The organism is Flavobacterium sp. Root901 (assembly GCF_001429765.1).
GTDB lineage: Bacteria > Bacteroidota > Bacteroidia > Flavobacteriales > Flavobacteriaceae > Flavobacterium.
The window spans coordinates 288,358-403,700 of record NZ_LMJB01000006.1 but is presented as its reverse complement, the minus strand read 5'-3'; the positions used below and the strand labels follow the sequence as shown (position 1 = coordinate 403,700).

The 115,343-nt window shown below is 34.0% G+C and carries 101 protein-coding genes and 3 pseudogenes (2 of these 104 only partly in view); 39 read left to right on the top strand and 65 right to left on the bottom strand.

Annotated features, from left to right (window positions below; genetic code table 11):
- Together ASE21_RS11205 and ASE21_RS11200 are read left to right on the top strand one after the other, a co-directional pair.
- Positions 1-394, top strand: partial view of a pentapeptide repeat-containing protein gene (locus tag ASE21_RS11205; protein WP_057122759.1) — the 3' portion only. The gene continues 185 nt to the left of window position 1, outside the view; 394 of the gene's 579 nt are visible here — the last part of the coding sequence; its start codon lies beyond the left edge, outside the window; its stop codon occupies positions 392-394.
- Positions 395-690: 296 nt separating this feature from the next.
- Positions 691-1,413: a DUF6090 family protein gene (locus ASE21_RS11200; RefSeq protein WP_057122758.1), complete on the top strand. Its 723-nt coding sequence runs from the start codon at positions 691-693 to the stop codon at positions 1,411-1,413.
- Positions 1,414-1,617: 204 nt separating this feature from the next.
- On the opposite strand, the gene ASE21_RS11195 is transcribed toward ASE21_RS11200, so the two are convergent.
- The 4 genes from ASE21_RS11195 to glyA form a co-directional block, all read right to left on the bottom strand.
- Positions 1,618-2,121, bottom strand: coding sequence for a GNAT family N-acetyltransferase (locus tag ASE21_RS11195; RefSeq protein WP_057122757.1), 504 nt, complete (start codon positions 2,119-2,121; stop codon positions 1,618-1,620).
- A 21-nt stretch (positions 2,122-2,142) separates the two neighbouring features.
- Positions 2,143-3,183, bottom strand: a complete 1,041-nt coding sequence (locus tag ASE21_RS11190) for a GMP reductase (RefSeq protein ID WP_057122756.1) — start codon at positions 3,181-3,183, stop codon at positions 2,143-2,145.
- Between the two features lie 217 nt (positions 3,184-3,400).
- A complete protein-coding gene (locus ASE21_RS11185) occupies positions 3,401-3,994 on the bottom strand; it encodes a tRNA-(ms[2]io[6]A)-hydroxylase (RefSeq protein ID WP_057122755.1) in 594 nt (197 codons plus the stop codon).
- A gap of 149 nt (positions 3,995-4,143) precedes the next feature.
- Complete coding sequence (gene glyA / locus ASE21_RS11180; RefSeq protein ID WP_057122754.1) at positions 4,144-5,418, bottom strand: serine hydroxymethyltransferase; 1,275 nt, start codon at positions 5,416-5,418, stop codon at positions 4,144-4,146.
- Positions 5,419-5,527: 109 nt separating this feature from the next.
- On the opposite strand from glyA, the gene fahA reads away from it, so the two are divergent.
- Positions 5,528-6,811, top strand: coding sequence for a fumarylacetoacetase (fahA, locus tag ASE21_RS11175; protein ID WP_057122753.1), 1,284 nt, complete (start codon positions 5,528-5,530; stop codon positions 6,809-6,811).
- Positions 6,812-7,002: 191 nt separating this feature from the next.
- Here fahA and ASE21_RS11170 read toward each other — a convergent pair whose 3' ends face one another.
- Positions 7,003-8,043 (bottom strand): agmatine/peptidylarginine deiminase, encoded by a 1,041-nt coding sequence (locus tag ASE21_RS11170; protein WP_057122752.1) that lies wholly within the window; start codon positions 8,041-8,043, stop codon positions 7,003-7,005.
- 185 nt (positions 8,044-8,228) lie between these two features.
- On the opposite strand from ASE21_RS11170, the gene ASE21_RS11165 reads away from it, so the two are divergent.
- Both ASE21_RS11165 and ASE21_RS11160 read left to right on the top strand, forming a co-directional pair.
- A complete protein-coding gene (locus ASE21_RS11165; protein ID WP_057122751.1) occupies positions 8,229-9,749 on the top strand; it encodes a choice-of-anchor I family protein in 1,521 nt (506 codons plus the stop codon).
- Between the two features lie 201 nt (positions 9,750-9,950).
- A complete protein-coding gene (locus ASE21_RS11160) occupies positions 9,951-11,210 on the top strand; it encodes an OmpA family protein (protein ID WP_057122750.1) in 1,260 nt (419 codons plus the stop codon).
- A 74-nt stretch (positions 11,211-11,284) separates the two neighbouring features.
- On the opposite strand, the gene ASE21_RS11155 is transcribed toward ASE21_RS11160, so the two are convergent.
- The 4 genes from ASE21_RS11155 to clpB all read right to left on the bottom strand — a co-directional run bounded on the left by ASE21_RS11155 (position 11,285) and on the right by clpB (position 16,765).
- Positions 11,285-12,175, bottom strand: a complete 891-nt coding sequence (locus tag ASE21_RS11155) for a carbon-nitrogen hydrolase (protein WP_057122749.1) — start codon at positions 12,173-12,175, stop codon at positions 11,285-11,287.
- Between the two features lie 198 nt (positions 12,176-12,373).
- Positions 12,374-12,784 (bottom strand): hypothetical protein, encoded by a 411-nt coding sequence (locus ASE21_RS11150; protein WP_057122748.1) that lies wholly within the window; start codon positions 12,782-12,784, stop codon positions 12,374-12,376.
- A gap of 149 nt (positions 12,785-12,933) precedes the next feature.
- A complete protein-coding gene (locus ASE21_RS11145; protein ID WP_057122747.1) occupies positions 12,934-13,812 on the bottom strand; it encodes a DUF808 domain-containing protein in 879 nt (292 codons plus the stop codon).
- Between the two features lie 352 nt (positions 13,813-14,164).
- Entirely contained in the window at positions 14,165-16,765 is a 2,601-nt protein-coding gene (clpB, locus tag ASE21_RS11140) for an ATP-dependent chaperone ClpB (protein ID WP_057122746.1), read from the bottom strand.
- A 206-nt stretch (positions 16,766-16,971) separates the two neighbouring features.
- Here clpB and ytxJ point away from each other — a divergent pair, with 206 nt between their 5' ends.
- Entirely contained in the window at positions 16,972-17,361 is a 390-nt protein-coding gene (gene ytxJ, locus ASE21_RS11135; protein ID WP_057122745.1) for a bacillithiol system redox-active protein YtxJ, read from the top strand.
- Positions 17,362-17,413: 52 nt separating this feature from the next.
- Here ytxJ and ASE21_RS11130 read toward each other — a convergent pair whose 3' ends face one another.
- The 13 genes from ASE21_RS11130 to ASE21_RS11070 form a co-directional block, all read right to left on the bottom strand.
- Complete coding sequence (locus ASE21_RS11130) at positions 17,414-18,583, bottom strand: hypothetical protein (protein ID WP_057122744.1); 1,170 nt, start codon at positions 18,581-18,583, stop codon at positions 17,414-17,416.
- Positions 18,580-19,578: a DUF2157 domain-containing protein gene (locus ASE21_RS11125; RefSeq protein ID WP_057122743.1), complete on the bottom strand. Its 999-nt coding sequence runs from the start codon at positions 19,576-19,578 to the stop codon at positions 18,580-18,582. Before ASE21_RS11125 ends, ASE21_RS11130 begins: the two co-directional genes overlap by 4 nt.
- Positions 19,579-19,733: 155 nt before the next feature.
- Positions 19,734-21,014: an argininosuccinate lyase gene (gene argH, locus ASE21_RS11120; protein ID WP_057122742.1), complete on the bottom strand. Its 1,281-nt coding sequence runs from the start codon at positions 21,012-21,014 to the stop codon at positions 19,734-19,736.
- A 240-nt stretch (positions 21,015-21,254) separates the two neighbouring features.
- Positions 21,255-22,325: a M20 family metallo-hydrolase gene (locus ASE21_RS11115; RefSeq protein WP_057122741.1), complete on the bottom strand. Its 1,071-nt coding sequence runs from the start codon at positions 22,323-22,325 to the stop codon at positions 21,255-21,257.
- A gap of 206 nt (positions 22,326-22,531) precedes the next feature.
- Positions 22,532-23,305 carry an acetylglutamate kinase gene (argB, locus tag ASE21_RS11110; RefSeq protein ID WP_057122740.1) on the bottom strand — a complete coding sequence of 258 codons (774 nt, stop codon included), beginning with the start codon at positions 23,303-23,305 and terminating at the stop codon, positions 22,532-22,534.
- A gap of 89 nt (positions 23,306-23,394) precedes the next feature.
- On the bottom strand, positions 23,395-24,342 hold the full coding sequence (locus ASE21_RS11105; RefSeq protein WP_057122739.1) for an N-acetylornithine carbamoyltransferase: 948 nt from the start codon (positions 24,340-24,342) through the stop codon (positions 23,395-23,397).
- Between the two features lie 33 nt (positions 24,343-24,375).
- The gene (locus ASE21_RS11100; protein ID WP_128414690.1) at positions 24,376-25,068 is read right to left on the bottom strand and encodes a hypothetical protein; all 693 of its coding nucleotides are present in this window, start codon (positions 25,066-25,068) and stop codon (positions 24,376-24,378) included.
- Position 25,069: 1 nt separating this feature from the next.
- Complete coding sequence (proB, locus tag ASE21_RS11095) at positions 25,070-25,831, bottom strand: glutamate 5-kinase (protein WP_057122737.1); 762 nt, start codon at positions 25,829-25,831, stop codon at positions 25,070-25,072.
- A gap of 88 nt (positions 25,832-25,919) precedes the next feature.
- Positions 25,920-27,113 (bottom strand): glutamate-5-semialdehyde dehydrogenase, encoded by a 1,194-nt coding sequence (locus ASE21_RS11090; RefSeq protein WP_057122736.1) that lies wholly within the window; start codon positions 27,111-27,113, stop codon positions 25,920-25,922.
- A gap of 85 nt (positions 27,114-27,198) precedes the next feature.
- On the bottom strand, positions 27,199-28,338 hold the full coding sequence (locus ASE21_RS11085; RefSeq protein WP_057123176.1) for an aspartate aminotransferase family protein: 1,140 nt from the start codon (positions 28,336-28,338) through the stop codon (positions 27,199-27,201).
- Positions 28,339-28,494: 156 nt separating this feature from the next.
- Positions 28,495-29,472: an N-acetyl-gamma-glutamyl-phosphate reductase gene (gene argC, locus ASE21_RS11080; RefSeq protein ID WP_057122735.1), complete on the bottom strand. Its 978-nt coding sequence runs from the start codon at positions 29,470-29,472 to the stop codon at positions 28,495-28,497.
- Positions 29,465-30,658, bottom strand: a complete 1,194-nt coding sequence (locus ASE21_RS11075) for an argininosuccinate synthase (RefSeq protein WP_057122734.1) — start codon at positions 30,656-30,658, stop codon at positions 29,465-29,467. The genes argC and ASE21_RS11075 overlap by 8 nt, the downstream gene beginning before the upstream one ends.
- Positions 30,659-30,710: 52 nt before the next feature.
- Positions 30,711-31,358, bottom strand: coding sequence for a GNAT family N-acetyltransferase (locus ASE21_RS11070; RefSeq protein ID WP_057122733.1), 648 nt, complete (start codon positions 31,356-31,358; stop codon positions 30,711-30,713).
- A gap of 195 nt (positions 31,359-31,553) precedes the next feature.
- On the opposite strand from ASE21_RS11070, the gene ASE21_RS22115 reads away from it, so the two are divergent.
- Complete coding sequence (locus tag ASE21_RS22115; RefSeq protein ID WP_057122732.1) at positions 31,554-31,751, top strand: hypothetical protein; 198 nt, start codon at positions 31,554-31,556, stop codon at positions 31,749-31,751.
- A 171-nt stretch (positions 31,752-31,922) separates the two neighbouring features.
- Here the strand turns inward: ASE21_RS22115 and ASE21_RS11060 are convergent, their stop codons facing one another.
- Complete coding sequence (locus ASE21_RS11060) at positions 31,923-34,193, bottom strand: M1 family metallopeptidase (RefSeq protein ID WP_057122731.1); 2,271 nt, start codon at positions 34,191-34,193, stop codon at positions 31,923-31,925.
- A gap of 187 nt (positions 34,194-34,380) precedes the next feature.
- On the opposite strand from ASE21_RS11060, the gene ASE21_RS11055 reads away from it, so the two are divergent.
- The 3 genes from ASE21_RS11055 (at position 34,381) to ASE21_RS11045 (ending at position 36,448) form a co-directional block, all read left to right on the top strand.
- Positions 34,381-35,232, top strand: a complete 852-nt coding sequence (locus ASE21_RS11055) for an aldose 1-epimerase family protein (protein WP_057122730.1) — start codon at positions 34,381-34,383, stop codon at positions 35,230-35,232.
- 7 nt (positions 35,233-35,239) lie between these two features.
- Positions 35,240-35,788, top strand: coding sequence for a GNAT family N-acetyltransferase (locus ASE21_RS11050; protein ID WP_057122729.1), 549 nt, complete (start codon positions 35,240-35,242; stop codon positions 35,786-35,788).
- A 102-nt stretch (positions 35,789-35,890) separates the two neighbouring features.
- Positions 35,891-36,448, top strand: coding sequence for a DUF3575 domain-containing protein (locus ASE21_RS11045; RefSeq protein ID WP_057123175.1), 558 nt, complete (start codon positions 35,891-35,893; stop codon positions 36,446-36,448).
- Positions 36,449-36,450: 2 nt separating this feature from the next.
- Here the strand turns inward: ASE21_RS11045 and ASE21_RS11040 are convergent, their stop codons facing one another.
- Positions 36,451-36,675, bottom strand: coding sequence for a VF530 family DNA-binding protein (locus ASE21_RS11040; RefSeq protein WP_057122728.1), 225 nt, complete (start codon positions 36,673-36,675; stop codon positions 36,451-36,453).
- 92 nt (positions 36,676-36,767) lie between these two features.
- Positions 36,768-37,403: an outer membrane beta-barrel protein gene (locus ASE21_RS11035; RefSeq protein WP_057122727.1), complete on the bottom strand. Its 636-nt coding sequence runs from the start codon at positions 37,401-37,403 to the stop codon at positions 36,768-36,770.
- Between the two features lie 139 nt (positions 37,404-37,542).
- Between ASE21_RS11035 and smpB the strand changes: the two genes are divergently transcribed.
- The 3 genes from smpB (at position 37,543) to ASE21_RS11020 (ending at position 39,800) form a co-directional block, all read left to right on the top strand.
- Positions 37,543-37,998, top strand: a complete 456-nt coding sequence (gene smpB, locus ASE21_RS11030; RefSeq protein WP_057122726.1) for an SsrA-binding protein SmpB — start codon at positions 37,543-37,545, stop codon at positions 37,996-37,998.
- Positions 37,999-38,073: 75 nt separating this feature from the next.
- A complete protein-coding gene (locus ASE21_RS11025; protein ID WP_057122724.1) occupies positions 38,074-38,715 on the top strand; it encodes a hypothetical protein in 642 nt (213 codons plus the stop codon).
- A gap of 86 nt (positions 38,716-38,801) precedes the next feature.
- The gene (locus ASE21_RS11020) at positions 38,802-39,800 is read left to right on the top strand and encodes a helix-turn-helix domain-containing protein (RefSeq protein ID WP_057122722.1); all 999 of its coding nucleotides are present in this window, start codon (positions 38,802-38,804) and stop codon (positions 39,798-39,800) included.
- Between the two features lie 30 nt (positions 39,801-39,830).
- On the opposite strand, the gene ASE21_RS11015 is transcribed toward ASE21_RS11020, so the two are convergent.
- Complete coding sequence (locus ASE21_RS11015; protein ID WP_057122720.1) at positions 39,831-40,472, bottom strand: protein-L-isoaspartate(D-aspartate) O-methyltransferase; 642 nt, start codon at positions 40,470-40,472, stop codon at positions 39,831-39,833.
- 143 nt (positions 40,473-40,615) lie between these two features.
- On the opposite strand from ASE21_RS11015, the gene ASE21_RS11010 reads away from it, so the two are divergent.
- The 8 genes from ASE21_RS11010 (at position 40,616) to ASE21_RS10975 (ending at position 47,948) form a co-directional block, all read left to right on the top strand.
- Positions 40,616-41,581 (top strand): Gfo/Idh/MocA family protein, encoded by a 966-nt coding sequence (locus ASE21_RS11010; RefSeq protein WP_057122717.1) that lies wholly within the window; start codon positions 40,616-40,618, stop codon positions 41,579-41,581.
- Positions 41,582-41,670: 89 nt separating this feature from the next.
- Positions 41,671-42,558: a 3-hydroxyacyl-CoA dehydrogenase family protein gene (locus ASE21_RS11005; protein WP_057122715.1), complete on the top strand. Its 888-nt coding sequence runs from the start codon at positions 41,671-41,673 to the stop codon at positions 42,556-42,558.
- A 16-nt stretch (positions 42,559-42,574) separates the two neighbouring features.
- On the top strand, positions 42,575-43,096 hold the full coding sequence (locus tag ASE21_RS11000) for a hypothetical protein (RefSeq protein WP_057122713.1): 522 nt from the start codon (positions 42,575-42,577) through the stop codon (positions 43,094-43,096).
- The gene (locus tag ASE21_RS10995) at positions 43,087-43,758 is read left to right on the top strand and encodes a YggS family pyridoxal phosphate-dependent enzyme (protein ID WP_057122712.1); all 672 of its coding nucleotides are present in this window, start codon (positions 43,087-43,089) and stop codon (positions 43,756-43,758) included. The genes ASE21_RS11000 and ASE21_RS10995 overlap by 10 nt, the downstream gene beginning before the upstream one ends.
- 62 nt (positions 43,759-43,820) lie before the next feature.
- Positions 43,821-45,182, top strand: coding sequence for an exonuclease domain-containing protein (locus ASE21_RS10990; protein ID WP_057122710.1), 1,362 nt, complete (start codon positions 43,821-43,823; stop codon positions 45,180-45,182).
- 28 nt (positions 45,183-45,210) lie between these two features.
- The gene (locus ASE21_RS10985; protein WP_057122708.1) at positions 45,211-46,050 is read left to right on the top strand and encodes an ion transporter; all 840 of its coding nucleotides are present in this window, start codon (positions 45,211-45,213) and stop codon (positions 46,048-46,050) included.
- A gap of 154 nt (positions 46,051-46,204) precedes the next feature.
- Complete coding sequence (miaA, locus tag ASE21_RS10980) at positions 46,205-47,125, top strand: tRNA (adenosine(37)-N6)-dimethylallyltransferase MiaA (RefSeq protein WP_057122706.1); 921 nt, start codon at positions 46,205-46,207, stop codon at positions 47,123-47,125.
- Between the two features lie 76 nt (positions 47,126-47,201).
- On the top strand, positions 47,202-47,948 hold the full coding sequence (locus tag ASE21_RS10975; protein ID WP_057122705.1) for an acyl-[acyl-carrier-protein] thioesterase: 747 nt from the start codon (positions 47,202-47,204) through the stop codon (positions 47,946-47,948).
- An 86-nt stretch (positions 47,949-48,034) separates the two neighbouring features.
- Here the strand turns inward: ASE21_RS10975 and ASE21_RS10970 are convergent, their stop codons facing one another.
- The 17 genes from ASE21_RS10970 to ASE21_RS10890 form a co-directional block, all read right to left on the bottom strand.
- Positions 48,035-48,565: a hypothetical protein gene (locus ASE21_RS10970; RefSeq protein WP_057122702.1), complete on the bottom strand. Its 531-nt coding sequence runs from the start codon at positions 48,563-48,565 to the stop codon at positions 48,035-48,037.
- Positions 48,552-49,241 carry a peptide chain release factor H gene (prfH, locus tag ASE21_RS10965; protein WP_057122701.1) on the bottom strand — a complete coding sequence of 230 codons (690 nt, stop codon included), beginning with the start codon at positions 49,239-49,241 and terminating at the stop codon, positions 48,552-48,554. Before prfH ends, ASE21_RS10970 begins: the two co-directional genes overlap by 14 nt.
- A complete protein-coding gene (locus tag ASE21_RS10960) occupies positions 49,229-49,831 on the bottom strand; it encodes a hypothetical protein (RefSeq protein WP_057122700.1) in 603 nt (200 codons plus the stop codon). The genes prfH and ASE21_RS10960 overlap by 13 nt, the downstream gene beginning before the upstream one ends.
- Positions 49,832-49,849: 18 nt before the next feature.
- Positions 49,850-51,241 (bottom strand): RtcB family protein, encoded by a 1,392-nt coding sequence (locus ASE21_RS10955; protein WP_057122699.1) that lies wholly within the window; start codon positions 51,239-51,241, stop codon positions 49,850-49,852.
- A 3-nt stretch (positions 51,242-51,244) separates the two neighbouring features.
- Positions 51,245-51,991, bottom strand: coding sequence for a hypothetical protein (locus ASE21_RS10950; protein WP_057122698.1), 747 nt, complete (start codon positions 51,989-51,991; stop codon positions 51,245-51,247).
- Between the two features lie 581 nt (positions 51,992-52,572).
- Entirely contained in the window at positions 52,573-53,289 is a 717-nt protein-coding gene (locus ASE21_RS10945; protein WP_057122697.1) for a response regulator transcription factor, read from the bottom strand.
- 3 nt (positions 53,290-53,292) lie between these two features.
- A complete protein-coding gene (locus ASE21_RS10940) occupies positions 53,293-54,879 on the bottom strand; it encodes a sensor histidine kinase (RefSeq protein ID WP_057122696.1) in 1,587 nt (528 codons plus the stop codon).
- A 59-nt stretch (positions 54,880-54,938) separates the two neighbouring features.
- The gene (gene coaE / locus ASE21_RS10935; protein ID WP_057122695.1) at positions 54,939-55,535 is read right to left on the bottom strand and encodes a dephospho-CoA kinase; all 597 of its coding nucleotides are present in this window, start codon (positions 55,533-55,535) and stop codon (positions 54,939-54,941) included.
- 1 nt (position 55,536) lies between these two features.
- On the bottom strand, positions 55,537-56,535 hold the full coding sequence (locus tag ASE21_RS10930) for a glycosyltransferase (protein ID WP_057122694.1): 999 nt from the start codon (positions 56,533-56,535) through the stop codon (positions 55,537-55,539).
- Between the two features lie 119 nt (positions 56,536-56,654).
- The gene (gene fabV, locus ASE21_RS10925; RefSeq protein WP_057122693.1) at positions 56,655-57,845 is read right to left on the bottom strand and encodes an enoyl-ACP reductase FabV; all 1,191 of its coding nucleotides are present in this window, start codon (positions 57,843-57,845) and stop codon (positions 56,655-56,657) included.
- 107 nt (positions 57,846-57,952) lie between these two features.
- A complete protein-coding gene (recN, locus tag ASE21_RS10920) occupies positions 57,953-59,605 on the bottom strand; it encodes a DNA repair protein RecN (RefSeq protein WP_057122692.1) in 1,653 nt (550 codons plus the stop codon).
- Positions 59,606-59,660: 55 nt separating this feature from the next.
- Positions 59,661-60,545 carry a DUF4835 family protein gene (locus ASE21_RS10915; RefSeq protein ID WP_057122691.1) on the bottom strand — a complete coding sequence of 295 codons (885 nt, stop codon included), beginning with the start codon at positions 60,543-60,545 and terminating at the stop codon, positions 59,661-59,663.
- 67 nt (positions 60,546-60,612) lie between these two features.
- Positions 60,613-61,827, bottom strand: coding sequence for a bifunctional phosphopantothenoylcysteine decarboxylase/phosphopantothenate--cysteine ligase CoaBC (gene coaBC / locus ASE21_RS10910; RefSeq protein WP_057122690.1), 1,215 nt, complete (start codon positions 61,825-61,827; stop codon positions 60,613-60,615).
- Between the two features lie 9 nt (positions 61,828-61,836).
- Complete coding sequence (locus ASE21_RS10905) at positions 61,837-62,154, bottom strand: DNA-directed RNA polymerase subunit omega (protein WP_007807938.1); 318 nt, start codon at positions 62,152-62,154, stop codon at positions 61,837-61,839.
- A 9-nt stretch (positions 62,155-62,163) separates the two neighbouring features.
- On the bottom strand, positions 62,164-62,958 hold the full coding sequence (locus ASE21_RS10900; protein WP_057122689.1) for an outer membrane protein assembly factor BamD: 795 nt from the start codon (positions 62,956-62,958) through the stop codon (positions 62,164-62,166).
- A 138-nt stretch (positions 62,959-63,096) separates the two neighbouring features.
- The gene (gene dapA, locus ASE21_RS10895; protein WP_057122688.1) at positions 63,097-63,978 is read right to left on the bottom strand and encodes a 4-hydroxy-tetrahydrodipicolinate synthase; all 882 of its coding nucleotides are present in this window, start codon (positions 63,976-63,978) and stop codon (positions 63,097-63,099) included.
- Positions 63,979-63,994: 16 nt separating this feature from the next.
- Positions 63,995-64,507, bottom strand: a complete 513-nt coding sequence (locus ASE21_RS10890; protein WP_057122687.1) for a DUF6913 domain-containing protein — start codon at positions 64,505-64,507, stop codon at positions 63,995-63,997.
- A 46-nt stretch (positions 64,508-64,553) separates the two neighbouring features.
- Here ASE21_RS10890 and ASE21_RS10885 point away from each other — a divergent pair, with 46 nt between their 5' ends.
- Positions 64,554-65,333 carry a 5'-nucleotidase C-terminal domain-containing protein gene (locus ASE21_RS10885; RefSeq protein WP_057122686.1) on the top strand — a complete coding sequence of 260 codons (780 nt, stop codon included), beginning with the start codon at positions 64,554-64,556 and terminating at the stop codon, positions 65,331-65,333.
- Positions 65,334-65,442: 109 nt separating this feature from the next.
- On the top strand, positions 65,443-66,354 hold the full coding sequence (locus tag ASE21_RS10880) for a bifunctional metallophosphatase/5'-nucleotidase (protein ID WP_057122685.1): 912 nt from the start codon (positions 65,443-65,445) through the stop codon (positions 66,352-66,354).
- Here ASE21_RS10880 and ASE21_RS22315 read toward each other — a convergent pair.
- The 13 genes and pseudogenes from ASE21_RS22315 to rpsF form a co-directional block, all read right to left on the bottom strand.
- Entirely contained in the window at positions 66,344-66,649 is a 306-nt protein-coding gene (locus ASE21_RS22315; RefSeq protein WP_242410253.1) for a hypothetical protein, read from the bottom strand. The genes ASE21_RS10880 and ASE21_RS22315 overlap by 11 nt on opposite strands.
- Positions 66,650-67,028: 379 nt before the next feature.
- Positions 67,029-69,032, bottom strand: a complete 2,004-nt coding sequence (ligA, locus tag ASE21_RS10870) for an NAD-dependent DNA ligase LigA (protein WP_057122683.1) — start codon at positions 69,030-69,032, stop codon at positions 67,029-67,031.
- 246 nt (positions 69,033-69,278) lie between these two features.
- Positions 69,279-71,216: an OmpA family protein gene (locus tag ASE21_RS10865; protein WP_057122682.1), complete on the bottom strand. Its 1,938-nt coding sequence runs from the start codon at positions 71,214-71,216 to the stop codon at positions 69,279-69,281.
- An 11-nt stretch (positions 71,217-71,227) separates the two neighbouring features.
- The gene (locus tag ASE21_RS10860) at positions 71,228-72,160 is read right to left on the bottom strand and encodes a type IX secretion system membrane protein PorP/SprF (RefSeq protein ID WP_057122681.1); all 933 of its coding nucleotides are present in this window, start codon (positions 72,158-72,160) and stop codon (positions 71,228-71,230) included.
- 44 nt (positions 72,161-72,204) lie between these two features.
- The gene (locus tag ASE21_RS10855) at positions 72,205-75,219 is read right to left on the bottom strand and encodes a gliding motility-associated C-terminal domain-containing protein (protein WP_057122680.1); all 3,015 of its coding nucleotides are present in this window, start codon (positions 75,217-75,219) and stop codon (positions 72,205-72,207) included.
- A 145-nt stretch (positions 75,220-75,364) separates the two neighbouring features.
- A pseudogene (locus ASE21_RS22310) lies at positions 75,365-76,985 on the bottom strand (hypothetical protein); the annotation flags it as partial.
- A 274-nt stretch (positions 76,986-77,259) separates the two neighbouring features.
- Positions 77,260-78,137 (bottom strand): annotated as a pseudogene (locus ASE21_RS22305) (hypothetical protein); the annotation flags it as partial.
- Positions 78,138-78,157: 20 nt separating this feature from the next.
- A pseudogene (locus ASE21_RS22300) lies at positions 78,158-85,008 on the bottom strand (hypothetical protein); the annotation flags it as partial.
- A gap of 1,217 nt (positions 85,009-86,225) precedes the next feature.
- Entirely contained in the window at positions 86,226-86,699 is a 474-nt protein-coding gene (locus tag ASE21_RS10840; RefSeq protein WP_057122677.1) for a DUF6495 family protein, read from the bottom strand.
- Positions 86,700-86,807: 108 nt separating this feature from the next.
- A complete protein-coding gene (locus ASE21_RS10835; RefSeq protein ID WP_057122676.1) occupies positions 86,808-90,002 on the bottom strand; it encodes a TonB-dependent receptor in 3,195 nt (1,064 codons plus the stop codon).
- A 99-nt stretch (positions 90,003-90,101) separates the two neighbouring features.
- A complete protein-coding gene (rplI, locus tag ASE21_RS10830; protein ID WP_057122675.1) occupies positions 90,102-90,542 on the bottom strand; it encodes a 50S ribosomal protein L9 in 441 nt (146 codons plus the stop codon).
- A gap of 67 nt (positions 90,543-90,609) precedes the next feature.
- Positions 90,610-90,906: a 30S ribosomal protein S18 gene (gene rpsR / locus ASE21_RS10825; RefSeq protein ID WP_002987043.1), complete on the bottom strand. Its 297-nt coding sequence runs from the start codon at positions 90,904-90,906 to the stop codon at positions 90,610-90,612.
- Positions 90,907-90,911: 5 nt separating this feature from the next.
- Complete coding sequence (rpsF, locus tag ASE21_RS10820) at positions 90,912-91,253, bottom strand: 30S ribosomal protein S6 (protein ID WP_007810575.1); 342 nt, start codon at positions 91,251-91,253, stop codon at positions 90,912-90,914.
- Positions 91,254-91,430: 177 nt separating this feature from the next.
- Here rpsF and ASE21_RS10815 point away from each other — a divergent pair, with 177 nt between their 5' ends.
- On the top strand, positions 91,431-92,129 hold the full coding sequence (locus ASE21_RS10815; protein ID WP_053473460.1) for a LytR/AlgR family response regulator transcription factor: 699 nt from the start codon (positions 91,431-91,433) through the stop codon (positions 92,127-92,129).
- Here the strand turns inward: ASE21_RS10815 and priA are convergent.
- The 5 genes from priA to nadC form a co-directional block, all read right to left on the bottom strand.
- Complete coding sequence (gene priA, locus ASE21_RS10810; protein WP_057122674.1) at positions 92,126-94,573, bottom strand: primosomal protein N'; 2,448 nt, start codon at positions 94,571-94,573, stop codon at positions 92,126-92,128. The genes ASE21_RS10815 and priA overlap by 4 nt on opposite strands.
- Before the next feature lie 23 nt (positions 94,574-94,596).
- Positions 94,597-95,343, bottom strand: coding sequence for a subclass B1 metallo-beta-lactamase (bla-B1-FLAV, locus tag ASE21_RS10805; protein WP_057122673.1), 747 nt, complete (start codon positions 95,341-95,343; stop codon positions 94,597-94,599).
- Positions 95,344-95,355: 12 nt separating this feature from the next.
- Complete coding sequence (locus tag ASE21_RS10800; protein ID WP_057122672.1) at positions 95,356-95,784, bottom strand: DUF2147 domain-containing protein; 429 nt, start codon at positions 95,782-95,784, stop codon at positions 95,356-95,358.
- Position 95,785: 1 nt separating this feature from the next.
- Positions 95,786-96,709 carry a YihY/virulence factor BrkB family protein gene (locus ASE21_RS10795; RefSeq protein ID WP_057122671.1) on the bottom strand — a complete coding sequence of 308 codons (924 nt, stop codon included), beginning with the start codon at positions 96,707-96,709 and terminating at the stop codon, positions 95,786-95,788.
- Between the two features lie 78 nt (positions 96,710-96,787).
- Positions 96,788-97,645, bottom strand: a complete 858-nt coding sequence (nadC, locus tag ASE21_RS10790) for a carboxylating nicotinate-nucleotide diphosphorylase (protein WP_057122670.1) — start codon at positions 97,643-97,645, stop codon at positions 96,788-96,790.
- A 394-nt stretch (positions 97,646-98,039) separates the two neighbouring features.
- Between nadC and ASE21_RS10785 the strand changes: the two genes are divergently transcribed.
- The 7 genes from ASE21_RS10785 (at position 98,040) to rlmH (ending at position 103,573) form a co-directional block, all read left to right on the top strand.
- Positions 98,040-99,140, top strand: coding sequence for a DNA alkylation repair protein (locus ASE21_RS10785; protein WP_057122669.1), 1,101 nt, complete (start codon positions 98,040-98,042; stop codon positions 99,138-99,140).
- A gap of 237 nt (positions 99,141-99,377) precedes the next feature.
- Positions 99,378-100,259: a pirin family protein gene (locus tag ASE21_RS10780; RefSeq protein WP_057122668.1), complete on the top strand. Its 882-nt coding sequence runs from the start codon at positions 99,378-99,380 to the stop codon at positions 100,257-100,259.
- Positions 100,260-100,261: 2 nt separating this feature from the next.
- Positions 100,262-100,657 carry an OsmC family protein gene (locus tag ASE21_RS10775; protein ID WP_057122667.1) on the top strand — a complete coding sequence of 132 codons (396 nt, stop codon included), beginning with the start codon at positions 100,262-100,264 and terminating at the stop codon, positions 100,655-100,657.
- 6 nt (positions 100,658-100,663) lie between these two features.
- A complete protein-coding gene (locus ASE21_RS10770) occupies positions 100,664-100,945 on the top strand; it encodes a GNAT family N-acetyltransferase (protein WP_057122666.1) in 282 nt (93 codons plus the stop codon).
- 218 nt (positions 100,946-101,163) lie between these two features.
- Positions 101,164-102,582 (top strand): adenosine deaminase, encoded by a 1,419-nt coding sequence (locus tag ASE21_RS10765; RefSeq protein ID WP_057122665.1) that lies wholly within the window; start codon positions 101,164-101,166, stop codon positions 102,580-102,582.
- A 95-nt stretch (positions 102,583-102,677) separates the two neighbouring features.
- Positions 102,678-102,980 carry an antibiotic biosynthesis monooxygenase family protein gene (locus ASE21_RS10760; protein ID WP_057122664.1) on the top strand — a complete coding sequence of 101 codons (303 nt, stop codon included), beginning with the start codon at positions 102,678-102,680 and terminating at the stop codon, positions 102,978-102,980.
- A gap of 119 nt (positions 102,981-103,099) precedes the next feature.
- Positions 103,100-103,573, top strand: coding sequence for a 23S rRNA (pseudouridine(1915)-N(3))-methyltransferase RlmH (gene rlmH, locus ASE21_RS10755; protein ID WP_057122663.1), 474 nt, complete (start codon positions 103,100-103,102; stop codon positions 103,571-103,573).
- Positions 103,574-103,612: 39 nt separating this feature from the next.
- On the opposite strand, the gene ASE21_RS10750 is transcribed toward rlmH, so the two are convergent.
- Both ASE21_RS10750 and folP read right to left on the bottom strand, forming a co-directional pair.
- On the bottom strand, positions 103,613-104,245 hold the full coding sequence (locus tag ASE21_RS10750; RefSeq protein ID WP_057122662.1) for a hypothetical protein: 633 nt from the start codon (positions 104,243-104,245) through the stop codon (positions 103,613-103,615).
- Positions 104,246-104,299: 54 nt separating this feature from the next.
- On the bottom strand, positions 104,300-105,124 hold the full coding sequence (gene folP, locus ASE21_RS10745; protein WP_057122661.1) for a dihydropteroate synthase: 825 nt from the start codon (positions 105,122-105,124) through the stop codon (positions 104,300-104,302).
- A 221-nt stretch (positions 105,125-105,345) separates the two neighbouring features.
- On the opposite strand from folP, the gene ASE21_RS10740 reads away from it, so the two are divergent.
- From ASE21_RS10740 to tpiA, 5 genes are all read left to right on the top strand, one after another.
- Positions 105,346-105,888, top strand: coding sequence for a DUF1599 domain-containing protein (locus ASE21_RS10740; protein ID WP_057122660.1), 543 nt, complete (start codon positions 105,346-105,348; stop codon positions 105,886-105,888).
- An 83-nt stretch (positions 105,889-105,971) separates the two neighbouring features.
- Positions 105,972-107,093, top strand: a complete 1,122-nt coding sequence (locus tag ASE21_RS10735) for a BT_3928 family protein (protein WP_057122659.1) — start codon at positions 105,972-105,974, stop codon at positions 107,091-107,093.
- Between the two features lie 111 nt (positions 107,094-107,204).
- Entirely contained in the window at positions 107,205-108,236 is a 1,032-nt protein-coding gene (locus tag ASE21_RS10730) for a hypothetical protein (protein WP_128414688.1), read from the top strand.
- A 364-nt stretch (positions 108,237-108,600) separates the two neighbouring features.
- Complete coding sequence (locus ASE21_RS10725) at positions 108,601-109,095, top strand: TlpA family protein disulfide reductase (protein ID WP_057122657.1); 495 nt, start codon at positions 108,601-108,603, stop codon at positions 109,093-109,095.
- 86 nt (positions 109,096-109,181) lie between these two features.
- On the top strand, positions 109,182-109,934 hold the full coding sequence (gene tpiA, locus ASE21_RS10720; protein WP_057122656.1) for a triose-phosphate isomerase: 753 nt from the start codon (positions 109,182-109,184) through the stop codon (positions 109,932-109,934).
- A 71-nt stretch (positions 109,935-110,005) separates the two neighbouring features.
- On the opposite strand, the gene ASE21_RS10715 is transcribed toward tpiA, so the two are convergent.
- Both ASE21_RS10715 and ASE21_RS10710 read right to left on the bottom strand, forming a co-directional pair.
- Complete coding sequence (locus ASE21_RS10715) at positions 110,006-112,336, bottom strand: hypothetical protein (protein ID WP_057122655.1); 2,331 nt, start codon at positions 112,334-112,336, stop codon at positions 110,006-110,008.
- Positions 112,296-113,432, bottom strand: coding sequence for a hypothetical protein (locus tag ASE21_RS10710; RefSeq protein ID WP_057122654.1), 1,137 nt, complete (start codon positions 113,430-113,432; stop codon positions 112,296-112,298). Before ASE21_RS10710 ends, ASE21_RS10715 begins: the two co-directional genes overlap by 41 nt.
- Positions 113,433-113,545: 113 nt before the next feature.
- Here ASE21_RS10710 and prmA point away from each other — a divergent pair, with 113 nt between their 5' ends.
- From prmA to ASE21_RS10695, 3 genes are all read left to right on the top strand, one after another.
- Positions 113,546-114,379, top strand: a complete 834-nt coding sequence (gene prmA, locus ASE21_RS10705; protein ID WP_057122653.1) for a 50S ribosomal protein L11 methyltransferase — start codon at positions 113,546-113,548, stop codon at positions 114,377-114,379.
- Between the two features lie 38 nt (positions 114,380-114,417).
- The gene (locus ASE21_RS10700; protein WP_057122652.1) at positions 114,418-114,693 is read left to right on the top strand and encodes an ATP-dependent Clp protease adaptor ClpS; all 276 of its coding nucleotides are present in this window, start codon (positions 114,418-114,420) and stop codon (positions 114,691-114,693) included.
- 82 nt (positions 114,694-114,775) lie between these two features.
- A protein-coding gene (locus tag ASE21_RS10695) for a WG repeat-containing protein (RefSeq protein ID WP_057122651.1) crosses the window boundary here: on the top strand, positions 114,776-115,343 show its 5' end (the start). Its footprint extends 944 nt past the window's final position; the window shows 568 of its 1,512 coding nt (coding positions 1-568); the start codon lies at positions 114,776-114,778; its stop codon lies beyond the right edge, outside the window.

The window sequence follows — 115,343 nt, the reverse complement described above, 5'->3', positions numbered from 1 at the left end:
AATTAATTATGTTGCTTTTAGAACTGTTACTTTTAATGGATGTGAAATAAAAGAAGTAAATTTTGCCATGTGCGATAAATTGATTTTTGAAGTGCGCTTTAATGACTGTATTCTTGATTTTTCAAAGTTTTATACTTTAAAATTGAAGGGAACTCCGTTTACCAATTGCAGCTTAATTGCGGTTGATTTTATGGCCGCCGATCTAACAGGCGTTTTATTTGACAACTGTGATTTATACCGCTCCGAATTTGACAAAGCCATCGCTAACAAAGCCGATTTTAAAACGAGTTATAATTATTCGATCGATCCGTCCAAAACTAAACTTAAAAAGGCTGTTTTTGCTTTGAAAGAATTGAAAGGGTTATTGTTTAAGCATGATGTGATTGTAACGTAGTTTCTAATAAATAGAACGTGGATTACACCGATTTGCTTTGCAAAAGCGCAGATGAAACTGATTTTTATCTAATTTGAAAAAATTAAATCCGTTTAAATCAGTGTCTTTGCAAAGCAAATCGGTGTCATCCGCGTTCTGTTCTGTATAGCTTTTTCCCAAAAGTGGTTTTGAATTATTTTTAAAGCCATTTTTTATAAGTTTATTAAAAGATATTAAGAAATAATTTAAATATATTTCACGGTTTTAAGTTCATTTAATATATTTTTGCCACGACTAAATCACATTTAACAATAAAAATGGCAGAACTAGAAGTAATTAAACATACCAAAAAAATGCACGAAATAGCAACAGACAAAAAACATACTCTTGTAGAAAAAATCAAAGAGATTGGTTTAGAAATTTTCATTATTGTTTTTGCTGTTTCTTTATCGATATGGCTTCACGGATGGAGCGAACACAGACACGAACAAGAACAGGTTAAAAAGTTTTTGCTTGGATTAAAATCTGATATTCAAAGTGATGTTGATGACAGTAAAACGATCATTAAACAATATCAAGACTTTGGAAAAGTATACACTTCTCTTAGTAATTTAGATAAAAACAAACCTTACGATCAGGAAGTTTTAAAAAAGCAACTGGCATACATTAATACGAATGTTTATTTAAGACCTAAAATTTACAGATTTAATGGTTTTGTTTCTTCAGGCCGAATTGGAAATATAGAGAATGATTCTCTTTCTTTAAATATCCTGAAATTTTATCAGGAAACACTTTCTGAAGTTAATTCATCTGAATCTGGATGGCTTTCAAATCAAAAAAAATTGCAAACTTATTTAGATGAAAATCTAACTGATCCTGAAAGTACCACAGATAATTTCAGGGTTTTAACAACGCCAAAAGGTAAAAAACTTTCAAAAAATCTTATTCCGTGGAATCAGATTTACGAGCGATATAATAATTTGATTAAATCTGGAGAAGTTATTATTAAACAGATTGATGAAGAATATGATTTGAAATAATATTGTTTAATTGAATAAAAAAATGCCAGTTTTTAACTGGCATTTTTTTATTTTAATCACCTATAAAATGGTTCAACACACAGTTTGTCATTTCGACGAAGGAGAAATCTCAACAAGTAACTCCGCATAAAAAAGCTGTCCAATCTTTGTAGAGTTTCTTACGAAGATTTCTCCTTCGTCGAAATGACAAGACTACTTATAAATTTAATCTTGTATTTTCTTCCCCATCACATAATCCTCCATTAAATACCCATTTCCAATTTCTATATCAACTGTTTCCTTAATTTCGAAACCAAGCTTTTTATAGAAATTTAATGCCGGATTAAAGCGGTTTACATTCAGTAAAAGTTCTTTCGAATTATTATCTAAAGCTAACTTTTCAATAAAACCGAAAACCGTTTTGCCGTAACCTTTTCCTTGTGTTTCCGGCAGAAGATAAATTTTATGGATTTTGGTTACAGCTCCATTTTTATAATTATGTTCAATTCCGATAAAGCCAATTGTAGATTCTGAATCTGAAATTAGATAAAATAATTGTTCTTTATTCTCAATCTGATTCGATAAAGCTTCATCAGAATAAAATAAACCTAACATGTAATCTAATTGTGTTTGAGATAAAATTTCGCCATAAGTAATTGGCCAGGTAATATTTGTGATTTTTTGAATTGTTTTAATATCACTTAAACCTGCTTCTGAAATTGTAATCATATTCTATTTAAAAAGTATTTTTTATTTTGTAAAAACCTGATTTTCCTGTTCGCTTACGCGGATGAAAGTCGTTCGTTTAGTTAATTCTTTTAATCTTGAAGCTCCTACATAAGTGCAAGTGCTTCGAATTCCGCCTAAAATATCTAAAACAGTTTCAATTACATTTCCTTTAAAAGGAACCTGAACCGTTTTTCCTTCGCTTGCTCTGTATTCTGCAACACCACCGGAATGTTTATCCATGGCTGTTTTCGAACTCATTCCGTAAAATTGCTTGAATTTTTGGCCATTAATTTCGATAAGTTCACCTCCGCTTTCTGTATGTCCGGCAAGCATCCCGCCTAACATTACAAAATCGGCTCCGGCTCCAAAAGCTTTGGCTACGTCACCTGGTGTGCTGCAGCCGCCATCGCTTATAATATGCCCGCCTAATCCGTGAGCTGCGTCGGCACATTCGATAATGGCTGATAACTGCGGGTATCCAACACCCGTTTTTACACGAGTTGTGCAAACCGAACCTGGACCAATCCCAACTTTTACAATATCTGCTCCGGCCAAAAGAAGTTCTTCGGTCATTTCGCCTGTCACCACGTTTCCGGCAATTATTATTTTGTCGGGATATTGTTGTCTTGTTTGTTTTAGAAACTGAACAAAATGTTCTGAATATCCGTTTGCCACATCAATGCAAATGAATTTTAATAATGGATTTGCAGTTATTATTTTTCCGATTTTCTCAAAATCTTCTTTGCCGGTTCCGGTACTCACCGCAATATGATCGTAGAAATCCGGCGTGATTTTTTTTAGAAAATTATTCCATTCTTCTAAAGTATAATGTTTGTGAATAGCGGTAAAAAGCTTTTCTTTTGCCAAAACCTCAGCCATTTCAAACGTTCCAACCGTATCCATATTTGCTGCCATGATCGGAATTCCAGACCAATTTGCCGTACTGTGCAAAAATTTAAAATTTTGTTCCAGATTAACTTCAGATCTGCTTTTAAGCGTTGATCTTTTGGGTCTGAACATTACATCTTTAAACCCTAATTTCAGGTCCATTTCTATTCTCATAATTCGAGATTTTGGTTACTCTCAAATATAGGAATTTTAGATTTTAGATTAATATACTGAACGTTTATTTTGCACGCTGATTTTATTGTTTTTTTTGATTTGCCAATAGCGGCGGGGCTTCGACTTCGCTCAGCCTGACAGGCGTGAAAACTGTGACTGCATCTATGGCTATAGCAAAAAAAACTGAAAACTGAAAACCGCGACTGAAAACTAAACTTTACCCGTGAATCGTCTCTCCTTTTCCGTAATTGGTAATGATTGATTCTTCAAAAGCAAGCCATTCTCTCCAGCGTTTTTCAACGTCAATTCCTGTTCCGTATTTGCGTGCGTAAGTGATGAATGTGGTGTAATGTCCGGCTTCGCTTTCCATTAATTCTCTGTAGAAAAGAGCCAATTCTTCGTCTTTAATATTTTCAGAAAGTACTTTAAAACGTTCACAGCTTCTGGCTTCGATCATAGCAGAAAATAAAAGTCTTTCTACTAAACCAGAAACGCGGCTTCCGTCGCCGCTTCTTTTCATATATTGATATAGTTCGTTTACATAGTCATCTTTACGCTCGCGTCCTAGTTTCAATCCTCTTTTGATAATGATATTATGAACCTGCTCAAAATGATCAATTTCTTCTTTGGCTAAAGCCAATAAATCCTTAACTAAATCCTGATGCTCAGAATTGTTGGTAATAATTGTAATCGCGTTTGTTGCTGCTTTTTGCTCGCACCAGGCGTGATCTGTAAGGATTTCTTCTATGTTTTTCTCAACAATATTTACCCATCTTGGGTCGGTTGGTAATTGTAATCTTAATACGCCCATGTTTTTTTGTTTGAGGTTTATTTTGTTTCAGGTTTCAAGTTTTTCTGCTTCATATTATTTAAAAACGAAAAAAGTTTAAAGTTTTGTTTTACGTTATATTTCCGCATTACAAAACTTTAAACTTGAAACTTTAAACTTGAAACTAAATATTAGTATTTGAAAATTGGTCTTTCGCTCATTAATTCGTTTACTTCTTCAGCAACTTCTTCGATAAGATCTTCATTTGTGTGATCAGTAAGAACTTTATCGATAAGTGCTACGATAGTTTCCATATCTTTTTCAACTAAACCACGAGTTGTGATTGCAGCTGTTCCAACACGAATTCCAGACGTGATAAATGGTGATTTATCGTCAAAAGGAACCATGTTTTTATTTACTGTAATTTCTGCTTTTACCAATGCATTTTCAGCTTCCTTTCCAGAAATATTTTTATTTCTTAAGTCAATAAGCATCATGTGGTTATCAGTTCCGCCAGAGATAATGTTGTAACCTCTTTTTACAAAAGCATCTGCCATTGCATTTGCATTTTTCTGCAATTGCATTGCATAAGTAAAGAACTCATCTTTAAGCGCTTCACCAAAAGCAACTGCTTTAGCAGCAATAATATGCATTAAAGGTCCGCCTTGGTTTCCCGGGAAAACAGCTAAATCTAATAATGAAGACATCATTCTGATTTCTCCTTTTGGAGTTGTTAATCCTTGTGGATTTGGGAAATCTTTCCCCATTAAAATAAGACCTCCGCGCGGTCCTCTTAATGTTTTATGAGTTGTTGTAGAAACAATGTGGCAGTGAGGAATTGGATCGTTTAACAATCCTTTTGCAATAAGACCTGCAGGATGAGAAATATCAGCAAATAAAATTGCTCCTACGCTGTCTGCAATTTGTCTGAAACGTGCAAAATCCATGTCACGTGAATAAGCAGAAGCTCCTGCGATGATTAATTTTGGCTGTTCTTTAGTTGCAATTTCCTGAATTTTATCATAATCTAAACGACCAGTTTCAGCATCTACGCCATAAAAAACAGGACGGTATAAACGACCTGAGAAATTTACCGGCGAACCGTGCGTTAAGTGACCTCCATGAGATAAATCGAAACCAAGAATAGTATCTCCTGGATTTAAACATGCATGGTAAACTGCCGTATTTGCCTGAGATCCTGAGTGAGGCTGTACGTTTGCATATTCTGCACCAAATAATTCTTTGGCTCTGTCTATAGCAATCTGCTCAATAACGTCAACTACTTCGCAGCCTCCGTAATATCTTTTGCCAGGATATCCTTCAGCATATTTATTTGTTAAAACAGAACCAGCTGCCTGCATTACCTCATCACTTACAAAGTTTTCTGAAGCAATAAGCTCTAATCCGTGAATTTGTCTTTCTTTTTCTTCTTGTATAAGATCAAAAATTTGTTCGTCGCGTTGCATTTTTTCGTTTTTCGTTAATTTCCTGCAAAAATACAAAAAAACGTTTGTGATACTGTTAGATTATGATATATTTGACATGTAATTTTTCAACAAATAATTAACATCTCACATGCCAATAACCGCCAACGATACTAAAAGAAAATCATGGTTAGAAGTACCTGAAAACAGTGACTTCCCCATTCAAAATATTCCTTTCGGTGTATTTCTTACTAAAGAAAATGTCGTTACAGTAGGAACCAGAATTGGCGATTACGCTATAGATTTAGGGGCTTTACAACAATTAAACTATTTTGAAGGAATAGATTTAACCGATGATATGTTTATGCAGGACACGCTTAATGATTTTATTTCTGACGGAAAAAAAACATGGCGTTTGGTTCGAAATCGTATCGCTGATATTTTCGACGAAAACAATCCTCAGCTTCGGGATTCAACAAAAGACCGTGATATTGTTATTTTTAATATCGATGATATAGAAATGCAGCTGCCGGTTTTAATTGGCGATTATACCGACTTTTATTCCAGTAAAGAACATGCCACAAACGTTGGTAAAATGTTTCGTGATCCAGAAAATGCACTGCTTCCAAACTGGTTACACATTCCGGTTGGCTACCACGGAAGAAGTTCTACAATAGTTCCATCTGGAATTCCGGTTCACAGACCAATGGGCCAGACCCTGCCTCCAGGTGGAGATTACCCTGTTTTTGGTCCGTCTCGTTTAGTTGATTTTGAATTGGAAACGGCTTTTATTACTACTGATGTAAATGTAATGGGCGAAAACATTTCGACTTATGAAGCAGAAGATTATATTTTCGGAATGGTTTTACTGAATGACTGGAGTGCGCGTGATATCCAAAAGTGGGAATATGTGCCGCTGGGGCCTTTCTTAGCTAAAAACTTTGCCTCTTCAATTTCTCCATGGATTGTCACTATGGATGCTTTAGAGCCTTTTAGAACTAAAGGGCCAAAACAAGATCCATCTCCTCTTCCTTATTTACAAACAAAAGGGAAAAAGGCTTTTGACATTCATTTGGAAGTTTCATTGAAACCTGAAGATGGTGAAGAAACCGTAATTTCAAGATCTAATTTTAAATATTTATACTGGTCAATGACCCAGCAGTTAACGCACCATACCTCAAACGGATGCCGCGTAAATTCTGGTGATATGATGGGTTCAGGAACCATTTCAGGCCCAACTCCTGACAGTTTTGGTTCTATGCTGGAATTGACTTGGGGAGGAAAAAATCCGGTAAAATTAAAAGACGGAAGCGAACGTAAGTTTATTGAAGATAACGACACTGTAATTATTAGAGGTTTCTGTGAAAACGCAGAAGTCAGAATTGGTTTTGGTGAAGTCTGCAGCCAGTTATTACCGCCTTTTATCAGACAATAAAAAAAAGATAAATTATCTGAAGAGATATAGAAGAAAAAAACCTTGGTTATAGCCAAGGTTTTTTTATTGTTAATATTTTTGAATCTCGCAAAGTCGCAGATTAATTTATCTTAAAAAATCTTTGTGAGGGCTTCGACTTCGGTCAGCCTCACAAAAAACTTATAGTCTTTGTATTATTAGCTATAACTATTTTAAGCAGGAATCTGCTGGCTTAAGCAGTGCAGTGTTCCAAATCCCCAGATGAAATCAATACAGCTTATTCCGATTACTTCTCTGTCCGGAAAACATTCTGACAAAATATTTAATGCTACACGATCATTACTGTCGTTAAATGTTGGCACCAAAACGCAATTGTTTAGAATTAAAAAATTAGCATAACTTGCCGGAAGTCTTAAATCCTCGAAATCAACTCTTTTTGGCATTGGCAATGCTACAACTACCGGAGATTTTCCGTCTTCTAATTTTGCGTTTTGAAGACGTTTTAAATTATCCTGAAGCGGTTTGTAGTTTGAATCGTTTTTATCTGTCTCAACAATAGTTACAATAGTATCTTCATTTACAAATCGGCATAAATCGTCTATATGTCCGTGTGTATCATCACCTTCAATTCCGTCTCCAAGCCAGATTACATTGGTAACTCCGAGATATTCTTTAAAAACAGCTTCGTAATCTTCTTTTGTAAAACCTTGATTTCTAACCTGAATAGTTGGATGCATTAAGCATTCTTCAGAAGTTAATAAAGTACCTTTTCCGTTTACATCAATAGCACCGCCTTCTACAATTACCGGTTTTCCTTTATACATAACCTGCGTTAAAGGCACATCAATAAAATCAGCGACTTTACCCGGAACAAATTTATCTAATTGATAATTTTTATATTTTGCCCAGCCGTTGAAATTGAAGTTCAATGCTTCTCTTTTTGAACCATTTTTTACAATAATTGGTCCGGAGTCACGCATCCAGCTTCTGTTGGTTTTATGGGTTATATAAGATACATTTTTAGTATTTACATGCGCTCTTTCAAGCATTTCGGCTACTTTTTCCTTCAGTTTTTCATCGGCAACCACCAAAAAAACAGTTTCAAAAGCGGCTGCTTTTTTTATAAATTCTACAAAAGCCCATTGAACTGCTTCGTATTTTCCTGGCCAGTCGTTGCCATTATGCGGAAAACATAACACAATTCCTTGCTGTTTTTCCCATTCTGCCGGAAATCTTCTATTATTTACTGCCATAAAAAAATCTAATTTTAAAAGTGCACAAAGATAAACATTCGGCAGGATTATAAAGCATCTGAATAAAAATCATATTTCTTTTCACAAATATTATCTTCCAAAATTAAGTTAAAGATTAAATAATGAAGACTTAATGTTCGACCAAAATAGGGTAATTACATTTGGCGAAACTAAAAAACTAACAAATGAAAAAAGTAACACTTTCATTATTAGCAGCTTTATTTTTAATGGCAAGCTGTAACAACGATGAAAACTCAAACAACGAAGAACCAGAAGTTGTTGTAAATGAAAATCCGGCCGCTTTTAAAGAAATTGGCTCCATTACAATTGGCGGAGAAGCGGCAGCAGAAATCTCTGCCTACTGTGAAAAAACAAAAAGACTTTTTACTGTAAACAACAGTGGAACCAATCAAATCGATATAATTGACATAGCCGATCCTTCAAAACCTGTAAAAATTGGTAAAATTGATTTAACTGCTTACGAAGGTGCTTCAAATAGTGTAGCCGTTTTTGACGGAAAACTGGCTGTTGCTTTAGAATCTACTTTAAATAAACAAGGGAACGGAAAAGTTGTTGTTTTTAATACTTCTGATTACAGCTTAATAAAACAAGTAACAGTTGGTGCTTTACCAGACATGATTACATTTTCTCCTGACGGAAAATACATTATGACAGCTAATGAAGGCGAACCAAACACAGATTACTCTCAAGATCCAAACGGAACTATTTCTATAATTGATACTAATACTTATACCGTTACAACAATTGATTTTAGCTCCTTCAGCAATCAGGCTGCAACACTGGCAAAAGATGGTTTCCGAATTTCAAAATTTGCTAAAAGCTTTGCTCAGGATATTGAACCGGAATACATAACAATTTCAGATGATTCTAAAACCGCATGGGTGACTCTGCAGGAAAATAATGGCGTTGCAAAAGTTGATTTAACCTCAAAAACTATTACATCAATTTATCCTTTAGGTTTAAAAGATTACAATACCGCTGAAAATGCCATAGACGTAAGTGATAAAGATGATAAAGTGGCTTTTAGTCCATGGAAAGTAAAAGGATTATATATGCCGGATGGGATCAGTCATTTTTCTGCCAATAATATTCCGTATTTTGTTACTGCAAATGAAGGTGATGCCAGAGAATATGCTGCTTATTCAGATATTAAACGCATGAAAGACATGACTCTTGACGCTGCTGTATTTCCTGATGCTGCAACTCTGAAACTGGAAACAAATCTTGGAAGATTAAATCTTATAGCTGATATGGGTGACATAAATGGAGATGGCAAACTTGATGAATTAGTAAGCTTTGGAGCAAGATCTTTTTCTATCTGGAACGGAAACACAGGAAAAATTGTTTATGACAGTAAAAATGATGCAGATAAAAAAACATATGAACTGGGAACTTATGACGACAAACGAAGCGATGACAAAGGTTCTGAACCAGAAGCAGTAGTTGCTGCTAAAATGGGTTCTCAGAATATTTTATTTGTGGGTCTTGAAAGGTCAGACGCTTTTATGACTTATGATGTTACGAACCCTAATGCTCCTCAATATCTGCAAACTGTAAAAACCGGAGACGCACCAGAAGGAATTCTTTTTATTCCAGCTTCAAAAAGTCCAACGAAAAGAAGCCTTTTAGTAGTAAGCAGCGAAGGAGACGGAAGCATTAAAATATATCAGCCAGACTTAAAATAACCAGTATTTTAAATTTCTGAAAAGGGTAAAATTTAAATTTTACCCTTTTTTTTTGTTAAAAATGGAAATTTAATTAACGCATTTTCAGATTCATAGCATAAACAATGGAAATTATGTAAGACGAGATACAACACATTCCCAAAATTCACATCCTACTTTTGCTAAGAGTTTAAATAAAAGCCGAATTAAATATTTGATATTATGAAAAAGAAATTAGCATCTGTATCCCTATTACTATTAGCCTTAACAGCAAATGCACAAATGACTACGACATCTTCAAAACAAATTATCGATCAGCCGGAATATAATAAATGGTCAATCGAATTAAATGGAGGTGTTAATAAACCAACAAGAGCAATGACTCCAGGATATGCTACCGAAAGTCTGAATTTATTTCATGGTGATTTAGGTGTACGATATATGTTTAACCCAAAGTTTGGTGTGAAGTTAGATGTTGGATACGATCAGTTTACTGAAAAAGATAACACTCCTGATTTTGAAAGCCGTTATGTCAGAGCCAGCTTACAAGGAGTTATTAATGTTGGACGAGCTCTAAATTTTGAAAGCTGGACCAATACAATTGGTATTTTGGCACATGGAGGTTTTGGTGTGTCACAAATTAGTACTGAAACTGGTTTTGGCGGTCAGGATTATATGGCTCACGGAATTGCCGGTCTTACAGGACAAATTAAATTAAGTAACCGAGTTGCTTTGACTGGTGATCTTACCGGAATTATTAACGGAAGACAAAACTGGAACTTCGACGGAATGGGAAATACTACAACAGGATCTTTTGATGGTATTTTATTAAATGCATCTGTAGGTTTAACTTTCTATTTAGGTAAAAATGAGAAACATGCAGATTGGTATTCTGAAGAAAATGAAAGATTAAATAAATTGGAGGACAGAGTTACCACTATTGAAACCGGTCTTATTGATACTGATAAAGATGGTGTTGCTGATTTATATGATTTAGAACCAAATACAATTGCCGGAGTTGCTGTAAATACAAAAGGACAATCTATTGACAACAATCAAAACGGTGTGCCGGATGAATTAGAAAGTTATTTAGAGAAAACGTACGGACAAAATGGTAAAGACGCTACAAACAATACTGTTGAGGAGTTAATTAATGGAGGATATGTAAATGTTTATTTTGATTTTAATTCATCTAAACCAACAAACGCTTCGTTATCGGGTGTTGATTTCTTAGTGAAATACCTAAAAAATAATCCTGGAAAATCTGCAGATATTATTGGATATGCTGATGAAATTGGAAAAACAAATTACAATACGGAGTTATCGAGAAAAAGAGCTGAAGCTGTGAAGAAAGTTGCTGTAAATGCCGGAATCGATGCTTCAAGACTAAATGTTATTGCTAACGGAGAAGATACATCTGTTAACAAAAATTCAAAGGAGGCACGTCAAATCGTGAGAAGAGTTACTTTTCAGGTAAAGTAAATTATATATACATTAAAAAAGGCGGTTTCAAAAATATTGAAACCGCCTTTTTTTTTATAATCCGAGATAAAAAATTATTTATCAATTGCTCTTTTTGTAATATCTCCAAAAGCATCAATTCTTCTGTCCCTGAAAAAAGGCCAGTTCTGACGAACATTTTCCTGTAAATCCAGGTCGACTTCAGCAATTAAAATTTCTTCTTTATCGTGAGAAGCCTGAGCTAAAATTTCTCCTTGAGGTCCCGCAATAAATGAGGCTCCCCAAAATTGAATTCCCTCTGTTCCTTCAATGTATTTTTCAAGACCAATTCGGTTTGCTGCTGCAACAAAAACACCATTTGCTACTGCGTGTCCTTTCATTACGTTCATCCATGCGCCGTATTGATTTTCTCCGTATTGTTCTTTTTCTTTTGGATGCCAGCCAATTGCAGTTGGATAAAATAAAACCTCTGCTCCTTTTAAAGCGGTAATACGAGCTGCTTCCGGATACCATTGATCCCAGCAGATAAGTGTTCCAACTGTTCCTTTTTTAGTTTCAATTGCTTTAAATCCTAAATCTCCAGGAGTAAAATAGAATTTTTCATAGAAATGAGGATCGTCCGGAATATGCATTTTGCGGTATAACCCAGCTTCTGTACCATCAGCATCAATAATATAAGCACTGTTATGATAGATTCCAGCCATTCTCTTTTCGAAGAAAGGCACAATTATTACAACACCTAACTCTTTTGCTAATTCGCTGAAAGCTATAAATGACGTGCTGTATAGTGGTTCTGCTAATGCAAAATTTTCTACATCTTCACTTTGGCAGAAATAATGACTGCTATATAATTCCGGAAGTAAGATCACTTCTGCGCCCTGACTAGCCGCATCTCTTACCCAGCTGATACATTTTTTAAGATTGTTTTCGGCTACATCATTCAGGTTTAACTGAATTACCGATATTTTATATTTTCTTTTCGACATGACATAAAATTTAGAGTACAAAAATAGTGTTTTTTATAGGAATGACAAAAGAATGAGTTTGATAGAGTTCTAAGAAAAAATTAATTTCAGCAACATTTCCTTGAATGATTAATTTGTCCTAAAAAGCTTTCAGATAACTGAAACAAAAAAACCGCTTTACGATGGTAAAACGGTTTTTAAATACTTAAATAAACAAAATTAGTCAGTAATAACTACTTTGGTTACTATATATTCTGTTTCAGATTTAGCAATTCTTAAATAATAAGTTCCTGCTTTAGATGTAGTAATTTTATATATAGTTACTCTGTTTTCAGGATCAGGTCTGTCGCAAGAAGCTTTTGGATATTTCGCTTCAACCTGATATCCAGGCTCTTTATTAAATTCAACATCTGTTAATTGATTAAATTCACCACAGCCATTTTCTACTCTGAAAGTGATTGCATAACTAAGTTCCTGACCTACTTTTCCAGTTAATGGTCCCGATACTTCAGTTGCAAAAGCACTTTTGTAAACAACATCTTCATTTGGAGAATCATCGCTGCTGCAAGAAGTTAATGCTACAAAGAATAATAACATTAATGCAATTGATTGTAATTTAAAATTTTTCATAGAATAATAATTTGTTCTTATTTGTACATAGATACTAATAAATGATAATAGTTGCTTTAAAAATTGTTATTTTTTTTCAACTAAATCACTAATTAGTTATAAATAAATATATTAACAAAAAAAATGCCAAAAAATAAATTTAATTGTGATTATTTTTTACCCAGCACTTTTTTAAATAGGTTTATAATTCCTAAAACAATAAAACCTAAAACAAGTCCAACTACAAATTCCTTAATTATTGATGGAATTTTAATTTCTTCTGATAAATGGTGAAAATAGGGAATGTAATGTACGAAGATACCTCCGGCAACTAATATTAAAGCAACAGTACCAATAACGGTCAAACTTTTAATTACTAAAGGAAGCGCTTTTACTAAAATATTCCCGATGAATTTAGAGATGCTTTTTTCTCCTTTGCCAAATTTAATTAGCTTATAACCTGCTTCGTCCATTCTTACAATCAGGGCCACGATACCATATACACCAATTGTTGCTATTACTGCGATTATTGATGTCACAATAATTTGCTGCATAAGCGGCTCTTCAATAACAGTTCCTAAAGCAATGATTACGATTTCTACAGATAAAATAAAATCGGTTACAATTGCCGATTTTATTTTACCTTTTTCTGCTTCCAAAATTTGTTCTTCTGTCAGAACTTCTTCTGTAATTCCTTCTGCCTCTTCATGTGAATGAGGAAAAATAAATTCGTAAATTTTTTCGGCTCCTTCATAGGCCAGAAAAAGTCCTCCAAGAACTAAAATTACAATAATTGCAACAGGTAAAAATGCACTTAATAAAAAGGCGATTGGAAGAATTATAATTTTGTTAAGTAATGAACCTTTACTAATCGCCCATAAAACAGGAAGTTCTCTTGAAGAAGCAAAACCAGAGGCTTTTTCTGCATTTACTGCTAAGTCATCTCCTAAAATCCCTGCTGTTTTTTTTGCTGCGATTTTACTCATTACTGCAACATCGTCCATAATTGCTGCTATATCGTCTAATAGTACGAAAAAACCTGATGCCATTATATTTTGTCTTTTTTAATTTAGTTGCGCGAATCTACTACTTTTTATGCGAATCCTTTTAACTAAAATTGGATTTAATTTTAACTGCACTGACCTAATAAAACCCATAGAATTATAAAAACGATTATAGTTCCAAAACAGCCTCCGCCTAATTTTTTTGCTCCGTAACCGGCCAGCAATCCTCTAAAAATATTATTCATAATGATTTGTTTTATATGTTAATGTAAATTTGAGAATTAAAGCGAAAATTTACTTATATGAATTTTGAAAAAAGTTTCAATATTCACGGATAAAAAAAACACCAGCCTTTCGACTGGTGTTCTTCGAATTTAACAATTAACTAAACAAATTATTAAACTTCTTGTGACTGGTTTCTAAAAACCAATTTTCCATCAAAAGCATCTAATAAAATGATGCTGTCTGTTGTTATATTTCCTGCCAGAATTTCTTTTGACAATTGATTTAAAACTTCTCTCTGCACTACACGTTTTACTGGTCTGGCGCCAAAATGCGGATCATATCCTTTGTCTGACAAATAAGCAATTGCCTCAGGAGTTGCATCCATAGTAATGCCTTGCAAAGCCAGCATTTTTGTAACGCTCTTTAATTGCAGACTTACAATTTTAGAAATATTGTCAACTGTAAGCGGTGTAAACATTACAATTTCGTCGATACGGTTAATAAACTCAGGACGAACCGTTTGTTTTAGCAATCCAAGCACTTCATTTTTAGCGGCTTCTGTAGCTGCTTCAACACTTCCTTTTAAGTTTTCAAATTTCTCTTGTATAATATGACTTCCCATATTTGAGGTCATAATAATAATTGTGTTTTTGAAATCAGCAAGACGGCCTTTGTTATCTGTTAATCGGCCTTCGTCAAGAACCTGCAGTAAAATATTGAAAGTATCCGGATGTGCTTTTTCGATCTCATCCAGCAAAATAACAGAATATGGTTTTCTACGAACAGCTTCAGTCAACTGACCTCCTTCATCATATCCAACATATCCCGGAGGCGCACCAACCAAACGGCTCACACTATGACGTTCCTGATACTCACTCATATCAATACGCGTCATCGCATTTTCATCATCAAAAAGATATTCAGCCAAAGCTTTTGCCAGCTCTGTTTTACCAACTCCGGTTGTTCCTAAAAATAAGAATGTTCCAACTGGTTTTTTCATATCCTGCAAACCTGCACGACTTCTTCGAACTGCATCACTCACGGCTTCAATTGCCTCTTCCTGTCCTACTACACGTTTATGCAATTCGTCTTCAAGATGCAATAGTTTTTCACGCTCTGTCTGAAGCATTTTCATAACCGGAATACCCGTCCATTTTGCCACAACTTCGGCAATATCTTCTCTGGTAACTTCTTCTTTAATTAAAGAATTACCAGATTGAAATTCCAACAATTGCTTTTGCAATGCATCCTGACGTTCTTGCGCTTCTTTTATTTTTCCGTAACGAATTTCAGCTACTTTTCCGTAATCACCTTCACGTTCTGCGCGTTCAGCTTCATATTTAAAATCTTCGATTTCAAGTTTTACAGCCTGAATTCCGTCAACAATATCTTTTTCAGATTTCCATCTGGCGTAGATTTCGTTGCGTTCTTCTTTTAAGTTTGCCAAATCCATATGCAGGATTTTCAGTTTACTTTCTTCTTTCTCACGTTTAATGGCTTCAATTTCAATTTCGAGCTGCATAATTTTACGATCCAGAACATCTAATTCCTCAGGTTTTGAATTGATTTCCATACGCAGTTTAGAAGCTGCCTCATCCATTAAGTCAATTGCTTTATCCGGTAAGAAACGATTTGTGATATAACGCTGCGAAAGTTCGACTGCGGCAATTATAGCTTCATCTTTAATCTGTACTTTATGATGCGTCTCGTATTTTTCTTTAATTCCACGTAAAATTGAAATTGCACTTTCTGTATCCGGTTCGTCGATTAAAACTTTTTGGAAACGTCTTTCAAGCGCTTTATCTTTTTCAAAATATTTTTGATATTCATCTAAAGTTGTAGCCCCAATTGCTCTAAGTTCACCACGCGCCAAAGCCGGTTTTAGAATATTGGCCGCATCCATCGCACCTTCTCCTCCACCCGCTCCCACAAGCGTATGAATCTCGTCGATAAACAAAACGATATCACCTTCTGCTGCTGTAACTTCTTTTACAACCGATTTTAAACGTTCTTCAAATTCTCCCTTAAATTTTGCTCCCGCTATCAACGCTCCCATATCCAGAGAAAAAACAATTTTTTCCTTCAAATTTTCAGGAACGTCCCCGTCAACAATTCTGTGCGCCAATCCTTCGGCAATTGCAGTTTTACCAACTCCGGGTTCACCAATCAGCATTGGATTATTTTTTGTTCTACGGGTCAGAATCTGTAATACACGACGAATTTCTTCGTCACGGCCAATAACAGGATCCAGTTTTCCGGTACGTGCTAATTCATTTAAATTTTTAGCGTATTTATTTAAGGAATTATATGTTTCTTCAGCAGAAGCAGATGTTACTCTTTCGCCTTTACGAAGTTCTTCAATCGCTGCTTTTAAACCTTTTCCAGTAACTCCCTGATCCTTTAAAATCTGAGAAACTTTACTTTTTGAATCAAAAATTGCCAGAATTAAATGTTCGATTGAAACATATTCATCATTCATTTTTTGTGCGATGATTTCTGCTTCATTCAAAGCTTTGTTTGCGTCTCTGGACAGCAGGATATCGCCGCCGGAAACTTTTGGAAAACTCTGAATTGTACTGTCCAGGATTTGTAAAAACAATGGTACATTTACATTAAGTTTTTTCAATATAAAAGGGGCCACGTTTTCATCAACTTCAAAAATTGCTTTGAAAATATGTTCATTTTCAATTTGCTGCTGACCATTTCGCTGTGCTAATTGCTGCGACAACTGTATGGCTTCCTGCGATTTGATTGTAAATTTATTTATATTCATATTTTTAAGATTTGATTGATTTTTTTGTTTTTAATATTTGATTACATTAAAGTTACTACTTATTGAGTTAGATATTTAATTCAAAAGATTTAACTTTGCTATGTAATATTCAAATTACATTCCACAGTTAAAATAAAGACAAAATGGCTCATAAAAGCTGATTTTAATCAGTTTTAGATGTCAAAAAGTCATAAAATAAGCCAAATATGAGTTTTTTAAATTCGATCTTCGGAAGTTCTGAGAACCCTGATTCTCCAAAAAGTAAAGTCAATTGGACAGAATTGACCGATATTCATCAATTAATGGAAATTGAAGCAATATCTAATGAAAAACCAGTTGTAATCTTTAAACACAGCACAAGATGCAGTATCAGCCGTATGGCTTTAAAACAATTTGAAAGAGAATTTGATCTTGAAGAAGTTGTTGATGCTTATTTTTTAGATTTGATTGCACATCGTGATATTTCAAATGAAATCGCAAGCCGGTTTGGTGTTTATCATGAATCACCACAATTAATTTTAATTAAAAACGGAAAAGCAGTTTACAATGTTTCGCACAGCGATATTGACGCAGAAGCACTAAAAACCAAAATTTAAATAAAGTATAAATTTAGAGTTATGAAACTATTTAAACTCATAACTCTAAATTCTAAAAACTTCCTCCAGATCCGCCGCCGCTAAAATCTCCTCCTTCAAATTCAATTGGCGAGCCCGTTTTAACTTCTGGTTTTACTCCTAACGCGGAAGCTACAATTAATGTTTCAGCATTTAAAATAGCATTTGAATGATTAATTCTATCTGGTTTAAAAGTCATTCCGGATTCTTTATTTTTCAGATTTTGGATAGAGAAATAAGCAATTCCGAACATTATTAAACCTCCAATCGTTAATCCTGCTTCAATGGGCAACACAGAATAATAAAATCTGATTGTAAAAATTGTAAAAGCAATTGCTGCAAAGCTAATCCACAGCATTATTCTGTCTTTTGTTTTTAAAGCCTGCACCAAATACACAATTGGAACAATAAATGTAAAAGCATAAAAGAAATAGGAAAACGGAATATCCTTTCCCGGAAGAACATCTACACCTAAAAGTTCTGAAGAAAGTTCTCTTACAACCAGATAATTACACGAAACATAAAACAGAATCAGACAAAAGCTGTTCGCTAATAACAATCCATTGTAATAATATGATTCTTTTAAATTCTTAATTCTTTGCTTTGTAAAAAAATAAAATCCCCCCGAAGCCAGCATTGCTGCAAATGGTAAAATGCTCTTTCCAATATCTCCAATCTCAAACATTCCGAAGAACAAAACAGCCGAAACTGCAAAACAAAACACCAGCATTGATAATAAATGCAAATATCTTTTGTAAGTTAAAAAAGAAGTAAGTGCTACAAAAATTGCAGGAGTTATAATTGTTTCAAAATCTTCTGTGAATACAAATACACCCACTCCCACATTTAAAAGTATTCCTAAAATAAAGGCGTCGTCTAAACCGTGTCTGTAAATTTTTTGTTTTGCTAAAAATTCTGCACCAGCAACTCCAATTCCTGCAAAAATAAAGCAGCAAATTTTTAAAAAGTAGTCATGAACAGATAATGCAATTAAAGAGATAAGACTACAAATAGATGAGTACAGAAACGATCCAAGCAAAAAGAACCCTATGCGAACTAAAATATTACTTTGACTGGTAAAAGCCGGAAGTGTTTTTTTTATGATCTTTTTTTGTTCTTTGCTTATAAAACCTCCATTTTCAAGATTTTCTGCTTCGGTTATTAAAGCCGAATTATGTAATAAATTTTTATCGTGTACTATCATTTTGCAATTTCTCTATTGAAGTTTTTAATCAGTTTTATGAACATAACAATTGAAATGATAAAATAAGGTGGAAGCAGAAGAAAAAACAATTCCCAAAGATCATTAAAATCAACATGTTTAAAGATTTGGAACAGAAAAATATTTATTCCTATAAAAGCGTAAATAATCATGAAAACATAAAGTGAAATTGATTTTTGCTGATAACTGACTTTATAAAAATAAACCGATGAACCTGCTAAAATTAAAGTAAAAAGAAGCCAGGTTATTTCCTCATTTAACATATTTGTTATGGAAGCAACACTAATAATATGAAGCGCAAAAGTGAGATAGACCAGGGCAAAATGTGTTTTTAGATTAATTTTGAAGCTGTAAATCGTCCATAGAATTAATACCATTCCAAGAAAAACAGCTGAATAGCTTAAACTCTGATTTTCATAAAAATCATTATTACCATTAAAAATATCCTGAGGCGTAACAGAAAGACCAACATATGCCGCCAAACCAGTAACTGCAATTGTCAGGACACTTTTATTATCAAAATAATAAGCACAGCCAAAACTAACAATTGTGGGAATTAATGTTGCCAGACCGTAATGTGTGCCAAAAGCTTTATACTGAAATTGAAGATATCCGATAAAAATGCAGGTAAGAACATTGGCTGTTAGAACAATATATTCTAAAAAAGGACTTTCAGATGTAGTTTCTGTCTTTTGAAAACCTTTGGAATTTTTAAAACAGTAATAAAAACAGCCGCAGGTTACCATAAACAAAATAGTCAAAAGAGCGATATGACCTATACTGTTGATATTGTCGTAAATGAGAATTCCAATTCCGGAAGTAAACATTAAAACAGAAATTGAAAGAAATAGTTTTAATTCTACATTTAAAGAGAAAATATTGAGATTTCGATACTCCTTAACTTCCTGAAACTGATTTTCAGTAATTAAATTTTTCTCAAAAAGTTCCTGAGTTAACTGTTCGTTAAATTGCGTCATATTCTTTTACTTAAAAATAAATATTTCTCAAATTTATAGAATTAGGTCGACTTTTCTTATAATTTTGATAGTTATTTTAAGTAAACAAAAAGCTTCTAAGTTTTAATAGAAAAACTTAGAAGCTTTGCGGCTTAGGATCGATCTTAATATAAACTTTAAAAAGCTGCTTTCATTTTATTTTTTATAGCATCGAGACATAAATTATTAATACTGCCTTCGTGTGTATGTTTTGTTTCTTTTGGAGACTTATATGTTCCGGCTTCTAATTGCTCTGCAACAGCTTTATAAGCATCTCTAAAAGGCATTCCTTCTACTACCATTTCGTTTAAGGTGTCTACAGTAAACAAATAATCGTATTTTTTATCTTCTAAAATATGATCTTTTACCGTGATATCTTTTATAGAAAATATTGCAATGTCCAGACAAGCTTTCAGGTTTTGAATGGCCGGAAATAAACCTTCTTTTAACAATTGCAAATCTCTGTGATATCCGCTTGGAAGATTATTGGTAATTAAAGTGATTTCGTAAGGAAGCGCCTGAATCTTATTGCATTTTCCTCTGATTAATTCAAAAACATCCGGATTTTTCTTGTGAGGCATAATGCTCGAACCTGTTGTAAGATGTGCCGGAAGACCGATAAAGTCAAAATTCTGGCTCATATACAAACAAACATCCATCGCAAATTTTGATAATGTTCCCGCCACACTTGTCATGGCAAAAGCAACTGTTTTTTCTGCTTTTCCGCGGCTCATTTGTGCGGCAACGGCATTATATTTTAAGGTTTCAAAACCTAATTCCTGTGTTGTAAATGTTCTGTTAATTGGGAATGAACTTCCGTAACCCGCAGCAGAGCCTAACGGATTCTGATCTACAATTTTTGAAGCTGCATTTAGCATTGTAATATCATCTATCAGACTTTCAGCGTAAGCAGAAAACCACATTCCGAATGAAGATGGCATCGCAATTTGCAAATGTGTATAACCCGGCAGCAAGACATTTTGATGTTTCTCTGCCGATTCCATCAACAAATCAAAAAGTGTTTTTACCTGTTCTTTAATTGCTTTTAATTCGTCTTTAAGGTATAAATGAACATCTACTAAAACCTGATCGTTACGGGAACGTGCCGTGTGGATTTTTTTTCCTGCATCGCCCAATTTTGCTGTTAGAAGATATTCGATTTTAGAATGTACATCTTCAAAACTGTCTTCAATTTCGAAATTTCCAACTACAATATCCGCAATAATTTCGTTTAACGCATCAACCAAAGATGTAGTTTCTTCTGCAGTTAATAATCCAATTTGTCCCAGCATTTTGGCGTGGGCAATTGAACCTAAAGCATCGTATTTTGCTAAAACTAAATCCAGTTCACGATCATTTCCAACAGTGAATTGTTCGATTTGTTTATCTGTTGGTATTCCTTTTTCCCAAAGTTTCATAACTTAGATTTTTAGACTTCTTAGATTTTAGACTTATTAGATTTTTAGACTTATTAGATTTTTGGACTGCTTAGATTATTTTCTTAAGTCCTATTCTTTGAAGTCATTTTCTAATTTACATCTAATGTCGTTGTTTATACTAGTGGTGTTTCTAGCCCCGATAGTAGTGGAAATCCTTTTTCTGGCTTCTTTAGCCAGGAAAAGATTGAAACGGATAGCGGGATTAGCTCCTAAAAAATATTATAATTTAAAGAAATCGGTTAGTATTTTGATATACAGGTCGATTCCTTCCTCAATTTCATTTACAAAAATAAATTCGTCTGCTGAATGTGAACGCAGCGTTTCTCCTGGTCCTAATTTTAAAGACTGACAGCTCAAAACCGATTGATCTGAAAGGGTTGGTGAACCGTAAGTTATTCTTCCTAAAGCAATTCCAGCTTGTACCAAACCATGTTCAACCGGAATTGATGACGAATTTAAATGCATTGATCTTGGTGTTACTTCTGCATTTATATTTGCTTTTACGACTTCAAGAATTTCGGTATTGGTATAACAATCTGTTACCCGAATATCAACTACCAAATCACATTCTGACGGCACAACATTGTGCTGTTTTCCTGCGTTGATCTGCGTCACGGTCATTTTTACAGGACCTAAAACGTCTGAGATTTTATCGAATTTATAGTTTTTAAACCATTCCATTACCGGAATTGATTTGTATAAAGCATTATCATCATTTTGGTGTGCGGCGTGGCTTGCAGTTCCTTTTACTTTTACATCCAAAACTAAAAGACCTTTTTCTGCAACTGCTAATTGCATTAATGTCGGCTCGCCAACTATTGCACAATCTAATTCCGGTAAATGCTGTAAAACGCTGTTTAAACCATTTTTTCCGCTGCTTTCTTCTTCGGCAGAAGCCACAATTACAATATTATGAGAAAGGTTTTGATTTTCGTAAAAATGTACAAATGCCGCTAGAAGTGATACCAGACATCCGCCGGCATCATTACTTCCTAAACCAAATAATTTGCCGTCTTTTTCGATTGCCTTAAATGGATCGTTGGTATAAGCTTGATTGGGGCGTACTGTATCGTGATGGGAATTTAATAAAAGTGTCGGTTTTTTTTCGTCGAAATATTTATTGAAAGCCCACACATTATTATTTTCTCTTTTAAAAGGAATCTCATTCTGTCTGAACCAATTTTCTATTAAAAGAGCCGTTTGATCTTCTTCACTTGAAAATGAAGGGGTTTCAATAAGATTTTTCAATAAATTAATTGCTTCCTGAGTAAGCGTTGCAATATTTTTCATAGTTATGTTTTCTTTGCCGCGAGGGCACGAAGTCACAAAGCTTTAATTAAATCTGTGACATTTTTAATTTGCGCAAATTTCTAAAATTTAATCTTAAAAGCACTGCGCGGTTGTATTTTTTTGCCACGAATTACACAAATTTTTCACAAATTAAAATCCATTAAATAAAAAACTAATGGGAATTCGTGTAATTCTTGGCACCACTTTTATAACATAATGGTTGTATGCGGAACATCTGAATTTTGAAGCATTTTGTGATGCCCAATTTTAATTTTCTGCACACCGCGTGACAAACTATTAAAGCAATTATCCAGTTTCGGAATCATTCCGGAATGGATAACTTTTTCTTCTTTTAGCTTTGTGTATAAAACCTCATTTATTTCAGTTATTACAGATGAATCGTCTTCTGAATCCTGTAAAACTCCTTGTTTTTCAAAACAATATGTCAGCGTTACATCAAAAAATTCTGATAAAGCAATTGCTAATTCACTTGCAATAGTATCAGCATTTGTATTTAATAATTGGCCGTTTTTGTCGTGTGTAATTGCACAAAAAACAGGAACAATTCCTGTTTCTAGCAATGCAGCTAATAATTTGGTATTAACTTGTTTTACATCGCCTACAAACCCATAATCAATTGTTGGGTGGTTTCTTTTTGTGGACTGAATTAAATTTCCGTCTGCACCAGAAAAACCAATAGCATTATTGTCTTTTGCCTGCAATTGCGCCACAATATGTTTGTTAATTTGTCCGGCATAAATCATTACCACCACATCCAGCATTGGAGCATCTGTAATTCGGCGTCCGTCAATCATTTGCGGAACCAGACCAATACTTTGCGCCATTTTTGTAGCCGATTTTCCACCGCCGTGAACTAAAACTTTGTATCCTTCAATTTTAGAAAAATCAGTTAAAAATTGCTCTAATTCTGCGGGATTGTCGATGATGTTTCCACCTATTTTTATTACGGTAACTTTCATAAGTTGCTAAGATACTAAGATTCTAAGCTGCTAAGTTTTTAGATTCAGAGATACTTAGCAGCTTAGTATCTTAGAAACTTAGAAGCTTTTTAAATTTTCTTCAAAATCTTCTGTAAAACTAATTGTGCAGAATAGGTTCTGTTATTGGCCTGCTCAATTACGATTGAATTTTCGCTATCCAGAACTTCGTCACTTACAATTACGTTACGACGAACCGGAAGACAGTGCATGAATTTTCCGTTGTTGGTTAATGCCATTTTTTCTGCTGTAACTGTCCAGTTTGGATCTGAATTGGTTACTTTTCCGTAATCGTTGAAATTACTCCAGTTTTTAACGTATACGAAATCCGCATTTTCAAAAGCTTTGTTTTGATCGTATTCAATTTTACAGTCTTTTGTAATTTCCGGACTTAACTCATAACCTTTAGGATGTGTGATTACAAAGTCCATATCTTTTTGCATATGCATCATTTCTACAAATGAATTCGCCACCGCCTGCGGCAACGCTTTTGGATGTGGTGCCCAGGATAAAACTACTTTTGGTTTGTGTTTTGTTTTGAATTCTTCCATTGTAATGGCATCTGCTAAAGATTGAAGCGGATGACGCACAGCACTTTCCATATTAACAATTGGCACTGTAGCATATTTCAAAAATCCTGAAATAACAGTTTCCTGATAATCTTTTTCTTTGTCTTCTAATCCTGCAAAAGCTCGAATCGCGATGATATCACAATATTGCGAAACCACTTCTGCCGCTTCTTTAATATGTTCTGAAGCGCCAGAATTCATAACTGCTCCGTCTTCAAATTCCAGAGTCCAGCCTTCGTTGGTAAAATTCATTACCATAACGTTCATTCCTAAATTCATTGCCGCTTTTTGTGTGCTCAAACGCGTTCTTAAACTTGGATTGAAGAATAACATTCCCAAAGTTTTATTTTTTCCTAAGCTTTGATTTTTAAGCGGATTTTTTTTAATTTTTATCGCTTGTTTTACCCATTTTGATAATGAGTTGATTTCTTTTATTGAGATGTAGTTCATTTGTTTTTCTTTGCTTTTTATTGATTTTGTTTTTTAATCAATCCTTTTGTAATACGTTTTTTTCTTTCCTAAGTAAGCTTCTTCTGCTTCAAAAGTAATTGGATATAATTTTCTTCCTCTTATTAATAATTTCTTTGTCATCCAACTCGTCATTGGATTCTTATCAACAACATCACTTTCAGAAACAAAAATTTCGATATTATTTTTATCAGTATTTAGAAGAAAACTATCTTGAACAAGTCCACTGTCGTCATTACTTCTAAATAAATCCTTAATTTTTATTTTTTTTATTTCTGTTTTAGGTACAATCAATATTCCTTCTTCATCTGTTTCAGTATATTCACCATCATTTATTGAAACATACCATTTTGTTTTTATGTCTTCTTCAATTTCTCCGATTTTAAAAGTTCGCTGCCAAACAATTGAAATTTTAATTGAGCTAAGATCTTTACCATAAGTTTCTAAAACAGTTGTGGGTTTTGAAAAATAAACTTTATCTGGAATCAACTTAAGAGTATCACTAACTTTTAGGTATTTTCCCTTTATTATCCCTCTTCCTAAAACATCTTGGCTATAATGAAACTCAAAAAAACCATTTTTATAAAATCGATACCCAAAACAGTTTGGCCCAACTTTACATATTTGATGTCGAAATTTCCCTTCTATTTGTGCATTAGATTTGAAAGATAAAATCAATAATATGAATATATAAACTTTAATTTTCACATTAAATAATCTTAGTAAATGCAATTTTATCTTCTAATGCATTTAAAATAAAATTATCATTTAATCCATTGACGATCCAGGTTTCTATATTGGCAGCTTTAGCGATAGCCGCGGCTTCAATTTTTGACTGCATTCCTCCTGTTCCGTGTGAGGATTTTGAATCTCCGATTTCTTTTTCTAATAATTTTAAATCTTCAACTAATTTTATTGTCTCCGGATTTTCATCATGAATTGATTCTTTTGTGTAAATTCCGTTTGTATTGGTTGCAATTATCAGAATATCAACATTTAAAAGAACCGCCGTTAGTGCTGCCAATTTATCATTATCTCCAAACCGAATCTCATCTGTCGCCACGGTATCATTTTCATTAATAATCGGAATGTAATTGTTTTTAACCAATACATTAATCGTATTTACAATGTTCTTTTTGGTCTGCTCTTTTTCAAAATCAGAATAAGAAAGTAAACATTGTGAAGTATTTAAGCCTAAATCTTTAAAATTTTCATTGTAAATCCGCATTAAATGAGGCTGTCCGATAGAAGCTAAAGCCTGCTTTACAAAAACATCTTTATCCTGATTATCCAATTTTACAAATTGCTTTGCCGCCGCAATTGCTCCGGAACTCACTATGATAAACTCATACTCGTCGTTTAAAGCCGCAATCTGTATTCCAAGATCTTCAATCTTTCCCCGCGAAATATGATTGGTTTCTTTGGTTAAAGTATTACTTCCAATTTTTAATAAAATCCTTTTTTTAGTCATTTTTTTTTAGATGCTAAGGTTCTAAGATGCTGAGATTCTAAGTTTTTTTTTTAGAATTATCTGATACCTAATTTTCACATTATCTCAATTACCGAATTTGCCCTTCTCCATAAACGTACCATTTATTGGTTACCAAATGCTGTAATCCGATTGGACCTCTTTGGTGAAGTTTATCAGTGCTTATAGCTAATTCGCCGCCTAAGCCAAATTGTCCGCCGTCTGTGAATCTTGAAGAAGCATTTTGATACACCGCAGCTGCATCAATGGATTCCATAAATTCCTGCGCTGCTTTATTGTCTTTTGTAATAATTACTGCCGAATGTCCGCCGCAGTATTTATTAATTTTATCAATTGCATTTTGCTGAGAATCAATTGTTCCGATTACTATTTTATAATGTAAAAACTCTTCGTACCAAATATCTTCATTTTGAAGCGTTTCTGTATCTTCAAAATTCTCTAAAGATTTATCTACTATTACTTCAACATTATGCTCTTTTAATGCTTCAATTAAAATGGCTGTAAAACCTTCAAAATTGGGAAGTCTGGAATCAATTAAAACTTTATCGACTGCATTACATGCTGAAATTTTTGCTGTTTTGGCATTTAAAATCACCTTTAAAGCCAAATCGGTATCTGCATTTTCGTGAACGTAAACAAAATTATTTCCTCTTCCGCTTACAATTACCGGACAGGTTGCGTGTGCTTTTACAAATTCGATTAATTTTTCTCCTCCTCTTGGAACAATTAAATCGACTTTTTGCGTTGGTTTTTCTAAAAATGCCTGAGTTTCAGTACGGTTATAATTCAGATATTCAACCCAATCTTTCGAAACATTATTTTGTTCTAAAGCCTGATGCCATAAATCAACAATTTTCAGATTTGATTTTAAAGCTTCTTTTCCGCCTTTCAACAAAATCTTATTTCCGGATTTAAAAGCAATTCCGCCAGCCTCAATTGTTACATCCGGACGCGATTCGTAAATAATTAAAATGGTTCCGAAAGCTGCGGTTTTATTGATGACTTTGATTCCATTATCATGTGTAAAATGAAAACGCTCTACTCCAACTGGATCCTCCTGAGATGCTAACTGATTTAATGACAAAATCATTTCGTCAACTTTCTTATCATCTACTTTCAGGCGTTCTTCCATCGCAAGATCTGAGCCGTCATAATCCGTAAGATCTTCCTGATTGGTCAAAATGATCTGATTCCGCTCCTGCTCGACCAGCTTTGCCATAGTCCGCAAAACCGCATTTCGCATTTCAATTGATAATGGTTTCATTTTTTTTGGTTTAATTGGTTAATCGTTAATTCGTTTAATCGATTAACCAGTTAAACGATTAAACGAATGAACAGTTATAAGAAACTTAGTTTTTAAGTTCTTCTAAACTTTCTTTCAACGCTTTTACAAACGTATCAATATCAGCTTTTTTCACAGTTAAAGGCGGTAAAATTCTCAATAGATTTTTATTGTTGGCACTTCCTGTAAAAATGTGTTTTTCGATAATTAATTTCTTTCTTAAAGCAGCAACGTCAAAATCAAACTCCACTCCAAGCATTAATCCTTTTCCTTTTACTTGTTTGATTCCCGAAACCTCTTTGATTTTTTCTAAGAAATATTCGTAAACTTCATTTACATTTTTCTGTAAATCAAGTTTTTCAATTACATCCAAAACCGCGATTGAAGCTGCACAAGATAAATGGCTTCCGCCGAAAGTAGTTCCTAATAATCCGAAACTTGCTTCGAATTTTGGAGAAATCAAAATCGCTCCAACCGGAAATCCATTCCCCATTCCTTTTGCAACTGAGATAATATCAGCATTGATTCCGTGATGTTGGAAGGCGAAGAATTTACCACTTCTTCCGTATCCTGATTGTACTTCATCTAAAATCAGAACCACATCGTGTTTTTTACATGCTTTTTCTAAAGCCTGAAAAAACTCAGTTGTTCCCTGATCTAAACCTCCAACTCCCTGAATTCCTTCGATAATTACAGCAGAAACATCACCTTTTGCCAATTCAGCTTCTACTAACTCAATTTGATTTAGAGGAAGAAAAGTAACTTCCTGTTGAGCGTTTATTGGCGCTACAATTTTTTTGTTATCCGTAACGGCAACTGCTGCAGAAGTTCTTCCGTGGAAAGAATTATGAAAAGCCACAACTCTCGATTTTCCGTTATGGAAAGAAGCTAGTTTTAAAGCATTTTCATTTGCTTCAGCACCAGAACTGCATAAAAATAATTCATAATCTTCTAAACCTGAAAGTTTTCCAAGTTTTTGTGCCAATTCAACCTGCAAAGGATTCTGAATCGCATTCGAGTAAAATCCTAAGTTATCGATTTGGTTTTTCAATTTAGCCACATAATCCGGCTGTGTATGTCCGATGGAAATTACTCCATGTCCGCTGTATAAATCTAAATATTCTACCCCTTTGTCGTCAATGATTGTACAATCTGATGCTTTTACCGGAGTGATGTCGTATAATGGGTAAACGTTGAATAAGTTCATGCTTTTTGTTTGTTTTGTTTCAGGTTTCATGTTTCAAGTTGCTCACTTAACGTGGAAATTAAAACTTTAAACCTTAAAACTCGTTATGTTTCTAACCTCCATTTCAAGTCACGTACAGAACGTGAAACCTGAAACTTTAAACTTGAAAACTAAAAATTAAAATCCGCTTGGTTTCAAATGCAAACCTGTGGTTTCTTCTAACCCGAACATTAAATTCATGTTCTGAATCGCTTGTCCTGAAGCACCTTTGGTTAAGTTATCTATAATTGATGTGATTAAAACCCGGTTTCCTTTTTTCAATAAACTAATAATACATTTGTTGGTTTGTACGACTTGTTTCATGTTGATGTTTGTCGTTGTAACTGTTACAAAAGGCTCATTTTTATAGAAGTCTTCGTATTTTGCCACTAAAGTTTCTAAACTATCGTCTGATTTCGTGTAAAGTGTTGCAAAAATTCCTCTTGGAAAATCTCCTCTGTTCGGAATAAAAAGCAATTCGCTCTCAAAATCGTCCTGAAGCTGCACCAGACTTTCTGTTATTTCTCCTATATGCTGGTGTTCAAAAGCTTTATAATGCGAAAAATTATTGTTTCTCCAGCTGAAATGTGACGTTTCTGAAAGTCCGACTCCAGCGCCTGTGCTTCCAGTTGTCGCATTAATATGAACATCATTATTCAACAATCCGTCTTTTGCTAAAGGCAATAAAGCCAACTGAATAGCCGTTGCGAAACAACCCGGATTTGCGATATAATCTGTTTTTTTAATTTCGGCTTTATTGATCTCAGGCAAGCCGTAAACAAAATCTTTTCCTTCAAAATGCGCATCTTTGTTCAATCTGAAATCATTTCCTAAATCAATGATTTTGGTATGACCTGCGAATTGATTTTCTTTCAAAAATGAAATTGATTTTCCGTGCCCTAAACACAAGAATACCACATTTACGTCAGGATTAATTACATCCGTAAAGTTCATTTCGATATCACCCATCAAATCGTGGTGTGCCACAGAAAGCGGTTTTCCGGCATTTGTTGTACTGTAAACAAAATCGATGTTTACTTTTGGGTGATACATTAAAATTCTGATAAGTTCTCCGGCCGTGTAGCCCGAACCACCAATAATTCCGACATTAATCATGATCTAATTTATTTACAGATGAAAAGATGTTTTGTGCATTGCCTAAAATCTTAATAAATCCTTTTGCATCGTCGGATGTCCAGGCGTTGTTCATTTCTCCGTATTGACCGAAACCTGTGTTCATTAAATCATTATCAGATTCAATTCCGTCAAGTGAGAAATGATATGGCTTTAAAGAAACTGTAACCGTTCCGTTTACTGTTTTTTGTGTGTCTTGCAGGAAAATTTCGATGTTTCTCATAACCGGATCAAGGAATTGACCTTCGTGAAATAACATTCCGTACCAGTTTCCTAGTTGTTCTTTCCAATATTGCTGCCATTTACCAAGCGTATGTTTCTCTAATAAATGGTGCGCTTTGATGATAATTAAAGGCGCAGCGGCTTCAAAACCAACTCTTCCTTTGATTCCAATAATGGTATCACCTACGTGAATATCTCTACCAATTGCGTAAGCGTTTGCTAATTTTTCTAAAGCAACAATATTGTTTGAAGGCTTATCTGTTTTTCCGTTTAAACCAACTAATTCTCCTTTTTCAAAATGAAGCGTTACTTTTTCTTCGCCTTCTTTTTGCAATTGCGAAGGATAAGCTTCACTTGGTAATGGTTTTGAAGAAGTTAGCGTTTCTTTTCCTCCGACACTTGTTCCCCAAAGTCCTTTATTGATAGAATATTGTGCTTTTTCCCACGAATAATGAACTCCGTTTTGGGCCAGATAATCTACCTCTTCCTGTCTGGAAAGTTTCAAATCTCTAATTGGAGTAATGATTTCGATTTCAGGAGCGATGGTTTGGAAAATCAAATCAAAACGAATCTGATCGTTTCCTGCACCAGTACTTCCGTGTGCGATCGCGCTTGCTCCTACTTTTTTAGCATATTTGATAGCTTCAATCGCCTGAAAAACACGTTCTGCACTTACTGATAGCGGATAGGTATTGTTTTTTAATACATTTCCGAAAATCAAATATTTTATGGCTTTATCATAATATTTGTCTACGATTGTCAGGTTGGCATGCTGCGCGCTTCCTAATTCGTAAGCTCTTGTTTCAATAGCTGTTAATTCTTCAGCAGAAAATCCTCCTGTATCTACAAGTACAGTGTGAACTTCGTATCCTTTTTCGTTTTTTAAATATTTCAAACAATACGAGGTATCTAATCCTCCGCTATAAGCTAATACTACTTTTTTCATTTTTTATAATTTTGGCTAATACTTTCGTATTTAGCAGTTTGAGATTTCTTGGTTAAATTTTAAATAAAAAAATAAATGACAATATTTTATTTAGGAATAAAGCTTGTTTAATTTTTTTAAGTCTGCTTAAAACAGCCTCATTAAAAGGGTGTCTCGGCGGATTTTTTTGTTTTTCCTTTGGGTCGTATAACATTCCGGTGCAAAGACACATTTTGTTTTCTTTACTCTGCAAAATTGGAAAGTTAGTACAGGTTTTACAGCCTGCCCAAAAACTCGGATCTGTTGTAAGTTCTGAAAACGGAACCGGTTTATAACCTAACTCTGAGTTAATTTTCATTACAGCCAAACCGGTTGTAATTCCGAATATTTTTGCATCTGGGAATCTTTTTAAGGAATACTCAAAAACTTTTGATTTTATCTTTTTTGCCAAACCTAAACTTCTATAGTCAGGATGTACAATTAATCCCGAATGTGCCACGAATTTTCCGTGCTGCCAGCTTTCGATATAACAAAAACCAGCAAATTTCCCGTCTGCCAGAGCAATCATTGCATCACCATTCGACATTTTTTTCTGAATGTACTCAGGAGTTCTTTTAGCAATCCCCGTACCTCTTAACAAGGCAGATGATTCTATCGTATCGCAGATTTCCTGTGCGAATTTGAAGTGTTCTTCCTGGGTAACAACAATAGAGATCTTCATTTCAATAATTGAAGTTAGAGTTAAAAATTAAAGCTTGTTGTTTAGTTTGAAATCCGGAACCAAATCCAATAAAATGAAGCAAAACAGAAGTAACATCTTCGAAATCAAAACATTGATTAAGAAAATTTACAAAATAATAAATACTTTCAGGATATGTTTGTCCAATGGACAAATGATGTGATTTCAAAATGAAAAATGGATATGAATAAATATACGGCTATAAAACTCAGTGGATACTATAGAGATAGTGTCCGTACTTCGGGAGAAGTAATCGGTGAGTTTGTCCGTGACAAAGAAGTTATATGTAAACTTGTTTTATTCATCGGTGCAAAAGTACACTATTTTTTAATTTACAAAACAAAAAATCAAAATTCTAACATTTTTTTAATGTAATGTTATTTTTTTTAAAAGATGCTGAGACTCTAAGTTACTGAGATTCTGAGTTTTTTTATATCTAAACTTATATGTCAAACCTGAAACCTGAAACTTGAAACTTGAAATAAAAAAACCCGATAACTACTACAGCTATCGGGTTTTTAATATTATTTATAATTCTAAAAATTATTACTTCTTAGTAAATTGTATTACTTGTGCATTTCCAGTTAGAATCATATCAAAACCTGTTTTGGCTTCATTAAATTTAAATTTTAATCCTGCTCTTTTAGATTCAAATGTATCTTTTTCACCTGCAACAGGAGTTAAACTAAATTTTGGATAATTCGGAAGTTCTGCGTTTAAAACACTATTCTTTTCCGTTAATTCAACTGTCAAAGGTGATTTTGCCGTAACATAATTTCCAACATATCCGTCAAGGATAATGTCTTTTTCAACCTTTCCCTTTCCCGCAGTCCATACATTATTACTTTCGTTATAATCAGGAAAAGCATTGTCCGGGTCTAATGTAATGCTTTCTATTTCTTCTGTAGAATTATGTTTAAAAGACCATTCATTATTACGCTGCCAGATTTCAACCGGCAGTTTAACTCTGGTTACCTTTCCGCTTTTTGTTTTTACATCTAAAACAATTGGCATTGGCATTTTATCAAAGTTCTCAACATTTATTATAACCCCTTTTGCCGGATCATTTTTTACATATTTAATCCAGTTTATTCCCTGGTCAAATCTCCAGTTATTTACAAACCAGCTTCTCCAGAACCAGCTTAAATCTTCACCGGCAACATTTTCGATTGTTCTAAAGAAATCATCCGGAGTTGGATGTTTATAAGCCCATCGCTCCACATAAGTACGCAGTGCTTTATCAAAACGCTCTTCTCCTAAAACCTGTTCTCTCAAAATAACCAAACCTGCACTTGGTTTTGCATAACATAAAACACCAATATTAGCTTCCTTCATATTATCAGGAGAACTCATTATTGTTTCTAATTTTGGGCTGGTAAAATATTCTGCGTCTTCATGTAAATTAGAAGCCGGTTGTTTGTACTCTCCATTATTAAAATCATAAGAGCTTACTGAATTAATAAAAGTATTAAAACCTTCATCCATCCAGGCAAAATAACGCTCATTCGAACCAACAATCATTGGGAACCAGATGTGTCCGAATTCATGATCTGTTACTCCCCATAAATCATCTCCTTTAGATTTCCATCCGCAGAAAACAATTCCCGGATATTCCATTCCACCTTCATTTCCGGCTACGTTTGTCGCTGCCGGATAAGGATATTCAAACCATCTTTTAGAATAATTTTCGATAGATGATTTTACATATTCTGTTGAACGTCCGTAAGCATCATTTCCGGCACTTTCTACAGGATAAGCAGACAATGCCAGAGATTTTTTACCGCTTGGTAAATTTATTCTTGCCCCGTCTAAAATAAACGCCGGAGAAGATGCCCATGAAAAATCACGTGCATTTTTTATTTTATAATGCCATGTTTTTTCTGCAGAAGCGTTACTGTTTGCTGTTGCAGCAACTTCTTCGGCAGAACGAATCATAACTGTTTTATCACTTTGAGAAGCTTCTTTGTATCTTTTTTGCTGTTCTGCAGAAAGAACTTCAGCTCCGTTAATTAATTCTCCTGAACCTACAACATAATGATTGCCGGGAACTGTAAGTTTTACATCAAAGTCTCCATATTCTAAATAAAACTCAGATGCTCCCAGATAAGGTGCCGTATTCCAGCCTCTTACGTCATCGTACACACACATACGCGGATACCATTGTGCAATAGTGAAAATCTTTCCGTTTTTAGTTTCTAAAACTCCCATTCTGTCTGAACCTTCAAATGGTGCTATGAATGAAAATTCAATTTTAATTTTTACAGAAGCCCCTTTTGCCGATAATTCTTCGGGAAGGAAAATCTGCATTCTGGTATCTGTTACAATATATTTAGCATCAACTTCTGTTTTCTTTTTTCCAACAGAAATTACTTTTACTGATTTTATTTTATTTCCTCCGTCAAAAACCTGACCCTGAGCTCCGTTACGGCTTCCCGTTAAAGGCACAACAGCATTTCCTCTTGAATCGTCCTTAAATAAGTTCTGATCTAAATTCAGCCAGACAAATGATAATTTATCAGGACTATTATTCGTATAGGTAATTTCATCCGTTCCTACGATTTCATTTGTAGTTCCGTTTAACTTTGCCGTTATCTGATAATCGGCTCTGTTCTGCCAATATTCGACACCCGGCTGACCGCTTGCAGTACGGGTAGAAGTACCGTTTTTTGTGTAAAAATGCGGTGCGAATGCATCATGATAATTATAATTATTTACTGGATTTGCCGCTGTTGCTGAAGGCGTTTGCTGTGCCCAAACAGAAGAAAACCCAACAAACAAAGCCATAGTCAATAAGGCTTTTGAAGATTGTTTTTTCATATTTTTTAGCTGTTTATGTAGCAAATTAATGAAAAAAAAAGCTATTTACAGAGAAAACCAAAAGGATAAATTTAATTTTAGCAAAAATTTATTAAAAAAATAATTCGAAGCATTTTCCTAAAAAAATAAAATTTATAAAATATATTTACATCAAGATTTAAGATTAATTCCTTACAATTACACTATTTTGAACACAACTATATCAAATTCAAGACTTAAAGCTTCGATTAAAAATGCAGGAGCTGAATTATTTTCACTAAAAGACGAACAAAACAAAGAATATATCTGGGAAGGAAATCCTGATTTTTGGGGAAAACACTCCCCTGTTCTTTTTCCGATTGTGGGAACTTTAAAAAACAATACTTATAAAATTGGCAGTACTGAATACCAGCTTTCAAGACATGGTTTTGCAAGAGATATGGAATTTCAGCTGATTGAAAAAACAGGAAACAGCGCTGTTTTCTCTTTAGAATCAAATGAAGAAACGCTAAAAAAATATCCTTTTGAATTTGAATTACAGCTTATTTATACGATTGAAAATACTTCATTAAATATAGAATATGTCGTAATAAATAAAGGAGAAACAAAAATGCCTTTTTCGATTGGTGCGCATCCGGCAATTGCGCTTCCGCAGAATTTTGAAAACTACGCTTTTAAGTTTGAAAAAGAAGAACCTTTACAATATAATCTTCTTGAAAATGATTTAATATCCAATAAAACAGAGACTTTAAAAACAACAGGAAATATTGTTCCGTTACATTATAAACTTTTCGAAAATGATGCATTGGTTTTTAAAACGCTAGAATCAAATTCACTAACGATTCTTGAAAATTCAAAACCGTATGTTCAGGTTGATTTTGAAGATTTTCCAAGTTTAGGAATCTGGACAAAAGATCAGGCGCCTTTTGTTTGTATTGAACCATGGTTTGGTTATTCTGATACGGCAGATAATTCAGGCGATTTATTTAAAAAAGAAGGAATAATTGTTTTGGAAGCAGATCAGACATTTCATTCTCAATTTAGTATTAAAATCTTATAAATAAAAAATGTTAGAATTTAACTTTCACCCATTTCCGGTAATCGAAACTGAGCGTTTACTTTTAAGAAGAATTACAAATGATGATGTAAATGAAATTTTTGAATTGCGTTCAAATCCTGAAACAATGAAATATATTCCAAGGCCATTAGTTAAAAATAATGAAGATGCCCTGGAACATATTGCCATGATTGAGGAAAAAATCGAATCTAATATTGGAATCAACTGGGCAATTACTTTAAAAGAAAACCCAAAATTATTGGGCATAATTGGTTATTACAGAATGCAGCCGGAAAATCATCGTGCTGAGATTGGTTATATGCTGTCTCCTAATTTTCATGGAAAAGGTATTATCCCTGAAGCCGTAAACCGGTTAATACAATATGGTTTTGAAGATTTAAAATTACATTCTATTGAAGCTGTAATTGATCCTGAAAACTATGCATCTGAAAAAGTGCTTCAAAAATGCGGATTTGTAAAAGAAGCTCATTTTAAAGAATCAGAACTTTATGAAGGAAAATTTCTAGATAAAGTAATTTATTCTTTACTAAACAATTAAAAAGAATTCTTGCAAAAAACATCAATTTCTGCAATAGTACGTGCGCTATTGCGTTATATTTGTGGCCGAAAACAAATTACGCCCGCGACACAAAAAAATACCATGAAAAATTTATTCGCCTTTATTGTTCTTTTTTTTTCTATCCAGTTACAAAGTCAGACATTCATTAAATTTAACGGAGCTACGGCTTTAGTTGCAATTCCAAATGTGGGTATAGAAACCAGTATTGGCGAAAAAACTACTTTTAGCTTTGATGTAATGGCTTCTTTTTGGAAATCCTTTAACGGAAATAATCCAATGGAGTTTTACACTTTTACGCCGGAAGTTCGTTATCATTTCAAAGAAAAATACAACGGTTTTTATGTTGGTGCCCATGCAGGTCCTGACTTTTATCAGCTTCAAAAATGGAATTATTGGGACACTAATAAATATGAACATGGTTTTGGTTACCGTTTAGGAGTTACCGTAGGATACAACATTAAATTAAACGATAAATTTTTGCTGGATATTTTTGCAGGAGGCGGATGGCATCAGGGCTTTTATCACGGCTATTATAATGACGGAACACCGGGCAGATACGAAACAGCAGTTCATTGGAATAAAAGCGGTGAATGGCTTCCATATCGCGGTGGTGTAATGATTTCATACAAATTAAACTAAATTCAGCTGAATTTAGGAAGTGATTTTATATATAAATCCTCAACTTTTTTTCGCGCCCAATCGGTTTTTCTTAAAAAAGTAAGACTCGATTTTACACTTGGGTTTGAAGTGAAACATTTTATCGGAATTAATTCTCCTAAAGTGTCAAACCCGTAAAAATCTACCAGAGTTTCAACAATTTTCTGAAGCGTTATTCCGTGAAGCGGGTCTTTAGATTTATTTTCCATTTTATATATTTTAAATACAAAAGACCGTTCTTAAAAAGAGAACGGTCTTTTTTGCAAAATTAATGAATTGACCTAAAACAATGCATTAAAATTTAGAATATGAATTTAAAACCAAAAGAAAGCGGAGAAGTTAAATTTGGGTTACTTCCTGCAAGAGCTGTGTTATAAAAAGGATCTACATTTGCAACATGTGCCAATCCAAAATTTGTTACGGTTGTTTTTTCTCCATTTTTAGGCTCAAGAGTTGTTGAAGTAAAATTCGCCAAATCGTAAGAGAACTCAACTGAGAAGTTTTTTGTTACAAAATAATCGAAACCTCCAGATACTGATAAACCAAACTGATTAACTTTTAACTCGCTTTCTTTTTCTTTTCCTGTAATAACCGGCAGCGCTGCCTGTCCAAAAAAGTACAATGATCCGGCTACATTCCAATATTTTCTGGCTAATGGCTCAATAACAAATAAATTTGTTTTGGCAGCTGTTCCGGCATTTGAATCTGCTTTTATATTAATAAAACCAACTCCTGCCCCAACAGCAACAGATGGCGTTACAAAAGTACCAACGATTGGAAGAACAGATAAACTTGTATTTTTTTGATCTGCATTTTTAGTCTGCTGATAGCCAAATTGAGAAGTCGCGAACCAGGCTCCCTTTAGCCCTGCTGCATCCTGAGCTTTAGCAGTTAAACCAATTAGTACAATACTAACGAATGTTACAATTTTTTTCATGTTAAGTATGTTTTTTAAATTACAGAACAAACTTAAACTGAAGCATTTTTAAAGGAGCTGATTAAAATCATAGATTAAAAAAAATCTTTAATTATATTTAAGCATTTTAATTTCCTGCAATTTTCTTACTTTTGTACACATGTTAAAATCAGTCAATATACTTAATAAAAGAGCCCGGTTTGATTATGAAATAATCGATACCTATACTGCCGGAATTGTTTTGGCAGGAACCGAAATAAAATCCATACGATTAGGAAAAGCAAACATTACAGAAAGCTTTTGCGAATTTAGCGGTTTGGAACTTTTTGCTATTAATACTTATATAGAAGAATATTCGTTTGGAAATCAATTTAATCACAAATCACGAAGTGAGCGAAAATTGCTTTTAAATAAAAAAGAATTAAAAACACTTCATAAAAGTGTTCAGGCCAAAGGTCTTACTATTGTTCCGCTTAAATTGTTTACCAATGAAAAAGGTTTGGCAAAACTGCAGATCGGTCTTTGTAAAGGAAAGAAAAACTACGACAAGCGTGAATCATTAAAAGAACAAGATACAAAACGCGACTTGGACAGAATTAAAAAAGCCTTCAACTAAATTCAATTTAACCAATCTAAACCATTGTTTATCAAAATTTTATATTTATTTTTATAAAACCAATAAGTATAAAACATGAAAAAATATCTGGTTATATTGATTGTAATTCTGGCACTTTCCGGCTGCAGCAGCAACACTACTATTGTAAACAGCTGGAGAGATCCCAAAATAACAGTTGCTCAGGAAAACTTCAAAAAAGTACTAGTAGTGGTTCTTGTTAAAGACGAAGCTTCCCGAAGAATCGCAGAAAACAGGATTGCTGCCAGTAACCCTGTTTTTAAAACTTCCTATCAGTACTTAAACGAAACTACCAAACAGCTTACACAAGAGCAAAAATTAAAAATCCTGCAAGACGAAAATTTTGACGGCGTTGTTACAATGCGTTTAGTAAGTACTGAAAAAGAAACCACATACGTTCCGGGATCGTATACAGGTCTCTATTATGGCGGTTTTGACGGATTATATTCCGGAATGTACGGTTACGGTTTTGGAAACTGGTACGGAATGTATTCGCCTGCGTTTTACGATCCGGGATATTATCAGGAAACGACCTATTACATGGTTGAAACCAACGTTTTTTCATTAAAAGAAAATAAATTAATCTGGACAGGAACTACAAGATCTGATTATGTAACAGATGTAGGACAAACAGTCGACGCGATCATGCAGGCTGTTGTGAAAGAAATGAGAAAAGACGGTTCCCTGCCTCCAAAATAAAATTCCAAAAGCAATATTCCTTAAATATTGCTTTTTCTTTTTTAAATGAATTGACTAATTTTGTCAAGACTTAATTTTTCATCAAAATGAAATCGCTTCTAAAAAATGCCAGAGAACTAAAAGGTTTAAAAACAAGAGAACTGGCACAACTTGCCGGAATTGATCAGGCTTTAATAAGCAAATTTGAATCGGGTACCCGAAAACCAACAAAAGATCAGATTACAAAATTGTCTCAGCTTTTAGAAATTGATTATGAAACTTTAATCGTGGCGTGGCTTAAAGAGAAGATTCTTTATGAAATTGGCGATGATGAATTTGCTTTGAAAGCATTACTTCTAGCGGAACAAGAGATTCAAAACAATAAAAAAGAAATCAATTCTATAATAGCATCATCTATTAAGCCCATTTTGGACGAAATTGAAATATTAAAAAGTAAGATCCAATCTTTTAATCATTTTGAATCACGTCAAATTTCAAAAACATTAGAATTAGAATTCATCTTTAAAAGCATTCGCTTAAATGGAAATCCTTTGACATTAGAAGAAACTAAATCTATTATAAATGATGGTTTAACTATTCAAGGCAAAAGCATTCAAAATCATCTTGAGGCTATTAATTTTCAGGAAGCATTATTATACATTAAAGATTTAAGTCAAAAGAAAACAGCCGTAAATGAAAAAGATTTTCTATTAATTCATAATATAATCTTGAAAGGAATTGAATCTGAAAATTCAGGAAAATATAAAAATGATTCGTTAACTATACGTGAAATGAATTTATTTTTTAATTGGTATGAATCACAGAAAAACAATCTGCATCCCATAATCCTAGCATCTGAAGCACATTTAAAAATACTTGAAATTAATCCTTTTTATAATGGAAATCTTCAAATGGCGAATTTGATATTAAATTGGATTTTAGTTCAATATAATTATACATTCACTTCAATAGAGGAAAATCAAAATGAATATTTTTCTATTTTGAAAGAAAGTCAAATTCTGAATGATAAATCAATTTTTATTAATTACATCGTAAGAATAGAAAAAGAAAATTTAAAACGAGCAATAGCATTAATCGAAAAATAAAAAAGCCAGGCTTAAAACCGGGCTTTATATTTAATTTTTATCTTCTAATAAAGGAACAAATCTAAATTCTCCAAACTCGTGTTTTTCAAATTGAGTTTCATTCTTTCTAATTAATAATGTCATAATCTGAACGTCTTCTCCAAGCGGAATAACAAGTCTTCCTCCTATTTTTAACTGCGCCATTAACGGCTGCGGAATAAATGGCGCGCCGGCTGTTACAATAATGCTGTCAAACGGAGCATAATGCGGCAGACCTTTGTAACCATCGCCAAAAGAAACATGTTTAGGGCGAATGTTTAGTTTTGGAAATAAAATTGAAGTCTGTTTAAACAATTCGTTTTGTCTTTCTATCGTATAAACTTTAGCACCAAGAGCAAACAAAACGGCTGTTTGGTAGCCGGAACCAGTTCCAATTTCCAAAATTTTATGATCTTTCTTAACTTCCAGCAACTGCGATTGAAACGCAACAGTGTAAGGCTGCGAGATAGTCTGCCCTGCTCCAATAGGAAATGCTTTATCCTGATAGGCAAAATCTTCAAAACTTGAATTCAAAAAAAGGTGTCTTGGGATTTTTTTTATAGCCTCCAAAACCGCTCTGTCAGTAATTCCTTTTTGTTCTAAAGTGCTTACTAATTGATTACGAAGTCCTTGATGTTTGGCAGTGTCTTTCAAAATAAGTAGGTTTTATTTTCGCAAAAATAAGAAACTAAATAGGAAATCAAATATTGATTTTTAATTATTAAATCGCTAAATCTTTATTGCATTCATTTTTACATTCAACAAATAAATTCTATTTTTGTTTAAAATACATTCTCATGTTAAAAGTAGGAGTTTTAGGTGCTGGTCATCTTGGTAAAATACATTTACGCTTATTACAACAATCTGACAAATACGAATTAGTTGGATTTTACGACGAAAATCAGGAAAATGCCGAAAGAATCTCAAAAGAATTTGGCTATAAAAACTTCAGCACAATTGCAAAACTTATTCACGCTGTCGACGTGATTGATATTGTCACTCCAACGCTTTCTCACTATAAATGTGCAAAAGTTGCGATCAAATCCGGAAAACACATTTTTATTGAAAAACCAATTGCCAATACGGTTGAAGAAGCGGAAGAAATTATCGCTTTAGCAAAAGAATACAACGTAAAAGGACAAGTTGGTCATGTTGAGCGTTTTAATCCGGCTTTTATTGCAACTAAAAACATGATCGAAAACCCAATGTTTATAGAAACGCATCGTTTGGCCGAATTTAATCCGCGTGGTACAGATGTTCCGGTGGTTTTGGATTTAATGATTCATGATATTGATGCTATTTTAAGTGTTGTAAAATCTAAAGTAAAAAATATCAATGCAAGCGGCGTTTCTGTTATTAGTGAAACTCCTGATATTGCCAATGCCAGAATCGAATTCGAAAACGGCTGTGTGGCCAATTTAACCGCCAGCAGAATTTCGTTAAAGAATATGCGTAAATCACGCTTCTTTCAAAAAGATGCTTATATTTCGGTTGATTTTTTAGAAAAGAAATGCGAAGTAGTACGCATGAAAGACGCACCGGAAGTTCCGGGAGATTTTGATATGATTCTGCAAAATGCCGAAGGAGTAAAAAAACAAATCTATTTTACCAATCCGGATGTCGAACAAAACAATGCAATTCTTGATGAATTAGAATCTTTTGCTCATGCAATTAATACAGACACTACACCAGTTGTAACGCTTGAACAAGCAACTGACGCGCTTCGTGTAGCCTATCAAATCATTGATTGTTTCAATAAATAAGAAAAATATAACTCATTATTTTTAAGGTTTAAAGCTGGCAAAAAAGTCACTTTAAACCTTAACTTTTAAAATTTAAATACCAAAATTAAATGAAAACTATAGCTGTAATTGGTGCTGGAACAATGGGTAACGGAATTGCCCATACCTTTGCACAAAGCGGATTTATTGTAAAACTTATTGACGTTTCAGAAAAATCATTAGATAAAGGAATGGCAACTATTGCTGCAAATCTTGATCGCATGCTTGCAAAAGGTACGATTACTCAGGAAGATGTTGCAAAAACGATCACCAATATTATTACTTATACAGATATAAAAGACGGCGTTGTCGGCGCAGATTTAGTTGTTGAAGCTGCAACGGAAAACGTGGAATTAAAACTGAATATTTTTAAACAATTAAACGAAGCCTGTTCTCACAATACTATTTTAGCAACCAATACTTCATCAATATCTATTACACAAATTGGTTCTGTAGTAACTCATCCGGAGCGCGTTATCGGAATGCACTTTATGAATCCGGTGCCAATTATGAAATTGGTTGAAATCATTCGCGGATACAATACCAGCGATGAAGTAACTAAAATTATCATGGATTTATCTGAAAAATTAGGTAAAGTTCCTGTAGAAGTAAACGATTATCCGGGTTTCGTAGCAAATAGAATTTTAATGCCAATGCTAAACGAAGCAATTGAAACGTTATATAATAAAGTGGCCGGAGTTTACGAAATTGATACGGTAATGAAATTAGGAATGGGACACCCGATGGGACCGCTTCAATTAGCTGATTTTATTGGTCTTGATGTTTGTCTTGCGATTTTGAACGTTATGTATGAAGGTTTTAAAAATCCAAAATACGCTCCTTGTCCACTTTTAGTGAATATGGTTAGAGCCGGAAAACTGGGTGTAAAATCTGGTGAAGGTTTTTATGATTACAGCGAAAGTAAAAAAGCAGAGAAAATTTCGAAGCAGTTTATATAATTATAGTAGATAAGCCATGATAAAATTAGAGGGCACAACTAAAAAATTTCCGCAACGTTTTTTCAGTGTGAAAAATTTAGACCTCTTTGTTAATTATGTTGCTTTTTCATCCTTAATATTTGTTTTAAATTTTTCAAAGATTTACAATGTTATAATTGTACTAGCTCTTTTAATAATTACCATTTATTATATTCTTAAGAGAAATAAAAGCAATATTAATATAATAGCTTTTGAAGAAAACAATATTCTATTATATGGTGAAACTTTTAATACTAAATGGATAAAGAAATTAGATGTACAGAAAACAACTATAAAAATAGAAAGTATTCCATCACGAGCAGGATTAACTCATGTAACTTTTTATTTAATATTAGAACATAAAAACAATCCGTACATTATAAATTTATTCGATACATTTTCAGATGAAGGGATAATACAAATCTTTAATGAGTTCAAAAGAGTTAAAGGAGAAAAAATTATCATCGATGAAAAATTAACTATATCAAGAATTCAAGAGAAAATTGAAAAATGTCAATAGCATCAAATTTAAATACAATTAAATCTACCTTACCTGAACACGTAACTCTTGTTGTTGTTTCAAAAACAAAACCTGTGTCAGATTTGATGCAGGCTTATGAAACCGGACAGCGCATTTTTGGAGAAAACAAAATTCAGGAAATGACGGAGAAATGGGAACAAATGCCAAAAGACATTCAATGGCATATGATTGGTCATGTTCAGTCGAATAAAGTCAAATTTATGGCGCCTTATGTGAATTTGATTCATGGTGTCGACAGTTTGAAATTATTGCAGGAAATCAATAAACAAGCTTTAAAGTACAATAGAACAATAGACTGCCTTCTTCAAATATATATTGCTGAAGAAGAAAGTAAATTTGGTTTAGACGAAAACGAACTAAACGAACTTTTAACGTCTGTTGAGTTCAAAGAGTTGAAAAATATTCGTATCTTAGGTTTAATGGGAATGGCAACGTTTACAGAAGATCAAAATCAAATTAAAAAAGAATTTACCCATTTAAAATCGATTTTTGATTCATTAAAAAACAGGGACGGATATGGTAAAGGTGCACTGCAGCACATCTCTACAATTTCAATGGGAATGTCCGGAGATTATCAACTTGCAATTGAATGCGGAAGCACAATGGTGCGCATTGGAAGCAGTATTTTTGGAGGAAGATAAATTATAATCATCTATAGTAAGACACACTGCAGTACGTCTCTACAAACAAACTGAATACAAATTTGTACGCAATACTTGACATAGAAACCACTGGAGGACAGTTTAATGAAGAAGGAATTACTGAAATCGCCATCTATAAATTTGATGGACACGAAGTAATTGACCAGTTTATAAGCCTTGTCAATCCGGAAATACCGATTCAGCCCTTTGTAGTTAAGCTGACCGGAATAAATAATGCTATGCTGCGTTCTGCTCCAAAGTTTTATGAAGTTGCAAAACGCATTATCGAAATCACCGCAGACTGCGTTATAGTAGCACATAATGCGTCTTTTGACTATAGAATTTTACGAACAGAATTCAGACGTTTAGGTTACGATTTTGAAGCCAGAACACTTTGCACTGTAGAATTGGCCAAAAAACTAATTCCGGAGCAGCCATCTTACAGCTTAGGAAAATTAGTCCGTGCACTCGGAATTCCTATGGCCGACAGACATCGCGCCAGCGGAGATGCAATGGCCACTACAAAGCTGTTCAAAATGCTTTTAGAAAAAGATGTTGAAAAAACAATTGTAAAAGATTTTATAAAACTGGAAGTTGAAAAAGGAATTGCACCAAAATTTCTGGATCTTGTAAGCCAAATGCCTTCTAAAACAGGCGTTTATTACATTTATAACGAAAGCGGTACTTTAATTTATATCGGCAAAAGCCAAAATATCAAAAAAAGAATTAATCAGCATTTTACCGGAATTACAACTAAAAGCAAAAAAATTCAGTCTGAAGTTTTTACCATAACATATGATGAAACCGGAAGCGAATTAATTGCGCTTTTAAAGGAAAGTCAGGAAGTTAAAGTAAATCGCCCACGATATAACCGCTCACAAAAAAAATCTTTTTTCCCTTTTGCATTATATTCCGAAAAAGATGCAAATGGCTATATGAACCTAAAACTGGAAAAAGCTGACGGCCGCAAAAAAGAAATTACCTCTTATGCGTCTTTGCAGGAAGGCAAAAATGCCCTTTTTAAATTTACGGCAAAATATCAATTGTGCCAAAAGCTCACAGGATTATATCAAACCAAAAAAGAGTGTTTTCAATATAAAATAAAAGAATGTGACGGTGCCTGTATCGGCGAAATTACATCTGAAATTTACAACCTTAGAGTTCAGCAGTTTGTCTCAGAAAACAGCTTCGAAAACAAAAGCATGATTTTGATAGACAGAGGACGAAATGTCAATGAAAGAAGTGCCATCTTAATCGAAAACGGAACTTACAAAGGATATGCCTATTACGATTTAAACTATCAAATTACCAATATTGATATTCTTAAAAACATTCTGATCCCAATGCAGCACAACCGTGATGTAAAAAACATCATTCAGAATTATATCCGTAAAAGCAAATCGTTAAAAATCCTGCATTTTTAATACGATAAACTTTCCGTATCTTCATAATATGAAAAAACGCAAATCGAAATACGAGATTTTCAGAGAAAAAATCAAAATTATTTTATACGGAACCAATACTTTGGCAGGCAGGATGTTCGATTTGGTTCTGTTGGGATTAATTTTACTAAGTGTTTTATTAGTAATGCTCGATACAGTTGAAGGAATCAGTCATAAATATCATCAGCAATTACTAATTTGTGAGTGGATCATCACCGTTTTTTTCACATTAGAATATATTTTAAGAATTATTTCTATTCAGAAACCTCAAAAATACGCCATAAGTTTTTACGGAATTATTGATCTTCTGGCAATTTTGCCAATGTATTTATCAATATTTTTTCCAGCAACAAGTGTTTTAACGATTGTAAGAGTTTTGCGATTCTTAAGATTATTTAAAATTCTGCATATTCCGCAAATATCACATCAATCCTATCAGCTAAAAGAAGCATTACAAGCCAGCAAAGAAAAAATTCTGGTTTTTATTTATTTTGTCGTTATCAGTGCTGTCATTATTGGATCATTAATGTATGTTGTCGAAGGAAAAGAAAGTGGTTTTACCAGCATTCCTGTCAGCATTTACTGGTCAATCGTAACTTTAACAACGGTGGGTTACGGAGATATTTCGCCAATTACTCCTCTCGGACAATTTTTGGCTTCGCTGGTTATGATTATGGGTTACGGAATTATTGCCGTTCCAACCGGAATCGTTACAGCCGAATTTGCCAAAGCAAGTCTCAGAAATAGCTCTGTAAGCGGTAAAAAAACATGTACACAATGCAATGCACAATTACATTTTGACAATGCAAAATACTGCTATCAATGCGGAAAAACATTACCTGCTAATTAATTTATGAAGCCATTTCCAGCTATACACTACAACTCCTCCTTATCTTTGTTGTTTTTTTAAGTCATAAAAAGAGCTTCCGCCGGTCGCTTTTTTATTCCAAAAAAAACTAACAAATATAAGTCCGGGGTTTTCGTTTCTATCTGGGCTAAAAAATATGAAATACTTAATTACCATTGTCGGACCAACAGCTATAGGCAAAACTGCCTTAAGTATTGCTTTGGCGCAACATTTTAAATGCGAGATTGTTTCCTGCGACAGTCGTCAGTTTTTTAAAGAAATGACCATTGGAACCGCAGTTCCAAATCAGGAAGAATTAAACGCAGCTAAACATCATTTTATTCAAAACAAATCTATTTTTGAAAATTATAATGTTGGCGATTACGAAAAAGAAGCTCTGAGCAAAATTGAAGAACTCTTTCAAACCCATGATTTTGTAATTCTCATAGGTGGTTCCGGCTTGTATGTCGATGCTGTTTTAAAAGGTTTTGATGAGTTTCCGGAAATTGATCCGCAAGTTCGTTTCGAGGTAAATTCAAATTATGAAAAAATCGGAATTGAATATCTTCAGGAACAATTAAAAAACTTAGATCCGGAATATTATAAAAGAATAACTGCAGAAAATCCGCAGACTCTGCAAAATCCACAACGAATGATGCGTTTTGTAGAAGTGTGCATCGGAACACAAAAACCGTATTCTTCTTTTTTAAACCAAAAGAAAAACAACCGAAACTTCACTCCTGTTTTAATTGGCTTAGATGCCGACAGAGAAATTATTTACAGCCGAATCAACCAGCGCGTCGATATTATGATTAAGGAAGGTTTGTTAGAAGAAGCTGAAGCATTATATCCCAACAAAGAGTTAAATGCGCTTCAAACCGTTGGTTACAGAGAATTATTTAGTTATTTTGATGGAGAATTCACATTACCATTTGCCATAGAAGAAATCAAAAAAAACACCCGAAGATTCTCCAAAAGGCAGTTAACGTGGTTCAAACGAAACGAAAACACAAAATGGTTTGATTACGCCACGGATAGAAAAGAAATTATAACTTATATAGAAAATCTTCTAAAGTGAAGTCTTTTTTTTCCTCTTTACTCTCCTTTTCCGAAGGAAAAATCTAAAATCAACACTCTAAAATCTAAAATTAAAAATGCCAATATCTCCAAATTTCACCTCAGTTTTAAGTAAAGACTGGGAAATCAATTTCACACAATGCACACCAGCAGGTTTTTTAAAATATACCGATTTGTGTAATATTTTACAATTAACCGCCGCTGCACATTCTGAAATTGGAGGAATTAGTTTTTATGACATGCAGGAATTTCATCAGGCCTGGGTTTTAAGCCGAATGCGTGTAGAAGTGCACGCTTTACCAAAATGGCAGGACGTTGTAACCGTAAAAACATGGATTAACAGTTTAGAAAATTCACGTTCTGTTCGTGCGTTAGAAATGTATGCGAACGGAAAAAAAATCGTAGGCTGCGAAACTTATTGGGCAGTTTTTAATACACAGGCACGCCGTCCGGAAGCGCTCGCACTTCCGTATGAACATTTTGAATTATTCCCGGATAACAGAGCTACAAAAGAAGGTTTTTCTAAAATAAACATCAATCACGAAAAAGAAGCCGTTTTTGAAAAAACAGTGTATTTATCTGATTTAGACATTGTAAATCACGTCAATAATGTAAAATATCTCGAATGGTGTTTGGATCACGTCGATCCTGAAAGAATTATGAAACAGGAAGTAGAAAGCTTTGAAATGAACTTTATGAAAGAACTTTCATTAAAAGATAATGTTGTAATTCATGAAAGTGAAGACGACGATCATACAACAGCAACTTTTAGCATTACAAAAGACGAAAAAACATGTTTTGCGCTAGAATTACATTGGAAATAAATTTAAAAAAATCGTAAAGAGTAAGATCTAAAACTATAAATAAAGATGCGGCATCATTTGACCCGCATCTTTTTATTTTAATCAAATCATTTTGATTTCTTTTTTAAATCTTTTTTAGATTTCTTTTTTTTCTTCTTCAGCAAATCTATTTTGTCCTGAATTCTTTTTTCCACATCAGTTATATTGTAATCAAAAGCAAATTGTAAAGAATGTAATTTGGCTTTTTTAATTTCTTTCAGGGCTTTTTTAAATTCCTGCTGAGCTTCTAAAAGAATCGCTCTTTTTGTATAAATATCAGATTTGTTTATTCCTTTAATAGTCAAAGCAAAATCAATTAACTTTTCGGCTTCCTGATAATCTTCATTCAAAATTAAAGTCTGCAGATAATAAGGATATACTTCAAAAGCATAAATATTAATTGCTAAAGCTTCCTGAAAATAAGTCTTTGCGCTTTCATAATTTAATAATTGCTCTGCCTGAATTCTTCCGTACAAACACAAAACCATTGTGTTTTTATCATCATAAGAAAAAGCATATTCTAATGATTCAATCGTTTCTTCAAGCGAATACGGATAATTGTCCAGTGCCTGAAAAAGGTATTTATCAATTGTTTTCATTTCGTAAATCGTTTTTTAATTTTTGACGCGTTCCTTTGTAGCTTTTCTCAACTCTATTCTTTTTAAAATCACTTCCGGTAAAAACCCTGACTGGATTACCACGCTGAATATTCAGCTGATTTTCCCATTGTTTCCCAACATGATTTTTAAGCTGCACTAGTTTTTCGTCCTCTAATTTTTTTAATAATCTTTCTGTTGCCAGTTTTTTGTTTTGGTGCTGCGAACGGCTGTCCATTACCACAACGGCAATTCCTGTTGGAATATGAGTTGCCCGAATAGCCGAACTTACTTTATTAACATGCTGTCCGCCTGCTCCGGAGCTTCGCATTGCCTGATACTGAATGTCATTTTCAGACACTGAAGTATTTTTTTGGGATTCTATCTCAAAAATTCCAATAAACCAGTTCTTGCGTTTGTGCATTCTTCTAAACTGACTTTGCCCAATCCATTGAATCGTCCCGATCCAGGAATTCACAAACTGATCTGCACCTTTTCCTTTTACAGCGATAGAAGCCGTTTCAACTGTTCCATTTTCCTGACCTGCTTCTCTTTGCAGTAAAACAGTTTCTAAGTTTTGATTTTGTGCTTCTTCCAAAACTTTTTTAAGCACCTGGGCAACAACCCAAGTGCACTCTGCAGGTCCGCGGCCCGCTGTTATCTGAATTATTTTTTCCACTTTTCTATTATTTTTAGAAGCTTTTCTCTATTTTTTGCTTCTTTTACAAACATTGGCAAACGTGCTATCATTGTACCGCCGCCATTTACTTTTGAATTACGTTCTCTCAAATCTGCCCTAATATATCTTTGCAGATAATTAATATGATCCAGATTGTAAGCCCAAAATACATTGCCTGAAATTGCTGTTTGATACCATAATTCGGCATTAAACGATCTTTCTTTCCGGCTGTTTCCATCTGAAATAAATTCGAAAACTTCCTCAATTTTAGGTTTAAACCCTTTTCTCTCATTACAAACAGGACATTTTAGTTTAATTGCTTTAGGTTTTTTGTTTAATATTTGAGACTTAAATGTCACTTTATCAACATTATTACAGCAATAAGAATTTACGTAAGCAATATATTTTATGCTGTTTTCCTTTTTAGAATAGTGACAATTTTTACATTCTAAAACCTTCTTATCATTGTAATGATATTGACTTTCGAAAGTTCTTCGAACAACAGCTTTTAAACTGCACTTAGGACATTTTACGTCAATTATATCTCCAAAACTTCCCAGCCATTTATTTTCATCTTGAAACCTTTCCATCTTTTTAAGTTTTAAAAATTAACGATCCATTCTCACAATCCTCGGTGTAAAAGTTCCCAGAACTTCTACCAAATCTGTTTGGTTTGCCATTACTTTTTCAATGTTCTTGTAAGCCATTGGTGCTTCGTCAATATTTCCTCCAATCAAGGTTACATCATTGGCTTTCAAGACCTTTTTAATTTCGCTTTGCGTAAATGTACTTTTACATTTTGCTCTCGAAAATAAACGGCCTGCACCATGCGAAGCTGAATTTAAGCTCTCTGCATTTCCCTTTCCTTTTACAATATAACCCGGCGCAGTCATCGAACCCGGAATAATTCCCAATTGTCCTTCTCCTGCGGGAGTTGCTCCTTTTCTGTGAACAATGCATTCCTGACCATTAACCATTTCTTTCCATGCAAAATTGTGATGATTTTCAATTGTTACCACCACTCTTTTTCCAATCGCTTTGGCAATTCGTCTGTGTATATCATCATGGCAGGCTTTTGCATATTCTCCGGCCAAATTCATTGCCAGCCAATATTCCTGGCCATCGTGTGTATTTAAATCCAGCCATGCCAGATGCTGTACATTTTTTGGCAACGGACATTGTTTAGTCGCCAGATAAGTATAATGCTTCGCAATATTTGCACCTAAACCACGTGAACCGCTGTGTGAAAGAACAGCAAAATATTCGCCTTTTTCCAGTTTCCATTCATTCTCCGGATTATCTATTTTAGCAATTCCAAATTCAACAAAATGATTCCCCCCGCCTGAACTTCCTAATTGCTTATAGGCTTTCGGTAAAAGGTTTTTCAATAATGGAATATCCTGAAATTCACTTTTATGGAAAACCTCATGATCTACTCTCGAAGATTGTACTTCGTTCATTCCAAACTTGGTATTATCTTTTAAAATTGCTTCTAATTGATGCTCTTTTCCTTTGAAATAAGAAGCCGGTAAATCAAAAATCGAAAGACTCATTCGGCATCCAATATCAACTCCAACCCCATATGGAATTACAGCATTATCTGTCGCTAAAACTCCGCCAATAGGCAGTCCATATCCTGAATGTGCATCCGGCATTAAAGCTCCGGCAACTGAAATTGGTAATTTTAACGAATCATACAATTGAAATTTAGCTTGTTGGTCTATTTCATTTTCACCAAAAATGGTAAAAGGCGCTCTTGTTGTTTTAAGCTGATGCATTCTTACCTGAACGGGTTTTATTAAGCCTTCGGCCACTTTACCCCAGGTTCCGTTTCCTTCATATTTTTCAGGATGTAACAAAACATCTTTGGCTTCTGTCAGAATTGATTCTTTTTTTTCTCTTTTTCTATATCTGTTGATCTGCCCTAAGGCTATATTTATTGAATTATTTTTTGGAAAACCTAACTTAATCAGGTCTTTTCCGGATAATTTATTTCCCATGATTTATATCATTTCGTCTATATATTGTTGATACAATATGTTCAGACCTATATTTTTAATTGGGTTTATCTCTCTTGGATTTTCACTTTGATAATATTTCCAGCGATTAGAAAAACCTTTTACTAATTTGTTTATTTTATCTCTTAGATTATGATTCACAATATAATTATCAATGATATCAATTTCACTTTCTAAATCTGAATCGACCATTCTCGTATGCGTTACCATATGAGGACTAACACGAAGCACGTAGCGCCAAGGCTCGTTAAACACATAATGAACTTTATAGCGTTTAAAGTTGCTGCACCAGCGTTCTCTTTTATAAAAATGTACTTTTTCTTTTTCTGTCAATTCATTTTTTGAACTTGTCCATTCTGATGGTGAAAACTCTTTTACATTTTGGATCTTTTCGACATAAACATGTTTTCCTTTTCTTTTTTTCTTTCTCTTAAACGATTTTTCGGGAGAAAACTGCCATGTATTTATTTTTTCCAATAATTCTCTATAAAATGAAGCTTCGCTTGATCTGGCAACATCATCTCTTAATTTAAAATTACGCTGCCAGCCTTTTTGATAGGGAATTTCTAAAGGAACTAACGGCAAGTCTCTGCGCTTGTTCCAAAGTTCAACTTCAAGCTTTCTTAACTGAATTAATTGTTTATCAAGATCTTTTTTTACTAATCTTTTCTTTCTTCTTTTATCTTTAAAACGAGTACATAAAGCATACTCCTCTATTGTATAATTTTCCATAAAAAATTATAACGCATTAAATTAACAGCCTTATAGGCTTAACTCTTTATCCAAATGGATAAATAAATAAAATCGGATTTCGGGAAAATTTGAAGTGTCTAGAATAAAAAAAAGCCCGAAACTAAATGTCTTCGGGCTTTTTTATATATCTAAAAATTTATTTCTAAGATTGAAATAGGCCACGAAGAGTTGCTGCACCAAATCCATTTGGTGTGAAGCTTTGTGATGTCGATGTAAGTACAAACATTTTTCTTCGTTTTAAAGGGTTATTATTTTTTTCGTGTGCAAATATTCAGAATTGTTTTTTGATTTTCCAAATTTATTTTAAAGAAAATACATCTTAAAAATAATCTGTTCCTTTTATTAGATTAAAAAAACCATTTTATCTTTCTGAAAATCAAAAACATAATAACAAATTTTTAATTAAAAATATTGAATAATAAAAAATCAGAATTTCATATTTCTTGCACTACTTGTGATCTCTATTTCGCCTAAAAGACAATATTGAAGAAATAAAAAATCTTGCTATAAAAAAAAGCCCTGATTTCTCAGGGCTTATATTTTTATAGGTGAATTTGTAGTTATTCAGAAACTTTGCTTTTTACAACTAATCTAAAACCTTCTCCATGAATGTTTAAGATTTCAACATCTTCATCTGATTTTAGATATTTTCTAAGTTTAGCGATGTAAACGTCCATACTTCTTGAAGTAAAGTAGTTGTCATCTCTCCAGATTTTAGTTAAGGCTAATTCTCTTGGCATTAAGTCATTTTCATGAAGAATAAGCATTTTAAGCAATTCATTTTCTTTTGGTGATAATTTTATTGGCTCTTCATCCTGGAAGGTCAAAAATCTAAGTTTTGAATTTAAGTGGAATTTACCAATATTAAATTCAAATTGTACTTGTTCTGCTTTTGTATCAGCTGATTTTCTTTGAATAATCGCTTTGATTTTCATTAATAAAACTTCTGAATCAAAAGGTTTATTCAAATAATCGTCAGCACCGGCTTTGTATCCTTTTAACACATCTTCTTTCATAGATTTTGCTGTTAAAAAAATAATCGGCACCTCACTGTTCTTTTCTCTAATTTCTTTTGCTAAAGTATAACCATCTTTATAAGGCATCATTACGTCAAGAATACATAAATCATAAACATCTTTCTTGAATTTTTCGAAACCTTCCATACCGTTTTTAGCTAAAGTAACTTCAAAGTCATTTAACATTAGATAATCTTTAAGAACCGCCCCAAAATTTAGGTCATCTTCTACTAAAAGTATTCTTTTGTTACTATTTTCCATATTTTAATTTATTAATGGTATTTTTATAATAAAGGTGCTACCTTTTCCTTTTTCGCTTTCAACATATACTTGACCATTGTGATCCTCTACAATTCTTTTTACATAAGCAAGGCCTAAACCATGTCCTTTTACATTATGAAGGTCACCTGTATGTTCTCTATAAAACTTTTCAAATACTCGCTTTTGAGCTATCTTACTCATTCCCAATCCATGATCTTTTACTTTTATCAGGATCATGTCTTTTACGTTTTCTGTAAATATTTCAATTTCCGGAGTATCGGGAGAATATTTTATAGCATTTTCTAAAATATTAACCAACACATTGGTAAAATGTACTTCATTAATTAAACTAGTTGTTCTGGCTGCATTATAATGCTTCACTACCGTTCCTTTTCTGTCTTCTAAGATTAAATTTACATGCTCGATTGCATCATCAATAACATCTGTAACGACAGTTGGTTCTTTGGTAATATCTAATTCCCTTTTTTCCAGTTTAGAAATACGCAGTACATTTTCAACCTGCGCATGCATTCTTTTATTCTCATCCCTGATCATTTGAAGATATCGGTAAACCTTTTCTTTATCTTCGATTATTTTAGGATTTCTAATAGCATCAAGTGCTAAATTTATTGTTGCAATCGGAGTCTTAAACTCATGCGTCATGTTATTAATAAAATCTGTTTTGATTTCAGAAATATGCTTCTGACGCAGTAATTGATTTAAAGCACTTGTGTAAGCAACTATAATAATTAATGTAAAAACTATTGACAGTATTGTTATACTTAATAATTCTGACAGTAAAAATTTCTTTTTATGAGGAAATGTAACTGATAATTCATATCTGCTGTTTCCTTCATTATCAGTAAAGATTGGAATATTGTAAGTGGCTTCTTTATCGTAGTGAAATCCTTCCGATTTAATTTTCGTAGGAACGCCGCTGCTATAAATTCCAAATTCAAATTTGGTTTTAACTCCGTACTCTTCTAATTCTTTCTTTAAAAGTTTAAAAAGTTTATCTTTTGTAACCCTGCCTTCAATTGGAGTTAAAGATGCAATATCTTTATATTGAATTTGCTGCTGAACTTTATTTAAAATATCTAAACTTCCTGATTTTTCAATTTTAAGATCTGGTATAATACTTTGACCTAAACTGTTATTATCAATACCGTTATTATTATTGTAAACTTCTGTTACTCTTTTTGAACTAAAATTTTTAAATCGTTCACTGCTGAATTTTTTATTAAAAACAGATCCGTTTATATCGTAATCTTCAGAAGTAAGCGTATTAGAGTAAACAATAGTTTTATTTGTTTTTGTATTTCTCTGCACAAACAGAACTTCAAGTAAGTCTTCTTTTTTAGGAATTTTACCAGTACTATCTTTTATGCGGTTGTATTTATCGTAAAAGCTGTATTCTTCTTGCTGTTCAAGTTTGTCTGCAACATTTCCGATTACTTGTGTAACGTGGTATTTAAATTGTTCTTCATTGTTTTTAAATGAAGAGTTGAACCAAAATACCTGCACCAGAATTATCCCTATTAAGGACAAACTCATCAGTAAAACAAGTATTCTAAAAAATAATTTATTCATCGAAACAAAATTAATATTTTAACAATATACTAAATAATACATTAACCAAATATTAACATTTAAGACTGTTTTTGTTTTATATTTAAAATTTTAAGAATTTTAAGAACTTCTTCTTTAGCAATTTTAAGATTAACGTTATTAATAACAAAATTGCTTAAAGAAATTCGTTTTTCGTCATTCCACTGCATTTTCATTCTGCTTAAAACCTGTTCTTTTGTAACATTATCGCGCTGCATTACTCTTTCAATTCTAACTTCTTCAGGAGCAGCAACAGTAAGTATATAATCAAATTCTTTATACTTGCCGCTTTCAAATAAAATTGCGGCTTCATAAATTACAAGCGGCTGGTCTTTGTTTTGTGAAAGCCAAATTTGAAAATCCTTTTTTACAACGGGATGAACAATCGAATTTAACACTGCCAGTTTATCCGCATCCTTAAATACAATGTCAGCCAATTTTGCCCGATTTAAAACATTATTATCAAAGAGCGATTCTCCAAAAGAAATTTTTATCTGATTAATAATTTCTTCCGACTGCATTAACTTTTTAGCTTCATCATCAGCGATATAAACCGGAATTCCCATTTCTCTGAAAAAGCCGGCAACTGTTGTTTTTCCGCTTCCTATTCCGCCGGTCAAACCGATAATTTTTGTCATACTATATCTTAAAAAACATACGAGGAAAAGCTTCTTGTGGTTTCTTTTTTAATAAAACAACTTTTATAAAAGATTCCAAAAATCCTGTTCCATAACCGTAAAATTGTTTCCATACAGCAATTACTGATAAATATCCAATTTTTATACTTTTATTCTGGATACTTGCTGTAAGAAAAATAATAACGAAATATACAAAATATAATTGTAATAAAATATCAATGTTGAAAATTAATAGTAAAAAAGCTATCAATAATCCCAGGATAAATACCGTTGGAAAAAAGAAAGTTAACTTATTATGTTCTGGATACCAACTGTTTAATATTGGTCTTGCAATGCCGAATTTTTTTACCTGAATTGAGAATTTTTCCCAGTCAATTCTGCGTTTATGATATACAAAAGCCTCAGAAAACAGTCTGGTTTCAAATCCTAAGTTCCATAATCGGATAGACAAGTCCGGATCTTCGCCGGGATGAATGTTCCCAAAACCTTTTGACGCTTCAAATGCCTTTTTTGAAATTCCCATATTAAAACTGCGGGGCTGAAATTTATTTATTTTTTCAGAACCGCCTCGAATTCCTCCCGTTGTCAAGAAAGATGTCATAGCAAAATTGATTGCTTTTTGAACGCTTGAAAAGCTTTTTAAAGCTTTATCCGGACCACCAAAACAGTCTACATATTTTTCATCCAAAGCCTTGCGAACTTCTGTCAAGTAGTTGGAAGGAATTATACAATCTGAATCAAAAATGATAAAATAATCCCCTCTGGCCTTCTGCATTCCAAAGTTTCTTGAATCTCCCGGCCCTGAATTTGGCTTGAAATAATAAGAGATATTCAATTTCCCCTGATAGTTCATTACAACATCTTTGCAAGGGACAGTAGATCCGTCTTCTACAAGAACGATTTCAAAAGCTTCATTGTAGTCAGATTTTGTAAGACTTTCTAAAAGTTCATCAACTTCATCCGGACGATTATACACGGGTATAATTAAAGAAAAAATCATAGCGGGAACGCGGTTTTAAGTGGAATATTGTAAATTTTAAAAATTTCTGCAAAGATAGTTATATTCATAAAAAAACCACCAACTTTTGGTTGATGGTTTTAATTGTAAGATTTATGTTTTTATTTGATGCTGTCGATATTAACTACCTCATTAGCTTCTGCTTTGTAGTCAACTCCGTCAAATTCAAATCCAAATAAATTTAAGAAATCATTTCTGTAACCTGCTAAGTCTCCAATAGCCGGTAATGTTTCTGTTGTTGCTTCTTTCCAAAGTTCAGCAACTTTTGCCTGAACATCTTCACGCATTTCCCAATCATCAATTCTGATTCTTCCTTTTTCATCAACAGGAACCTCAGAACCCGTATATAATCTCTCCTGGAATAAACGCTGAATCTGCTCGATACATCCTTCGTGAATCCCTTCTTCTTTCATGATTTTATATAAAAGAGAAATGTACAGCGGAATAACCGGAATTGCAGAACTTGCCTGTGTAACTAATGCTTTATTTACAGAAACATACGCTTTCCCGCCAATAGATTTTAAATTATCTGTAATGGTAAAAGCTGTAGCTTCTAAATGGTCTTTGGCACGTCCAATAGTTCCTTTACGGTAAACTGCTTCTGTTAATTCTGGCCCTATGTATGAATAAGCAATTGTTGTTGCTCCTTCTGCTAATAAATTTTCATTTTTTAAAGCATCGATCCACATTGCCCAGTCTTCGCCACCCATTACGGCAACTGTATTTTCAATATCTTCTTCGTTTGCAGGAGCTATTGAAACTTCTGTTACGTTTCCAGTATGAAAATCAACTGTTTTATTTGTAAATGTCTGTCCGATTGGTTTTAAAACAGAACGATGTGTAACTCCTGTGTTAGGATTTGTTCTTACCGGAGAAGCTAAGCTATAGATAACTAAATCTACCTGACCTAAATCAGCTTTAATTAAATCTAAAGTTTCTCTTTTTATTTCATTTGAAAAAGCATCTCCATTGATACTTTTTGCATATAGACCTGCTTTATGAGCTTCAGTTTCAAAAGCCGCAGAATTGTACCAGCCTGGTGAAGCCGTTTTTCCTTCAACCGGCGGTTTTTCAAAAAAAACTCCAATTGTAGCAGCATCAGATCCGAAAGCACTTGTAATTCTTGAAGCTAGTCCGAAACCTGTTGAAGCACCAATAACTAATACTTTTTTTGCTCCGGCAATTGCACCTTTTGATTTGATATATTCAATTTGATTTTTGACATTTTGCTCAGCTCCCTTTGGGTGGGCAGTCAAACAAATAAATCCTCTCATTCTAGGTTCTATAATCATACTTTTTCTATTTACTCATAAACCGATCGTTTATCAAATTAGGATAAAAGACAGCTTATGCATGTTTTTGTTTAATTATTTTTCGATGACAAATATAAAGTATTTCTTTAGTTCAACAAGGCTTTAGCGTGATTTAAAGCCGAATCTGAGACCACTGCACCTGATAACATTTGCGCAATTTCTATAACTCTTTCGTCCTGAGACAATAGCTTTAATTCTGACTGTGTGTCATCGCCTACTGTTGCTTTGGAAACTTTGAAATGAGAGTCGCCTTTTGCTGCAATTTGAGGTAAATGCGTAATTGCAAAAATCTGCATTTTGGCACTCATTTCTTTCATAATTTCCCCCATTCTGATAGCAATTTCTCCAGAAACACCTGTATCGATTTCATCAAAAATAAGAGTCGGCAATTTGGAATATTGTGCTAAAATTGCTTTTACAGCCAGCATAATGCGGGACATTTCTCCACCCGATGCTACTTTTTTCAATAAACCAAAATCTGTTCCTTTGTTAGCTGAAAACAGAAATTGTAATTCGTCTTTTCCATTTTGAAAATAAGTTTCAGATGGCAAAAGCTCCATATTAAAACGAACATTTGGCATTCCTAATGTTTCCAAAATCGATATTAATTGGTTTGATAAAACCGGAATGGCGTTTATTCTGTTTTGATGAATTGCTGCTGCCAATGCATCTAATTCATTTGCTTTTTGTTGAATTGATTTTGACAAGGCTTCAATTTCTTCTTCAATATTGTCTAATTCAAGAAGTGTATTTCCTAAATCTGCCTGAATTTGAAGCAGTTCGTCTACAGAATTAACGTGATGTTTTTTCTGCAGATTAAAAATTAATTGCAGTTTTTGACTTACCAATTCTAATTGCTCCGGATCGTTTAAAAGCTTTTCAGAAGCATTTTGAAGTTCTTTTGAAATATCATCAAACTCAATTGATATACTGGTAACCCTGTCAAATAAATTTTGGTATTCTGTTGAGAAAGGGGCAATTTTCTGTAAAGCAGATTTGATTTCATTCAGATTATGAAAAATACCAAATTGCTCTTCGTTTGCAATTACAAGCGATTTATCAATCGATTCTTTGATAATTTCAACATTATTTAGTTTCTCAAAATCAGATTCTAATTCTGCCTGCTCTCCGGATTTTAATTTAGCCGAAACCAATTCATTCAATAAAAATGTATTGTATTCCTGTTCTTTTCCTGAATCACTCTGTTTTTTAAGCAGTGCATTTAATTTTGATTTATCTGATTTATAAACTTTTAATAAATCCTGATAAGACAAAATGATTTCAGTATTTTTTGCAATCGCATCAATTATTTTAAACTGAACATTTTCATCAGACAGTTCCTGAGTTTGCTGCTGCGAATGAATATCAATTAAAAACAAACTTAAATCCTGCAGTTCCTGAAGATTTACGGGACTGTCATTAATAAATGCGCGAGATTTTCCCGAAGGCAGAATTTCACGTCTGATTATTGTTTCATCTTCATAATCAAGATCATTGGCTTCAAAAAACTCTTTTAAATTGTATTTTGAGATTTCAAATTGTGCTTCAATAACACATTTTTCTTCTTTATTTTTTAATGAAGTAAGATCGGCTCTTTTTCCTAACACAAGTCCAATCGCACCTAAAATAATCGATTTACCTGCACCGGTTTCTCCTGTAATTATAGAAAAACCTTTTGAAAAATCTATAGAAAGTTTTTCAATCAGAGCATAATTTTTAATCGACAGTGAAGTTATCATAAAGGAAAATTATAAAAATAAAAGTACTACGAAGAAAGTAAAAAAAATTAAGTTTTTAAAACTTAATTTGCGACCATTTTGTAGTATTTAAAGGAGAAACTCTATTCAGAACATCTGTTAAGTCTGTAATTGGAATACTCGGTCCTCCTGAAAAAATAGACACAATTTCATCTGATTTTGCATCAAAAAATACTCGGGTCAAAAAGGCATTCGGTCTAACTGAATTTACTTTTGCAATAAGTAATAAAGAAGATTTTACTTTCTCTTTTGCTGATTTTAAATCATTACTCATTGTATCTAAGCCCGTATGATATAAAAAAGTAGTCTGACGTAAATCAGTATACATGGGAGAAAGCATATCATTTATTAAATAATAACGGTTTTGAAGTCCGTCTGACTGGCTCCATCCTTTAAAACCGCCTTGCTGCGCAATACTTGCAATGTTTTGGGCAGTTTCAAGATATTGATTTCCGGCACCGCTTTGAAAAGTATCTGCATCCATTCCTAAAATTACATAACTGTAAAAAGAAACTACAGACACTAAATTAGATTCAAAAACAGACGGATTAAATAAAAGTGGTTCGTACTCTGTATATCTAAAATTAAAATCTTTATCGTTAAAGTTCAAAACCGGCGAAGAATACGTCGAATTATAAATTAATCTGGAAGACTGTACCTGAATTGTTCCTGTAAACTGATCTGAACTGTAAGAAGACAAGGTTATGTACATGGAACAGTTAATTCTTTCATTTTGCTTTAAAACCGAACCTGTCCAGTCTGTTTTATTTACAAATTCTGATAAAGCGGTCTGAAGTGTTTTAAAAATCTGCTGGTTTGGCGTAGCAAGCCTTTCTGTATTGATAGTTACAGTACAATTTAACTGCTGGGCCTGAGAAAAGCCAAAAATAAAAAATACGAAAAGAGTAACTATTTTGTTCATACAATACAATTTTTTAATTAGCAAAAATAGAACAACTATTCTTACTTTTTAGAAAATATTTAAAACTTTATGATTTTAAAAAATGTGAAACCACTTTGTTTAAAATATCGACTGCCACAAATTCTTTCGATTTCAATTCCATTGGTTCGATATTAAAATTTTTATCAATAAAAGTTACTTTATTGGTTTCTTTTTTAAAACCGGCACCTGCATCCTGCAAAGAATTTAATACTATCAAATCTAAGTTTTTTTTCTGGATTTTCAACTTAGCATTTTCGATTTCGTTTTCAGTTTCGAGAGCAAATCCAATTAAAAACTGATCTTTTTTGGCTGCTCCTAAAGAAAATAAAATATCTTTTGTTTTTTCTAATTCAATCGAAAACTCTTCTGCATTTTTTTTAATCTTTTGCAAAGCTACTTCTTTTGGCCTGTAATCTGCTACAGCGGCCGCTGCAATTGCCACATCAACATTCTCATAATATTTATGACAAGCCTCATACATCTCTTGCGCAGACATTACACTTATAACTTCAATCGAGGAATTTTTAACCCTGAAATGTGTTGGTCCCGAAACTAAAATAACTTCAGCTCCCAGATTTGCCGCCTGATTTGCAATATCAAACCCCATTTTTCCAGAAGAATGATTTCCTATAAAACGCACAGGATCAATTGCTTCGTATGTTGGGCCTGCAGTAATTAGTATTTTTTTTCCTTTAAGAGGCAGTTTACTTTCTAAATCAGCTTCAAGAAAAGCCACAATATTTTCCGGTTCAGCCATTCGGCCTTCTCCGGACAAACCACTTGCCAGTTCTCCTTTTTCGGCTGGAATTATTATATTTCCAAATTGCTTTAAGGCATTAAAACTCGAAATTGTAGAAGGATGTTTGTACATATCCAGATCCATTGCCGGAGCAAAATAAACAGGACATTTAGCCGATAAATAAGTTGCAATTAAAAGATTATCGCAGTTTCCTGTGGCCATTTTTGACAATGTATTTGCTGTTGCGGGAGCAATTAACATTAAATCTGCCCAAAGACCTAATTCAACGTGATTATTCCATACAGCATCTTCATCATCCTGATTGAAGAAACTGGAATGAACAGGATTTTTTGACAACGTAGATAACGTAAGTGGAGTTACAAAATCCTTAGAAGCAGGTGTCATTATCACTTGGACATGTGCACCTGCTTTTATAAAAAGTCGTACTAATGAGGCTGTTTTATACGCTGCAATTCCACCGGAAACTCCCAGTAAAATCTTTTTTCCGTTTAAAACTGACATTGTACTATATTATTTGTTTGAACCTCTGTGGTAAGTTTTTCCGTCTAACCATTCCTGAACAGCTAAAGCGTGTGGTTTTGGTAATTTTTCGTAAAATTTCGAAACTTCAATTTGTTCTTTATTTTCAAAAACTTCTTCAAGACTGTCATTGTAAGTAGCAAACTCTTCTAATTTCTCCGTTAATTCTTTTTTAATTTCAGAATTAATCTGGTTTGCTCTTTTAGCCATAATGGTAATTGCTTCATACACATTTCCTGTTGGCTCTTCAATAACTGTTTTGTTGTAAGTTATTGTATTAACAGGAGCATTCGTCTTTTTTAAATCCATGACTTATTTTTATTTAGTATATTTTTGTAAATCCGTTTCAACTTTGGCATTCATTTCGTCTGCCTCTTTTTTATATTTTGTATCGCTTTTAAACTTCATTAAGTTTGCGTAAGCTGTTTTGGCAATATTTAAACGCTCTTCCATTTTTGAAGGAACACTGTTTATTGCTAACTTATATGCAGAATCATATTTATAAAATAAAGCATCTTCTTTGAAAGGAGTTCCCGGAAAATCAGCGATAAAATTATCAAAAGCTACGAGAGCCGATTTATAATCTGAAATTTCATTGTATCCTTTAGCATTTTCGTATGCTTTTTTCTCTAATTTTCCATTTAGCACCTGTACCGTCGCATTTGCCTGGGCCACATATTCAGAATTTGGATAATTATCAATAAATGCCTGTAATTTCTCCAGAGCTTTTACCGTATCAGTCTGATCTAAACTATAAACCGGCGCCAGTTTTGAATAACTGTAAGCTCCTAAAAATGCAGCTTCCTGTACTTTTTCGCTTCGCGGATATCCTGAAACAAAACTTTCAAATTGATATCCTGCCAAATAATATTGTTTTGTTTTGTAATAGGACTGAGAAAACATATAAAAAAGTTTTTCAGCCTGAGGTTTACCTCTATAAGTAGGCGCCAGTTGTTCAAAAAGGCGGATCGCCTTATTATATTTACCAGCATCATACATTTTTGTCGCTACTTCGAATTTTGCTGCGACATCTTCATTTTTTAAAGCTTTTTGATACTCACTACAAGAACAAAAAAGGGCAGCAACAATTAATAGAGATACTATTTTTTTCATTTATTTACTTTTATTATGATTTTCTTAGACATTATGCCAAAGTAAAAACCACACCGAAGTTTCGGGTGCAAATTTAGTCATTAATTTAGCGACTGCAAAATAATTTTTTAGTATATTAAAATACTAACACTTTAACAATTATTTAATGCTATGCTTAACAAAATCATTTAATCGGTTTGCTAAAGATTCATCTACAGAAACTAAAGGCAGACGTACAGTGTTTTCTGCAATATTCATGGCCTGAAAAACTTGTTTAATTCCGGCTGGATTTCCCTGTTCGAAAATCATATCAATACAATCTGACAATAAATATTGTGTTTTAAACGCTTCGGCAGCTTTTTTATTGAGTCCCAAACGAATCATTTCTGAAAATTCTTTTGGAAAACCCTGTCCAATTACTGAAATCACACCTGCTCCACCTGCTAAAACAATTGGTAAAGCAATCATATCATCTCCTGAAATTACAAGGAAATCTTTTGGTGCATCTTTTATAAGTCTTAATGCCTGTGCCATATCGCCGGCTGCCTCTTTTATCGCTACAACATTCTGAAAGTCATTTGCTAAACGAATTACCGTTGAAGGCAGCATATTGCTTGAAGTTCTTGACGGAACATTATATAAAATTACCGGCACCGGAGAGGCTTCTGCAATAGCTTTAAAGTGCTGGTAAATTCCTTCCTGTGTTGGTTTATTATAATATGGAGAAACTGAAAGTATAGCCTCAAAAGCAGAGAAATCCCTTGTTTTTAATTCTTCTACAACTTGCATAGTGTTATTTCCTCCAACTCCAAGAATTAAAGGCAGTCTTCCTTTATTAACATCAATTACGGTGTTAATAACCAGCTCTTTTTCTTCTTGTGTTAAAGTTGCATTTTCTGCAGTTGTACCCATAACCACAAGATATTCAACTCCTCCGTCAATCGAAAAGTTAACGATGCGCTGCAAGGCTTCGATATCTACTGAAAAGTCTTTTTTAAATGGAGTTACAAGCGCAACACCAGTTCCTATTAATGATTGCATATTTTGATTTATAATTTTACTTTATACTTTTTAAATACTTAAACAATTCTGTTACAAAAAGTTTATATTCTGAGATATCGGTATTTATCATCCATCTGTTTAATTTTTGATCGACAGAAGAAAATCCAACTTTAAATCTTGCTTTTGATTTACTGGTCAGCATCATTAAAATGGGAGATTCCTCATTATAATAACTAATCAGAAGATCAAATTCCGTATCAATAAATTCGTTTAAAAAATTTTCAATGATCTGACCTTTCCAATTGATGTGTTGTTTACCAAAAGCAGGTCTTGAATATGTCTTTTTTTTATCAAATTTACTTTTATACACAGCAATTTTAATGTTTTCAGCAACAATTCCGTTTGATACCATTTCATTTATTAACTCTTTAGAGTAGTGGAATTTACTTTCATCAACCAACAAACCAATGGTTTGTATATTGCTGGTAAAAACTTCGTTTTTGATAGTATTCAAGTGATTTTTTAATGATTTTTTTACAAAAAATTCCTTTATATAATCTAAAAACATAGTACTTTTACGAATTACAAAATTAATTATTTAAGCCGCATTTAAAATGGTAAAACTAAAAAAGTATAACCGATTTTTAAAACTTTTTGTTATATTCTTAACACTTCTTTCAATAATTTCTTGCAGTCCCAAGAATTATAACTTAACGAAGATAGAAGGAAAACAGCTTCCTGTTGCAGAAAACAGTGCAGAAACTCCTGAAATTGAAAAATTTATTAAACCGTATCGCGATCATATTAATAAGGATTTAGACAGCATTCTTGCTTACTGTCCGGAAACCCTGGATAAAAGTACTGGAAAATGGCAGACTACTATTGGAAATTTATTATCCGATGTTTGTCTCGAAAGAGGTAATAAAGTTTTTAAACCCCGCGAAAATAAAATGATTGATATTTGTTTTTTAAATCATGGCGGTATAAGGGCAATTTTGCCAAAAGGAAATGTTACGACTAGATCTGCTTATGAAATTATGCCTTTTGAAAATAGTATGGTAGTTCTGGCTTTAAAAGGAGATCAGATTTTAGAAATCACTTCTTATATTATCCGAGAGAAAAAACCACATCCTTTGTCGGGAATGACTTTTACCATTGCAAAAGACAATACGGCTAAAAATATCATGATTCAGGGAAAACCTTTTGATATTTCTAAAACCTATTATGTGGCTACAAATGATTATTTAGCCAATGGCGGCGATAATATGAGTTTCTTCTCAAAAAATATTCAGAAATATCATTTGAATTATAAGCTTCGAAATGTATTGATTGACTATTTTAAAGAAGTTGATACCATTCCGGTACCGAGAGATATTCGTATTACAGAAGAATAAAAAGAGTTAGCTGCGAATTATTTTTTCGACAATTAAATTTGTGCAAATCTGTAAAATTCGCGGCAAAGAAAACATCAAAATATAAAGTTCCCCGCAAAAAATATACAAAATGAAAAGAAGAGAATTTATCGAAAAAACCGCTGCAAGCACTGCCTTAATTGGTTTGGGATTATCATTGAGCAGTTTTGAAAATAACGATATTAACCACTTAACGATTCTTCATACAAACGATGTTCACAGCCATATTGATCCGTTTCCGGCTGATGATCCCCGTAATCCAAATAAAGGCGGCGTATCCCGTCGTGCAGCTCTTATCGAAACAATTCGTAAGGAAAATCCAAATGTCCTTTTACTTGATGCGGGTGATATTTTTCAGGGAACTCCGTACTTTAATTATTACGGAGGCGAACTAGAATTTAAGCTGATGAGTATGATGAAATATGATGCATCTACGATTGGTAACCATGATTTTGATAACGGCCTTGATGGTTTGTATGCGCAAATGCCCCATGCCACTTTTGAATTTATAAATTCTAATTACGATTTTAAAAACACTGTAATGAATGGTCTTGTAAAACCTTATAAGATATTCAATAAAAACGGAATTAAAGTTGGTGTTTTTGGTTTAGGAATTGAACTTCAGGGTTTAGTTGATAAACAGCTTTATAAAGAAACAGTCTATAATGATCCTGTAGAAATTGCGCACGATATGACACGTTTATTAAAACAGGAAGAAAAATGTGATTTGGTTGTTTGTCTTTCACATCTTGGCTATAAATACAAAGACGAACCTTCGAAAATTTCTGATTTGAAACTGGCAGAACTTACGCAGGATATTGATTTAATTATTGGCGGACATACACATACTTTTCTGGATAAGCCAACAATTGTAAAAAATAAAGCAGGAGAAAACGTTTTGGTAAATCAGGTTGGCTGTTACGGAATTAATTTAGGCCGTATCGATTTTTATTTTGATAAAGATAAAGCACACAGCAATCAGGCGAGATCAATTATTGTATAAAAGTTCTCTTTTTCTTCATTTTTGCTTTTTGCAGAAAATATTCGACCATAAAATAATAGGCTAAAATTTGTGTAATATCCCGTATTAAAACCATTACAACCGAGTGTGAAAAATATTGGTTGAAGATGTAGAATATATCTGAAAATATATAACTTACTGCCATTAATGACATTAAGAGTGTTATAAATGTTCCTTTTGTAATATAGCTTACAAAAGAGAAATAACTTATATAACTCAGGATTAAGCCATAAATAATATAGATATATTTGAATTCTTTTGTATTGTCAAATTTCATGCTGAGCACTGAAATAAGCAGATAAACAATAAAAATTATCACTATTGAGATGGGGAGAATATCTTTTTTTTTAAGCCTTATTCGTGGATGTTCTAATAAAAAAAGTTTCATGATTAAGGCGTATACTATAAGAAAACTTATGACAGCGCCCATTTCTGAAACCTCAACATCCATAAGATCGAAGACCTGACCTATAAAACAAAAAAGAAAAATAAAACTTTCTGTCTTTTTAATCTTAAACTCACTGCTGATTAAAAAATAAATAAAAATCGCGGGCAGAACAATTGCCTTTGCATAAATTGCAAGAAAATCTTGTTCTGCCCAATCGAATATGATTGTAAACAGTAACGCGAGGAAGAATAAAATTAACGATGGTTTATTAGCCTTCATTCAGTTTAGTTATAAAATCATCTTCAGAGAGTATTGGTATATTTAATTTATTTGCTTTTTCTAATTTAGCCGGTCCCATATTGTCTCCAGCTACGACGAAGTCGGTTTTTGCAGAAATTGAACTTCCTACTTTTCCACCGTTATCTTCAATTGTCTTTTTTAATTCATCTCTCGAAAACTGACTGAAAACTCCTGAAACAACAAAAGTTTTTCCAATAAATTTTTCGGTTGCATTTGGGTTTATTCTTTCTACGGTTTCAAATTGAACACCATAACTTTTTAGTCGTTCAATTATAATTTTATTTTCTTCGTTTTCAAAAAATTCAACAACGCTTCTGGCAATTCTTTCTCCAATTTCATCAACCAAAATTAAATCCATTAGCGAAGCACGGCTCAGCGCATCTATATTTTTATAATGTTTTGCTAATTTTTTGGCTACAGTTTCTCCAACAAAACGAATTCCAAGGGCGAACAAAACACTTTCAAACGGAATTTCTTTTGATTTTTCAACTCCATTTACCAAATTTTCTGCCGATTTTTTTGCCATTCTTTCTAAATGAAGAATATCTTCTACCTTTAATTCATATAAATCTGCATAATTATGAACTAAATTATTCTTGAAAAGCAAAGCAACTGTTTCTCCGCCAAGTCCTTCAATATCCATTGCTTTTCTTGATATAAAATGCTGAATTCTGCCTACAATTTGAGGCGGACATCCATAAAAGTTAGGACAGTAATGATTGGCTTCTCCAGCATTTCTCACTAATTCTGTCTGGCATTCCGGACAATGTGTTATATAATGTGTTACTTGAGAATCTTCCGGACGTTTGTCAAAATCTACCGCAATAATTTTAGGAATGATTTCTCCCCCTTTTTCAACAAAAACGGTATCATTTATTCTAATATCGAGCTTTTCAATTTGATCTGCATTATGAAGTGAAGCTCTTTTTACAATAGTTCCCGCTAATTGAACCGGCTCCAGATTGGCAACCGGAGTAATGGCTCCTGTACGTCCGACCTGATAGGAAATTGATTTTAATTTAGTCGAAACCTGTTCTGATTTGAATTTATAAGCAATTGCCCAGCGTGGTGATTTTGCGGTATATCCTAATTCTTCCTGAGAATGAATACTGTTTACTTTTATGACAACGCCGTCAGTTTCGTAAGGCAATTTATGACGGTGAACATCCCAATAATCAATAAATTCAAAAACTTCCTGCATGTTATTGACAAGCTTGGCTTCGTTTGGTACTTTAAATCCCCATTTTCTGGCAGATTCCAGTCCTTCATATTGTGTTTTAAAAGGAAGATTATTTCCGGCAACAGTATATAAAAGACATTCCAGCGGACGTTTTGCAACCTCAGCACTGTCCTGCAATTTTAAACTTCCTGAAGCTGTATTTCGTGGATTTGAATATGGTGTTTCTCCTATTTCAATTAACTCCTGATTCATTTTTTCAAAACCGGCATACGGAAGAATGATTTCACCGCGAATATCAAATTTTTCAGGATAATCGCCTTTTAATTTTATTGGAATCGATTTGATTGTTTTAATATTATTGGTAACCTCATCTCCCTGAAAACCATCTCCACGCGTTAAAGCCTGAGAAAGTTTTCCGTTTTCATAAGAAATACTGATTGAAGCTCCGTCGTATTTTAACTCACAGGTATATTGCAGATTTACATTTCCTAAAACACGCTGAATTCTGTTTTCCCAATCTATTAAATCTTCTTTTGAGTAAGAATTATCAAGAGAATACATTCTGAATTGGTGCGGAATGGTTTTAAAGTTTTTTGTAACGGTTCCGCCCACTCTCTGCGTTGGGGAATCTTCATCAAAAAATTCCGGATGTTTATTTTCCAGATCCTGAAGTTCTTTCAGTTTTATATCAAAATCATAATCAGAAATTGTGGCGTTATCCAGCACATAATAGTTGTAATTGTGCTGATTAAGTTCGTCTCTTAATGTTTGAATGGTTTCCTGAATACTCATAAAATATTAAATAATGCTGATTGTGATTTCAAAATAAATGAATATCAAAATTAGGATTATTTTGGTTTCAAAAAACAATAAAGCGAAAGTTTTATAAAATCAAAAATCAGGCTGCAAAAACTTGCGGCCTGATTTTCTCCTTGTCCATTATTCTTAAAAAAGAATTTTAAAAAACCAACTTCCAAATGGTTTCTGCGTTCTATATTTTAAAATCTAATTATCAATTAATTAAACGCAAACATAGTACTACTTTTGAATAATGATAAAATCGGAGCGTCTGTTTAACAAATGTTCTTCTTCAGTACATTTAACTCCATTTTTGCATTTATTGATTAAGCGGCTTTCACCATAACCAATAGCACTTTCGATTCTTGAAGCATCTATTCCCTGAGAGATAATATAATCTCTTGTTGATTTTGCTCTATTATCTGAAAGTTTTAAATTATAAGCATCTTTTCCTCTTGAATCTGTATGCGATTCGATTTTGATTCTGATATTTGGAAACTTCTGCATGATGAAAACGACTTTCGTCAATTCTGTAATTGCCAGAGGTGTAATATCGTACTTGTCATAATCAAAATAAATTGGATTAACATCTACTTTTTCAACACCTTTCTTTTTAACCACTAAGTCATCATAATTGCTGAGTTCAAAATTTATGTTCGGAATTTCGCCTTCGTTTTCTTTTGTAGTTTCTACCGTTCTTTCGTCGCTGCTGTAATTCGGTTTAGCCGCAATCATATTGACAACTTTATTACATGGTACTACAATTGCATATTTTCCTTCGTAATTGGTTTTTGTTTCTCCTAAAACCTCTTTAAAAGAGTTATAAGCCATTACGGTAACGTCTGCCAGAGGAAGTTTAGATTTTCTGTCAATTGCCATTCCGGAAATACTTTGGTTACAAACAGGTTTTCCTTTTACAAAAGAATAAATATCGTCGTCACCCTTACCTCCTGCTCTGTTGGAGGAAACATATCCATAACTGTCTGACTTGTCTACAATATAAGCAAAATCATCTGTGTTGCTATTTATAGGAGCACCAAGGTTTCTGGGTGTTGTAAAAGTTCCGTCAGGCAGAAATTTGCTTTCGTAAACATCTAAATCTCCAAGTCCGTAATGCCCGTCTGAAGAAAAATACAGCATTCCGTTTCTGTAGTAAGGAAAAAGATCATTACCAATGGTGTTAATTTTTGGTCCGAGATTTAACGGAGAACTCATTGTTCCGTCATCGGCAATTTTCACCACATATAAATCTGTTTCTCCAAAACCTCCCGGCATATCTGATGCAAAGAAAAGCCATTGTCCGTCATCACTTAAAGAAGGATGCCCTACTGAATAATCTTCGCTGTTAAAGAAAACATTTTGCGGATTTTCTAATTTATTATCTACAACTGAACCTTTTACAATTTGAAAGTTATTGACTTTATCACCATCAACAACCAACTTGTTTTTCTTTAAAATGTTAGTAGTATAGTAAATCGTTTTTCCAGATGCATCAAAAGTTGCCGTAGCTTCATGATATTTACTCATTACATTGGGTATGAATAAGCTTTCATTAAACAGGCTTCCGTCTGCAGGATTTCTTTCAGAAACATATAAATTCAGGAAAGGCTGATTGTTCCAAGTGTATAGTTTTTCACTAAACTTAGTGGTATCCCTTGCCGATGTAAAGACAATTTTGTCCTGATAAAATGTTGTTCCAAAATCAGATTTACTGGTATTAATATCCAGATTTTTAATTTGATACAATGATTTTGCCTTTGCTAAGCTGTCCAGTTGTTTTTTCTGGGTAACATAGCGGTCAATTTCCTTTTGGTCTCCTTTTTTATCCAGATACTCTTTGGTTACTCTATCTGCTTCCTCATAATCCATTACTGCTTTCATGGTTTGAATATATCTCAGATAGTAAATGTCTGTTAAATTATTTCCCTGAACTTCGTATAATTTTCTGTACCATTTAAGCGCATTTCGGGCATCAGAAATAAAATAATACGAGTCTGCGGCGTTTTTTAAAGTTTGTGCAGATGGATTTTTGATGTTCTGCAAAATTTCCTCGTATGCTTTTGAAGCATCTGTATACGAGTAATTTCTAAACAAAGCATCGGCTTTCTTTAAATTAGTCTTTTGAGCAAAACTAAACGTAATGCTCAAGACTAAACTTAGGATATATATTTTTTTCATATGTTTTGTTTTTAGAAGAATCGAGGAGATTTAATTTTGCTTTGGCCTTTGTTGAATGAATAACGCAGGATGAACTCATGTGTTCCATCATTGTATTTATTCAATTGACTTGTAGTGTAATCAAAAGCATAACCCAGATAAAAACTAGGAGATATTTGAAAACCTGCCAGAATACTTACTGAATCATCTGTTCTGTATGATCCGCCAATAACAAATTTCTCAGCAATCATAAAATTCGCCGATACATCTGCAGTAATTGGTGCCCCGCTTACTGCTTTTACTAAAAATGCTGGTTTGAACTTTAAATTTGGGTTCAAATCAAAAACATACCCTCCCATTAAAAAATAATGCAAACGATCGTAATCTATAGATTCCTGTACATCATCATAATAATTGTTTTCAATAAAACTTGGAATAGAAAAGCCTAAATACCATTTTTCAGTATAATAGTAAATCCCGGCTCCTACTGCCAATTTCATTTGATTGTCTATATTTTGGTTTAGGAGAACATCATTGTCATTGTAATATCTTCCTTTAGACCAATCTATATTAAGCATTCTCATACCTGCTTTTATACCAAAGGCTAATCTTTTTTCATATCCAAGAGGTAATGAATAAGAGAAGTTTCCGTCAAGGTATAATTCACTGGAAGGACCTATTTTGTCGTTTACAACACTTAATCCCAAACCTATTTTTTCATTTGAAAGAGGTCCGTGAATTGAAAACGACTGTGTTTCAGGTGCTCCGGAAATCCCTACCCATTGTGAACGGTGCAAAAGAGTGGCTTCGAGAGTGCCGGTAGATCCGGCATAAGCCGGATTTACCGCCATTGTATTATACATATACTGCGTATATTGAGGATCTTGTTGTGCACTGACGCAAACTGTAATAAAAGAACATATTAAAATTAAATACGTTTCTAATGGTTTTATATATAGTTTCATAACGATACTTATTTAGTTTAATTAATTAGATGATTAATAGAATGTTATCTCATGATTGATAACCATCCTTTTTTAACCGTTCCATCTCCAATGGTAATCACATAAAAATAAGTACCTGTTGGCAGCATATCTCCTCTATTAACTACTCCGGATACATTTGCAGTTCCGTCCCAATCGTTTTCATAGTGTGCTTTGCTGTACACTAATGCACCGTATCTGTTAAAAACTTTCAACTCGTTGTTTGGATATGTCTCTATACAATCAATTCTAAACAGATCATTCGCGCCATCATTATTTGGTGTGAACTCATTGTAAACTGTCAAACAAACTGGTTCAACAGAAGCTGAAGCTGAATTATTTGTTGCATCAACATCTAACGGCGTTGAGTTTTCGATTGTAGCAACAGTTAAATAATTTCCACTTGAAAGCACTTCTGCAACGATGGTTAATGTCACACTTTGTCCTGCAGGCAGAGTTGGAATTGTCCAAAGACCTGTTGCCGGATCATAAGTACCTACTGATGTATTAGAGCTTACTAAATCGTATCCTGTTGGCAATAAATTACTAACTAATGTATTTATGAAACCACCTTCACCAACATTATTTACTGTAATGGTGAATGTTACATTGTCACCAAAATTAGGTGCCGGGTTGTCAACTACATTTGTAATTGTTAAGTCAGAACAAGTTGCAACTGTTACATTTAGGAATTTAGTTGTTGTTTCATCACAATTATTAGTATAAGTAACCTCAACTCTGCCTAGTCCGATATCTGACCATGAAATTGTTGCTGAACCATCTGCAGTTCCGCCTCCGGAAATTATTGTTCCGTTAGTAACTGACCAAACATAATTTGATTTTCCGTTTGCGATAGAATATGTTACTCCCTGGAAAACACATGGTGTGTCGTCTGTAGTAGTAAGCTGAACTAAAGCATCATTTTCAAAGACAATTGTAATGCCTAATCTTGCGGCACTTTCACAACCGTTAGTTGTATTAGCAAGTGCGGCTGCATAATATGTTCCTGCTGTTAATAATGTTCCTGCCGGAAGTGGTGTTCCACCTGTTGCAGCAGTATAGAAAACAACATTTGGTTCATTAACCAGGATCTCAGCTATTGTTGGCAGTTTAGACAAGCAGAATGTCTGCGTTGTACTTGGCGTTGTAATTACTCCCGGAGTATTTACATTTACTACAACTGCTAATCTTGACGGATTCTCACAATTTATAGCACTTGCCACAGCTCCATAATATGTACCGGAAGTTAATGGCGTTGCTGCCGGAATTGCTGTTCCGCCTGTAGCAGAAGAATACCAAATTACATTCGCTTCATTTACCTGAATATTAGCCACTGTAGGGGTATTTATTGAACAGAAATCCTGCGTAGTATCTGTTGTAGTTGGTGTTGGACTCGGATCTGTTACTGTAACTGTAACTTGTAAGCGAGTTGAACTTTCACAACCTGTTGCAGGATCTACAATATTTCCATAGTAAATACCAGACATTAATGCTGTAGATGCCGGAATTGCTGTTCCGCCTGTTGCTGTACTAAACCAGGTTACATTGCTTTCATTTACCTGAATATCTGCAATTGTTGGTGAAGTTGTTGAACAGAAGCTTTGTGCAGCATTTGTAGTGGTCGGATTAACTGTGTTACCAACTGTAACCGCAACTAATAATCTTACACTGCTTTCACATCCTGTTACCGGATCTTTAACTGCTCCATAATAATTACCTGTAGCCAAAGCTGTTGCTGCCGGAATTGCTGTTCCGCCTGTTGCAGTGCTGTACCAAACTACATTTGATTCATTTACCTGAATATTAGCCACTGTAGGTGCATTTCCAGAACAGAAAGTCTGTGTTGCATCTGTAGTAGTTGGTGTAGCAGGGTCGGTTACAGTTACTGCAATCGCTAATCTTACTGCGCTTTCACAGTTTGCTGCAGGGTCTAAAATCGCGGCATAATAAGTTCCATTTGTAAGAGCTGTAGCCGGAGCAATTGCTGTTCCGCCTGTGGCTGTACTGTACCAAACTACATTCGATTCATTTACCTGAATGTTTGCAACTGTCGGAGCATTAACTAAACAGAAGTCTTGTGTGGTATCTGTCGTTGTTGGTGTTCCCGGATCAGTCACGCTTACTGCAATTGCTAATCTTACTGCGCTTTCACAGTTTGTTGTCGGATTAAGAATTGCTGCATAATACGTTCCGTTTGTTAAAACTGTAGCCGGAGCAATTGCTGTTCCGCCTGTCGCTGCATTGTACCAAACTATTGTTCCTCCCGCTGGTGTATTTACCTGAATGCTTGCAATGGTCGGCGCATCAATTAAACAGAAATCTTGTGTTGTATCTGTTGTAGTTGGTGTTCCAGGATCCGTTACGTTTACCGCAATCGCTAATCTTACACTGCTTTCACAGTTTGTAGTTCCGTTTAAAATAGAAGCGTAGTAAGTTCCTGTGGCTAATGCTGTTGTCGTTGGAATCGCTGTTCCCCCTGTTGCTGCATTATACCAAACAATCGTTCCTCCCGCTGGTGTATTTACCTGAATGTTCGCAACTGTCGGCGCATCAATTAAACAGAAATCTTGTGTTGCATCTGTAGTTGTTGGTGTTCCAGGATCTGTTACAGTTACGGCAATCGCTAATCTTACTGCACTTTCACAGTTTGTCGCTGGATCAAGAATTGCTGCATAATACGTTCCGCTTGTTAGAGCTGTAGCGGGAGCAATTGCTGTTCCGCCTGTTGTTGTACTATACCAAACTACATTCGATTCATTTACCTGAATGTTCGCAACAGTTGGAGCATCAATTAAACAGAAATCTTGTGTTGTATCTGTCGTTGTTGGTGTCCCCGGATCAGTCACGCTTACTGCAATTGCTAATCTTACTGCACTTTCACAGTTTGTAGTTCCATTTAAAATAGAAGCATAGTAAGTTCCTGTAGCTAATGTTGTTGCTGCTGGAATCGCTGTTCCGCCTGTCGCTGCATTATACCAAACAATCGTTCCAACTGCTGGCGTATTTACCTGAATATCGGCAACGGTAGACGCATCAACCAAACAGAAATCTTGTGTGGTATCTGTTGTGGTTGGTGTTCCAGGATCCGTTACGTTTACGGCAATTGCTAATCTTACTGCACTTTCGCAGTTTGTTGTTGGATCAAGAATTGCTGCATAATACGTTCCGCTTGTTAGAGCTGTAGCNCACTTTCGCAGTTTGTTGTTGGATCAAGAATTGCTGCATAATACGTTCCGCTTGTTAGAGCTGTAGCCGGAGCAATTGCTGTTCCGCCTGTCGCTGTATTATACCAAACTACATTCGATTCATTTATCTGAATGTTCGCAACTGTCGGCGCATTAACTAGACAGAAATCTTGTGTTGTATCTGTCGTTGTTGGTGTTCCAGGATCCGTTACATTTACGGCAATTGCTAATCTAACACTGCTTTCGCAGTTTGTCGCTGGATCAAGAATTGCTGCATAATACGTTCCGTTTGTTAAAGCTGTTGCCCGAGCAATTGCTGTTCCGCCTGTGGCTGTACTGTACCAAACTACATTCGATTCATTTACCTGAATGTTTGCAACGGTCGGCGCATCAATTAAACAGAAATCTTGTGTAGTATCTGTTGTAGTTGGTGTCCCCGGATCAGTCACGCTTACTGCAATTGCTAATCTTACTGCACTTTCACAGTTTGTTGTTCCGTTTAAAATGGAAGCGTAGTAAGTTCCTGTCGCTAATGCTGTTGTCGTTGGAATCGCTGTTCCGCCTGTTGCTGCGGCAATTGCTAATCTTACTGCACTTTCGCAGTTTGTTGTTGGATCAAGAATTGCTGCATAATACGTTCCGCTTGTTAGAGCTGTAGCCGGAGCAATTGCTGTTCCGCCTGTCGCTGTACTATACCAAACTACATTCGATTCATTTACCTGAATGTTCGCAACTGTCGGAGCATTAACTAAACAGAAATCTTGTGTTGTATCTGTCGTTGTTGGTGTCCCCGGATCGGTTACGTTTACGGCAATTGCTAATCTAACGCTGCTTTCACAGTTTGTAGTTCCGTTTAAAATAGAAGCGTAGTAAGTTCCTGTCGCCAATGCTGTTGCTGATAGAATCGCTGTTCCGCCTGTTACGGCATTGTACCAAACTATAGTTCCTCCCGCTGGTGTGTTTACCTGAATGTTCGCAACTGTCGGCGCATCAATTAAACAGAAATCTTGTGTTGTATCTGTTGTGGTTGGTGTTCCAGGATCCGTTACGTTTACGGCAATTGCTAATCTAACACTGTTTTCACAGTTTGTAGTTCCGCTTAAAATGGAAGCGTAGTAAGTTCCTGTTGCCAATGCAGTTGCTGCCGGAATCGCTGTTCCGCCTGTTGCTGCATTATACCAAACAATCGTTCCTCCTGCTGGTGTGTTTACCTGAATGCTTGCAACGGTCGGCGCATCAATTAAACAGAAATCTTGTGTGGTATCTGTCGTTGTTGGTGTCCCAGGATCTGTTACGTTTACGGCAATCGATAATCTTACTGCGCTTTCACAATTTGTGGTTCCGTTTAAAATGGAAGCATAATATGTTCCTGTCGCCAATGCTGTTGCTGCCGGAATCGCTGTTCCGCCTGTTGCTGCATTATACCAAACAATCGTTCCTCCCGCTGGTGTGTTTACCTGAATATCGGCAACGGTTGGGGCATCAATTAAACAGAATTCTTGTGTTGTATCTGTTGTGGTTGGTGTTCCCGGATCCGTTACGTTTACCGCAATTGCTAATCTAACGCTGCTTTCGCAGTTTGTTGTCGGATCAAGAATGGCTGCATAATAGGTGCCTGTCACCAAGGCTGTTGTTGATGGAACTGTTGTTCCGCCTGTGGCTGTACTATACCAAACTACATTCGATTCATTTACCTGAATGTTCGCAACTGTCGGAGCATTAACTAAACAGAAATCTTGTGTGGTATCTGTTGTAGTTGGTGTCCCCGGATCAGTCACGCTTACTGCAATTGCTAATCTTACTGCACTTTCACAGTTTGTTGTTCCGTTTAAAATGGAAGCGTAGTAAGTTCCTGTCGCTAATGCTGTTGTCGTTGGAATCGCTGTTCCGCCTGTNGGATCAGTCACGCTTACTGCAATTGCTAATCTTACTGCACTTTCACAGTTTGTTGTTCCGTTTAAAATGGAAGCGTAGTAAGTTCCTGTCGCTAATGCTGTTGTCGTTGGAATCGCTGTTCCGCCTGTCGCTGCATTGTACCAAACTATAGTTCCTCCCGCTGATGTGTTTACCTGAATGCTTGCAACAGTTGGCGCATCAACTAAACAGAAATCTTGTGTGGTATCTGTCGTTGTTGGTGTTCCAGGATCCGTTACGTTTACCGCAATCGCTAATCTAACACTGCTTTCGCAGTTTGTTGTCGGATCAAGAATGGCTGCGTAATATGTTCCTGTAGCTAATGCTGTTGCTGCTGGAATCGCTGTTCCGCCTGTTGCTGCATTATACCAAACTATTGTTCCTCCTGCTGGTGTGTTTACCTGAATGTTCGCAACTGTTGGGGCATCAACTAAACAGAAATCTTGTGTTGTATCTGTTGTAGTTGGTGTTCCCGGATCTGTTACGTTTACCGCAATTGCTAATCTAACACTGCTTTCGCAGTTTGTTGTCGGATCAAGAATGGCTGCATAATACGTTCCGCTTGTTAGAGCTGTAGCCGGAGTAATTGCTGTTCCGCCTGTCGCTGTACTATACCAAACTACATTCGATTCATTTACCTGAATGTTCGCAACTGTCGGAGCATTAACTAGACAGAAATCCTGAGTGGTATCTGTTGTGGTTGGTGTTCCAGGATCAGTTACGTTTACCGCAATCGCTAATCTTACTACACTTTCACAGTTTGTTGTTCCGTTTAAAATGGAAGCGTAGTAAGTTCCTGTCGCTAATGCTGTTGTCGTTGGAATCGCTGTTCCGCCTGTTGCTGCATTATACCAAACAATCGTTCCTCCTGCTGGTGTGNGAAGCGTAGTAAGTTCCTGTCGCTAATGCTGTTGTCGTTGGAATCGCTGTTCCGCCTGTTGCTGCATTATACCAAACAATCGTTCCTCCTGCTGGTGTGTTTACCTGAATATTGGCAACGGTCGGCGCATCAATTAAACAGAAATCTTGTGTTGTATCTGTCGTTGTTGGTGTTCCAGGGTCTGTTACGTTTACCGCAATTACTAATCTTACTGCACTTTCACAGTTTGTAGTTCCGTTTAAAATAGAAGCGTAGTAAGTTCCTGTGGCTAATGCTGTTGCTGCAGGAATCACTGTTCCGCCTGTTGCGGCATTATACCAAACAATCGTTCCTCCCGCTGGTGTGTTTACCTGAATGCTTGCAACGGTTGGGGCATCAATTAAACAGAAATCTTGTGTTGTATCTGTTGTAGTTGGTGTTCCAGGATCTGTTACGGTTACGGCAATCGCTAATCTTACTGCACTTTCACAGTTTGTAGTTCCGTTTAAAATTGAAGCGTAGTAAGTTCCTGTCGCTAATGCTGTTGCTGCTGGAATCGCTGTTCCGCCTGTCGCCGCATTGTACCAAACTATAGTTCCTCCCGCTGGTGTATTTACCTGAATGCTTGCAACAGTTGGCGCATCAATTAAACAGAAATCTTGCGTTGTATCTGTTGTAGTTGGTGTTCCAGCATCTGTTACGTTTACGGCAATCGCTAATCTTACACTGCTTTCACAACCTGTAACTGCATCTGTAGCAGCTGCGTAGTAAGTACCTGTAATTAGAGAAGTTGTTGATGCTAATGCTGTTCCACCTGTTGGAACATTATACCAAACCACATTTGATTCATTTATCTGAATACTTGCAATAGTTGGTGTATCAATTAAACAGAAATCTTGCGTTGTATCTGTTGTGGTTGGTGTATTTGGATCGCTTATAATAATTACAGCATCCTGCAATGTTCCTGCAAGATTTTCGCAGGTATTATCACTAGCAACAGCCACATAATATGTAATTGGGCTTATTGCTTTTGTTAATCCTACAGCGGTTAAAACGCCAGCTGCATCAACTGTATAAGTAACTCCCGCTATAACCGAACCATTAGTTATCGGTTGTGTTTTAGCTGCATCTAAATACCATGTAAATACTGGATTTATTAATGATGGTGCTGTTGGGGTTAATGACGCCGGAACGCTGTGGCAAACCGTTAAATCATCAACTAAAATATCATTTACAGTTGACGGAGGCAGAATAGTAAAGGTAATTTGTTTTCTGTCCGCTGCTGCAGTTTCACAAAACTGGTCTCCGCTAACTCCTACATAATAAGTGTAAGTTCCTGGAGCTAATCCATTTATTATTAATTGTGAAGTTGTTTCACCAGGGATTAACTGGCTGGCAGTTCCATTAAAGCTGTACCAGTAATAAACAGGATTTGTTACTACAGGAGTTCCGCTTAAGCTTGTTGCTAAAGTTACAGTTCCGGATGGAGAACAAATTGAAGTGTCAGTTCCTCCGTTTAAAGTAATGTTTGTCAGAGCATTTACCGGAGCAGAAGCTTTAATTTCAACAGTTACCTCTCCTCTGGCAAAAGTTTCACAGCCATAACGTACCGGCTGAACATAATATTTATAAATTCCTGCTGTTAAATTTGCTGGTACAGTATAAGTAATTCCTGTAGTAAGTGCAGTACCGCCTGTTGGCGCATCATACCAAATATAAGTAGAACAGGCCTCTTCGGGTATCTGCAGCGTAATATCTGTTCCGGGGCAGACCGTAATTTTATTGTCTGGATCGGCGCCTATTACGGTAGTATTTGCTACTCTTTCTACGGTATGAACTCTTAAGAAATCTAATACTCCCGCAACTCCTCCAAAACGAATTCTAACTCTGTCATACACTTCTGTTGGTGAAGAAACAAGAGCCACCGCCATTGAATTTCCAGGCAATAATCTTAAACTTAATAATGAGCTGTTATTTTGAATTGGAGCTCCAACTGCAACGTTTCCTAAGTAACGCTGAATTGTAAATCCAGTTAATAAATTCACATCTAAAAGTGTTCCTGGTTTTGAGATTACAATTCTTAACGTATCACTTACAACTGATGGAGTTTTGAATTCCACGGTTAAATCAGCGGCGGCCAAAACTCCGGCTCCGCTATACATTGTTGCAAATGTTGTGATATCGTTATCTGCTATGTTCCACGCATCGCTTACTCCTACTGCAGCCGTTACAGCTCCAACAGGAAGTCCCAAGTCTGTTGCACCGTAGAAAATATCACGAATATCTCCCGGCGTACAAGCTACACTTGAAACTGATCTGTTATAATGTGCATCGAATACTTTTGTATTTTGTGCCACACTTAATACTGATGCTGACTGGATACGGATTCCATCATAATCCTGCGGACCTGACGCATCTGAAGGAACAAAAGTAAATTCATAAGTATTGTCTCCTGAAATTAGATTTAATAATGAACCAGATACTGACTGCATAGTTCCAATATCAACTCCACCAATAGTTCCAATTACTGATAAATTCTGACCAACCGCTAATAAACTGGATTCTGAACCTAATTTAATAGTTACCGGTGTGCCTTTGGTAATTACTGCCGGCCAGGTCAAATTCTGCCAGGTTGTACCAACTCCTAAAAGTCCTAAACCTGTTGTAATTGTAGAGAATGTTTGTGGATTTCCATCGACAGCATTTGCGCCGTCTGTAACAGTTCCGGTAACTATTGATCCGGATGTTTGTGCGGTTGCATATACTCTTTCTGATAATGATTGACAATTACTAAGGTCAATTACATTAATTACTTTTGTTGCAGTTGACGTACAAATTCCGTCACTGGCAACCACTGTATACGTATAAACTCCCGGAGTATTTAAAACCCCTGTTGTAAATGTTGGTCCTATTAAAGCATTTCCCTGAGGATCAAACCATGAAATTGTTCCGGTCGAAACAGCTGTAAGGGTTACATTTGAACCAATATTTACTGATTCTGATGGATTTGTTACCACCAAACTTGGCAAAGCATTAATTGTTACCGCTACAGATTGCTGAACTGAAGGACAAGTAAGACCATTTTGCTGAGCAAGAATTGAATAAGTTCCGCTTACGGTAATATTAGCCGCTTCATCTGAAGTTATAACATTATTTGACGGATCATAGAAAGTATAAGTTGTATTTCCTGTAGAATCAAAATTAGTTATAGCGTTTCTTAAATTAGCACTTCCACAGCCTGCCAATGCAGCATTTACATTTAAAATAGTAGTTGAAGGGAAGTTAACAGTAACTTGTTTTAATGTTCCATTTACATTTTCGCAGGTTCCGCCATTTAAAATCGAAACATAATAATTGTATGGAGTTCCCGAAGCATTTAAACCTGCTATAGTAAGCGCTCCTGTTACAGCGTCTTTTGTAAATGTTACACCTGGCTGACCTGCCACGGTTGTTCCCGTTAAAATTTCCTGCGTTTTATTCTGATCTGTATAATATCTAAACGCAGCTCCGGCAATTGTAGTTGATGTTGGTGTTAATACGGCATCTCCGGTACAACTAGCCTCTACTGGTGTAGTTATTATAACATCTGTATCGGTTGGAATTGGCAATACTGTAACTGTAACTGCCTGACGTAAACTATTGATACAAGTTCCTCCACGAGTTCCTTCTAAATAATAAGTTGTAGTAGAAGTTAATGGAGCTGTTGGATTAACTGCCACAATGCTTCCTCCTGTAGGAGCATTATACCAGGTAAAAGTTTCTGTTCCTGTAGATGAAGCTGTTAGAGAAGCTGTCTGTCCTGAACAAATTGATGCTGAAGCTCCCGTAATTACTGCATTTGGAAATCTGTAAGAAGCAGCATAAATATATAAATTAGTTAATGCTGCGGCCAAGCCTCCTAATCTAACCTCAACCCTGTCAAAAGGAGCTGATGCAGTAAAACTTGCTTTAAATTTATTTCCTGACAGCACCTGAAGATTCAATAAATTACTTGTAACCGGAACCCTGTCATTATTATAAACCCCTCCATTATAAGTTGCCAGACTAACAGATCCTAATAAATTAAGATCAGCCAGACCGCCGGGAAGTTCTAATTCAACATCGATTATATCTCCTGTCTGTCCCGGTGTCGCAAATACTAATTGCTGCTGAATGTAAGCACCAACACCAAGCGGTACAGTAAGTTCTGCATAAGTATTTATATCACCATCTACAGAATTATTTGGATTAGTAGAAGTACATAAAGCACATAATAAACCATCTGTAGTTGTTATTTGAGTACCTGCCTGTAAACATGTACTAATATTATTTATTACAATAACATTAATAACTCCCCTAACTGGATTTATACAGCCCGTTGTTAAATCTACTGCTTCAACATAATATGTTTTATTAGCAGTCAAAACAGGAGTTGGTGTATAACTAGTTGTATTTGTCGCTACTGCTATACCGCCTGTAGAAACATCATACCAATTGTAACCTACACCTGCAACTGGATTAGAAACTGCCAATGCTACTGTTTGCCCGGATTGTATAATAACATCTGTTGATGCAAAAGATGGCACAGCCGGAAGCGGACTTACAGTAAGATTTACCGCAGTACGTGTTGGCGTTGAACAATTTCCAACAACTGCCTCAACATAATAATCTGTATTGGCTGTTAAAGCTGGAGTTGTAAACGATGTTCCTGTAGACAATAAGTTTCCTCCAGTTGGAGCATCATACCAATTATAGGTTGTACCAACGACTGGAGCCTGAACAGTTAATGTTGCTGTTTGCCCGTTACAAATTGTAGAGGGTGCTGCAGTTACTACAGGCAGCACAGGAGTATCTACTAAAACCTGAACCGGATTTCGTTCACTATTAACACAGCCATTTCTTGTTATTTCAACATAATAAGTAGTTGCTGCTGTTAAAGCCGGCGTTGTAAATGCTGCTGTAGAAGCCAAAGAAGTTCCACCTGTTGCTGCACTATACCAATTAACCGTTTCACCAACTGCAAGAGCTGCGGTTAATGTTGTAGTTTGTCCGCTGCAAATAGTAGTGTTTCCTGAAATTACAGGTGCTTTGTATCGGTAAGCGGCCTGATAAATATCTAAATTTGTCAATACAGTTGCTAAACCTCCTAATCGAATTTCTACACGATCGAAGTTTGCTCCTGCAACGACACTTGCTCTAAAACGATCTCCGCTTAATAATTGTAAAGTGATGAGAGGATTATTAATTGAAACTCTGTCATTATTATAAGTTGCTCCATTATAAGTTGCCAAGCTCACAGCTCCTAATAAGGAAAGATCGGCTAATCCGCCTGGTAACTCTAATTCAACATCTATAATATCTCCGGCTTTACCTGGATTAGTAAATTGTAATGTCTGCTGAACCCAGCCGTTAATTAATCCAACAGGAACGGTAAGTCTTGCTGCTGTTGCTGTATTTCCATCTACAGAATTATTTGGATTTGTAGAACTACATAATAAGCATAAACCATTTTGAGTTGTCTGCTGGCTGCTTGCTTCAAGACATCCACCTAAAGCAGCCGGCTGAACCGTAACTGTAACAGGAACTCTTGCCGCACTGACACAACTTCCATTTGGACTTTGTGCCTCCACATAATATGTTTTTGTAGCTGTTAAAATTGGTGTTGTAAAAGTTGGTGTATTGGCTGCAACCGGAATCCCTCCCACAGCAGTATCATACCAATTTAATTGAGCACCAACTTCAGAAGTTGTCGCATTAAGAGTAGCATTCTGACCTGACTGAATAGTAACACTCTGCGTTAAAACCGTAGGTGTGGCGGGCACAGCTGTTGAAACAACATTTACCTGAGTACGAGTCGGGCTTATACAACTTCCAATTGTACCTTCTACATAAAAACTTGTAGTGCCCAGCGGAACTGTTGGTGAATATGTTGTTCCTGTTGTCAGAGCTGTTCCTCCAACCGGAACCGAATACCAGGAATAAGTAGTACCCGGAATAGGATTTAAAAGTGTTAAAGTCGTTTGTTGAGTTGCTCCTGCAGAACAAATAGAAGTGCCGGCATTATTAACTGCCGGTGCAAGAGGATTTGAAACATTCAAAACTACAGGCACACGAACATTACCTTCGCATCCTGCAACTCTCGAAATACCTATATAATAAGTAGTTGTAGCTGTCAACGCTGGAGTTGTAAAAGTGTTTCCTGATGCCAGCGGAGTTGTTGACGCTGCTGAGCTATACCATGCCAATGTCGTTCCTGCGGCTGGAGTCGCTGTGAGATTTGTGGTTGATCCTGAACAAACCGTTTGAGATAAACCACCTGTTACGACTGGCTGGGCAAATTCTAATCGAACGTCATAAACTCTTAAGCTGACTAACAAACTTAGAAGTCCGCCAACCTGAATCTGAACCTGATTAGCATCACCTGTTAAGGTATATTTTGCAACGGCAACTGTGTTACCTGACAGCAGATTTAGATTCAGGAGCGGACTATTTAAAGGCACTGCCGAACCTACATTGGTGCCGGAAAGTTTGGCTTGAAGAGATACATTGGATAATAATCCAACATCTAACAAACCGTTTCCTGTACCAAAATAAATTGCGATCTGGTCACCTGCTCTTGCTGTCTGGTTTAGGGTCAGTGTTTCTTCAACGAAACAGCCCACACCAACAGCATTTGTCAGGGTTGCAAAAGTCGTTAGGCCAGCGCTATCGTAAGCGTTGGCCGGACTATCTACATTTAATCCTACACACAATAATCCGCCTTGGCTATTTGTTTGAGACACAGGTCTGCAAATAGTCTGCGAGAATGCATTTGTGCATAATAAGAATAAAAATAATAGTCCTAATAATCTCTTCTGAAAGTTGAGACTACAAAAAGTAAATTTTTTTTTCATAATTTGGAAGATTAGAAAATGGACAATAAAATACCTGTTGCAATAAGCACGTATGCTTACACAATTAAAAAAAACGTTAAAAATCAATTAGTTAAACCCTATAATAAATCCTTAGTACATAAAGGTTATAGTTTAAATTTTAAAAATATTTGTTGTTCTAGTGTATTAATAGTTATGTAAAATCAGAACTGTCTGTTCTTTTTGAGAGAGACTTATTCCGTACGTTTTAGGGAATACTGATCCGCATCAATCTTCCAAATGAAGTGATCTGTTTGAAATAATTTCCAAATGAGAAATTAAAGTGTGAGGGGAGAAATTTTGTATGCTGAATATTTAACTCATCTTACCAAAAAGTTGATTACTCTTTCTGTGATTTTCAATTTAAATAAAACTCAAAAATGAATGAATTAAATATTGATTTGTCTGATAAAAATAGTTAGCAGAAAACATCATCGTCAACAATAATGTCGACCAAAATTTAAATGATGAAAATTGAATATGGATAACTTTTTCAAAAAGTATCTTTTCAGTGAAGGGAAATTAAAACGATGTAAAAGTTTGTCTTTCTTCAAAATAATAAAAAATAAGGCTGAAATAATATGAAGACCTAATGCAAACTCGATAAAGAAAGTAATTGTCAGTTCCATAAGCAGGCGGTTAAAGGTTATTATTTAAAAGTCGATTTAATTACAATATTACATCTTGGCATTTTTGAAATGTAAACTTCTAAATTTCTTCTGCTAATAATTCATAAAAGCTGAAAAAGCATTTTGTTTAACTTTTCTATTCTAAAATTAAAAAAAACTAAGTAATAAAACAAGTATAAAATTCTTATTTTTTTTTAAAGATTAAAAATGTAAGAATTTAAAAATTCACGGGAATATAAGAAAAAACGGAGCTTTTTCAGAAAAAAAGCCCGTTTTTAGGCTTTTACAAAATTTAAGATTTTAATGTTAAAAAATAAATATGTAAGAAAATAAACACATAAATTTTATCTAAAACGATTGAAATTTAACAATTCTAGATTAACAAACCACTTGAACAAACAATTCTCAGTAGAAAGCTTAATTTTTTGAATATATCGAAATAGATACGTATAAATACGGGTAGTAAAAAAAATAAAAGTATGAACAAATGTTAAAATATTAAAAAAAGGAAAACAATTTAACATTAGCGTTTTTTCTACAAATAAAGTTTTGAAAATGAGATTGTTACAACTAAGATTCCAAAATTGTATTAATTTGTGTAAATAATTGACCGTCACTTAAAAAAGCTCCTTGCTTAATCAACTCAAAAATAGAAGCATTTCTTTCGTCAGTAAATACCTTTTTACCAGTTTTCATTTCTATATTTTCAGTAAACATATGATCACTAAGCCATTGCAAACCTTCTGTAGTCAAAAAATCAGTTCCAGGAACTAATGATTTCAAAACAATTGACTGAACATACGTATCAAAACACTTAAACAAAAAAATATGATTTTTAGAAAAATGCTCCAGAAATTCTGCTCTTGACAAAACACCTTCCCAAATTAAATCTGAAAAAACATCCAGTTCCTGTTCTGCAACTTCAGGTTTATTAATTTTAAGAGTATCCCATTCAGCTTTATCAATCGCCTGTGTTGCTAAAAAGCTTGCAAATTCGGCGTGTAATTCATCAAACTGTTCTTTTGTTAATCTTGCGTATTTCATTATTATTTTTTCAAATTAAACCTAACCAGCTTTTTATTTAAATTTTTAATCTAAAACAAAAAAAGCCCCCTTAAATGAGGGGGCAAATTTACAATATTTTTTTCTCCGTTAGAAAATATATCTGACACCAAATTGCATCTGCCATCTGGATACCAAACTGGCATCATAGCTGAATGTTTTGGTCTGGGTATTTGTAAAAGTATAAGTTGGGGTATTTCCTGCAACAGTCACACCAATTGGCTGTACACTGGTAGGAACCTGGACAACTCCCCAGTCGGAATTAATTAAATTTCCAACATTCAGAATATCTACACTAAACTGAATTGTATTTTTTTTCTCTGAAGCAGATGACACCCTGAAATTGTAATCCTGCAAAAGTTTAAGATCCCATTTCCCTCTCCAAGGCGAAATAGCACCGTAACGCTCTGCATAATTCCCCCTCCTGTCTCTCAAATATTCATCTTGCTCAATATACTTATCAAATGCTTCACCTTGCGCTGCTCCTCCGGTAAAGGTCATTTGAGCAATCTCTGCCTTTGTAGGCACATAAATCAGGTCGTTTACTGCAGATCCGTCATTATTTATATCTCCTCCATAAGTATAGCTAAAACGGCCTCCCTGAGCATATTCAAAGAAAGTAGAGATAGTTGTAGCCCATTTTTCTCTTCCATACTTCCATTTTTTTGATGCGACACCAATAAAACGATATGTATCGCCATATTTAGAATTAGAAAGCACATCTTTATTTACATTTCCTAATGCCGGATTAAAAGCAAATGCATCTCCTGTAATTTCAGCTTCTATAGAGTTCACATCTTTAGATACTAAGTAATTATAAGCTAAACTTGCATAAAAACCATTCTCAAAAGTCTTTTGAATTTTAACTGAGCTATTAAAAGCAAATCCTTTATCAGAATTTGTCATTACATAAGCATTATTTGCTCCTTTATCTGCTGCAACATATATTAACCTGTTATCAACTCCGCCCAAAGTTCCTGTTGGATCTTTAAGTCCCCAGTTTTGCACATGCACGCCATTAATGTCTTTGTTATAAGATATATCCAATGTCAGGATATAATTACTTTCAAATTTATGGTCAAATCCTAAACTTGTTCTCCAAACCTGCGGCCATTTATAATCCGGATCCATAATCTGAAAAAAGCTGTCATCAGCACCACTCACCTGATTTCCTAACCATACAAACGGAATTCGACCGGTAAAAATTCCTGATCCTCCGCGAAGCTGCGAAGTTGCTCTCCCGGCAACATCCCAATTAAAGCCAATTCTCGGAGACCACAAAAGCTTATCACTTGGCAAATCTGTCGAAATTAATTTTACGGCCTTCCCGGTTTCAGGGTCAAAATAATCTATGTTATTATCTCTTCCAGCGCCGCCGTTATCTGTATCAATATATTTTTGGATCAATTCATCTGTATTAAAATATAGCGGTTTATCAGCACGCAGTCCCAGAGAAAGTTTAAAATCATCCGTTATACTCCAGTCGTCCTGCGCATAAAATGCCCATTGACCTACATTTAACTCTGCCAGTTTCCAGCCTTTATCTTCGCCTACTTTATAATTTTGTTTAGAATTGTAAGTGTCTATTGCATATTGCATATTTTGAGCAATAATACTGGTTGCATAAGGCTTGGCGGCATCGTCTAAGAAATCCTGTGTGGTAAAATACGGTGTAAAAAATGTTCCCGCATAACCATTAGGGTTTCCAAAATTATCATATCCTCCTAAATTAAAGGAATTTTTAAAATTAAATTTTTCAAAAGAGGAACCAAAAGTAAACGCATGATCACCACTGGTATAAGTCAGGTTATCTGTAATCTGAATTACCTTTTGTTTCAGGGTATTGTTGATAGAAAAGGGTTCATGACCTGCAATGATATAATTTGATCCCGCACCATCCTGAATATTTATTACAGGAGCCGGTGATGAAAACGGATCTCTAAAATCATTAAAATAAGTATATCCTGCCTGAAGTTTATTTGATACACTTTCACTGAATTTTGAATTTAATTCCAATAAAAATGAGCTCAGTTTATTATTAATCTGATATCCTGCATTTTGAAACTGAAGAATTGAAGCATTTGGACCTCTGAATCCTAAAGCCGTAGGATGCGCCGGTTTATCTTTTGAAGCATCCAGCCAGTTATAAATCAAAGCCAGTTTATGATTGTCATTGATATTCCAATCCAGTTTTACAATTCCTTTTGTAGAATTAGATTCATGAATAAATCCCTGATAAGCTCCCGGATTATAATTAAAATTATTTCCCTGGGCATCTTTTAAGTTCATTAAAGCATTTGCAACCGCTATAAGATCAGACTCTAAAACCCTTGATTCGTTAATTCCTGTTACGCCGTCATTATTATTGGCTACGAAATTAGATCCTAAATCTGTTCTTTTGTCAATTTCAAAATTTCCAAAAATAAACAGTTTATCTTTAATAATGGGCGCACCCAAACTAAATCCCGCCTGAGTTTGTTCTAAAGAGGGAACAAATATTTTTTCTCCTTTAATTTTGCTTCCTGTCAAATCCTGATTTCTGTAAAAAGCATAAGCTGTTCCATGAAACTCATTTGTTCCTGATTTTGTAACCGCATTTACAGAAGCACCTGTAAAACCAGACAAAGTAACATCATAAGGTGCAGTTGCCACCTGAATCTGATCTATTGCATCCAGTGAAATTGGCTGAGCACTTGTTTGTCCGCCAGGAGTCGCAGCATCCAGTCCAAAAGGGTTATTAAATATCGCTCCGTTAAGAGAATAATTATTATACTGATCATTTCGACCACCAAAAGACCCACCGCTTGCTGTTGGCTCTAAACGTGTAAAATCTTCAGCCGATCTTGAGATTGTCGGCAAAGCGGTTAATTCTCTTCGGCCAATTGTAGTTTCGGCGCCGGTTCTCCCGCTTTGAAAAACTTTATTTTTAGATACTACTTTAACTTCTTCCAAAGTCTGGCTTTCATCATCCAGAGTAACATCCAAATTAAATACTTTTCCTAAATCAAGATAAACATCATTATATTCCTGATTTTGATATCCTACAAAAGTAACAACGATTTTGTATGGACCTCCAATTCTCATATTCAAAATATTAAATCTTCCGTCTTCATTTGAAAGAGAAGAATATTTTGATCCGGTTGGTGTATGTATCGCCAGAATGGTTGCTCCCGGCAAAAGTTCGTTTTTAGAACTTTTTACAATACCCTTAATACTCGATGTTGTGGTTTGTCCAATGACCGTGAGACCGCACAAACAAAGCAATAATGCAAAGACTTTTTTCATTTTCCTGATTTTGTGTGAGTTATACTATCAAAATTAGGTAAAAAAAAATCACTCCTAAGAGTGATTTTTATATTTTATTAACAATAAGTTAACAAGCTGTTATTTTTCTGCAATAATCTCGTATGGCAAATCAACAATAACATCTCTGTGTAAACGGATGCTAGCTGAATATTTTCCAGTACGTTTTACGATACCGCTAGTGATGAATTTTCTGTCGATAGTGTTACCAGATTTCTCTAAAGCTTCAGCAATATCGATATTTGTAACAGAACCAAAAAGTTTCTCTCCACCAGCTTTTGCAGTGATTTTAATTTCAAGAGCTTTTAATGTATCAGCTAATGCTTTAGCATCAGCAACAATTTTAGCTTCTTTATGTGCTCTTTGTTTTAGGTTTTCAGCTAAAACTTTTTTAGCAGAAGGAGTTGCTAATGCAGCAAAACCTTGAGGAATTAAATAGTTACGACCGTAACCAGGTTTTACAGATACTACATCATCTTTAAATCCTAGGTTTTGTACGTCTTGTTTTAAAATAAGTTCCATGTTGTTGTCCTTATATTTTAGAAGTTAGGTTCTGTCCTTAGCAGAAACCAGCGACTAGAGTTTTTAATTATTTTAATAAATCGGCCACGTATGGCATTAAAGCTAAGTGACGAGCTCTTTTTACAGCTACAGAAACTTTTCTTTGGTATTTTAATGAAGTTCCCGTTAAACGACGAGGAAGAATTTTTCCTTGCTCATTTACGAATTTCAATAAGAAATCAGCATCTTTATAATCGATGTATTTGATTCCTGATTTTTTGAAACGGCAATACTTTTTAGTTTTGTTAGTTTCAATGTTTAAAGGCGTTAAATATCTGATATCTCCGTCTTTTTTTCCTTTTGCAGATTGCTCAATTGTAGACATAATAATTACGCTTTAGTAGATTTTAATTTAGCTCTTCTTCTTTCCGCCCATGAGATAGCATGTTTGTCTAAACTTACAGTTAAGAAACGCATAACTCTCTCGTCACGTCTAAATTCAGTTTCAAAAGCAATTAGAACTTCTCCAGCTACTTTGAACTCAAATAAGTGATAAAAACCACTTTTTTTGTTTTGGATTTCGTAAGCCATTTTTTTAAGACCCCAATCCTCTTTTGATACCATTTCAGCTCCTCTGCTAGTAAGAAATTCTTCAAATTTCGTTACTGTTTCCTTCACCTGAACCTCAGATAAAACGGGATTTAAAATGAAAACAGTTTCATAATGATTCATAAATACAATATTTATTTGTTAAAATTGGGTGCAAAAGTAACCATTATTTTTAAATACACAACATAATTTTTCTATTATTCGTTGTAAAGCAAAAAATATACGATGAATTTAGTTTTTTTTCCAAAAAAACAATACATTTACTATTGCTATCCTGAATTTATTCTAAATTAAAATGTTATGAAACTAAACTGTGTTGTTGTAGATGATAGTTCTATTCAGAGGACAATTATTGCAAAATTAGTTAATAATCACCCAGGTTTGCATTTAATCGGGGATTTTTCTAATGCAATAGAAGCAAAAAGCTGTATTTCATTAAATAATATCGACTTAATTTTTCTTGATATAGAAATGCCTGTAATTAATGGCTTTGATTTTCTTGATGGTTTAAAATCTAAACCTCAAATTATATTTATCACTTCTAAAGCAGAATATGCTTTAAAAGCTTTTGATTATGACGCTACTGATTATCTGCAAAAACCTATTGCCGTTGACCGCTTTAACGCCTCTGTAAAGAGAGCTATTGATATGCACCTGCTTAAAAAAGAAGTAAAAGAAGAAGAAGGCGAACACATTTTCATCAAAAGTAATCTTAAAAAGCTCAAAATATTTACAGCAAAAATTAAATGGATTGAGGCATTTGGTGATTACGTAAGAGTGGTTACCGAAGATGACAGTAATCTGGTTCTTTCTACAATGAAATCTTTTGAAAATGATTTATCGAAAGACAAATTTATTCGTGTCCATAAGTCCTATATTATTAATATTGATAAAGTGGAGCGCTTCAATAGTAAATTTGCCGAAATAGGAATTACTAAAATTCCGCTCAGCCGTAATAAAAAAGAAGATTTAGTAAAGGCGCTCTCAACGTCTAATTAATAAAAATCGACATTAACTATAACTTTTATAGCTCTGTACTGAGCAACAGCCTCAAAACTATTCAACATTTTCTGGATAGTTTTTTTTGTGTTTCCTAAATGCAGATTCTGCGGAATCTTTATTAAAATAGTTCTGATATATTCGTTTCGGATTCTGCTTATTGCCGGTTCTTCCGGACCCAAAACAGGCATATTCAGGTTTTGGCTTAAAACCTGGTACAGCCACATCGAACCTTCCTTCAATTTATCAAAATCGCGATGTTTTATCGTTAATTTAATAATCCTGAAATACGGCGGATATTTATAAATCTGCCTGTCATACAATTGTTCCTTATACATACCTATATAATTATGGTTTGTAACTTGTTGAATTGTATTGTGGTTTGGATTATAGGTTTGAATCACAACTTTCCCCTGCTTTTCAGATCTTCCTGCTCTTCCTGCAACCTGTGTCATCATTTGAAAACTGCGTTCAAAAGCCCTGAAATCAGGATGATGCAGCATATTATCAGCATTCATAATCCCGACTAAACTAACATTATCAAAATCCAGACCTTTGGCCAGCATTTGTGTTCCCACCAAAATATCGATTTCCCGATTTTTAAATGTATCTATGATCTTTTCAAAGCCAAATTTTCCGCGAGTAGTATCCTGGTCCATTCTTCCCGTTTTTGCTTTAGGAAAAAGTGATAACAGCTCCTGCTCTATCTGCTCTGTTCCAAAACCTTTTGTCGTTAAATCGATACTCGAGCAGCTATGGCAATTTGTTGGTTTTGCAATTGCATATCCGCAATAATGGCAGCGAAGCTGATTTTTAAATTTATGAAAAGTCAGACTCACATCACACTGCTGGCAATGTGGCACGTGCCCGCAGGTAAGACATTCAATTATTGGAGAATAACCTCTTCTGTTTTGAAATAAAATGACCTGTTCGCCCAAAGACAAAGCTTCTGTAATTTCTTCAATTAAAAGATCACTAAAATGCCCTGTCATTCTTTTTCTGAAATGTTTGTCTTTTAAATCTACCAAAACAACTTCAGGCATACGGACATTTTTATAACGCTCGGTAAGAGTAACCAAACCATATTTTTCGCTCTGCGTATTAAAATAAGTTTCGATACTCGGCGTCGCAGAACCCAACAATACTTTGGCATTGTGAAAATTGGCTAAAACAATTGCCGCATCTCTGGCGTGATATCTCGGTGCCGGATCAGTTTGTTTAAAAGTCTGTTCATGCTCTTCATCTACAATCAGCAAACCCAGATCGTTAAAAGGCAAAAACAAAGCCGACCTTGCTCCTATTACAATTTGTGCTTTTTCTGAATTTTCGAGTGTTTGTTTCCAAACCTCAACTCTTTCATTATTACTGTATTTAGAATGAAAAACAGCTACTTTATCGCCAAAATGAAGCCGCAGACGAGAAACTAATTGCGTCGTAAGTGCAATCTCCGGAAGCAGATACAAAACCTGTCTTCCCGTTTGCAGATATTCTTCAATTAATTTGATATATATCTCTGTTTTACCGCTTGAAGTAACACCATGGAGCAAACAGACTTCTTTTTCAGAAAAACTTTCTTTTATGGCGTTAAAAGCTTTTTCTTGTGCTTCACTGAGCCTTAATTCTTTTTCCGATTTCTCTCCGTTAAATAAAACACGATCCTGCTGTAAATAGTATTCTTCTAAAATTTCATTTTTTACCAAAGTTTTTACAACAGCCGAAGTTGATCCTGACACTTCAACCAGTTTTTTCTCCGTAATCGGTTTTTTTTCTGAAGCACTGATTTGAAAATAAGCTAAAACAATTTCCTTTTGTTTGTCACTTTTCAAAGTGTTTAGCAAATCATTCAAACCAAGATCTGTTTCATATTTGGAATGCAATTTTACATACCGAACCAATTTTGGCTTGTAACTTTCTTTTATTTCTTCTTCTAAAACAATAACATCTCTTGCTAATAATTTTTGAAGAATGGGCAGTATATTTTTTTTATTTAAAATTGAAGCTATTTCCTGAACTTTTAATGAGCTCTGATGCTGGAGTGCTTCATAGATTAGAAATTCATCATCAGAAAGTTCAGAATCATTTATAACCACTTCAGGTTTATGCGAAACGATCGTTTCACTTTCTAATAATAATCCTGTTGGAAAAGCACCACGGTACACATCTCCAATTCCGCACATATAATAATTGGCAACCCAAAGCCAGTGTTTGATTTGAATTTCAGTTGCAATAGGTTTTTCATCTAAAATTTGATGAATTTCTTTGGCTTCATATAAAGTCGGGGCATTTTGATGTATATCTAATACAAGTCCTGTGTAGATTTTACTTTTACCAAAAGGCACCGCAACCCGCATTCCTTTTTTTATAAAATGGAATTCAGGTTCAGAAACGCGGTATGTAAAGGTTTTTGCTAAAGAAAGCGGCAAAATAACTTCGATAAAAAACATGTACTATATATATAAGTGCAAAGTTACTTTTTTCCTGAAGATTTTTGAACCAAATACTCATCAACTAATTTCAAAGTATGGTTTAATGATTCCGTATTTTTCCAGTCTTCGTGACCCGGAATAATATATTTTGGATTCTTAAATTTCGCCTTCACTTTTGCAATCGATTTTTTCCATTCTTTTACATTAGAATCTCCTAAATAACCAAGGTCTTTTGCATCGGCACTTTTTATAAAACAAGCTCCGTAAAGCACTTTTTCTTTATTAAACCAGACCACAATATTGTCAGATGCATGACCTTTTCCCGGGTAATAAACTTCAAAAGTATGCTGTCCGGCAGTAAAAGTTTTATCATTTGGAATTATAAATTCAGCTCTCGGTTTATTTTCTTTTTTCAGAATATCATCCGTTAACTTAATCGAATAGGTTTTGATTCCTTTTTTTGCATAAAAATCAAATCCTCCGGCACGATCATCATGAGAATGTGTTGCAAAAAGCATTATCACTTCTTTATTATGTTTTGCTTTTATACTATCTAATAAAGGCTGAAACTGAGTCTCATCCCAGGGAGCATCGAACAGGACAACACCTTTATCTGTAACCAGATACATGGCATTGGCAGAAATCAAAGATCCGTTATAATCATGAAAAGTTTTATAAACATAAAAGTCACCCGTAAGATGACTTATTTGTAATGGCGAATTGGCAGATTGTCCAAAACTATTTGATAGTATTCCTAAGAATAAAATTATCGAAGCTAATTTTCGCATGTAGTATTTAAATTAATTTTTAACTCGCGTCCAGTATTGTGTTCTGCCCATTATAGAAATTCCAACATAGCCGCGAAGTTTTAATTTATCTGCAGATTCTAATGAAATATAGCATTTATACTTTTTACCGCTTGTAGGATCTAAAATGCTGCCTCCATTGTATTCTGAACCGTCTTTTTTAAGACCGTTTATGATAACCATTCCTAAAATTGGTTTATTTTTTTCTGCTCCTTCACACTTTACACAAATATCTTTTCTGTGACTTTCGCGAAGTATTTCTACAACCTTTCCGTAAATTTTTCCTGATTTTTCGTAAATCTCAACTACCGATTTAGCTTCGCCTGTTTCATCATCAATGGTCTTCCATTTTCCTATAACACTTTGAGCCTGAATACTCATTGCAAAGAAAAATACACCAATCGTTAACATCCAATTTTTCATACTATTTATTTTTTTTTTGTTTTAATTTTCTGATAGAAGCATTCAATTCGAACCCTAAAAGCAGAATCATACAGTTTATCCAAATATAAAACATTAGAATTAATAATGTACCAATAGAACCATAAAGTTCGTTATATTTTGAGAATTTTATAACCCAAATCCCAAAAAAGAACGAAGATATAACAATCAGGATGGTTGTAAAAACAGATCCGATGCTTATAAATGATACTTTATTGTACTGTCTTGTACCATAACGCAATAATATTGAAGATGTTATCAAAATCATTAAAATAACAAATAAATATCGTCCTAAAATAATAAGCGGAATCCGGTCGCTTAATACATCCTGAATAATTGTTTTTTGAATAAAAACCTCAAAAACAACAATTGTAGCAACAGTTACAAACAAGATCACGGTCATGACAAGTGATATTGCCAGGGCAACCAAATACTGGCTGAAAAAACCACGTTTATCAAAAACATGCTTAGAAGATTCGAAACCGCTGAGAATTCCGTTAATACCATTTGCCATTAAAAAAATTGAAAGCAAAAACCCCGATGACAACAATCCGGAGTGACTATTATTTAAGATATCGCTGATAATTTTACTGATCGCGTCGTAAGTATTTGGAGGAACACTCTGCTGAACGAACTGCAAGAAATCTTCCTGAAAATTATCTATCGGAATAAACGGAATTAAGTTTAAAATGAATAACGCAAAAGGAAACAAAGCCATAAAAAAGCTAAAAGAAACCGCACTTGCATGATATGAAAAAGCACCTTCAATAATTCCTAAAGTGTACATTTCAAGTAAATCATACAAAGAAAATCCCTCTAACCAAGGGAGTTTTATTCTTTTAAAAAGCCGGGCCAGATTACGTATTACAGGCAGTTTCTCAATCCGCTCTTCTATCTCTTTCGACATATATTCTGATTTTAGATTGTTGAGTTTAGATTTTAGATTTAAAACTTAGTTTCACTCAAAATTCTTAACTAATAATTTCTAAAAGGCTTTTAAACTCAAATCCATATTATAAACAGAATGTGTCAAAGCTCCCGATGAAATATAATTTACACCACATAAGGCATATTCGCGAATTGTTTTTTCATTAATATTTCCCGAAGATTCTGTCTGGCATTTTTTACCAATTAAATTTACCGCCGTTTTAGTATCTTCATAATTAAAATTGTCAATCAGAATCCTGTGAACGCCGTCACTCAGCAAAATTTCCCTGATTTCATCAAGATTACGGGCTTCAACAATAATTTTCAGGTCGAGTTTATTTTCTTTTAAATATTCTTTTGTTTTGGCAATAGCGCGTGTAATTCCTCCTGCAAAATCAATATGGTTGTCTTTTAACATTACCATATCATAAAGCGCAAAACGGTGATTTTCTCCTCCTCCTATTTTTACGGCCCATTTTTCTGCCGCTCTGAAATTTGGCGTTGTTTTGCGGGTATCCAAAATTTTAGCACCGGTTCCTTCTAAAAGCTGCACGTATTGATTTGTTTTTGTTGCAATCGCAGACATACGCTGCATAGTGTTTAAAACAACTCTTTCGGCTTTTAAAATAGACTGGGAACTTCCCGAAACTTCAAAAACGACTTCTCCATATTCTACATGCGTCCCGTCTTCTATAAAAGTTTTTACTTTTAATTTTGGATCTACATGTTCAAATATCAGTTTAGCAAGTTCAACTCCGGCAATTATTCCCTGATCTTTTACCAATAATTTTGCCTGCCCGTGAGCAGTCTCCGGAATGCAGGCAAGTGAACTGTAATCACCTGTACCAACATCTTCCCTAATGGCATTACTTATCAAAAGTTGTAATTCTGCTTGAAATTGAGCTTCGCTTATCATTTTTTAATTTTTAATAATATGCTAAATTAGGATATATTTTATGGAATTAAAAGTTTCCTTTCTGCGAAAAGTTTCTTATTAACTTAAATTTATTAGCCACAGATTGTTAGGATTAAAATGTATTTCAAAAAATTTGTGCCAATCTTTATAATCTGTGGCTTTTTCTTAAACACATCGAATCATAGTTTTTTGACATCTTAAAAAAGACATTTCACTTACATCAATGCACATAGCTTAAACACATCAAACTATGTGTGAAAATCTAGATTTTTCCTATAACCTTTTTCAATACGCTTTATAAAATCTATGTTACTATGTGTTTAAATTTTCTCTACAAAACACTAACAAAATTTAGAAAACATTAGATACCTTTGAAGTTTATTCAAACAAAATCATGGGATTAATTAAAGATATTTACTCGGTTTCTTTTTACGAAAAATTTAGTCAGGCTGTCGCCGAAGTGCATCCGTCATTCAGCAGACAAAAATTTATTGAGAAAATTTACGAAGGTGATTTTGCACAAAAAGAATGGAAAGACCGAATGAAACATACAACAATTGTGCTTCATCAATTTATGCCTCAAAATTTCTCCGAAGCTGTTATTTTAATTGACAAAATTATTGAAAGATTAAAGAAAAACAGTTTTACAGAAGGCAATCTGGCTTTCATTTTTTTTGCAGATTATATCGAAATGTATGGCTTAGATGATTTTGAAACCTCGGCGAAAGCCTTTGTTTCCATAACGCAATTTATAAGCTGTGAATTTGCTGTTCGTCCCTTTATTTTAAAATATAAAGAACAAATGACTGCCGAAATGACAAAATGGTCATTGCACGAAAATCATCATGTCCGAAGATTAGCCAGCGAAGGTTCGCGCCCAAGATTACCGTGGGCAATGGCAATTCCTTTTCTTAAAAAAGATCCTTCTTCTATCCTGCCAATTTTAGAAAATCTAAAAAACGATCCATCAGAATATGTTCGCAGAAGCGTTGCAAATAACTTAAATGATATTGCAAAAGATAATCCGCAGATTGTATTGGAAATTGCTTCCCGCTGGAAAGGCCAAACCAAAGAAACAGATGCAATTATAAAACACGGCTGCCGAACTTTATTAAAACAGGGGCATCCTGAAATTCTGAATCATTATGGTTTGGAAAGTACTAATATCGAACTTTCATCTTTCGAAATCAAAACACCGAAAGTAAAAATTGGAGATTATCTGCAGTTTCATTTTCACTTAAATAATAAGAATGAAGAATCTAAAACGGTTCGTTTAGAATATGCTGTTCATTATAAAAAAGCAAAAGGTCATCTGGCGAAGAAAGTCTTCAAAATCAGCGAGAAAATTTATCATCCCAATCAATTAACGAAGATTGAAAGAAACCAGTCTTTTAAATTAATTACAACTCGTGTTTTTCATACCGGAATTCATCAATTGTCGATTATTATTAATGGAACTGAAAGTGAAGCTCTTGAGTTTGAATTGATTGATTAAACATAGATTTTATTTTTTCTACACAAAGAATGTCAGGCTGAGCGAAGTCGAAGCCCCCATGCTGAATCACTTTATGAAGCTTCGACTTCGCTCAGCCTGACAAAATAAATACGAATTGAAAAATCAGCAATTTTTCCTATTTTTATAACACAAAAATCAAAGAAAACTTTTCTTAACCTAAATTAAGTTACAGACAAAGACAATCAGTTTACTTTTGTTTCAACTAAAAAATACCACATGTCAAATATCAGTTTAATTATTGAAGAACGTGCTGCCAATATTGGCAATTTTATGGTGGGCAGATTATTGCCTTTCCGCGAAAAAAGAGCTGTTGGGCCATTTGTATTTATCGATCATATGGGACCTGCGCATTTAAGTGACCATGAAAATATGGATGTTCCGCCGCATCCGCATATCGGACTTTCAACACTTACTTTTTTGTTTGAAGGAAGCATTATGCACCGCGATAGTTTAGGAACAGAACTCGAAATAAAACCAGGCGCCGTAAACTGGATGACGGCAGGAAAAGGAATTGTTCACTCTGAAAGAACTCCGGAATATTTAAGACATTCAGACAAAATGCTTCACGGATTGCAGATTTGGGTGGCGCTTCCAAAGGAATTAGAACAAATGGATCCGAATTTTACGCATGTTGAAGCCGATGATATTCCGGCTTGGGAAGAAGACGGTGTTTCGTACAAGTTAATTGCAGGTGAAGCTTTTGAAAAAAAATCTCCGGTTCCTGTTTACAGTCCGCTTTATTTTATTGAAATTAAAAGTACCGAAGCTAAAAAAATAAACATTGGACATCATTTATTTGGCGAAAGCGGTTTGTATATTTTAGAAGGAAGCATTAAAAGCGGCGAACATATTTACGATCCAAAACAAATTTTAATTACCAACGACAGTACATTGTGCGAGTTTGAAATTAGCGCCAATTCAACGGTTTACATTTTTGGCGGACAACCTTTTCCTGAAGAACATTTTATCTTCTGGAATTTTGTTTCATCTGATAAAAACCTCATCGAAAAAGCCAAACAAGACTGGACTGCACAGACTTTTCCAAAAGTTCCGGGCGAAACCGAATTTGTTCCTTTACCAGAACCAAGAATCAAATAATTATGGATACAATTTCAGCAAAAATAGATACGCGTTTGTATCGCACAGAAATAAAATCAGCATCAGAAAATGTATTAATTTCTGATGAACCACAGGAATTGGGCGGGAAAAATTTAGGTTTAAATCCAACCGAACTTTTAGCAGCTTCATTGGCTTCGTGTACTGTAATTACTTTACGAATGTACATTAATCGTAAACAATGGAATGTAGAAGAAATTGATGTGAAAATTGATTTTGAAAGGGATTCAGAAAGAAATGTATCTTTATTTACAAGAAGAATAGAAGTAATTGGCGATGTTGATGAAACGCAGAGACAGCGTCTGGAAACTATTGCAAACAGCTGTCCGATTCATAAAACATTAACGCATTCAATCGAAATTAAAACAACTTTAATCTAAAAAATAATGGAAATTCAACATATAAACGATCCTAAAAAAGGCTATTTTGAAGCTTTAGAAGATGGAAAACAAGCCGGACAAATGACATATACCTGGGCAGGAGATTCTCAATTTATCATTGACCATACAGAAGTGAGCGATGATTTTGCCGGAAAAGGCGTCGGTAAAAAGTTACTGATGGCAACTGTAGATTTTGCCCGAAAAAATAAGGTAAAAATTATTCCGCTTTGTCCTTTTGCAAAAAGTGTTTTTGATAAGGTTGAAGATATTAGAGATGTGCTTTCGTAAAAAAGGTTCTGCGGTTCTGAGATGCTAAGGTTCTAAGTGTTTTTTTTTGCCACGAAGACGCAAAGACACGAATTATTTTTTACTGTAGAGACGCACCGCTGTGCGTCTTTTTTATTTAATTGTCTTAATCATTTATTCTAAACTTTGAGCCTCTGTAACTTTGTAACTTTGAACCTCAGATAAAAATAGTATATTTGCATGTAATTTAAACTTAGAGTATGACAAGGATAATTACGCTTTTCTGTATTTTTATAGCACAAATCGGCTTTTCTCAATCGGCTGAAAGTTATTTAGAAAAAATCAGAAATAATGAAGCTCTCTTAACAGCTTTTTTTCAGCAAATGCCAAAAGGAGGCGATCTACACCACCATTTTTCAGGATCAATTTATGCAGAACCGCTTTTAGAAAGAGCCATTGCAGAAGATTTTTATTTGAATTTAGAATCCATGGAAGTTTCTAAAACCAAACCTGCAAAAGGAAACTGGCAGACCTTTTCTTCTCTTAAAAATGATGGAAAACTTTCCTATTATCAACAGCAGGTTATGCAGACATGGTCGGTTAAGGATTATAACGGCGTTTCTGTACCTTCAGATGATTTGTTTTTTGATTCTTTCATGAAATTTGAACCTGCTATTAAAGGTCATTTTGCAGAAGGAATGCTTGAGTTAAAAAAACGTGCCATTGCCGAAAATGTAAGCTATATTGAAACACAATTGTCCACCATTCCGTGTGACATGAATGTTTCAGATTTAAGTGATTTTAATACTAAACTCCGTCTGGCCGCAAGCCAAAAAGATGAAAAAGCAGTTTTAAAACTTTTAGACGAATTGTATAAAACATTTCAGAAAAAAGAGGCCAAAAAATATGCTGAAGATTTCAATACCAATTTCATCGCAAAACTTCACAAAGATTTAAAAATTGACGACGAACGTTTTACAATGCGTTATCAGAATTTTGTACTGCGTTTTATGGAACCTGTAGATTTGTTCAAAAATCTAGTAATTGCCTTTATTTCGTCAGACGAAAGCAAACTAACTGCAGGTGTAAACATTGTATCGCCGGAACATGGAGAAAATTCAATGAAAGATTACTGGCTTCACATGGTGATGTTTAAATATTGCCATTCTAAATTTCCTGATGTAAAATATACGCTTCATGCAGGCGAATTGACTTTAGGTTTGGTGCAGCCCGAAGATTTAACATGGCATATTAATGATGCGGTTTATGTTGCGGGCGCAAACAGGATTGGTCATGGAGTTGATATGGCATATGAAGCAAATTCATACGATTTACTGAGATATATGTCTAAAAATAATATTCCGGTTGAGATCAATTTAGCGAGTAACGAGTTTATACTGAAGGTTAAAGAAAACAGACACCCGTTTACGCTTTACAAAGAATTTAATGTGCCAATTGTAATCAGCACAGATGATGCAGGGATTTTAAGAAGCAATATGACAGAGCAATATGTTTTATTAGCCAAAAGATATCCGGACGTTTCGTATGCCATAATAAAACAATATGTTTACAACAGTATCAATTACAGTTTTATTCAGGATGAATCGGTTAAAAAACAGTTGTTGAAAGATTTGGATAATCGTTTTAAAGCTTTTGAAGATAAATTTTCTAAAAACTAAATTGGCACGCCAATTAAAAGGGTTAAACTGATTGTCACTGATTTTTAAAATAAAACAGAATTTGCAGATTTGGCAGATATTTTTAAATATATAATATGATTCTGGAAGCAGTATTTTTGTATGTAAAACCTAATTTGGCAAGTCAATTTGAAACTGATTTTGCGAAAGCAAGCCAATATATTTCCTCAATCGACGGTTATTTAGGACATCGTTTAGAGAAATGTCTTGAGGTCGAAAATAAATATCTTTTGTTGGTAGATTGGAATACTTTAGAAAATCATACAGTAGGTTTTAGAACTTCTAAAGCGTATTTGGAGTGGAAAAAGATTTTACATCATTATTATGAACCGTTTCCAATTGTAGAACATTTTGAAACGGTTTTTGAAAATAAAAAATAAAGCTTTTTTGCCACAGATTAAAAGGATTTCCTAATCTGTGAGAATATGTGAAATCTGTGGCGAAAAATTAAAATTAAACGATTGCTAATTCGTGAATTCGTGGCAAAAAAAATAACATAATGAACATCAAACTTATCGCCATTGGCAAAACTGATAATAAAGCTTTACAAACTTTAATCGACGATTATACAAAGCGTTTGTCGTTTTACATCAAATTTGATCTGGAGATTATTCCCGATATTAAAAACGTAAAAAACTTATCGGAAAGCCAGCAAAAAGAAAAAGAAGGCGAATTGATTTTATCCAAACTTTCACCGACCGATCAGTTGGTTTTATTGGATGAAAATGGAAAAAACTTCTCCAGTGTTGGTTTTTCAGAAGAACTGCAAAAGAAAATGAATTCTGGAATCAAAACCTTAGTTTTTGTGATTGGCGGTCCTTACGGATTCTCTGATACGGTTTACAATAAAGCACAGGGAAAAGTTTCACTTTCGCTGATGACGTTTTCGCATCAAATGGTTCGCTTATTTTTTATCGAACAATTGTACCGCGGATTTACGATTTTAAGAAATGAACCTTATCATCATCAGTAAAGTTTAATCGGTTAATCGTTTATTTGTTTAATCACCATATTAGAAAATAAATTCTAAAGGAAGTTTGTCCAAATTGTAAGTCACATCTTTTTGAAGTAGAATTTTGTATTGAATATATTCTTCATAACTCATATTCTTATCAAAGAAAAATACCAAATCAGGAACTCTTTCAAACTTTATACTATAAAAACGCTGCAAGATTTCTGATATTTTTATTTCCTTATTTCCCATAAAAACTTGTTTTTTCCCTTTTCTAAAGTAAACCACGAAATTACTTTTATCCGGTTTTTCCATTTTATAAAACACTTTCGTGAAAGGGACAAAAGCTAGATTTTTTCCAACAGAATCGGCATAGGAATAATAGTTTTCTGACTCCTCATTTTGATGCATTTTTTCATTCCGTTTTTTATCCTGCATTTTTATTACCTGCGGAATCACCAATTTCAACGGAAGACGTTTATCAATATTAAAGATCCAGCTGGTAGAAATGATAGCACTTTTTCTATTCAAATCGGCAATTGTATCTTTTGCTTCAGTTTTAAAAAAGATGTAAATTGGAGAATGATCTTGTACATCTTTTACAAGAGTTATGTTTGATTTTGGTAATAAAACGTCTTCCTTTTTTCCACAGGAAAATAAAAGTAATGCAATAAGCAGAGTAAAGTATTTCATATTTGATATTATTTGCATAAAGTTTGTCATTCTAAGAAAATGACAATTTTAACATTACGAACTCAATTTATTAAACAAAGCAACACATTCCACAGCTTCCTTAACATCATGGACACGAAGGATTTTTGCACCTTTTGTTAACGCAATTGTATTCAGGAATGTTGTTCCGTTTAAAGCTTCCTGCGGCGTAATATTAAGTGTTTTATAAATCATTGATTTTCTGGAAACACCAGCTAAAACTGGTAATTCTAAAACATTAAAAAGTTCCATTTTCTGCATCACTTCATAATTTTGATCTGTTGTTTTGGCAAAACCAAAACCAGGATCGAGAATTAAATCGTTGATTCCTAAACTTCTCGCTTTTGCAGCTTTTTCAGAAAAATAAAACAGCATTTCTTTTATAATATCTCCATACTGCGTCAAACTCTGCATCGTCTGCGGATTACCTCGCATGTGCATCATAATGTAAGGAACATTATATTTTTCGATAACATCAAACATTTTATCATCCAGTTCTCCCGCTGCAATGTCATTTATAATAGCAGCGCCGCTTTCTATGCTCACTTTTGCTACTTCAGCCCTAAAAGTATCGATTGACAATAAAGCTTTAGGAAAATGTTTTAAAATTAATTCTACAACAGGAACTATTCGGTCAATTTCTTCCTGCTCAGATACAAATTCGGCACTTGGTTTGCTGGAATAAGCGCCAATATCAATAAATGCTGCGCCTTCCGTAAGCATTTTTTCTACTTGCGGAATAATCTCGTCTTCGTTCTTATATTTTCCTCCGTCAAAGAAAGAGTTTGGAGTAACATTGAGGATTCCCATTACTTTTGGAATCGATAAATCAATCAGTTCTCCTTTGCAGTTAATCAGCATTTTGTTTCAGGTTTTGTTTGTTTCAAGTTGATTTAAATTGCGCAGGTCCCGGAACCTGAAACTTCAAACCTAACACTTGAAACTTTATTATTTACTGGTTTCAGGTTATCACTGTTAACAATTTGTTTAGAAAAAACTTGAAACAAAGAAAACCTCAAACTTGAAACTCTTAAAAAATTATCCTTATTTTTGAAGAAATTTTAGCAAATATACAGCAATAAATGAAGAATACTTCCCTTGAATTTGATAATGTAATTACGGTTTGCAGAACCTTATTTATCAACAAAATGAAAGATTACGGCAGCGCATGGAGAATTTTAAGACTTCCATCGTTAACGGATCAAATTTTCATAAAAGCGCAAAGAATCAGAAGTTTACAGGAAAACGAAGTTCGTAAAGTGGATGAAGATGAAAAAGGAGAATTTATCGGAATCATCAATTATTCTATCATGGCCTTAATTCAGCTGGAATTAGGCGTTGTTGACCAGCCGGATCTAGATATTGAAAAAGCAACTGAATTATACGATGCTAAAGTAAAACAGACCAAAGAGTTAATGGAAGCAAAAAATCACGATTACGGTGAAGCGTGGCGTGAAATGAGAGTAAGTTCCCTTACCGATTTAATTCTGCAGAAATTACTTCGCGTAAAGCAGATTGAAGATAATAAAGGCCTGACACTAGTCTCTGAAGGTATCGATGCCAATTATCAGGACATGATTAATTATTCTGTTTTTGCTTTAATCTTAAATCCTATAAAATCTTAAATTCCAATTTTTAAATTCCAAATTCCAAAATTAGATTGAAATTTGGAATTTATTAATTGAAGTTTTTAAATAAACTCTTCCCCATGAAAAACATCATTACTCAATTTTCCCGATTATTTGTCGGTGTATTATTTATCATTTCCGGATTAATCAAACTAAATGACCCGGTTGGTTTCTCTTATAAACTGGCGGAATATTTTAGCGAACCGGTTTTTAACATGCCTTTTTTAGAACCTCTGGCTTTAGGTTTAGCGATTTTTTTGGTAATTCTTGAAGTTGTATTGGGTGGAATGTTATTAGTTGGATATAAAGCAAAAACAACCATTTGGGCATTACTGCTTTTAATTGTTTTCTTTACGTTCCTTACCTTCTACTCTGCTTATTTTGATGTTGTAAAAGACTGCGGATGTTTTGGAGACGCCTTACATTTAACACCTTGGCAGTCCTTTACAAAAGATGTTGTTTTATTATTCTTCATCCTGATTTTATTCATCAACCAAAAATTAGTAAAACCTTTATTTTCAAATGCTGTTACAAACGCAGTAACTATAATAAGTGTTGCTTTGTGTGCTTTTATGGCATACTGGGTTTTAAATCATAATCCGATAAAAGATTTCCGTCCGTACAAAGTTGGAACCAATATCGAAAAAGGAATGGAAATTCCGGAAGGTGCTCCAAAATCTGTAGTTGAAATGATTTTTATTTACAAAGTAAACGGCGTAGATAAAGAATTTACTGAAAAAGATTTAATGAATATTCCGGAAGGTGCCACTTTTGTAGACAGAAAAGACAAAGTGATTACAGAAGGTTATATTCCGCCAATTCATGATTTTACAATGACAAAAGATGATTCTGATTATAAAGCAGAATTATTAAAAGAGCCAAAATTATTGATTTTTGTAACGTATGATTTAACTAAATCTGCTCCTGACGGAATGAAAAAACTAGCCAAAGTAGCTGCAGATGCAAAAGCAAAAGGTTACAAAGTAATTGCAATGACAGCATCTGGAGCTGATGAAATTGCAAAAGCAAAAAAACAATATAATTTAGATACTGACTTTTATTTCTGCGATGCAACAGCTTTAAAAACAGTTGAAAGAGCAAATCCAAGCATTGTTGTTTTACACAACGGAACCATTGTTCAGAAAGTGCATTACAATGATGTTGATGATTTAAAACTGTCTGACGTTGCTTATGGGATTTAAAAATAATTGATCCAATTTAAAGCGCCAATATGCTATTTTTTAGATATATTGGCGCTTTTTTTAGCACTAAAATCAACTGACCCAATCTACAATAAAACCGTTTTTATAATTATGATTGCAAAAATATTAAAGGCAATAAGCAGGTATTTTTTTTCAAATCCTTTCCTGTTTTTATTTATATTATTTTTAATTGTTTACACAGTTTATGATTTTTATATTCAAAAATCTTCCGGTACACATTTGGTCTCCCTGCAGGTTTTGGCATTAATTGCAGGTGTAATTTTTGAAAGCAGAAGAATTTCAAATAAATGGACAACAGCTGTTTTTATAGCAATCCTTTCTTTTATTTTTATGTTTTCCCTTGGTACTTTTTTATGCAGCGTTGTTAATGAAGCAGAATGCGGTCTTGCATTCATTTTAAATAGAAGTCTGGTATTTTGGCCTTTTATTTTCTTTGTCTTTTATGTGATCTATTCACGAATATTTAATAAACAAAATATAACTCCAAAACTAACAGAAGGCATTACATTATTTCTCTCGATTGCCATGATATACTGGGTCGCAGATAACTGTTTTATCAGCTTTGACAATATAATTTCCCAAACTTTAATAACTATTGGAATTTTATTTTCGCTCTTTTCTTTTTTTCATGCTTTTACAAAAACTTATTTATCAGACAGAAACAAATTTATCTTAAGCATCTGGAGCTCAATAATCATGATATTTTTTGCTATAGATAATTTAAATGCAATTTATGGAAATCAAAATACCAATAACTCCAATGATATTATGGAAGGAATTTATATTGCATTCCAATACTTTCTTTTAGGAGTTTCGAGCATCTATATGATTCAGAATTTCATGATGCTTATTGGTTTCCTGCCAAGATGGAAAAGATTTTTCAATTCAAAATATTTTCAAAAAATGCACGAACTCAAAGACGAGCATATTGACAGGTATTCAGAAGAACAAGTGAATTATATCGATTCTATATTTTGTGTTATTTTTACCGGTTCCATTTTCTTTTTGAACTATTATTATGAGTTTGTTTCCAGACAATTTATAATCTGGATTACTTTCATAACATTTCCTTTTATTTTAATGCTTTACAATTATATTATCGGAAAGAAAAAATACGCTTAAGCTTTTGATGAATAAATTGTTCCGATCAAAAAATGGTCTAAACAAAATATAACTGAATTAAACTTCAAAAAACTATTTTAAAAGTCTTCGATAATTGAATGTATGGAAGACTTTTTTTATTGTAATCTGACGTTTTTTGAGCTTAAAAATTATTCCCTGAATTAAAAAATAAGGCCTTTTTTCTGTTTAAAAAACTGCATCTTCAAAAAAACACCACAATTCAACCTCAACTATTACGATTTCATACTTCATTTCCTAACCGAAAAACAACTTTTTGTTACAAAATAAACGAGTCTTCAAATTTTGTTAATCTCTATTTGGCTTTCGAATTGTTTGTTTAACTTTGTTAAAAATCATTTATCATATGAAACAATTAGCTTTAATCGTTATTGCATTTATTACATTCTCATGCACACAAGCTCAGAAAACCAGTTTTTCAAAAGAAGCTTTGTCTGAGAAATTATTATCTTCTGACGGAAGTCAGGTTGCATTTAAAAACATTTTAAAAAAATATAAAGGAAAAACTTTAGTAATCGAGGTTTGGGCTTCATGGTGCGGCGACTGCGTAAAAGCAATGCCAAAAGTAAAAGAGTTACAAGCAAATAATCCTAATGTTTCATATCTATTTCTTTCTGCAGATAAAACAGCAGATAAATGGAAAATTGGAATTGAAAAACACGAATTAAAAGGCGATCATTATATGATGAGCGACGGTATGAAAGGTGTTTTTGGAAAAGCTATCGATTTAGACTGGATTCCGAGATATATTATCGTAGACAAAACAGGAAAAATCGTTTTGTACCGCGCTATAGAAACTGATTTTGATAAAATCAACGAAACTTTAGCAGGATTAAAATAATTTGAAATGAATGTCAAAAACTAAATTCAATTTTTGACCTACTTCAATACAAACAAAAAATTAAAAGAATAACAAAAACTACCAAAATGAGAAAAAAGATTGTTGCAGGAAACTGGAAAATGCACAAAAACGCAGCACAGACTGAGGAATTACTAAGTGAATTAATTACAAAAATACCGGCACAAACAACTGCTCAGGTTATTGTGGCACCAACATTTGTAAACTTACAGGCAGCGGTTGCAAAAGTAAAAAACACAACAATTGGAGTTGCTGCACAAAACGTTCACCAGGCTGAAGGCGGAGCTTTTACAGGAGAAATTTCTGCTGATATGTTAACAAGCATTGGTGTTAACACTGTAATTCTTGGACACTCTGAGCGTAGAGCTATTTTCCATGAAACAGATGCATTGATCGCAAACAAAGTCGATACTGCATTAAAACATGATTTAACTGTAATTTTTTGTTTTGGAGAAGAATTAAAAGACCGTCAATCAGTAAATCATTTCAATGTTGTTGAAAACCAATTACGTGATGGATTATTTCACATCGCAAAAGAATCATGGTCTAAAGTTGTTTTAGCTTACGAACCTGTGTGGGCTATTGGAACTGGAGAAACTGCATCGCCGGAGCAAGCGCAGGAAATGCACGAATTTATTAGAGAAACTATCCGTAAAGCTTTTGGAGCAGAGATCGCTGATGAAGTTTCTATTCTGTACGGTGGTTCTGTAAAACCGGATAATGCTAAAGAAATTTTCTCTAAACCAGACGTAGACGGTGGTTTAATTGGAGGTGCAGCGCTTAAAGCTGACGATTTCTTAGCTATTGTTACAGCTATCTAATTTTAGATTTTCTATATATAAAAAAGCGTTCGCACAGCGAACGCTTTTTTTATGTTTTATTTTCACTATAACTAATTTATAAACGACTTTAAAAGCGGACAATTATATTTTTTAAATGTTGGAGTGGCTTTATAAACAGAATAAAAATTATACAATTCTTTTCCGGGCTTAAATGGATTTTTTGTACCTTCAGGTAAGGTATCAGCCTGAAAACCATAATAACTGCATTCAAAAATCATTAAACTTGCCATTGCTTTCTCATCACTGTTTTTAGACATTTTTAATGCTTTCTCATAATATAATTTTGCCATTTTCAGATTATAATAATTGCCATTTTGGTATTTCTTTTCATTGTCGGTATTATCGCCGTATACATAATCGACATATGATTCTCCTGATGTCCAGTCGTATGCCAGCATCATCCAGGAATTCCCTAAACATGACACATTAAAATAAGCATGAGCCAGCTGAAGATTACTGGCTGCTGTATTTTGCTTTTTTAACTGAATGAGTTTTGCTATAAAATCTGTTTTATTAAAACGGTAATCAAATCTTCTTTCTTTATCATTTTGCAGGATTTTTGGCATAAATGGATTTTCATTCAGATAGCTTTTAAATTCATAATTTTTCTCCCAAAAGTCCTGAGGCATACTGGCAAAGGTTTTATAAGCCAGTTCTAAATTATTATTTCTAAAAGCCAGCGTTCCTTTCAAATCTTTGTAATAATTTATATCAGGAGCAATTGTTCCGGAACAGATATATTTTTCAAATGGTGTTTTATTTCTTTTTTGCTGTAAAGCTATCAAACGGTCTATATCTTCAACTGTTGCTTTTCGGTCAAAATAACCTATGTAAGTGTAATAATAAGGTTTACTATAGTCCGTATATCCCCCTTCATTTTTAATATCAGACTTCATAGCTAGTAAGCCTGCCGTTACATTATCGCCTTTTTTATAATATTCATCACTTGCAATTTTATATAGACTATACAGGTTTTTGAATAACCCGCTGTCGCTTTCAATCAAATTTTCAACCGAATTAAAATAATTAAAAAGCTGATTTTGAACTTTTTCATCTTTTAAATTATCCTGTTTTAAAGAAACTAAGGCCAATTGAATATTTTTTTGCATCAATATTGATGCATTTGCTTTATCAGAAATCAAACTGGTGTATTTTTTTCCTTCATCGATTTGATCGTCAATAAAACAAAGCTGGGCAATTGCAGCCGTTACATAATCTTGTTGTTCTCCGGAAGTTTGTTTACGAAAACTGATTAAAAAATCTTTTAAATCTCTGAGATACAAAATATCTTTGTCATGATTTTCCTTTTTCGCCTTTTCATAGCTGTCATACCAAATTTGGCTGTCGAACACAACAGAAGGAATTCCGTCATTACTATACTGCGGGGTAAAAATCCAGTCTTCTAATTTGTTGATTTCTCTTCCAATTAAAAAACTCAAATAAACACTGTTTGGTTCTAAATCAGAAACCTCTTTTATTGTTTTTAAATCTGGTGCCGGATTTCGCAGACTTTCGATTGTCAGGATAATACTCCTTTCCTGATCATTTTGTGCCAAAGCCAAAGTTTCTGCCATCAGCTTCCAGTTATAATGCTGTAAAACTGCAAATGTTTTTTCTTCGCTCGCGGCAAAAACCTTACTTAATAAATAATTCTGTAAAGTATTATCTTCAATACATAAAGCTTTATAATACAAAGCCCACGGTTCTAAAACTGTGTTTTTATTAGAGGCAAAATAAGTATCATACAAACGAATAACTTCATTAGGATCCTGACTGTAAAAGCTGTATCTCAAAATTAAAAATGCATAACGCTGTTTCAAAAACGCATCTTTTGCTTTTGCTATTTTTTTATCAAAATCCTTTACATCTGCTAACTTATGGCTTTTACTTTCATAGCCGACAGCATTCCACGATTCCCATTTTGTATCTGCACTTTTATTGTATTCGAGCTTTTTAGCAAATACAATATAATCCAGATAAGCTTTGTTTCCGGGCTGTAGCAACGTTTGTATAAAAGTGTTTTTTTCAAAAACTTTCCTTAGTGTTTTAGATTCATAAGCCGATTCAAATTGCTCTGCATCTGTTTGATATAAAATAACATATACATCATCAGGATTAATCTGACTGCCTAACTTTTTTTTCCATTCTAAACAATTCAATTTCTGATCTTTGTCCGAAATTGTATTGGTATCGTAATAGTAATCTGCACTGTAATAAAACGGTGTAAGTTTTAAAAAATCTTCTCGCTGAGCTCTAAACAAACTCAATCTGCTGGTTTCCGGCGACACGCTCCAGCCGCACGCAAAAGAAACCTCAAAGCTGAAAATCAAAAATAGAATATTAAAAACGCGCATAATACTCTGATATATTTTGTGTTCCATAATCGTTTATATATTTTTTATCAAAAGAGAAAAATGTGACTTTGGTCTCATCATCAATTTTAATTTTACTTTTTACAATCGAAATCATTTTATCCAGTTCTTTATCTGAAATTTTTTCAATTCTAATTTCATCACCGTTTCTTAAATAAGTCTGTCCAACAAGTATATCGTCCTGCAAAACATATTTATCTGTATCTGATTTTCTTAATTTAAGAGTGTCTGTCATCAGATTGTCGTAATCAGATAAAATTCCTTTAAACTGATTTCCTCTAAAAACAACTGCCCAGCTATAAAGCGGCAAGGCAATATCTAATTTTAATTTATAATCGGAATGAGTAATATATTCTGCCAGTTCATCACTTGTACCAATTGAGTTTTTAGTTTTAAAATCATCCGGTTTTGTCAGATTATAACACATTAATAATCCTTTATCAACTGGCGGTGTTCCCGCTTTTTCTGCGTATTTATACTGCCAGAGTCTAATGGTTGCCGCAATTTTCGACGATGCAGAATTTTTCTTAATCTGTTTTAATAGATAAAAATAATTTTCTTTTGATTTTTCTGTCCAGTCGCAGTCAATCAGTATTTCTTTAAAATCAACTTTTAATTTTGCCAGCTCTATTGATTTTACCGAATCGTAATTTATCTGCTTATAATCCTTTTGTTTATAATAATTGTCCGGATAAGCAATTTTATAAGCTTTTTTCTGAGCGATGTATTCATTCATTTTCTGGCCTATTTCCTGAACACGTTTTCCAATTCTTATTCCCAGGCTGTCGAGCTGTTTTTTGTTTGCCTTGAGCACCACTTCATTTGTAATAAAAATAGCTGGCGTTATTTCCGGATTTATTTCATTTAACATGATATCATTAATTGTAGCAACCGGCAAAGCTTCTTTAGTATAAGGATTCCAGTCAACATCAAAAAAACGCACATAAAGATGTTTTACATCCATTTTTTTAAGTAATGAATCTTCTTCTTTTTGAAAATACAAATTGGTTTTCCAATAACAAAATGACCTTATTACATGATGTTCACTCTCACAACCAACTCCATTAAGCATGAAAAAAAGTAAAATAACCAAAACACTTTTCATATATTAAAAATCTTACAAATTAAAATTCAAAAGTACTATTAATTTTGATAAGAATATTATTTTTTATAAACAACTTCTCCTTTGTATTCATACCTTTGCAAAAAAAATTATCTATGTCAAATATATATTTAGGATATCATTTTACGATTGAGCCAAAAGAACTTGGATCAGAAATTTTAGTGGCTGAATTAGGTGAAAAAGCGTTTGAAAGTTTTACAGAAACTGAAAACGGAATTTCGGCTTTTGTAAAGAAAGATTTATGGGATGAGAATATTCTGGATGATATTTATATTTTACAATCTGAAGAATTTAAAATTAATTATACAATTGAAGAAATCGATCAGGTAAACTGGAATGAAGAATGGGAAAAGAATTTTGAGCCTATCGATGTTGACGGAAAATGCCATGTCCGCGCTCCTTTTCATCCAAAAACCGATGCAGAATTTGATATTGTTATCGAACCAAAAATGAGTTTTGGAACCGGTCATCATGAAACTACACACATGATGATTCAGCATTTGCTCGAAATGGATGTCAAAGGTTTAAAAACCCTTGATATGGGCTGCGGAACAGCAATTTTAGCCATTTTGGCTGAAATGAAAGGCGCCCAGCCAATTGATGCTATTGATATTGATAACTGGTGTTACCTGAATTCTATTGAAAACGCGGAACGCAATAATTGTAAGCATATCGCCGTTTATGAGGGCGACGCCGCTTTATTAGCAGGAAAAAAATACGATTTGATTATTGCTAACATTAACAGAAACATTTTGCTAAACGACATGCAGGCTTATGTAGACAGTTTAAACCCTAATGGCACTATATTATTTAGCGGTTTTTATGAAGAAGACATTCCGTTTATCGATGCTTCGTGCACTGAAAAAGGCTTGACCTATGTTAAAAAATTTCAAAGAAACAACTGGGTTTCATTAAAATACGTAAATTAGTTATTAGTAATTACAACAGTACAATAAAAATTAAATAAATGAGTACTAAAGAAAAAGTAAGAGAAAAAGTTCGCGAAAAAGAAGCGACGGGATTCAACAACGAAATCATTGTGTACAACGACGACGTAAACACTTTTGACCATGTAATTGAAACCTTAATGCGTGTATGCAACCACACATCTGAACAAGCAGAACAATGTTCTTTAATTGTACATTACAACGGAAAATGCACTGTAAAAACAGGGCCAATGGATAAATTAAAACCTCAATGTACACAACTTTTGGAAGCCGGACTGAGCGCCGAAATTGTTTAATTTGTAAATAACTTAAAAAACGCATTCTGTTTATTCTGCATTGAATTAGAGAATGCGTTTTTGTTTGCATTAATTTAAAATTATGAGAAATATCTTATTTTTAATAACATTCTTTGTATTCTTGAATTCAAAAGGCCAGTCTAAATTTGATACTCTTCGGAAACAATTAACCGATAATAAAACATACGAATATGTCTCTGATTTTAAAAATGGTTATGCTGCGTTTAGAACCTTTAAAGGAAAAATGGGGCTGATAGACTCTGTTGGAAATGTAATTATCAAACCCAATTATGAATATATAGCGACTTTAGACGATCTTAAAAATGTATTTGAAGCCGGGATTAAAGTCAATAAAAAATTTAAAAGAGGTTTTATTGATTTACAAAACCATATTAAAATTCCATTTGAATATGAAGATGTTTTTTATTTGGGAAATGGTCTGGTGCGTATTTCAAAAGGAAACAAAACAGGTGTCATAGATATTGACAACAAACCTGTTTTACCTGTTAAATACGATTATATAATGAACAATAATAAAATCCTCTTTGTTCAGGTAAACAATACCATTGATTTATTTAGTTCTACGGGAAAACAAATTACCAATTTTAAAGCATTAAATATTGATTATTTTGAATATCAAAGGGCAATTG

What these genes read in the sequence shown, in the direction of transcription:
- ASE21_RS11200 (WP_057122758.1), top strand. Translation starts at nt 691, where the DNA reads ATGGCAGAACTAGAAGTAATTAAACATACCAAAAAAATGCACGAAATA.
- ASE21_RS11195 (WP_057122757.1), bottom strand. Translation starts at nt 2,121, where the DNA reads ATGATTACAATTTCAGAAGCAGGTTTAAGTGATATTAAAACAATTCAA.
- ASE21_RS11190 (WP_057122756.1), bottom strand. Translation starts at nt 3,183, where the DNA reads ATGAGAATAGAAATGGACCTGAAATTAGGGTTTAAAGATGTAATGTTC.
- ASE21_RS11185 (WP_057122755.1), bottom strand. Translation starts at nt 3,994, where the DNA reads ATGGGCGTATTAAGATTACAATTACCAACCGACCCAAGATGGGTAAAT.
- glyA (WP_057122754.1), bottom strand. Translation starts at nt 5,418, where the DNA reads ATGCAACGCGACGAACAAATTTTTGATCTTATACAAGAAGAAAAAGAA.
- fahA (WP_057122753.1), top strand. Translation starts at nt 5,528, where the DNA reads ATGCCAATAACCGCCAACGATACTAAAAGAAAATCATGGTTAGAAGTA.
- ASE21_RS11170 (WP_057122752.1), bottom strand. Translation starts at nt 8,043, where the DNA reads ATGGCAGTAAATAATAGAAGATTTCCGGCAGAATGGGAAAAACAGCAA.
- ASE21_RS11165 (WP_057122751.1), top strand. Translation starts at nt 8,229, where the DNA reads ATGAAAAAAGTAACACTTTCATTATTAGCAGCTTTATTTTTAATGGCA.
- ASE21_RS11160 (WP_057122750.1), top strand. Translation starts at nt 9,951, where the DNA reads ATGAAAAAGAAATTAGCATCTGTATCCCTATTACTATTAGCCTTAACA.
- ASE21_RS11155 (WP_057122749.1), bottom strand. Translation starts at nt 12,175, where the DNA reads ATGTCGAAAAGAAAATATAAAATATCGGTAATTCAGTTAAACCTGAAT.
- ASE21_RS11150 (WP_057122748.1), bottom strand. Translation starts at nt 12,784, where the DNA reads ATGAAAAATTTTAAATTACAATCAATTGCATTAATGTTATTATTCTTT.
- ASE21_RS11145 (WP_057122747.1), bottom strand. Translation starts at nt 13,812, where the DNA reads ATGGCATCAGGTTTTTTCGTACTATTAGACGATATAGCAGCAATTATG.
- clpB (WP_057122746.1), bottom strand. Translation starts at nt 16,765, where the DNA reads ATGAATATAAATAAATTTACAATCAAATCGCAGGAAGCCATACAGTTG.
- ytxJ (WP_057122745.1), top strand. Translation starts at nt 16,972, where the DNA reads ATGAGTTTTTTAAATTCGATCTTCGGAAGTTCTGAGAACCCTGATTCT.
- ASE21_RS11130 (WP_057122744.1), bottom strand. Translation starts at nt 18,583, where the DNA reads ATGATAGTACACGATAAAAATTTATTACATAATTCGGCTTTAATAACC.
- ASE21_RS11125 (WP_057122743.1), bottom strand. Translation starts at nt 19,578, where the DNA reads ATGACGCAATTTAACGAACAGTTAACTCAGGAACTTTTTGAGAAAAAT.
- argH (WP_057122742.1), bottom strand. Translation starts at nt 21,014, where the DNA reads ATGAAACTTTGGGAAAAAGGAATACCAACAGATAAACAAATCGAACAA.
- ASE21_RS11115 (WP_057122741.1), bottom strand. Translation starts at nt 22,325, where the DNA reads ATGAAAAATATTGCAACGCTTACTCAGGAAGCAATTAATTTATTGAAA.
- argB (WP_057122740.1), bottom strand. Translation starts at nt 23,305, where the DNA reads ATGAAAGTTACCGTAATAAAAATAGGTGGAAACATCATCGACAATCCC.
- ASE21_RS11105 (WP_057122739.1), bottom strand. Translation starts at nt 24,342, where the DNA reads ATGAACTACATCTCAATAAAAGAAATCAACTCATTATCAAAATGGGTA.
- proB (WP_057122737.1), bottom strand. Translation starts at nt 25,831, where the DNA reads ATGACTAAAAAAAGGATTTTATTAAAAATTGGAAGTAATACTTTAACC.
- ASE21_RS11090 (WP_057122736.1), bottom strand. Translation starts at nt 27,113, where the DNA reads ATGAAACCATTATCAATTGAAATGCGAAATGCGGTTTTGCGGACTATG.
- ASE21_RS11085 (WP_057123176.1), bottom strand. Translation starts at nt 28,338, where the DNA reads ATGAACTTATTCAACGTTTACCCATTATACGACATCACTCCGGTAAAA.
- argC (WP_057122735.1), bottom strand. Translation starts at nt 29,472, where the DNA reads ATGATTAATGTCGGAATTATTGGTGGTTCGGGCTACACGGCCGGAGAA.
- ASE21_RS11075 (WP_057122734.1), bottom strand. Translation starts at nt 30,658, where the DNA reads ATGAAAAAAGTAGTATTAGCTTATAGCGGAGGATTAGATACCTCGTAT.
- ASE21_RS11070 (WP_057122733.1), bottom strand. Translation starts at nt 31,358, where the DNA reads ATGAAGATCTCTATTGTTGTTACCCAGGAAGAACACTTCAAATTCGCA.
- ASE21_RS22115 (WP_057122732.1), top strand. Translation starts at nt 31,554, where the DNA reads ATGGATATGAATAAATATACGGCTATAAAACTCAGTGGATACTATAGA.
- ASE21_RS11060 (WP_057122731.1), bottom strand. Translation starts at nt 34,193, where the DNA reads ATGAAAAAACAATCTTCAAAAGCCTTATTGACTATGGCTTTGTTTGTT.
- ASE21_RS11050 (WP_057122729.1), top strand. Translation starts at nt 35,240, where the DNA reads ATGTTAGAATTTAACTTTCACCCATTTCCGGTAATCGAAACTGAGCGT.
- ASE21_RS11045 (WP_057123175.1), top strand. Translation starts at nt 35,891, where the DNA reads ATGAAAAATTTATTCGCCTTTATTGTTCTTTTTTTTTCTATCCAGTTA.
- ASE21_RS11040 (WP_057122728.1), bottom strand. Translation starts at nt 36,675, where the DNA reads ATGGAAAATAAATCTAAAGACCCGCTTCACGGAATAACGCTTCAGAAA.
- ASE21_RS11035 (WP_057122727.1), bottom strand. Translation starts at nt 37,403, where the DNA reads ATGAAAAAAATTGTAACATTCGTTAGTATTGTACTAATTGGTTTAACT.
- smpB (WP_057122726.1), top strand. Translation starts at nt 37,543, where the DNA reads ATGTTAAAATCAGTCAATATACTTAATAAAAGAGCCCGGTTTGATTAT.
- ASE21_RS11025 (WP_057122724.1), top strand. Translation starts at nt 38,074, where the DNA reads ATGAAAAAATATCTGGTTATATTGATTGTAATTCTGGCACTTTCCGGC.
- ASE21_RS11020 (WP_057122722.1), top strand. Translation starts at nt 38,802, where the DNA reads ATGAAATCGCTTCTAAAAAATGCCAGAGAACTAAAAGGTTTAAAAACA.
- ASE21_RS11010 (WP_057122717.1), top strand. Translation starts at nt 40,616, where the DNA reads ATGTTAAAAGTAGGAGTTTTAGGTGCTGGTCATCTTGGTAAAATACAT.
- ASE21_RS11005 (WP_057122715.1), top strand. Translation starts at nt 41,671, where the DNA reads ATGAAAACTATAGCTGTAATTGGTGCTGGAACAATGGGTAACGGAATT.
- ASE21_RS11000 (WP_057122713.1), top strand. Translation starts at nt 42,575, where the DNA reads ATGATAAAATTAGAGGGCACAACTAAAAAATTTCCGCAACGTTTTTTC.
- ASE21_RS10995 (WP_057122712.1), top strand. Translation starts at nt 43,087, where the DNA reads ATGTCAATAGCATCAAATTTAAATACAATTAAATCTACCTTACCTGAA.
- ASE21_RS10985 (WP_057122708.1), top strand. Translation starts at nt 45,211, where the DNA reads ATGAAAAAACGCAAATCGAAATACGAGATTTTCAGAGAAAAAATCAAA.
- miaA (WP_057122706.1), top strand. Translation starts at nt 46,205, where the DNA reads ATGAAATACTTAATTACCATTGTCGGACCAACAGCTATAGGCAAAACT.
- ASE21_RS10975 (WP_057122705.1), top strand. Translation starts at nt 47,202, where the DNA reads ATGCCAATATCTCCAAATTTCACCTCAGTTTTAAGTAAAGACTGGGAA.
- ASE21_RS10970 (WP_057122702.1), bottom strand. Translation starts at nt 48,565, where the DNA reads ATGAAAACAATTGATAAATACCTTTTTCAGGCACTGGACAATTATCCG.
- ASE21_RS10960 (WP_057122700.1), bottom strand. Translation starts at nt 49,831, where the DNA reads ATGGAAAGGTTTCAAGATGAAAATAAATGGCTGGGAAGTTTTGGAGAT.
- ASE21_RS10955 (WP_057122699.1), bottom strand. Translation starts at nt 51,241, where the DNA reads ATGGGAAATAAATTATCCGGAAAAGACCTGATTAAGTTAGGTTTTCCA.
- ASE21_RS10950 (WP_057122698.1), bottom strand. Translation starts at nt 51,991, where the DNA reads ATGGAAAATTATACAATAGAGGAGTATGCTTTATGTACTCGTTTTAAA.
- ASE21_RS10945 (WP_057122697.1), bottom strand. Translation starts at nt 53,289, where the DNA reads ATGGAAAATAGTAACAAAAGAATACTTTTAGTAGAAGATGACCTAAAT.
- ASE21_RS10940 (WP_057122696.1), bottom strand. Translation starts at nt 54,879, where the DNA reads ATGAATAAATTATTTTTTAGAATACTTGTTTTACTGATGAGTTTGTCC.
- coaE (WP_057122695.1), bottom strand. Translation starts at nt 55,535, where the DNA reads ATGACAAAAATTATCGGTTTGACCGGCGGAATAGGAAGCGGAAAAACA.
- ASE21_RS10930 (WP_057122694.1), bottom strand. Translation starts at nt 56,535, where the DNA reads ATGATTTTTTCTTTAATTATACCCGTGTATAATCGTCCGGATGAAGTT.
- fabV (WP_057122693.1), bottom strand. Translation starts at nt 57,845, where the DNA reads ATGATTATAGAACCTAGAATGAGAGGATTTATTTGTTTGACTGCCCAC.
- recN (WP_057122692.1), bottom strand. Translation starts at nt 59,605, where the DNA reads ATGATAACTTCACTGTCGATTAAAAATTATGCTCTGATTGAAAAACTT.
- ASE21_RS10915 (WP_057122691.1), bottom strand. Translation starts at nt 60,545, where the DNA reads ATGAACAAAATAGTTACTCTTTTCGTATTTTTTATTTTTGGCTTTTCT.
- coaBC (WP_057122690.1), bottom strand. Translation starts at nt 61,827, where the DNA reads ATGTCAGTTTTAAACGGAAAAAAGATTTTACTGGGAGTTTCCGGTGGA.
- ASE21_RS10905 (WP_007807938.1), bottom strand. Translation starts at nt 62,154, where the DNA reads ATGGATTTAAAAAAGACGAATGCTCCTGTTAATACAATAACTTACAAC.
- ASE21_RS10900 (WP_057122689.1), bottom strand. Translation starts at nt 62,958, where the DNA reads ATGAAAAAAATAGTATCTCTATTAATTGTTGCTGCCCTTTTTTGTTCT.
- dapA (WP_057122688.1), bottom strand. Translation starts at nt 63,978, where the DNA reads ATGCAATCATTAATAGGAACTGGTGTTGCGCTTGTAACTCCATTTAAA.
- ASE21_RS10890 (WP_057122687.1), bottom strand. Translation starts at nt 64,507, where the DNA reads ATGTTTTTAGATTATATAAAGGAATTTTTTGTAAAAAAATCATTAAAA.
- ASE21_RS10885 (WP_057122686.1), top strand. Translation starts at nt 64,554, where the DNA reads ATGGTAAAACTAAAAAAGTATAACCGATTTTTAAAACTTTTTGTTATA.
- ASE21_RS10880 (WP_057122685.1), top strand. Translation starts at nt 65,443, where the DNA reads ATGAAAAGAAGAGAATTTATCGAAAAAACCGCTGCAAGCACTGCCTTA.
- ASE21_RS22315 (WP_242410253.1), bottom strand. Translation starts at nt 66,649, where the DNA reads ATGAAATTTGACAATACAAAAGAATTCAAATATATCTATATTATTTAT.
- ligA (WP_057122683.1), bottom strand. Translation starts at nt 69,032, where the DNA reads ATGAGTATTCAGGAAACCATTCAAACATTAAGAGACGAACTTAATCAG.
- ASE21_RS10865 (WP_057122682.1), bottom strand. Translation starts at nt 71,216, where the DNA reads ATGAAAAAAATATATATCCTAAGTTTAGTCTTGAGCATTACGTTTAGT.
- ASE21_RS10860 (WP_057122681.1), bottom strand. Translation starts at nt 72,160, where the DNA reads ATGAAACTATATATAAAACCATTAGAAACGTATTTAATTTTAATATGT.
- ASE21_RS10840 (WP_057122677.1), bottom strand. Translation starts at nt 86,699, where the DNA reads ATGAAATACGCAAGATTAACAAAAGAACAGTTTGATGAATTACACGCC.
- ASE21_RS10835 (WP_057122676.1), bottom strand. Translation starts at nt 90,002, where the DNA reads ATGAAAAAAGTCTTTGCATTATTGCTTTGTTTGTGCGGTCTCACGGTC.
- rplI (WP_057122675.1), bottom strand. Translation starts at nt 90,542, where the DNA reads ATGGAACTTATTTTAAAACAAGACGTACAAAACCTAGGATTTAAAGAT.
- rpsR (WP_002987043.1), bottom strand. Translation starts at nt 90,906, where the DNA reads ATGTCTACAATTGAGCAATCTGCAAAAGGAAAAAAAGACGGAGATATC.
- rpsF (WP_007810575.1), bottom strand. Translation starts at nt 91,253, where the DNA reads ATGAATCATTATGAAACTGTTTTCATTTTAAATCCCGTTTTATCTGAG.
- ASE21_RS10815 (WP_053473460.1), top strand. Translation starts at nt 91,431, where the DNA reads ATGAAACTAAACTGTGTTGTTGTAGATGATAGTTCTATTCAGAGGACA.
- priA (WP_057122674.1), bottom strand. Translation starts at nt 94,573, where the DNA reads ATGTTTTTTATCGAAGTTATTTTGCCGCTTTCTTTAGCAAAAACCTTT.
- bla-B1-FLAV (WP_057122673.1), bottom strand. Translation starts at nt 95,343, where the DNA reads ATGCGAAAATTAGCTTCGATAATTTTATTCTTAGGAATACTATCAAAT.
- ASE21_RS10800 (WP_057122672.1), bottom strand. Translation starts at nt 95,784, where the DNA reads ATGAAAAATTGGATGTTAACGATTGGTGTATTTTTCTTTGCAATGAGT.
- ASE21_RS10795 (WP_057122671.1), bottom strand. Translation starts at nt 96,709, where the DNA reads ATGTCGAAAGAGATAGAAGAGCGGATTGAGAAACTGCCTGTAATACGT.
- nadC (WP_057122670.1), bottom strand. Translation starts at nt 97,645, where the DNA reads ATGATAAGCGAAGCTCAATTTCAAGCAGAATTACAACTTTTGATAAGT.
- ASE21_RS10785 (WP_057122669.1), top strand. Translation starts at nt 98,040, where the DNA reads ATGGGATTAATTAAAGATATTTACTCGGTTTCTTTTTACGAAAAATTT.
- ASE21_RS10780 (WP_057122668.1), top strand. Translation starts at nt 99,378, where the DNA reads ATGTCAAATATCAGTTTAATTATTGAAGAACGTGCTGCCAATATTGGC.
- ASE21_RS10775 (WP_057122667.1), top strand. Translation starts at nt 100,262, where the DNA reads ATGGATACAATTTCAGCAAAAATAGATACGCGTTTGTATCGCACAGAA.
- ASE21_RS10770 (WP_057122666.1), top strand. Translation starts at nt 100,664, where the DNA reads ATGGAAATTCAACATATAAACGATCCTAAAAAAGGCTATTTTGAAGCT.
- ASE21_RS10765 (WP_057122665.1), top strand. Translation starts at nt 101,164, where the DNA reads ATGACAAGGATAATTACGCTTTTCTGTATTTTTATAGCACAAATCGGC.
- ASE21_RS10760 (WP_057122664.1), top strand. Translation starts at nt 102,678, where the DNA reads ATGATTCTGGAAGCAGTATTTTTGTATGTAAAACCTAATTTGGCAAGT.
- rlmH (WP_057122663.1), top strand. Translation starts at nt 103,100, where the DNA reads ATGAACATCAAACTTATCGCCATTGGCAAAACTGATAATAAAGCTTTA.
- ASE21_RS10750 (WP_057122662.1), bottom strand. Translation starts at nt 104,245, where the DNA reads ATGAAATACTTTACTCTGCTTATTGCATTACTTTTATTTTCCTGTGGA.
- folP (WP_057122661.1), bottom strand. Translation starts at nt 105,124, where the DNA reads ATGCTGATTAACTGCAAAGGAGAACTGATTGATTTATCGATTCCAAAA.
- ASE21_RS10740 (WP_057122660.1), top strand. Translation starts at nt 105,346, where the DNA reads ATGAAGAATACTTCCCTTGAATTTGATAATGTAATTACGGTTTGCAGA.
- ASE21_RS10735 (WP_057122659.1), top strand. Translation starts at nt 105,972, where the DNA reads ATGAAAAACATCATTACTCAATTTTCCCGATTATTTGTCGGTGTATTA.
- ASE21_RS10730 (WP_128414688.1), top strand. Translation starts at nt 107,205, where the DNA reads ATGATTGCAAAAATATTAAAGGCAATAAGCAGGTATTTTTTTTCAAAT.
- ASE21_RS10725 (WP_057122657.1), top strand. Translation starts at nt 108,601, where the DNA reads ATGAAACAATTAGCTTTAATCGTTATTGCATTTATTACATTCTCATGC.
- tpiA (WP_057122656.1), top strand. Translation starts at nt 109,182, where the DNA reads ATGAGAAAAAAGATTGTTGCAGGAAACTGGAAAATGCACAAAAACGCA.
- ASE21_RS10715 (WP_057122655.1), bottom strand. Translation starts at nt 112,336, where the DNA reads ATGGAACACAAAATATATCAGAGTATTATGCGCGTTTTTAATATTCTA.
- ASE21_RS10710 (WP_057122654.1), bottom strand. Translation starts at nt 113,432, where the DNA reads ATGAAAAGTGTTTTGGTTATTTTACTTTTTTTCATGCTTAATGGAGTT.
- prmA (WP_057122653.1), top strand. Translation starts at nt 113,546, where the DNA reads ATGTCAAATATATATTTAGGATATCATTTTACGATTGAGCCAAAAGAA.
- ASE21_RS10700 (WP_057122652.1), top strand. Translation starts at nt 114,418, where the DNA reads ATGAGTACTAAAGAAAAAGTAAGAGAAAAAGTTCGCGAAAAAGAAGCG.